Annotated in this window: 85 protein-coding genes and 3 tRNA genes (1 of these 88 only partly in view); 41 read left to right on the top strand and 47 right to left on the bottom strand. The window is 36.4% G+C overall.

All coding sequences use genetic code 11. The annotated features are described in order from the left end of the window. The 11 genes from HX004_RS02835 to rbfA all read right to left on the bottom strand — a co-directional run. The coding region (locus HX004_RS02835) for a PoNe immunity protein domain-containing protein (RefSeq protein WP_286440807.1) at window positions 1-542 on the bottom strand (542 nt) is incomplete at its 3' end. Then, entirely contained in the window at window positions 539-862 is a 324-nt protein-coding gene (locus HX004_RS02830) for a hypothetical protein (RefSeq protein WP_286440806.1), read from the bottom strand. The genes HX004_RS02835 and HX004_RS02830, both read right to left, overlap by 4 nt. 79 nt (window positions 863-941) lie before the next feature. After that, window positions 942-1,814, bottom strand: coding sequence for a leucine-rich repeat domain-containing protein (locus HX004_RS02825; protein WP_286440805.1), 873 nt, complete (start codon window positions 1,812-1,814; stop codon window positions 942-944). A 20-nt stretch (window positions 1,815-1,834) separates the two neighbouring features. After that, window positions 1,835-3,382: a hypothetical protein gene (locus HX004_RS02820; protein ID WP_286440804.1), complete on the bottom strand. Its 1,548-nt coding sequence runs from the start codon at window positions 3,380-3,382 to the stop codon at window positions 1,835-1,837. Window positions 3,383-3,461: 79 nt separating this feature from the next. Beyond that, window positions 3,462-7,037, bottom strand: coding sequence for an OmpH family outer membrane protein (locus HX004_RS02815; protein ID WP_286440803.1), 3,576 nt, complete (start codon window positions 7,035-7,037; stop codon window positions 3,462-3,464). 320 nt (window positions 7,038-7,357) lie between these two features. Continuing rightward, window positions 7,358-8,416 (bottom strand): hypothetical protein, encoded by a 1,059-nt coding sequence (locus tag HX004_RS02810; RefSeq protein ID WP_286440802.1) that lies wholly within the window; start codon window positions 8,414-8,416, stop codon window positions 7,358-7,360. Window positions 8,417-8,418: 2 nt separating this feature from the next. Next, a complete protein-coding gene (locus HX004_RS02805) occupies window positions 8,419-9,498 on the bottom strand; it encodes a hypothetical protein (protein WP_286440801.1) in 1,080 nt (359 codons plus the stop codon). A gap of 1 nt (window position 9,499) precedes the next feature. Next, window positions 9,500-11,278 carry an HSP90 family protein gene (locus HX004_RS02800; protein ID WP_286440800.1) on the bottom strand — a complete coding sequence of 593 codons (1,779 nt, stop codon included), beginning with the start codon at window positions 11,276-11,278 and terminating at the stop codon, window positions 9,500-9,502. Continuing rightward, window positions 11,278-13,791 carry an SEL1-like repeat protein gene (locus HX004_RS02795; RefSeq protein WP_286440799.1) on the bottom strand — a complete coding sequence of 838 codons (2,514 nt, stop codon included), beginning with the start codon at window positions 13,789-13,791 and terminating at the stop codon, window positions 11,278-11,280. Before HX004_RS02795 ends, HX004_RS02800 begins: the two co-directional genes overlap by 1 nt. A 221-nt stretch (window positions 13,792-14,012) precedes the next feature. Then, complete coding sequence (locus HX004_RS02790; RefSeq protein WP_286440798.1) at window positions 14,013-15,218, bottom strand: ABC transporter permease; 1,206 nt, start codon at window positions 15,216-15,218, stop codon at window positions 14,013-14,015. A gap of 4 nt (window positions 15,219-15,222) precedes the next feature. Then, window positions 15,223-15,615 carry a 30S ribosome-binding factor RbfA gene (gene rbfA, locus HX004_RS02785; RefSeq protein WP_286440797.1) on the bottom strand — a complete coding sequence of 131 codons (393 nt, stop codon included), beginning with the start codon at window positions 15,613-15,615 and terminating at the stop codon, window positions 15,223-15,225. 319 nt (window positions 15,616-15,934) lie between these two features. Here rbfA and HX004_RS02780 point away from each other — a divergent pair. Both HX004_RS02780 and HX004_RS02775 read left to right on the top strand, forming a co-directional pair. Then, a tRNA-Ile gene (locus HX004_RS02780) sits at window positions 15,935-16,008 on the top strand. 23 nt (window positions 16,009-16,031) lie between these two features. Beyond that, window positions 16,032-16,105 (top strand) — tRNA-Ile (locus tag HX004_RS02775). 253 nt (window positions 16,106-16,358) lie between these two features. On the opposite strand, the gene HX004_RS02770 is transcribed toward HX004_RS02775, so the two are convergent. From HX004_RS02770 to HX004_RS02755, 4 genes are all read right to left on the bottom strand, one after another. Continuing rightward, the gene (locus HX004_RS02770; RefSeq protein WP_286440796.1) at window positions 16,359-16,496 is read right to left on the bottom strand and encodes a hypothetical protein; all 138 of its coding nucleotides are present in this window, start codon (window positions 16,494-16,496) and stop codon (window positions 16,359-16,361) included. A 289-nt stretch (window positions 16,497-16,785) separates the two neighbouring features. Beyond that, complete coding sequence (locus tag HX004_RS02765; RefSeq protein ID WP_286440795.1) at window positions 16,786-17,352, bottom strand: zinc ribbon domain-containing protein; 567 nt, start codon at window positions 17,350-17,352, stop codon at window positions 16,786-16,788. A 314-nt stretch (window positions 17,353-17,666) separates the two neighbouring features. Next, window positions 17,667-18,440, bottom strand: coding sequence for a hypothetical protein (locus tag HX004_RS02760; protein WP_286440794.1), 774 nt, complete (start codon window positions 18,438-18,440; stop codon window positions 17,667-17,669). Between the two features lie 151 nt (window positions 18,441-18,591). After that, window positions 18,592-18,924, bottom strand: coding sequence for a hypothetical protein (locus HX004_RS02755; protein ID WP_286440793.1), 333 nt, complete (start codon window positions 18,922-18,924; stop codon window positions 18,592-18,594). A gap of 608 nt (window positions 18,925-19,532) precedes the next feature. Between HX004_RS02755 and HX004_RS02750 the strand changes: the two genes are divergently transcribed. From HX004_RS02750 to HX004_RS02740, 3 genes are all read left to right on the top strand, one after another. Beyond that, window positions 19,533-20,252 carry a hypothetical protein gene (locus tag HX004_RS02750; protein ID WP_286440792.1) on the top strand — a complete coding sequence of 240 codons (720 nt, stop codon included), beginning with the start codon at window positions 19,533-19,535 and terminating at the stop codon, window positions 20,250-20,252. 246 nt (window positions 20,253-20,498) lie between these two features. After that, on the top strand, window positions 20,499-20,867 hold the full coding sequence (locus HX004_RS02745) for a DUF983 domain-containing protein (protein WP_002989681.1): 369 nt from the start codon (window positions 20,499-20,501) through the stop codon (window positions 20,865-20,867). Window positions 20,868-20,911: 44 nt separating this feature from the next. Next, a tRNA-Trp gene (locus HX004_RS02740) sits at window positions 20,912-20,982 on the top strand. A gap of 118 nt (window positions 20,983-21,100) precedes the next feature. On the opposite strand, the gene HX004_RS02735 is transcribed toward HX004_RS02740, so the two are convergent. Beyond that, a complete protein-coding gene (locus HX004_RS02735; protein ID WP_286440791.1) occupies window positions 21,101-21,976 on the bottom strand; it encodes an AraC family transcriptional regulator in 876 nt (291 codons plus the stop codon). 151 nt (window positions 21,977-22,127) lie between these two features. Between HX004_RS02735 and HX004_RS02730 the strand changes: the two genes are divergently transcribed. From HX004_RS02730 to HX004_RS02715, 4 genes are read left to right on the top strand one after another with little or no spacing between them, the layout of a single operon-like run. Next, on the top strand, window positions 22,128-22,424 hold the full coding sequence (locus HX004_RS02730) for a hypothetical protein (protein WP_286440790.1): 297 nt from the start codon (window positions 22,128-22,130) through the stop codon (window positions 22,422-22,424). 2 nt (window positions 22,425-22,426) lie between these two features. Continuing rightward, the gene (locus HX004_RS02725; protein WP_286440789.1) at window positions 22,427-22,798 is read left to right on the top strand and encodes a hypothetical protein; all 372 of its coding nucleotides are present in this window, start codon (window positions 22,427-22,429) and stop codon (window positions 22,796-22,798) included. Window positions 22,799-22,807: 9 nt separating this feature from the next. Continuing rightward, the gene (locus tag HX004_RS02720) at window positions 22,808-23,950 is read left to right on the top strand and encodes a glutathionylspermidine synthase family protein (protein WP_286440788.1); all 1,143 of its coding nucleotides are present in this window, start codon (window positions 22,808-22,810) and stop codon (window positions 23,948-23,950) included. Window positions 23,951-23,964: 14 nt separating this feature from the next. Continuing rightward, on the top strand, window positions 23,965-24,537 hold the full coding sequence (locus tag HX004_RS02715; protein ID WP_286440787.1) for a pentapeptide repeat-containing protein: 573 nt from the start codon (window positions 23,965-23,967) through the stop codon (window positions 24,535-24,537). A 79-nt stretch (window positions 24,538-24,616) separates the two neighbouring features. Here the strand turns inward: HX004_RS02715 and HX004_RS02710 are convergent, their stop codons facing one another. Genes HX004_RS02710 through HX004_RS02700 form a run of 3 tightly spaced genes read right to left on the bottom strand, consistent with a single transcriptional unit; the run spans window position 24,617 to window position 28,695 of the window. Next, entirely contained in the window at window positions 24,617-25,051 is a 435-nt protein-coding gene (locus tag HX004_RS02710; RefSeq protein ID WP_286440786.1) for a DoxX family membrane protein, read from the bottom strand. Window positions 25,052-25,059: 8 nt separating this feature from the next. Then, window positions 25,060-26,313: a DUF4374 domain-containing protein gene (locus tag HX004_RS02705; protein WP_286440785.1), complete on the bottom strand. Its 1,254-nt coding sequence runs from the start codon at window positions 26,311-26,313 to the stop codon at window positions 25,060-25,062. 12 nt (window positions 26,314-26,325) lie between these two features. Beyond that, window positions 26,326-28,695 (bottom strand): TonB-dependent receptor plug domain-containing protein, encoded by a 2,370-nt coding sequence (locus HX004_RS02700; RefSeq protein ID WP_286440784.1) that lies wholly within the window; start codon window positions 28,693-28,695, stop codon window positions 26,326-26,328. A 110-nt stretch (window positions 28,696-28,805) separates the two neighbouring features. On the opposite strand from HX004_RS02700, the gene HX004_RS02695 reads away from it, so the two are divergent. The 4 genes from HX004_RS02695 (at window position 28,806) to HX004_RS02680 (ending at window position 33,678) form a co-directional block, all read left to right on the top strand. Then, window positions 28,806-29,792: a helix-turn-helix transcriptional regulator gene (locus HX004_RS02695; RefSeq protein WP_286440783.1), complete on the top strand. Its 987-nt coding sequence runs from the start codon at window positions 28,806-28,808 to the stop codon at window positions 29,790-29,792. Window positions 29,793-29,918: 126 nt separating this feature from the next. Next, window positions 29,919-32,216: an AsmA family protein gene (locus tag HX004_RS02690; RefSeq protein WP_286440782.1), complete on the top strand. Its 2,298-nt coding sequence runs from the start codon at window positions 29,919-29,921 to the stop codon at window positions 32,214-32,216. A gap of 13 nt (window positions 32,217-32,229) precedes the next feature. Then, entirely contained in the window at window positions 32,230-32,985 is a 756-nt protein-coding gene (locus HX004_RS02685) for an SDR family NAD(P)-dependent oxidoreductase (protein ID WP_286440781.1), read from the top strand. A gap of 30 nt (window positions 32,986-33,015) precedes the next feature. After that, entirely contained in the window at window positions 33,016-33,678 is a 663-nt protein-coding gene (locus HX004_RS02680; RefSeq protein ID WP_286440780.1) for a WG repeat-containing protein, read from the top strand. Between the two features lie 156 nt (window positions 33,679-33,834). Here HX004_RS02680 and HX004_RS02675 read toward each other — a convergent pair whose 3' ends face one another. After that, window positions 33,835-35,712, bottom strand: a complete 1,878-nt coding sequence (locus HX004_RS02675; RefSeq protein WP_286440779.1) for a TonB-dependent receptor plug domain-containing protein — start codon at window positions 35,710-35,712, stop codon at window positions 33,835-33,837. 218 nt (window positions 35,713-35,930) lie between these two features. On the opposite strand from HX004_RS02675, the gene HX004_RS02670 reads away from it, so the two are divergent. Beyond that, window positions 35,931-37,523 (top strand): L,D-transpeptidase family protein, encoded by a 1,593-nt coding sequence (locus HX004_RS02670; RefSeq protein WP_286440778.1) that lies wholly within the window; start codon window positions 35,931-35,933, stop codon window positions 37,521-37,523. Window positions 37,524-37,589: 66 nt separating this feature from the next. On the opposite strand, the gene HX004_RS02665 is transcribed toward HX004_RS02670, so the two are convergent. Continuing rightward, window positions 37,590-38,033: a MoaF-related domain-containing protein gene (locus tag HX004_RS02665; RefSeq protein ID WP_286440777.1), complete on the bottom strand. Its 444-nt coding sequence runs from the start codon at window positions 38,031-38,033 to the stop codon at window positions 37,590-37,592. A 176-nt stretch (window positions 38,034-38,209) separates the two neighbouring features. Then, complete coding sequence (locus tag HX004_RS02660) at window positions 38,210-38,974, bottom strand: murein L,D-transpeptidase catalytic domain family protein (RefSeq protein WP_286440776.1); 765 nt, start codon at window positions 38,972-38,974, stop codon at window positions 38,210-38,212. A gap of 302 nt (window positions 38,975-39,276) precedes the next feature. Here HX004_RS02660 and gpmI point away from each other — a divergent pair, with 302 nt between their 5' ends. The 11 genes from gpmI to HX004_RS02605 all read left to right on the top strand — a co-directional run bounded on the left by gpmI (window position 39,277) and on the right by HX004_RS02605 (window position 50,813). Continuing rightward, on the top strand, window positions 39,277-40,794 hold the full coding sequence (gene gpmI, locus HX004_RS02655) for a 2,3-bisphosphoglycerate-independent phosphoglycerate mutase (protein ID WP_286440775.1): 1,518 nt from the start codon (window positions 39,277-39,279) through the stop codon (window positions 40,792-40,794). A gap of 109 nt (window positions 40,795-40,903) precedes the next feature. Next, complete coding sequence (locus HX004_RS02650) at window positions 40,904-41,482, top strand: hypothetical protein (RefSeq protein ID WP_286440774.1); 579 nt, start codon at window positions 40,904-40,906, stop codon at window positions 41,480-41,482. 131 nt (window positions 41,483-41,613) lie between these two features. Further along, the gene (locus HX004_RS02645) at window positions 41,614-42,279 is read left to right on the top strand and encodes a VOC family protein (protein ID WP_286440773.1); all 666 of its coding nucleotides are present in this window, start codon (window positions 41,614-41,616) and stop codon (window positions 42,277-42,279) included. A 116-nt stretch (window positions 42,280-42,395) separates the two neighbouring features. Then, window positions 42,396-43,214 carry a type I methionyl aminopeptidase gene (gene map / locus HX004_RS02640; protein ID WP_286440772.1) on the top strand — a complete coding sequence of 273 codons (819 nt, stop codon included), beginning with the start codon at window positions 42,396-42,398 and terminating at the stop codon, window positions 43,212-43,214. A 13-nt stretch (window positions 43,215-43,227) separates the two neighbouring features. Further along, entirely contained in the window at window positions 43,228-43,998 is a 771-nt protein-coding gene (locus HX004_RS02635; protein WP_286440771.1) for a class I SAM-dependent methyltransferase, read from the top strand. Window positions 43,999-44,067: 69 nt separating this feature from the next. Then, complete coding sequence (gene hxpB, locus HX004_RS02630; protein ID WP_286440770.1) at window positions 44,068-44,733, top strand: hexitol phosphatase HxpB; 666 nt, start codon at window positions 44,068-44,070, stop codon at window positions 44,731-44,733. Between the two features lie 13 nt (window positions 44,734-44,746). Continuing rightward, a complete protein-coding gene (locus tag HX004_RS02625; protein ID WP_286440769.1) occupies window positions 44,747-45,991 on the top strand; it encodes a type IX secretion system plug protein in 1,245 nt (414 codons plus the stop codon). 21 nt (window positions 45,992-46,012) lie between these two features. Then, complete coding sequence (gene apaG, locus HX004_RS02620) at window positions 46,013-46,399, top strand: Co2+/Mg2+ efflux facilitator ApaG/CorD (protein ID WP_286440768.1); 387 nt, start codon at window positions 46,013-46,015, stop codon at window positions 46,397-46,399. A gap of 97 nt (window positions 46,400-46,496) precedes the next feature. Then, a complete protein-coding gene (gene pruA, locus HX004_RS02615; RefSeq protein ID WP_286440767.1) occupies window positions 46,497-48,122 on the top strand; it encodes an L-glutamate gamma-semialdehyde dehydrogenase in 1,626 nt (541 codons plus the stop codon). Window positions 48,123-48,323: 201 nt separating this feature from the next. Beyond that, the gene (gene tmaT / locus HX004_RS02610) at window positions 48,324-49,910 is read left to right on the top strand and encodes a trimethylamine transporter TmaT (protein WP_286440765.1); all 1,587 of its coding nucleotides are present in this window, start codon (window positions 48,324-48,326) and stop codon (window positions 49,908-49,910) included. 6 nt (window positions 49,911-49,916) lie between these two features. Beyond that, complete coding sequence (locus tag HX004_RS02605; RefSeq protein ID WP_286440764.1) at window positions 49,917-50,813, top strand: universal stress protein; 897 nt, start codon at window positions 49,917-49,919, stop codon at window positions 50,811-50,813. Between the two features lie 221 nt (window positions 50,814-51,034). Here HX004_RS02605 and rsmG read toward each other — a convergent pair whose 3' ends face one another. Then, window positions 51,035-51,664 carry a 16S rRNA (guanine(527)-N(7))-methyltransferase RsmG gene (rsmG, locus tag HX004_RS02600; RefSeq protein ID WP_286440763.1) on the bottom strand — a complete coding sequence of 210 codons (630 nt, stop codon included), beginning with the start codon at window positions 51,662-51,664 and terminating at the stop codon, window positions 51,035-51,037. 114 nt (window positions 51,665-51,778) lie between these two features. On the opposite strand from rsmG, the gene HX004_RS02595 reads away from it, so the two are divergent. The 4 genes from HX004_RS02595 (at window position 51,779) to HX004_RS02580 (ending at window position 55,118) form a co-directional block, all read left to right on the top strand. Continuing rightward, a complete protein-coding gene (locus HX004_RS02595) occupies window positions 51,779-52,969 on the top strand; it encodes a pyridoxal phosphate-dependent aminotransferase (RefSeq protein WP_286440762.1) in 1,191 nt (396 codons plus the stop codon). A 94-nt stretch (window positions 52,970-53,063) separates the two neighbouring features. Further along, window positions 53,064-53,642, top strand: a complete 579-nt coding sequence (locus HX004_RS02590) for a Crp/Fnr family transcriptional regulator (protein ID WP_286440761.1) — start codon at window positions 53,064-53,066, stop codon at window positions 53,640-53,642. Between the two features lie 186 nt (window positions 53,643-53,828). Then, on the top strand, window positions 53,829-54,560 hold the full coding sequence (locus HX004_RS02585) for a pirin family protein (RefSeq protein WP_286440760.1): 732 nt from the start codon (window positions 53,829-53,831) through the stop codon (window positions 54,558-54,560). Between the two features lie 27 nt (window positions 54,561-54,587). After that, a complete protein-coding gene (locus HX004_RS02580; protein ID WP_286440759.1) occupies window positions 54,588-55,118 on the top strand; it encodes a YceI family protein in 531 nt (176 codons plus the stop codon). A 292-nt stretch (window positions 55,119-55,410) separates the two neighbouring features. Here the strand turns inward: HX004_RS02580 and HX004_RS02575 are convergent, their stop codons facing one another. From HX004_RS02575 to mvaD, 8 genes are all read right to left on the bottom strand, one after another. Further along, entirely contained in the window at window positions 55,411-56,346 is a 936-nt protein-coding gene (locus tag HX004_RS02575; RefSeq protein ID WP_286440758.1) for a pseudouridine synthase, read from the bottom strand. A 70-nt stretch (window positions 56,347-56,416) separates the two neighbouring features. Continuing rightward, the gene (locus tag HX004_RS02570) at window positions 56,417-57,340 is read right to left on the bottom strand and encodes a geranylgeranylglycerol-phosphate geranylgeranyltransferase (protein WP_286440757.1); all 924 of its coding nucleotides are present in this window, start codon (window positions 57,338-57,340) and stop codon (window positions 56,417-56,419) included. A gap of 51 nt (window positions 57,341-57,391) precedes the next feature. Beyond that, a complete protein-coding gene (locus HX004_RS02565; RefSeq protein WP_286440756.1) occupies window positions 57,392-58,330 on the bottom strand; it encodes a mevalonate kinase family protein in 939 nt (312 codons plus the stop codon). Between the two features lie 73 nt (window positions 58,331-58,403). Then, window positions 58,404-58,757 (bottom strand): cysteine-rich CWC family protein, encoded by a 354-nt coding sequence (locus HX004_RS02560; protein ID WP_286440755.1) that lies wholly within the window; start codon window positions 58,755-58,757, stop codon window positions 58,404-58,406. A gap of 5 nt (window positions 58,758-58,762) precedes the next feature. Further along, window positions 58,763-60,187: a COG3014 family protein gene (locus HX004_RS02555; RefSeq protein WP_286440754.1), complete on the bottom strand. Its 1,425-nt coding sequence runs from the start codon at window positions 60,185-60,187 to the stop codon at window positions 58,763-58,765. Between the two features lie 11 nt (window positions 60,188-60,198). Continuing rightward, window positions 60,199-60,792: a penicillin-binding protein activator LpoB gene (locus tag HX004_RS02550; protein ID WP_353619999.1), complete on the bottom strand. Its 594-nt coding sequence runs from the start codon at window positions 60,790-60,792 to the stop codon at window positions 60,199-60,201. Between the two features lie 32 nt (window positions 60,793-60,824). Next, window positions 60,825-61,223, bottom strand: a complete 399-nt coding sequence (locus tag HX004_RS02545) for a hypothetical protein (protein WP_286440752.1) — start codon at window positions 61,221-61,223, stop codon at window positions 60,825-60,827. Window positions 61,224-61,274: 51 nt separating this feature from the next. Further along, a complete protein-coding gene (gene mvaD, locus HX004_RS02540) occupies window positions 61,275-62,366 on the bottom strand; it encodes a diphosphomevalonate decarboxylase (protein ID WP_286440751.1) in 1,092 nt (363 codons plus the stop codon). 218 nt (window positions 62,367-62,584) lie between these two features. Between mvaD and HX004_RS02535 the strand changes: the two genes are divergently transcribed. Continuing rightward, window positions 62,585-63,205 carry a hypothetical protein gene (locus HX004_RS02535; RefSeq protein ID WP_286440750.1) on the top strand — a complete coding sequence of 207 codons (621 nt, stop codon included), beginning with the start codon at window positions 62,585-62,587 and terminating at the stop codon, window positions 63,203-63,205. A 197-nt stretch (window positions 63,206-63,402) separates the two neighbouring features. Here the strand turns inward: HX004_RS02535 and HX004_RS02530 are convergent, their stop codons facing one another. Further along, entirely contained in the window at window positions 63,403-63,888 is a 486-nt protein-coding gene (locus tag HX004_RS02530) for a PH domain-containing protein (RefSeq protein ID WP_286440749.1), read from the bottom strand. A gap of 6 nt (window positions 63,889-63,894) precedes the next feature. Next, entirely contained in the window at window positions 63,895-65,109 is a 1,215-nt protein-coding gene (locus HX004_RS02525; protein WP_286440748.1) for a BaiN/RdsA family NAD(P)/FAD-dependent oxidoreductase, read from the bottom strand. Window positions 65,110-65,228: 119 nt separating this feature from the next. Here HX004_RS02525 and HX004_RS02520 point away from each other — a divergent pair, with 119 nt between their 5' ends. Further along, window positions 65,229-65,804, top strand: coding sequence for a hypothetical protein (locus HX004_RS02520; RefSeq protein WP_286440747.1), 576 nt, complete (start codon window positions 65,229-65,231; stop codon window positions 65,802-65,804). Continuing rightward, window positions 65,804-66,205, top strand: a complete 402-nt coding sequence (locus tag HX004_RS02515; protein WP_286440746.1) for a hypothetical protein — start codon at window positions 65,804-65,806, stop codon at window positions 66,203-66,205. Before HX004_RS02520 ends, HX004_RS02515 begins: the two co-directional genes overlap by 1 nt. 3 nt (window positions 66,206-66,208) lie before the next feature. Here HX004_RS02515 and HX004_RS02510 read toward each other — a convergent pair whose 3' ends face one another. The 4 genes from HX004_RS02510 to HX004_RS02495 form a co-directional block, all read right to left on the bottom strand. Next, window positions 66,209-66,883, bottom strand: coding sequence for a carboxypeptidase-like regulatory domain-containing protein (locus HX004_RS02510; protein WP_286440745.1), 675 nt, complete (start codon window positions 66,881-66,883; stop codon window positions 66,209-66,211). A gap of 177 nt (window positions 66,884-67,060) precedes the next feature. Continuing rightward, window positions 67,061-67,795, bottom strand: coding sequence for a YqjF family protein (locus HX004_RS02505; RefSeq protein WP_286440744.1), 735 nt, complete (start codon window positions 67,793-67,795; stop codon window positions 67,061-67,063). Window positions 67,796-68,213: 418 nt separating this feature from the next. Further along, on the bottom strand, window positions 68,214-69,125 hold the full coding sequence (locus tag HX004_RS02500; RefSeq protein ID WP_286440743.1) for a GYDIA family GHMP kinase: 912 nt from the start codon (window positions 69,123-69,125) through the stop codon (window positions 68,214-68,216). 5 nt (window positions 69,126-69,130) lie between these two features. Next, window positions 69,131-70,447, bottom strand: coding sequence for a hydroxymethylglutaryl-CoA reductase, degradative (locus HX004_RS02495; RefSeq protein WP_286440742.1), 1,317 nt, complete (start codon window positions 70,445-70,447; stop codon window positions 69,131-69,133). Between the two features lie 451 nt (window positions 70,448-70,898). Between HX004_RS02495 and HX004_RS02490 the strand changes: the two genes are divergently transcribed. The 6 genes from HX004_RS02490 to HX004_RS02465 all read left to right on the top strand — a co-directional run bounded on the left by HX004_RS02490 (window position 70,899) and on the right by HX004_RS02465 (window position 80,930). Next, window positions 70,899-73,064, top strand: coding sequence for a S9 family peptidase (locus HX004_RS02490; protein WP_286440741.1), 2,166 nt, complete (start codon window positions 70,899-70,901; stop codon window positions 73,062-73,064). A 61-nt stretch (window positions 73,065-73,125) separates the two neighbouring features. Further along, the gene (locus HX004_RS02485; RefSeq protein ID WP_286440740.1) at window positions 73,126-74,898 is read left to right on the top strand and encodes a peptide MFS transporter; all 1,773 of its coding nucleotides are present in this window, start codon (window positions 73,126-73,128) and stop codon (window positions 74,896-74,898) included. A 38-nt stretch (window positions 74,899-74,936) separates the two neighbouring features. Beyond that, complete coding sequence (locus HX004_RS02480; protein WP_286440739.1) at window positions 74,937-76,463, top strand: peptide MFS transporter; 1,527 nt, start codon at window positions 74,937-74,939, stop codon at window positions 76,461-76,463. A gap of 151 nt (window positions 76,464-76,614) precedes the next feature. Next, complete coding sequence (locus tag HX004_RS02475) at window positions 76,615-78,249, top strand: MFS transporter (protein WP_286440738.1); 1,635 nt, start codon at window positions 76,615-76,617, stop codon at window positions 78,247-78,249. A gap of 101 nt (window positions 78,250-78,350) precedes the next feature. Beyond that, window positions 78,351-80,459, top strand: a complete 2,109-nt coding sequence (locus tag HX004_RS02470) for a peptide MFS transporter (RefSeq protein ID WP_286440737.1) — start codon at window positions 78,351-78,353, stop codon at window positions 80,457-80,459. 18 nt (window positions 80,460-80,477) lie between these two features. After that, window positions 80,478-80,930: a thioredoxin family protein gene (locus tag HX004_RS02465; RefSeq protein WP_286440736.1), complete on the top strand. Its 453-nt coding sequence runs from the start codon at window positions 80,478-80,480 to the stop codon at window positions 80,928-80,930. 2 nt (window positions 80,931-80,932) lie between these two features. Here the strand turns inward: HX004_RS02465 and HX004_RS02460 are convergent, their stop codons facing one another. From HX004_RS02460 to surE, 5 genes are read right to left on the bottom strand one after another with little or no spacing between them, the layout of a single operon-like run. After that, window positions 80,933-82,933 (bottom strand): ComEC/Rec2 family competence protein, encoded by a 2,001-nt coding sequence (locus HX004_RS02460; RefSeq protein ID WP_286440735.1) that lies wholly within the window; start codon window positions 82,931-82,933, stop codon window positions 80,933-80,935. A gap of 48 nt (window positions 82,934-82,981) precedes the next feature. Beyond that, window positions 82,982-83,587 carry a C40 family peptidase gene (locus HX004_RS02455; protein ID WP_286440734.1) on the bottom strand — a complete coding sequence of 202 codons (606 nt, stop codon included), beginning with the start codon at window positions 83,585-83,587 and terminating at the stop codon, window positions 82,982-82,984. A 16-nt stretch (window positions 83,588-83,603) separates the two neighbouring features. After that, window positions 83,604-84,731 (bottom strand): lipid-A-disaccharide synthase, encoded by a 1,128-nt coding sequence (gene lpxB / locus HX004_RS02450; RefSeq protein ID WP_286440733.1) that lies wholly within the window; start codon window positions 84,729-84,731, stop codon window positions 83,604-83,606. After that, window positions 84,732-85,010, bottom strand: a complete 279-nt coding sequence (locus tag HX004_RS02445) for a hypothetical protein (protein ID WP_060872795.1) — start codon at window positions 85,008-85,010, stop codon at window positions 84,732-84,734. Next, window positions 85,011-85,781, bottom strand: coding sequence for a 5'/3'-nucleotidase SurE (gene surE, locus HX004_RS02440; protein ID WP_286440732.1), 771 nt, complete (start codon window positions 85,779-85,781; stop codon window positions 85,011-85,013). Between the two features lie 183 nt (window positions 85,782-85,964). Here surE and HX004_RS02435 point away from each other — a divergent pair, with 183 nt between their 5' ends. Both HX004_RS02435 and HX004_RS02430 read left to right on the top strand, forming a co-directional pair. Beyond that, window positions 85,965-88,199, top strand: a complete 2,235-nt coding sequence (locus tag HX004_RS02435; protein ID WP_353619998.1) for a carboxy terminal-processing peptidase — start codon at window positions 85,965-85,967, stop codon at window positions 88,197-88,199. 12 nt (window positions 88,200-88,211) lie between these two features. Beyond that, on the top strand, window positions 88,212-89,297 hold the full coding sequence (locus HX004_RS02430; protein WP_286440730.1) for an ABC transporter permease: 1,086 nt from the start codon (window positions 88,212-88,214) through the stop codon (window positions 89,295-89,297). A gap of 2 nt (window positions 89,298-89,299) precedes the next feature. On the opposite strand, the gene HX004_RS02425 is transcribed toward HX004_RS02430, so the two are convergent. The 5 genes from HX004_RS02425 to HX004_RS02405 form a co-directional block, all read right to left on the bottom strand. Further along, window positions 89,300-90,199, bottom strand: coding sequence for a glycoside hydrolase family 25 protein (locus HX004_RS02425; protein WP_286440729.1), 900 nt, complete (start codon window positions 90,197-90,199; stop codon window positions 89,300-89,302). A 54-nt stretch (window positions 90,200-90,253) separates the two neighbouring features. Next, entirely contained in the window at window positions 90,254-91,090 is an 837-nt protein-coding gene (locus HX004_RS02420) for a mechanosensitive ion channel family protein (RefSeq protein ID WP_286440728.1), read from the bottom strand. Between the two features lie 157 nt (window positions 91,091-91,247). Beyond that, window positions 91,248-91,718 (bottom strand): hypothetical protein, encoded by a 471-nt coding sequence (locus HX004_RS02415; RefSeq protein WP_286440727.1) that lies wholly within the window; start codon window positions 91,716-91,718, stop codon window positions 91,248-91,250. Next, window positions 91,696-92,823, bottom strand: coding sequence for a hypothetical protein (locus HX004_RS02410; RefSeq protein ID WP_286440725.1), 1,128 nt, complete (start codon window positions 92,821-92,823; stop codon window positions 91,696-91,698). The genes HX004_RS02415 and HX004_RS02410 overlap by 23 nt, the downstream gene beginning before the upstream one ends. A 56-nt stretch (window positions 92,824-92,879) precedes the next feature. Next, on the bottom strand, window positions 92,880-93,359 hold the full coding sequence (locus tag HX004_RS02405; RefSeq protein ID WP_286440724.1) for a hypothetical protein: 480 nt from the start codon (window positions 93,357-93,359) through the stop codon (window positions 92,880-92,882). 355 nt (window positions 93,360-93,714) lie between these two features. Between HX004_RS02405 and HX004_RS02400 the strand changes: the two genes are divergently transcribed. After that, a protein-coding gene (locus HX004_RS02400) for a hypothetical protein (RefSeq protein ID WP_286440723.1) crosses the window boundary here: on the top strand, window positions 93,715-94,322 show its start. 1,180 nt of this gene lie beyond the right edge of the window; only the first 608 of its 1,788 coding nucleotides appear in the window; its start codon is at window positions 93,715-93,717; its stop codon lies off the right edge, out of view.

The following is a 94,322-nucleotide window of genomic DNA, read 5'->3' as shown; positions in this document are numbered from 1 at the left end:
TACCAAGGGGCATCGCGATGCCCTTGATACCACTTTTTATTTAAGTAGGTTTTTATAAAGCTAATACTTTTATCTTGCCCCTTTACTAATCCATCCAAATGAGCATACGGACTTTTTTGGATATAAGAGGATCCTTGCATGGTATGAGGCAATCGATAATTCACTAATGTTTTGAGCAATTCATCTTGAGCACCGCCTCGCTGAATAACTGCTACAATACGTTTAAAATTGGCATCATCCACCTCACACAAAATACCCAAACTCAGCATCCATACCATCTGATCATACATCGCATAACTCTTCGCAAAACCTTCCCAATGAAAACCATCTTCAAAGGCTGTGATAGCATTTATTAAACTTGCTGTTACTAGTGTTTTATTGGCTTCGGAGGAATAGAGAGCGATTGTTTTATCTAATTGGGCAGAGAACAGCATTCTTTTTAATTTAACAATAGTATCACTTGGAAGATTTTCTTTCACATCTTCCTTAAGCAAGGGGATTACTGTTTCACATTCTTGTATAAATTTTAATATATCACTCATATCATTTGTATATTAGTCTTAACAACTTTTGCATTTTTATCTAATGTTTGTATAATCATAGGGTTATTTTCAGACACTCCTATAAGTACGCGTTCATAACCCAATTTTTGAATTTCTCTCGATTTCACAAAACCAAATTCTAAATCTAAATTAAAATCAATCCAGACATCCTGCATTTGACTACCACCACTCGATGTAACTTTTCTATTTAATTTGGGTTTCCACCAAGAAAATCCTTTTGTATTCATTTTTACTTCTGCAATGATGTATTTAGGAGGTGGAGAAGAGAATTCATAAACTGCATCAATTCCTTTAGACACAATTTCCAATATAAAGGGGGCAAATTGTCATTTGCCCCTACTTACTACCAATGAAAAATACGATAAAGACACAGTAGAGTTAATGATACGAAGACCATCCTCTTTGACCTTCTCGAATCTCTTTTTCTGGATACATTTTTGTGTACTTCTTATCTAAACTACCAAAAAAAATGGGAACATGTTCAGCCGGTGTTGTATCATAATCATTAATCATTGTAGTGCCTAATGTATAAAGTTGACGAAGCTTTGGCATTTGCCGTACAAACTGGATAGAAGCCAAATTTTTGCAGTCCATTAGTTGTAAAACCTCAAGTTCACCTAATTGACCGATAGGACTACAATCTTGCAATTTCCAAGCAATATCAATTTCTAAAAACTTTAATTTTTGAAGAGATCCAATCGCTGTAAGATCAACTAAACTACGTACACCGCCTAAAGACAGTCGTTTTAAATGAATAAGTTTCTCTATGCCGTTTAACGATTTTATACTAGCCGTTTTGAAACTTAATGCTGTGAGACTCTTTAAAGACGCAAGACTAGACAGATCTTTTTCCTTAAAACCTGAAATACTTAATTGTTCTAAACTAGTGGCCAATGCTTCCATATTACTTATTTTCTTTTTAGTATAAACACTCAAATCCAACTGTCTAAGTGTCTTTGGCAATCTAGCACAATCTAAAACAAAATCGGAATCTCTATACAAAGGAACAGCTACTCCTTCTAACTTTGGAAAATCATAAATAAAATTATTATCTACTCCAAATTGATGTCCAACATCCAAGTGTGTTATATGATTAAATATCTGGACAAAACGTTGAATAAACGATTCATCAAATGCTCCAGACAACCGAACTACATATTTGTTTTGCAAAAAATCGGGATCTATGCTATCCAAATTTGAATCTGGCTTAATCATCAAATAAGGGGCGTGTTTAAAACCTGATAAATACATAATTTTCTATTTTTATAATATTAAAATTCAGTTGGCAAATTATACTTTTTTGCAATTTCTAACGCTTTTTCTAAAAATACTTTTTCCCCCTCTTTTGTATTTAGTGCAAACCTTCCTCCAACAGGGTTTACTTTATTCAATAAATATCCCATATTACCATTATTTGATATACTTCCTTTATACTTTTCAATAATCACAAATTGTTCATAAATTTCACGTTCAAATTTGGTTGAACCAGGCATCTTATATATTATAGGAGGATTTTCTAAAATCGTGTGTTTTAATTTTCCTTTAGGTTTAAAATGACTTGATATTCGCTTAAATACACTTTTTGATTGGCCTACGTATCCATTGATCTCATCTAAATTTTTAACCATTAAATCATAAACTCCTTCTGCCTTTTTTGTAGCTTTTCTAGCGCGTTTTACCCCTGTAGCAATACTTCCAAAAACAGGTATCATTGAAGCAAAACTTAATGCTGCATCCGCATAATCACCTCTTGCCAAAGAGATGATACCATTTAGACAATCTGCTACTTCACCTACTACTGGAATTAACCCAATGATGTCTAATGCTGTTTGTGTGGCATCTGCCCATTTTTCCCAATCTATAGGTTTACCACCATGTTGTTCTGCATCGTATTCATTTACAGTTTCCCATTCTAGCGGTTTTGACGTAGCCCAAATTGCTTTAGTTCCTAATTCTACATCATTCCTTTGAAAAGCAGTAGGAACAATTAATTCTGAGAAATCAACATCTGGGAAAGCTTCTCTTGCTTCAGATAGTGTACCTTCAAAGGTACCCAAAGCATTCTTAAAATAAAAGACTTCTTTATCTCTCGAAGCAACTTCTTGTTTAAACTGAGTAACAATTATGGTTCCTCTATTCGTAACGGTCGCAGCTGTATTATACTTAGTTTGTGCAATTCTTTCTCCTACATTAACAAGTTCATGTCTAACTTGCATTAGTGTAGTCCCATCTTCATTTACCTTTACAATATTTGTTCCTATTTGTTGATCCTTTATCTCTTGTTCGTTATAGTCTTCCATTCCTATAGTTTTTAATATAAAATTCATCATATTCTGATGCGAGAGTCCATCTTTAAAAAAAGATTGAAAAGCACTAATTGTTGTTTTAAAACCTTTTTTTTCAACTATTTCTAAATCAAATTGTCTCTCTATTAATCTTTTTTTAAATTTATTTCCAAATCTAAAAAAGACACTTACATCATTATTTTCAGTTACTTCTATAAAAGTGCAAATTTCATTAGATTGAACTTCAACTTTATTTTTTTTATCTCCTGCTTCAACGCCTCTTGGATAAGTATAACTAATCAATGAAAATGTTTCTTTTTCATTCGTTAGATTATGTGATTCTCTTCGAGCTTTACTAATATTCGTCAATAAATCTGCACCATCAAAGAAATCTAATGCTGTAAGTCTATATCCTATAATTTTAGGCAAAAATGTATCTGAAAAATCTAATGGATAGTATATACTCCAATTTAAATTAAATCCCTTTTGGGGTTGGCAATTATTGGTTATTTCTTTAAATTTTTCTTCTGTCATTTTTCTTCTATTTTTTGTTCGAAAACAGTTTTCACTAAATGCTATATTGAACAATTAGTGAAAACTTTAAAAAATTCAATTATAACTCAGGTTCAGGCCCTGTATCCCCGCCAATTAAATTATCATTGAGTACAAATGCATCACTACAAGGCACTTGAGATGGATCTTCAAAATCTGCTGTGTCATCACAGTTACACGGTAAGGCTTTTTCTACTTCTAAACCAGCGCTTTTCGCTTGTAAGATGGTCAGTGAAGTTGGAATACGCGTAATCCACGCTTTCCCTTCTTTTACGGTTTCTGCTTGACGTACCTCATCAATCAACGACAGATACAGCTCATCGCCAATAACGGGTATTTCACCGCCATTCCATATTTTTCCTGTACTCATATACAACTGTACGGCCTCCTCAAAACCTGGACGAACCGTTGCCACAACACGAGCCATACCCGATTGCATAAAACTTCTGAAAATAGGATCATCACTTTCATCATAAGTGTATAAATCTGCCCAGTGGCCTTTGTCTCCCCAATAGAAGGGATAGAAATTATACGAAATGGCCTCCCACTCAAAGGCTTGTTCCATGAATTTAGCTAAACTTGCGTAAGCTTCCATTTCTTTATTCTGTTGAATCGCAAAATCAGCCATTGTATCACCACTCGTAAAGCTTTTTCCCATAGCGTTGAAACGGGTCAAATAAGCGATGCAGTTTTTACGCAACACTGTATTTTCAATTTGACGATAAAACCCAGGATTGGTGCGTTTGATTTCTACAGCTTTATTCTGTTCTGTGGCTAATTGCTCATTATACGCTTTTAAGGCTAAATTATAAGCTTCCATAATGGCTTGGAAACACTCTTGTTGCCATTTTCTATTCGCCTCTGGAGTTAACGTACACTTTATCTTCATTGCTACTGACAAAGCCCCCACATTTGCACCTGCTAATGCGATACCCAATTTATTACGCACTCCATATAATTCTTCCGTAAAATATCGATCTGCTATTCCAACTGGACCTTGATGAGCTTCATAGGTCTTCCCGATTCCAATCCAATAATTTCCAATACCCAATCCTCCATGGGTAAACCAGTTCAATGTATCAGGAGCTAAACTAAAATGGAATACTCCTGTTACAGACATCGCTTGATATTCTTCTGGAATTTCAAATTCATAACTGTGGGCGCCCGCATACTTTTTCGATTGCATAAAGTGTCCATTTTCCCCTTGCTCACCAAACGAAGCTGATATTGTAATTGTATCATCTTTTTTAACGGGAATATCTGCATTAAACTGTGCGGCCCAATAGAGCGCTTTTGATTCTGTGATTTGATCCGCCGTTACAATGGGGTAAGGAGATTCTTTTCTAGGATCTAGAGGTTTTTCAATAGTTAAGGCTGGTGATTTTACTTCATCTTTCATTGCCAAAACATGTAAACGGGCAGGCTCTGGAATCATAAATTCAAACATCATGCGTTTACCATAGTTATACACCTGGTTTTTATACAACTTATCCACCCAACGATATACCCCAACCACGTGTTTATCTCCTTTGCGGTTATCAAAGCCATGTTTATTGTTCTCTTCAAACTCCTCCACCATCTTCTGCATACGCTCGCGTTTAATGCGATTGACCACGCGATCTTGTGCCTGAAAGGTTAGCTCTTTGGCTTCAGTTACGGAGCGACGTATACTCTCCTCTTGAGCAGTATTACTTGCTTGGGCTACTCCTCCATCAATTTGATAATTAGTCCCTCGATATTGTGCATTTATATAGCCATTCGTGCTTTTATTTTTCTGTAATAAGGAATCAATTTCGCTCTGCATTTCATAGCGATCCGTGGTAATCGTATCCGTAAATGCTTCGATTTCTTGTTCTGTCGTTTCAGTTGTCGTATCTTCTGTTCTTCTCAAACGACGAGTCGATTTTTCACGATATTCCCTCGCCATGATATTCTCAATATTCGAAACCTCTCCTTCGATATAACAATGCACGGTTTGTTCTACTTTTTTATAATCTGCGATTCCCAATAAACGCACACCAAATTTTTTGGGATAATAAGGTGGAGGAGTTATTGTACTTGTATTACAATTCCCTTCTAATATACCAGACAAACATACTTGAGCTGCAATATCGATTACAGGCATACGTTTAACGCAACCATTCGTAAATAGAATTTCCAAGGCCATTGTTGATTTAGTGCGATCCGTTGAATCTGATGCAGGATACCCTTCAACATTATACAACGTAATCTGATTACCCCTTCGCTCTATATGAGAATTATCCAATAAATAGGTACTCGCCAACTTATCTTGAGCAATGGACACATTGATGGTTGAAATCTGCCAAGAAGAATTAGGCACCTTGAAAAATATAGTTGCCGTACGCTGTAGATTCACTATTTTTCCAGAAATACCATATTCAAACACCTGATTGTTAATTTCAGTATTAACAGGAAACATAATTCCCCCAATACTTTTCATTCGTTGAGAGCTATCTATACTCTCCGTTAATAGCGCTTGATTTTGTCGTCCACTTGCTTGTACAAAAGAGGACAAATTGTCAAATGTGCCAATGGTTTGAAGGAGGCGATCTGGATTTGTTGTTTCTTCTTTTACATTTCTTCGCCCTATAGGAGTTGTATGCTTCTCTTGATATCCAATACTTTGCAAAAGCGTTTGGTAGCTAATAGGATCTAATTTTTCTTGGAGTTCTTTGATAGATAATTCTGCTCTAAATTTAAAATCGAACTTAGGTACAATAGGTGCAGGAATAGTGGGTGGTTGTTGACAGGGATCCTCTGGGTTGTACTCTCTTTTCTCTGAAACAACTGTACTACAATAACTCTTACGCGCTTCCTCTACTGCTGCAAAATACTTCTCATAGATAGGGGAAACTTCTTTATTATAAGCATCTTGAGCTTCCTCATACGCTTGTTGATATTCTTTTCGATACTCATCTGCTAAAATAGCTAAGTCTTGTTTCAGAATTGTTAATTGTTCCTCTTGTAATTTGACCTTTGAAATATTTATTTTTTGCGTCATTAAACGATTAGGCACAACAATTTGAGGCTTCTCTGTTGCCACTTTAGGTTGAATTTTATCATCCTCAATCATCTCCTCGTTAAAAAGTAAAGCAGGTAATACAAAACTTGCCTTGGCTCTTTCTTCTAGTGTTGCATCGGTTGCTTTAAGTTTGAGCTGCTCAACTAAAGCATTTGCTTTTAGAATCTCAATCATTTGATCATTGAGAACCAGATCTTCTTGTACCGTAGACTGATAAAAAATATTGTTCCACAGTTTACCTTGTTGTTTGGCGTCAATAGCTTTGATGCCTTCTGCTTTCTTGCTGATTTCCTCAACAGTAGCTGTTGTTTTGTTTTGCGCTAACCAGGTAGAAAAAGGTTGAATAGTCGCAAACTCTTCTTGTAATGCTTTTGTTGTAGGGATGACTTCTTTAAAACTGGTTGCCGCTTTGAGCATGGTTTCATATTTAGTTGCATCTACTGGGCGTTTTTGTATGGCTTCATAAAAAACCCCTTGTCCTGCTATAGTACCTGGAACTTGAACAAATCGATGAACAAGGTCTGATGAATCTGGAATTTGAACGCTTCGCAAACTGACGAAACGAAATAACGTATTTGAAATAGCGTCACTCATACTTATAATATATTGGTTAATCTTCACAAATTAAACATTATCCTTAACTTTTAACCTAATTTTTTATAACAAAAATCAACTATTTTACCAAAATTACATTATTCAAAAATATTAATTCCCCAGCTATAGAAAAAAAACAATAAAAACATAAACAACACATAATCTTGGATAAAAAGTTATTTTATCAAAGAGTAGATTTTCTAAACTATTCAACTATTTCTAAGAAAAGAACAACAACCACAAAAAAAAGGGAAGCCTATACTGCTTCCCTTTTAACTTACTTTACTCGTACAAGTGAAAAAATCACTTTCTTTCTCTTTTTACAACGCTGCGATTTCCGTTGTATAATTGGTATTTTGATTACGCGCATCAAAACGCTCCGCAAATGCTGTTGCTTGCTGTTTGAAGTGCGTATATAAATCGTCTAAATTGTAAAACCCACTTTCTTTGTAGTACGGCAATTGAGGAGAAAGTTGCAAGGCTCTATTCCCTCCTTGTTTCATGATTGGCAACATATAACGAGCGAAGTTATAACGGTGAATATCCTCTGCCTCGATGTCCCAAGTGGCAATACGCTCAAAGAAAGACCACGTTTCGGGGTGGTTGATGGCATTCATATAGGACATCAACAAGCCCATGGAATAGCCTACTGAACTGTCGTATTGATCGTGTGCCTCATATTCTTCAATCGCTTTGTTGAAGTACTTCTCTGCTCCTGCAGCATCTCCTGCTAGCCAAGAATAGTACGTCAAACTACAAAACGTTTGGAAAGGCATGGAATAACACGTCAATTTCTTGTGAATTAAATCTTGTGCTTTGACAATGGCTTCTTCCAATTTTCCTTGGAATAACAACAATTCCACTTCTGTATCCAATTCACAAGCTGGACAATTCGACATATCATCGACTAATTCACTATTGGCAGCATCGATATAGGTTTTCGCCAAATCGTAATCGCGCAAGTGAAACGCCAATCCGGTTAACACATTGTAATACGCACGTGTACTGTAGCCGTTTTTCACCAACCTGCGTTTGAGGTCTTCTCCAATTTTTTCAATTTCATCCAACGGGATTAACGCACTGCGGTAAGCTGAACAATACATCCATTTGTATTCCCATAAGAATTCTGATTCGTCAAAGTAATCTTCATTGGCATCGCTAGTGTGTAAGATCCAGGCAAAAGCGGGGAAACTCTCATTGCAACGAGAGGTATTGCGCTCTTGGCGAATTAAGTCCAAACGCAAATCAAATCCCCAATCAATATCATTGTGCTGATCGGCTAATTGTATGGCCTCTTTCAACGCGACAATCTTGTCTTCTAAACTCTTCAAACCCTCCACCTTAAGCAGGATCTTTTGAATTTCTAAATTGTAATTCATAGCTATTTTTTTCTTTTATTTTCTTCTTCCATTCGCTTGATTTCCTCTTGTGCAGCTGTATTTCCATTGCGCAAATCAAAGCGCTTCGCCCAGTCATACGCACTAATTTTATAGGCCTCTGACAAGGCTTTGAGCTCATAATATCCATCTTCTTGATAGAAGGAAACCGAAGGCGATAAGGTTAATTGTTTTTTCTCTTCTTGGTCTAAGACAAACATCATATGACGACTCAACATCAATTGTAAGTCGTCTTCTGCATCTATGTCCCAACCTGCAATAATTTCGTAATACTGCCAAAGGGATTCATCGCCTAACAGGTGTAAAGCGTAAATCAAACGCGTCAATCCGTAGAGCAAAGAGCTGTTCACTTCGGGCAATTGGCTAAACTCTTCTTTGGCTTTCTCTAAATATATTGCAGCGCGATCATCTCCATAGCGCACCATAAAATACCCCATGGAAACATAGGTTTCAAAAGGCAGAGAGAAATCGCGTATCTTTTTGTACTCCATTTGATGCATCAAGGCAATAGCCTCGTCAAAATGTCCCAAACGAGAGGCGCTTTCAATTTCATTGTCATACGCCATCGCTTCTCCACAGATATCATCTAGGGCTTCTTCTCTTGCTTTGGCTACATAGGTTCCTCCGAGTTCATAATCTCCTAAATGTTGGGCAAAACCCGCCATGGTATAATAATAACTTCGTTTAGAAAACTTAAAATGATCTAATTTCTGTTCTAAATCTGCCGCTATTGCATGTACTTGTTCCAAGGGAATATTCACATTGCCATAAGCGGAACAGATCATCCATTCGTATTCTTCTAAAAACTCCGATTCCGACAACTGATCGGGATGCAAGCGCGCTTGCTCCAACAGCCAAGCGAAAGCCAATGGACTCTCAATACAAGAGGATGAACAGCGTTCTTCGCGTATCAACATGATGCGCAAATCAATGGCCCAACTCAAATCTGCATGTTTATCTGCCAAGTATATCGCTTGTTTCAACTGAGCAATACAGTGTTTAGAATCTGTGTATTCTTCTTGAATCTGCAACAGAATTTTTTGTATTTCTAACCGATGTAGCATCTTAGATTTCGGGTAAAAAGTTAGTCATCCCCAAGATTACAAATTGATAAAGGGCATGATTGAAAATGTCCATTTCTTGTTTGTTGATGGTATAACCACCCAACATCAACGCCTGTACATACAACACGTGTATCAAGGCTTCAAAAAGTTCGGGATCTTTAATCACCAATAACTTAGAAACCAAGTCGTTTTGTTGATTGAAACACAGGGTTGGCAAAACTTCTTCTTGCTTTTTAAAGTGCCCCAGGGCTGCTGAAAAAGGATTGGCACTCTGGGCTAAGTTTTGCATGCTTTTGTTGCTCAATGCTTCTTCATTGGCAATGTAAATCGCCGTAGTATCTTGAGGTTCAAATCGCTTCACCTCTACTTTACAATATTGTGCTTTTAATATTTTATTGGCTTTCTCAATGAAAATAGCCAGGCGATCGTCAGTTGTAGAGGCTTCTTCAAAACTATTTAAAACATCGTTGGGCTTGATTAAATCAATCGCCAATTCTGGATTACTCGCTTTGATCTTCTGAATCAAATCTGCCTCATAGCTATACGCCGCATTGATGACCAATTTCTTTTGAGAACCTGCAATGCGTCGAATTTGTCTAAAATCATCCAAAGAAGGGGTATAGAAAATCGAACCATAACTCGTTCTAATATCTCTAAACAACAACGTCCCTTGATTAGTTTCAAAAGGCAAATAATCTTCAAATAACTTGAGGATTTCATTGTCTGAAGCCGCTAAGGATTTAATATACAAATGGTGAATGGAGATAATCTGTTCCAACTTCTCTAGATTTGACACAGACAACAGTTTTAAATAATCTTTAAAACAAGTGGTCAATTCTTTTTTTGCCTCCACTAAGAGGGCGTTGTTCATCAGAGATTCACGCGAAGCTGTTGGTTGCAGACTATTGGAGTTCATAATACAACGCACAAAAGACGTCCATTCTGGTAAGAGATTGGTCGCTTGATCGCAGAGATACATGCGCTTCAAGAAAATCTTGTGTTCTTTAGCCGTCGTCATATTGACTTTGTTGGGAATCACATAGGCCATTCCCTGAATATCTCCTGCTTCAGAGGCAATGGGAAATACGTCTAAAAATCTCGTTTTAAAGATCTCTTTTCCATAGGCTAATAAATCTTCTTTTGACGCTTTGGGATTCATCCAAATCGGTTTTCCATCCGATACGATTTCTTCCTCTCCCTTTTCGATAAACTTAATTTCAATAGGCAAGGCACTTCCGTAGAATAATACGTTTTGCTTTACCTCTTCTCTTTTGAACAGCGTTCTCCAGTTCTTTTTGGCTTGTAAAATCACGCGTGTTCCCACTTCTGGTAACAACTCGATCATTTCCACCTCATAGGTTCCATCTGCACGTCCGATCCAACGCACCGACTCCTCTTTGTACAAGGAACGAGATTCTACCACGATTTCTTCAGACACCACCAAACAAGAAAGCAAACCAATACCAAAACGACCAATAAGGTCTTTTTCGGCTAATTCTCCTCGTTTTGAACTTTGTCCAATCACAGACAAGAATTGGTGCATATCCTCTAGGGTTAAGCCCACGCCATTGTCTTGAAAAATCAACTGATCCTTATCAAAAAACAGGGTTATTTTACCCTGAAATGTTTCATCAATTCCCTTTCTAACGGTAACGGCATCTACGCCATTTTGCAGTAATTCGCGAATGAAAACCGTTGGTGAGCTGTAAATATGCTCACTCAACAGTTCTATCATTCCCTTCATATTCACTTGGAATTGATAATTCTTTTTATTGTCCATTATCTTCTTCTTTTTCTTGGGCCACCGATAATTTTCTGTGCATCTTCGTTTCCATTTTCCGCAGCTTGTTGATACCAATGCAAAGCCAATTCATCGTTTTGCTCTACACCTTCTCCTTTTAAATAACAATTTCCCAATTCATATTGAGCTGAATCATAGCCTGCATTCGCTGCTTTTTCAAGGTAAGCAATTCCCTCTACGGATTCTTGAGGTACTCCCTCTCCTTTCACTAACATAATGCCCACATAAGAAGAAGCTTCTAAGTGACCGCGATCTGCAACAGTTCTCAAATAATACAGGGCTTCTACATAATCTTTTTCTGTTCCGATGGCGTAGTAATAACACAGCCCTAAACGGAAATACGCGGCATCATATCCTCTTTCTACAGCCATTTTATAGAAGTGGAAGGCTTTCTTATCATCGCGTTCCACACCAATAGCGAATTGGTAACAAATTCCCAATCCTTCTGAAATATAGCCCAATTGTTCGGCTGCCTCATAGTAAGGGAAAGCTAAATCATACGGTTGCTCTTCGTCATACCCATATAAATAAAAATCACCTAAAGTCAACATGGCTAGAGCTGAACCATTTTCATTGGCTTTCTCCAACCAGTATCGCGCTAGTTCTAAATCTTTTTCTAAACCATAAGCATAGAGGTAATACGTACCTAGTTTATATTGGGCATAGCTGAATCCAATTTCAGCTGCTGCTGTCATATACTCCACTGCTTTTTCAGGATTTTCTTCTATTCCCGCTACTCCTTCTTCATAGGCTAAGGCTAAATCAACATTGGCATCGTTATAGCCGTATTCCAACGCTTTTTCGAACAATTCAAAAGCTAAGGTGCGATTTTCTTCTCCTCCTATTCCGTAGCGGTTGCAACGAGCAAATTGGTATATTCCCTCTGCTAAATCTGCATTCGCCGCGATTTCAAAATAGGCTCTTGCTTTTTCAGTATCTACTTCTCCTACTAATCCATCTTCATATAAATACCCCAAGCGAACCGCCGCAAAAGGATAGTTATTTTCTAAAGCTTCTTGATAGTATTGTTCTGCTTGCTCTGGATTGGCTTCTAATCCATATCCTCTTTCCAATAGCATAGCCAATTCAACTTTACAGTAGTTTGAATTGTATAGTTCCACTCCTTTTTCGTAAAACCCAATGGCTTTATCTAAATCTGGATTTTCGTGGTAACGGTAGTATCTTCCGGCATATTCAATTCCCAATCCATTGTTGCGTTCTGCTGCAATTTCATAGAATTCAATGCATTTATCAAACTCTTCTTCTGTACCAAATTCACCCACTTGGTATCCATATCCCAAGCGATAAGGCGCATAGTCATCTCCTAATTCCATCGCCTGAAGTAAAAGTGCTTGTGCCTCTTCTACATTGCGTTCTATTTCTTGATGTTCTAATAAAGCCACTGCTTTTTCATTCATGGCACGGGTAGATTTTGCGTCAATCGCACGATCTAAATACGCCATGGCTTTGTCGATATTTTTGTACTCGCTGTGGTATAAATATAAGATTGCTAATTCCAATAGGGCTTCATTTGAGCAATATAACACTGCTTTTTCAAGTGTTTGAATCGCTTTTTCGAATTGAGGTTCACTTTGGTCTGCAGGATATAAATAGTAATATCCCATCACAAAACCAGCATAGGCGATTCCGTGTTCAAAGCCCATTTGCAAATAAGGAACTCCTTGTTCAATTTCATATCCCAGAGGAGCAAAACGCGTATTGCAAATCATCAACCCCATCATATAGTTGCAATAGCCACTGTTGTGCTTGATTCCGTCTAAGAAAGTTTCAGCTGCCTTTTCATCTTCCCCTTCACGCAAATAGTAATCCGCTAATACATAGAGTCCTCGTTTCTCTACGTGAATCAAATCGTGATATTTGTCTAAAACGGCTTTTCCTTCTTCAGCTGATTCGCAAGCGCGAAACTCGATATTTAAAGCAAATAGAGGAGCTACGCGATTATCCGGGGCATAAGAGGACTGAATTAACGCCAAACCTTCCTCTTGATTTTGTTCAAATCCAAGACTTCCGTAATAGGTATTATAACCAATGAAGGCTTGTGCCGTGTTATCTCCTGCTTCATACCCTTGTTTCAGGTAAGCGGTTGCCTTTTCATCATCTTTAAATCCAAAGCGTGCATTCATATACAATTCGTGCATGAATGTATAGGCTTTGGCATATCCTCTATCGATAAATAATTGATTGAGCAACACCACATCGTCAAACCACAAAGCATAGTCTTTATCGTTTAAATAGAAGCTACTGCGTTCGCGGTTGGATTCTTCGTTAATTTGTTCGTATAACTGTTGGAATATCTCTCCTTCTTTCCCTATTTGTAGGGCCAACATACAAAGCGCATGTGCTTTAAACCAACGGATAGGATCTGCATAATCATCTGCGTTAAAATACAGTTGTGCAGCATCACTTAAACTCTCTTGCCCATTGGCAAACTCACTAACATAGCTTAAGTATTTTACATTAAACTCGCCCATAATTTTTTCTTTTTCTAATAAAACAATTTTTCTACTTTGTTGATTAATCCATCAACAACAAATTTATGAAACACCCGCGACATAATTTGTTAATTCTAGAAAAGTGTTCAATCTCTAAAGAAAAATCCCCATTTTCAGGGAACGTTAGGTAACCTTATTGCGTAACGAAATCTTCCCTATCGAAGTAGGTAATTGATTCTTCCGATAAAATAAAGGGTAGATTAAGCGTGTAAATATTTTTTATTCACGCGAGTGGAGGCAATATAAGAAGCAATAAAGCCTAGGATAAAAATAGAACCAAATACAACAAAGACATCGCTAATGTTAAATTCTACAGGGTAAGCAAATCCAGGACGAATGAGAATAAAACCGAAGTGTTCTTGAATCAACACCCCAATAATGCCTAATGCAATTCCCAATAGACCGCCTATTGTACTGATAATCATTCCTTGTAAAAGGAAAATACGCTTGAGCTGTTTTAAGGGAATTCCCAAGTCATTCAGCGTTTTGATGTTGGCTTTTTTCTCTAGGATAATCATGAGTAAAGCCCCAACTAGGTTGAAAAGTGCAATAATTACCACCAATAGAAAGATGAAATAAACCACGGCATTTTCTGTGTTCAACATACGGTATAAACTGTCATTCAACTGAATGCGGTTTTTAATAACTACGGTATCTCCAAGCACTTGCTGAATAAAAGCGATGGCTTGTTTTTCTGTAACGCCAGGATTTAATGCAAATTCGAGATTGGTGTATTCATTTTCCTCTAAACTGAGTAAATGTTGAGCCAGTTCAATATCGCAAAAAACGTATTTGCTATCCAATTCTTCATTGCGCAACGAATAGATGCCCACGGGATGTAAATACGTACGCAAAAAGGCATCTTCGGGATTGCTGACTACTCCAGATCCTGGTTTGATTGACAAGGCTTGTAAACTGTGTTCAACATCAAAGAGTCCCATCGACAGAAGATAAGCCATGCCTAACCCTGCAACAACCTCATCGGAATCAGATTCAATCCAATTGCCCAGTTCCACTTTATCAGGAAATTGACTAACCTTGGGAAAATCGGCATCCACTCCTTTGAGTATAGCAACGGTTTGCTTTTCATTATAAGTAAAAAGCAAACGGTCTTCTACTACTCGTGCTACTCCTGAAAAGAGATCCGACTGACTCAATTCTTGGTATTGTGCTTGGTTTACCACAAAGTTTTTTCCTTGTTTGCTAAAGGCTTTTAGCTCGGGATCTAACTCATTGGTAAACGATAAACTAAACGAACGAAGTCCACTAAACACAGCTAATACAATGAGCATGGCCATGGCACTCACGACAATCCCAATGGAGGCAATCGCCGTAATGACGTTAATGGCTTTGCTCTTGCTTTTACTAAAAGCGTAGCGTTTGGCTATGTAAAAGGCTATCTTCAACGGTTTATTTTTTCTTTCTCTTTGCTAATAAATCTGGATTAGCAATTGGGTTTTCATCTCCTTTTAATGCTTTGTCAATTTGATCGATATACTCCAAGCTATCGTCTACATAAAATACCAAATCCGGTACTTTACGCATCTGATTTTTTACGCGTTGTGCCAAGTCGTGCTTAATTAGCGGCGCATTCGATTGAATGGCTTTTAATAATTCTTTTCCACGATCTGCAGGGAAAATGCTCAAAAACACTTTCGCAATTGATAAATCTGAGGTAATATTTACTTTAGAAACTGAAATAATCAAATTGCTTATTCCGTTCTTGCGCACTTCTCCTTGTAATATATCTACTAGGTCACTTTGTAGAAGTGCTCCCATCTTCTTTTGTCTATTTGTCTCCATGGTGCAAAAATACAATTTTTTGGATAGCATTTTTTTATATTTTAGCAAGAATGTAGATCGCTGGTTCACAAGAAGTCCACAAGTGAAAAAAGGAAGACCTTTACGATCTTCTTTACCGTTTATTTCTACTCTTACCATCACTTAAAAATTGTTCAAAATAAAAGGGAAAATTAAAAAGTGACTGAGAACGAAAAAGTTATCAATTAGTAGTTAGGCATTAGAGAGTTGTGAAGGAGTAAAACAATCATTTTTTGTTTTTATTTCTTGGAAAAACCAATATTACGCTGTAATATTGCAACCGCTAATCGTCAATTTGACTGGTCCTATAACTCAGCTGGTTAGAGTAGCTGACTCATAATCAGCAAGTCCCTGGTTCGAGCCCAGGTGGGACCACAAATATTACAGTCAAATAGGCCGGTCCTATAACTCAGCTGGTTAGAGTAGCTGACTCATAATCAGCAAGTCCTTGGTTCGAGCCCAAGTGGGACCACAATAAAAAAAGCACCTATTGAGAAATAGGTGCTTTTTTTATTGTTTTTTGCTTGTTGCTTTTTATAGAATTCTCCAGGTTAAAGAGCAATTTTGATCTATACAGAAAATTTAAACCACACTTCCTTCACTTATTTCTCACAGTACATCACTTCGACACAGGAGAAATCGAAACGCAATAAAGAATTACTAAATACAAGAAAAAAGTAACTCCGTGAGATTTTAAATATACTTCATATAAAAAACAAAAGCTATCACCTCTTAAACACTTTATACACCAAATGCCTCCCTAGCACCACCACAACCATAACCCCCATACAAACGAGATTAATCACCAGATTAATGACTATACTCAATGCAGTAACTAATTTATCTACCCAAGATGCTTTCATTCTTAATTAATTTAATCAAGTTTCCGTATTTGATTTACCCTTCTCAAGGCAAACTACAGCTAATTACTGTCAAATTAATCTTGTATTTTACCTCTTGCGTTACATTCTCTTGTATTGAATTTTCATCTGTTGTCATACTTGCTCATTACAGGAAATACCCTTATTGATTTCCCAAGCTCTTTAATTTATAGTTAAATCGAAAATAGCCATTCTTTGGTTAATATCATATCTTTCAAACAAAAAACCTCCACAATCGCAGGATGTGGAGGTTTTTTTTGTTTGGTTTATTTTAATTTTCTTTATACATCTCAGGTGTAACAACATATTTTGTTACAAATGCTCCCATTTTATCTTTGTAATAATAATTAAAAGTAATCTCATTCTCTCTCATGGCTTTCATATCAGGATTTGTTTTAATATTCTCTAGAATTCCGGAGAAAAGGGTACGCTCTACGACATTTATATCTAGCTCTGCTTTTTCGTAATTTAGAATTGTATAGTTGTATTGTAAGGTTCTATTTGGAAACGCAGCCGTATTATCAAGTCGAATCTCTTGATCCACTACCATCGGGCAATTTTTATTTATTTCTGAAGCTACTTTAGCCAATTCCGCATCAATATCAGCAGGAGCAAAGAAAAAGTATTGAGACAAACCAAAAAACAATAAAAACCCTAGAATAAATCCAACCAGTGCTTTCCCTTTTAATTTTTTCTTTGGTTGCTCATTACGCTCATTACTCACATTACTTGGTTCTTCAACCACTACCTCAACTTTTGGAAGTTGATATCCACAGCTTGAACAGTATTTAGATGTTTGTTCATTTTTGGTTTCACAATTTGGACATACTATTTCCATCTCTTATTTAATCTTTCGTTAGTTTTATTAATTCTAGCGCTTACTATAAGTTTTACGCTACCTTTATTTTGTTTGTTTAACAAGTAAATTTATCCAATTACCACATATACACCAAATACGTTTCCTGAATATTGCTTCGATACCTTCTCTATTTCATTTCGTTCAATTCGAATAGGTTTGATATTTTTACCTCTTTACCCATTCAATACCTAATGCATACGGCGCCTAGTACTTTCTTTGATTAACAGCACAAAAAAAGCCCAATGAAAAAATTCCACTGAGCTTTACATAATATAGTTTGATTGGTTTTTGTGCTATTTTACAAGTTCTCTTTCGCGTAGAAGCGTTTGTTCCCCGTCTTCCACTTTGTATTTTTTGGTCCAAATACAATCCCCGTCGTACTCATAAGTAAAGGTTTCTTTTTCAATGACAGGGCGAACCGGCGGTGTTTTATCTTTTTTGCGTTTCTTTTGTTTGGTGTACGTAGGTGCAATAGTTGTACGCGTACTCACTTCGGTTACATTCCCACAAGAATCATACTTATACGTACTGGTGCGAATCTTCTTTTCTCCTTCTTCAAAAAACGTTGTTTTCTCCAAACGTATGGTTCCACTTTCATTATAGGCGCGAACCGTACTAAACCCGCGTTCATATTCTTCCGAATACTCGCGTGAAGTCACAATCATGGGTCTGCCTTTTACAAACTTCGTATACGTACGTTGTCCATCATCAATCAATTCTCCTTTATCGTCATAAGTAAACGAACTTTCAAAAACAACTTCTCTCACCTGTCCACGATCTGCATCATACATCAAAACTTCCTGATACACACGACCTTGATTATCGTAAAATACATCAAATACCTTTCCCAATTCATCTTGATAATACAAGCGGTAACTGCTAATGCGTCCGTCCGCTAGCTCATATTCAATGCGGTCATTGGGATATATACTAGATGCATCGCGTTCATAAAAATGGTCATATTGTTTCCATTTTGGATTTGCGTCAATTCGATCTAGTGCCATTTGAGCAAATGCACCCGTACTCATCGTCAATAAAAGTAAGGTAAGAATAGCTGGCTTTTTCATGAATGATTGGAGTTTTTGTTGTACATTTTTCCTTTTAGGAGTACGCAAAGTAGAAAAAAAACCAACCATTACAAAAAATAAAGCTAAGGAATACGAAAAATTAACTTAACACCTCTTTGATTTTTAGCATTGTACTATGCCATTCAGTAAGTTACAATAGGTCTACTTCTAATACATTCTCTTTGTAATATAAGTCCAATAACACAAACAAAGGCACACGTCTTGACTGATCCAACCAGAGCTCTTGTTTTCCCTTATTGGGATAGGTTAGCCTTGTTTCCATATGAAAGTCTAATAGCGCGTGAGTAAATACATAGCGCACCATTAATTCTCCTTCCTTATTGAGTCCTTGAAAGTACAATTGAGTCACACTCCCGGGTTTCACAGGACTATATTCTTCAAAATAACTCTTAACTTCTAGAAAAAGCCCTCCTACTTTGGCATGCTGCGTGCGAATAGAATCAAAAGTTGTTCCTTGTTGCAAAGTCTTTATTTGTGATTTGGGCCATTGTGCATATACTATATTATTGAAAGATAACATAAAAACAAGAAATCGTGCAACCCATCTATAATCATAAATTTTTCTTAATTCAAGGAGAAGGCATAGTCTTTGCATATCACAATAACAAAATTAATTAGCATAAAAGTTTAGAAATATACAACAAACAGCCTAAACAAAACTCCAACACCGCTCAAAATTTCAACTGATATTTTCACAAAACGCAGGGAATAGGAAAACAAAAATACAGATTTAGCGTTTATTTTAAACGAACAGCTTTAGAATTTCACATAATGAAAGCTATAAAGCAAATAAACAGAACCATATATGCAAACAGGATTCACTTTTTAAAAAAATTTAACTATTTTTAATAAACATATGTTTAATTTTGTAGTCGGTAATAATCTCCGAAATAACAAAAAGAAAATAGTAGGCTAAAAGGCTTTAAAAAGCCTTTTATACGAACCGTTAGACTTAGTATAGCAAGAAACAAAAAATCAGCTTAATAGCCCTTTTTTTTTGTCTATGCTTCGGAAAGAAAAAGATTATTTTATAGTAAATTTGCAACTGAAAGAAAGAAATATAAAAAAGAAATGAAAAAGATTATCTCACTATCCATCCTACTATTGGCTTTTTCGGTGTCTTATGGGCAAAAAAAACCAGTAATTCAAAGTAGCAGTGAAGTTATTGTTTATAAAGATATAGAGAACATCCTTCAGAATAAAGCTGAATTGGGTTTAACTCAAAAACAAGAAGCTTCTTTTATCGTTAAAAACGAATACATCAAAAGAGATTTGCAGGCCCTAAATGACCGAACAGATATGTTGCCTGTAGAGAAAAAAGAAACAGAGAAAAAAGTAAAAAATACCTATCAACTTTTCATTCAGCGTACATTAACAAAAGACCAAATGGATATTTGGGCACAGAAGAAAGTTGAATTTGACTTAGCCAATATCCACGATGAAGGTTTAAAAGCTGATTTAAAAGCACTAGATGCCATTTACAAAGCTGATCAAAAAGAGATTTACAGAAAATATGGTATGGATCGCACGATTTATGCGGCTCAAAAAAATACCATTCGCAAAAAATATGAGACAGAACGCCTTAAATTAATGCAATATTACAACGCAACTGAAGTAGAAAACGATGTAATGTCTCTCGAAGAAATTGCGAACTTAGTTAAAGAATTTGATGACTATTACAGTGGAGAAGCTTCTTCTAATCCTCTAAAGTATTTGAACATTAGAGAAAACACAACCTCTGAAGGTGAGGCAGAAGAATCAACTTATACAGAAGAACCATCAGCGGAATAATTTATACCTTCCCAATCAACAGCAGTAAATCAAAATTTACTGCTGTTTTTTTTTACGCTCCTTTTAGTCGTATCTCCTTGTCCCTTGCCTTTTTTAGTTTTTCAAGACAATCAAGGCAATAGCGACAAAATGAAACAACATTAATTGAGAAAATAATATTTAAAATGTCCGAATTATACCAAAATACAGCATTTTAAAACCTATACATTTCAGTAATTTTACTTTACTTTGCATAAAAATAATCTTATGTCATACATATCAAGAGTTTTAAGTGGAAAATGCCCAAACTGCGGCAAAGAAGATTTATTCTATGATAAGGGGAATCCCGTTACGATGCGCATGCCAAAAATGGCGAAAGAATGTTCTCATTGCCATTATAATTTCCATAGAGAAACAGGTTTCTACTTTGGAGGGATGTACGTAAGCTATGGTCTGACTGTGGCAGAAATGTGCGCCGTGATGGTATTGAGATTAATCATCAATGCGCTTTTTGACGTGCATATCACTCTCCTTCAAACCTTTATCGCCATTGTAGTTGTACTACTTTTATGTTGGACTTTTAACTACCGATTATCCCGTATAATTTGGTTGAATATATTTTATAAAAAAGAATAGTTTCTTTCAAAAAGTTATTTATCTTTGCACCACTTGAAACAAAAACGGGTGTAGTTCAAGGGTAGAATAGCGGTCTCCAAAACCGTTGATGGGGGTTCGAATCCCTCCACCCGTGCAAAAAAGTCCTTACAAATTGTAAGGACTTTTTTTATTTATATTGATTGTAATATCTAGTTGAAAATTAGTGTTTAAAAAACGGTCAATCCTATTTAGGGATGTTCAGAGCTAACCAATCACTGATAGCGCTTAAAGAATTCTTTTGGAGTTTCTCCTACTCTTTTCTTAAACAATTTAGAGAAATAAGAATAATCGTCGTAACCTAAAAGAGACGCAATATCGTTGAGTGGATAGTCCGTATAAATCATCATGCGCTTCGCTTCTAAGACCACGCGATCTAAGATAATATCTGTTGTCGTTTGATTAACCATCGTTTTACATACGCGATTCAAATGCTTTTGCGTCATATTCATCCAATTGGCATAAACTGCGGCTGACTTTTCTTCAGCAAAATGCTTTTCAATCAACTCTTCAAACAATTGCAAGTGGGTTGCATACAAATTATTGTTGATTGTCTTAAACGTCTCGCCTTGTAATAAGATGCGATTGGTTTCAATATAGAACAACAAAGTTAAACTCACTAACTGTTGATTGCGCTTCCATTGCTCGTGTCTTACTTCTTCGACCATGCGATTCAATACATAGGCTAAAACCTGTGTATCTGCTTCATTTAAACACACCTGATTGGGATAAAAAGCTGAACGAAACACGGGATAATCACGTAGTGATTCTTTTAGCAAATACAAATCCAAGAAATTTTGTGTGTGAAAAAAAATATATCCCTCAATATCCTCTGACAATTCCCAACTATGCGTTTGACCAGGTGCCAACATAAAAACAGAACCCGGTTTTACCTCATAGCGATTAAAATCAATTTCGTGAATGCCCTCTCCTTTGGTAAACAAAACGCCTACATAGAAATTGTGTTTATGCGGTCGCTCAATATGGCTGTGATTATCAATAAGATGTTGAGATAAGGTATTAGCATAAAAGTCCGTTTGTAAATTGTTATGCGTGATATCGTTAATCTGTAAAATAGCTATTTCATCCATACCCTCTCATTTTACAACAAAAGTAAAAAGAAATCCAACGTCGCCCAATTTAATTAACTATCTTACAAGAACTTTCATTTTATAAAATAAGCATTGCATAAGCAAATTTTATTTTCAAACTTTGTTACTCAATCTAAAAATAATTGCTCCAATGAAAAAAGCAATCGGAATAGCGAGTTTTATTGCGCTAATTGCAACAGCATGTACGCAACAACAATCGACACAAAATTTAGAATCACTCGACAAAAAATCAGCTCGAGAAGTTACATTAAAAACGATTACCTCAGGTGACAGTATTTACCATATAACCGCACAAACAATTTGGGTAAATGGCAAAATGGTTCAACAAAAGGTTGATACAATTACCACAGCCAAAAACTTTAGTGACTGGGGGGATAATCAACCGACTAGTTTAGAGAAAATTCCAATTTACGTAACTGTAGAATAAATATGAAAAAAAGCAGTAAAGCCGTTTCTTTAGTTTTAATCACAGCTACTTTAGCTTCTTGTTCTAAACCTACGGAAACAAAAGAAGAACAACAACGCGTATTTATGCGTGCAGATAGCAGTGCTCCCTATACAGAAGTAACGGATCAATACCAGCAACAACGCAGCCATGGTGGCGGAATGGGAATGGGCAGTGCCCTTTTGTGGTATATGGCGTTCCGTCCGATGATGGGAGGCGGTATGGGCTATACGAGTCCGGGTATTTCACCACAATCCAACGTTGGAACGAATACATCTAAAGCAGATGCCTACAAAAAACAAACCGCTCGCGGTGGTTTTGGTAGTACAGCAAAAGACAATTCGGCATCTTCTTAATCGTAAAACATGCAAATAAAATACATCACACCGCAATCCAATTGGCAAAACCGATTGGAAGAAAACGGTTTTGGTTATCACACAGATGAAAATAATATTCCGTATTGGATTGAAGATTACTATTATAGTATATCCGAACCCTTAGCGGATGAAATTTATGCCGCTACGGCAGATTTATGGGACATGTGCCTCAAAGCAGTGGATCATGTCATTACACATAAACTATACGACCAGTTTCAAATTCCTCTTTTCTTTCACGACCACATTGAGCGCAGTTGGGAAAATGATGAGTTGAGTATCTATGGCCGTTTTGACTTTGTTTATGATACCCAACATAAACAACTCAAAGTACTCGAATTTAATGCTGACACCCCTACTTCTTTATATGAAACAGGCGTGGTACAATGGCAATGGATGAATACCTACTTTGGCGCTTCCAAAGATCAGTTCAATTCGGTACACGATCGCTTGATTGAAACGTGGAAAGAAGCCAAAGCTCACCTGAAAGGCAGTACCCTGCATTTCTCTTGTATGCGTGAAACCCTTGAGGATTTAACGAATATCGAGTATTTGCGCGATTGTGCCATCCAAGCTGGCATACAAACCAAACTTATCTATATTGACGATATCGGTTGGGATGGAGAAACCTTTACGGATTTAGAGGATGAAGTAATCACTGATATCTTCAAACTCTATCCTTGGGAATGGCTAATCTATGAACCTTTTGCCTTACATATTCCAAATGATATGGCGCAAGCGCAGTGGATTGAACCTTCGTGGAAAATGATTTTGTCTAACAAGGCAATTCTCCCAATTTTATGGGAATTGTATCCCAATCATCCTTTGTTATTGGAATCGTATTTTGATGAACCTAAAGGCATGCAAAATTTCGTAAAGAAACCCTTATTGTCTCGTGAAGGAGCCAATGTAACCCTTTATATCAACAATAAAATTGCAGAGGCTACTAAAGGAGATTATGGAGAGGAAGGCTATATCTGTCAAGCCCTAGCGAATTTACCCAACGAAGGAAAAGGTTATTTTATCATTGGCAGTTGGCTTATCGGGCAGGAACCCTGTGGTATTACCTTTAGAGAAAGTGATAAACGCATTACGACCGATAAAAGTAGATTCGTCCCTCATATTATTGAATAACATATAAACGGATTATGACTCCCGATTTCATCTACGACAAAACCTTTGAAAACACCGTTTTCGAACCGCATAGCATCTCGTTTAAAGAGTATGAGAATTGTAAATTTATCAACTGCGATTTTACTGCTTGCTCTTTCTTATCAACCTTATTTATTGACTGCGATTTTAAAAATTGCAACTTTAAAAATGCAGCGATAAACTATGTGGGATTGAGAAATTGTCACTTTCAAACGTGTAATTTTACACATGTCAATTTTACCATGATAGACCAAACGATTTTTGAGTTTTCTTTTACAGACTGCAACTTAGAATTCACTTTGTTTTATGGCTTAAACCTCAAAAAAACAACCTTTATCAATTGTAGTTTGATTAGTGCAGATTTTATGGAAGCAGACCTCTCTCAAGTGATGTTTGACAACTGTAATTTGTATCGGGCCAACTTTACAAAAGCTAAAGCAGAAAAAGCAGATTTTTATACCAGTTATAATTTCGATATTGATCCTGCTTCAACCAAACTAAAAAATGCCGTCTTTGCCAAAGAGGCATTAGAAGGTTTGTTGAAAAAGCATCAGTTGATTATAAAATAAAAGAAGAGAACCAAAAAAGGTTCTCTTCTTTTATTTTATAGTTAATCTGTTCTAATTTTATACATCTACGCTATTTCACTTAAATCCACGTTTTTTGCGATTTAAAAAAAGCAGCTCGAATTGCTGCGTAATTCTCCAGAATAAGGTAGGCATTAAACAGTAAAACCAACAAGTCAAAATAAATAAAATCTAAAGCATGACTGATGTAAACATGGGTTAAAAACATGCCCAATGAAACTGGAAATAACCAAACAGCACCAAAGAAATACGTTCTTCGAAACAAAAGCAACAGCCCTCCTACCAATTGAGCAAATCCAATAACGTGAATGAAGTTCGTTCGTTCCCAAATAAGGTAAAAGTCCAAGAAATCTCCTCCCAATCCAAAGTCAATGTATTCTTGTTGACTGATCTTTTCTGTTAGCTTTTCATACCCATGCGGAATAAATACATAAGCTAAAAAAGCACGACAAATATAACTTAAGGCTAAAACAATGCGTTGAATAATTTTTTCCATAATACTTCTTACTTCTTATCGATAATATGGAAGCCCATTAAACGTCCACTACCTTTTAAGCGAAAAGTTTCTTTTACTTCTCCTGTTTTAGGATTGTACTGATAAGCTCCTGCAAAATTTTCTTCTGTATTATTAGAAGTGAAGTAAATAAAGCCATTGTGGTGAAATGGATTTTGGTAGGAATAGAAATTATCTGGTAACATAGCTAAACGCGTTGCTTTTTTTGTATTCACGTCAATTTCATTCCAATACCATATATCTTTGCGGTAAGATACTCCGTGCTGTCCGCCGCCATAATAAGAAGTAGGTCGACTTGAAATCGTCGTATATATTTTATTGTTGTGTGCAAAAATTCGGTTGAAATCACTTGGATACTGATAATCTGAGATTTTCAATTCGAAAGAAGGATCAAAAGTAATAGCTCCTTTTTTAATGCGTAAGATTTTAGATTCTGGTTTTTGAACCGTCATATCTCCCACGGCAATAACATATAAATCTTGTGTAACCTCATCTAAACTCCATAAAACATGATCTGCAAATAAACCTAAATTCGTTGCCCCTTCATAAGAAGTTACTCCTTCAATTTTATTCGTAGTTAAGTCGTAAACTGCTATTTCAACTTTTTCTACATTGGGTTTTACTTGCCAAGCCGTACTACGCGTTCCATGTTGGATATCAACATATAATTTATTATCTCGTTTCGCTAAAATCAACTGTCCAGCGGCCTCATATTGACTTCCATCTGAAAGGGACGAAAAATCAACTTCCCCTATGCGTTGCATCGTTTGTGGGTTAAACTTTTGCACTTTTAATCCTCCTGCAGCAGAATCCCAATAATATCCTTCGGTTGTACTAACCACCAAATAGTTGGTTTCATAAGTATTATTTGGCGTACTAATAAATCCATCTGTTCCAAATTTACCGCCTTCTAGCTTGTATTTCGACAAACCTACTTCACTCGCTAGAGCTCCATCTTTTTTGTACAATACATTATCCACAACACGACCTCCTGCGGAGTATCCCAACTGATAGAATGGAGTAGAAGATAAATCGATAACACGAGATTTCGCTTCATCTAAGGCATAAATTCCTCCTGCCCATTTCTCTGTTCCATTAAAAATCACCCACAATTCATCTTTAGGCAATTCATCTGGGTTAACAGGTGGTGTTGGCTGCTGTGTATTGTCATCGCTTGCGCACGAGAAAAGTAAACAAGTAGCTAAAAAAGCTGTCGCTATACCACTAAATCTTAGTTTTTTCATATTCTTGATTAATTAAATGATTTTGTATACAATTTTAAATTGAACGGAACGTCCAGGTTTTTGCACATTGAAGTTGTCATAGCGTTTACTATTGCCAACATTGAGTACTTCTAAGGCTAGATTTATTTTCTTATTTCCAAAATAATAATAGAGCCCTACGTCGTGTGAAAATTGACCTAATCGCCCGTCATTGGGAATAATCAATTTAGAATCCACTTTAGTTGCTTCCCCAAAAAGACTAGGTTCTTGTTTTTTGGGAATATCGGTCAGATAAAATCGATGTAGATAGTTGAGATTCCAGCTTATACTCACTTGATCCTGAGTAGTCAATACTCCCTTGAAGTGAGTGCTAAAAAACGCATTACCAAAAAAGAAGGGAATATTAGGTACACGAGCACCTTCATACATACTAAACTCTGCTCTTTCATTGATTCGTCTGATATCTTGATACGTAACATTCACTCCAAAATCAACTAGCTCTTTGATCTGATGACTCGCTTCTACCTCTATTCCCTTAATTTCAACTTGATGAAAGTTGATGTATCGGTTGTAGGGAATATCAGGTTGAAGGAAAATAGCATCCTTTACTCGACGATAAAACAGATTAAGTGCTAGAGTCCCTTTATGTGTGGACTTTCCATACACATAAGATGTATTGAGATTAACATTGTGGCTCGTTTCTGGAAGGAGATCCAGGTTTTCCTTAATTAAAACGCCATCGCCAAAGACTTCCATTTCGTCGGGTAAACGCGTGGCATATTCATAGGAAAGCTTGAGTAAGTACGGATTTACATCCCACTTTAATCCACCGAGATATCCCCATTGTTTAGTAGACTGAGAGGATTGCCAAGCAAAATTGAATTTATCTGTTGTAAAACCTTTAGATTGACTGTTGTAATGCTTGAGCGAAACGATACTCTCTAATTGATCTCCCAACCACAAAGATCGCAAGGCTAAGGCGGTAATATTCTTTTGATACGTTGCAGGAATGGTCAATACATCCACCTCATGCACTGGAGAAACTGCCCCTAGAGGATCACTACCCTTTCTGCGTTGATGATAAATCAATTCTCCAAATTCAACAAAGTGATTCGGATTCACTTGAAACGTTGCATTGAGTCTAGCCGATAGTAAATCGTACTGCAAACGCTGCTGGCTTCCGCCTTTATTGATTTCACCAATAATTTGATTTTGAAGAATAATTTCATTATCCCAATTGTAACGCACTGTAGCCGTATCAATGAGTTTCGTATTAAAATGACTCCAACTCAATACTGCATTTAGCTGCAAACGCTGATCCCAAAATCCCTTTTTATAAGAAAGAATGGAGGCGTAATTTTGCTCCGTACTATATGCCTCTCCAAAAACTTTCCCCATCTCACTATCGTGTTGCAACTCCTTGTAAAAGTCTGAAAACAAAAACGTCAATTTCAGATCATCGGCCCATGTTTTATCTCGCACTCCCGCGAATACTTCTCCGTAATAAGAAACTGTGTCATCGTGAAAACGACGCACTTTTTTCTTGTATTGATTTCCTGTTTCTGCATCGATGAAAGGAGCATCAATCTTGTAGTTGTTTGCCGAAGTATTATAATTCGTATTCATCCCAAAATAATAAGCGGGATTCTTGCCAACCAAAAATAAATTAGCCGTTGCCCGATGGGTTTGAAAAGATCCTACTTCATACGACAATTCTAACAAATTAGATTTGGGTTTTCGCGTAACCAAGTTAACGCCACCTCCAAGAGCATCAGAAGCTAAGTATACTGGCATAGCACCTTTGTAAATCTCAATGCGCTCCAACATATTCGTAGGAATGGTACTCAAAGAAAAGCCATGTCCAAATAATTCGATGGGAATCCCATCTTTAAATAGTCGAATCGCTTTACCCTGTAATCCCCCCAAATTCAATTGAGTTTCAGCGCCTAATCCTCCATTAGATCGAACTTTAATTCCCGCTGATTGATTCAATTGGTTGCTGATATCTCCCCCTTTATTATGCGCTTGTTTCATATCCAATACCTGCACTGCAAAAGGTGTTCGCTCTATTTTCTGCTCTGTCGTTTGAGACTGAATTACTACTTCCTCCAACTGTTCGTTCTGTTCTCCTATAAACAAGAGATAATGAGTATGTTGGCAATCAATCTCCACGGATTGGGTGTCAAGGGGCTTCCCATTCTCGTAAATTTGCACGGTGTAAACCCCAGCTTGTAAATCTATCCCCTTGCTTTTCCCCTCCTTATCAAGTCCATGGGATTGTTGATTGACAACTAAAGTTAAGTTGGAAGAAAGTCCAGTTTGACTACGCTGTACCGAAAAAGAAACCTCACAAGCAAAGGCAGGTGAGCAACAGCATAACAAAAAGTAAAAATATTTAACCATATTGTTATTTAGAATAGATTTAAATACTGTATTTTTACGCAAAAATATACTTAGGAAGGTCAATACACCTTACGAATTTGAGTGTAAGATTTACGTAAAAGGGTTTATTTATGAGCTACAGAATAGATATTGTTGACTTTCTAGATTTGGTGAATTATCCATCACTCCAGGGACTTACATCTAGCTTAAAAAAAGAGAAGAACACCGCATTACTTCCAGATAAAATAGGTATTGAACAAGAAATTGTCAACGAACATCTTCGCGTCGTTTCTATGCAATACACAACCAAACAGACCATAACTTTGGACTGTTTAGAACAGGCCCCCTTTCTCGAACTTCACTTCAATTTATCTCCTCACGCTATTGCCTATACAAATTCATTTTCTCCTTTGAAAGAAGTTCCCTCCATGACAGGTAATATGATTTACTTGGCTTCCACGGGTGAAAAATCAGAAATATCTTTTCAAAAAGGAGTAAACTATGAGACCTTCGATATTCATTTACCGTTGAGTATGATAAGTCAACATGCAGGAGAAAATCGCCGATTGGATCATTTTCTCAATCAAATCACCTTGGCTCAAAGTGCGGGATTATCCGATAATTGCATTCAACTTCATCCCCTTTTGTACCAAGCCATTCAAGATATAAAACAATGTTCTTTTGAAGGATTGACGCGTAAAATTTATTTAGAGTCGAAAATCAATGAAATACTAGCGTATTGTTTTGAAGAGCCAATCACTGCGCAAGCCATTAAGCTGACGATGAGAGATATGGATTGCATTCGCTTTGCGGCTCACTTAATTCAAGCACACATTAGTCATCCGCTAACGATAGAGGAAATTGCAAAAAAAGTAGGCATTAACCAGACTAAACTCAAAGTAGGGTTCAAACAAATTTTTGGCACAACCGTTTTCGGATACTTACAGGAATTACGCATGAATCAAGCCCAAAAATATTTAATGGCGACAAGGGATACCATTGAAGAAATTAGTCTAAAATGTGGATACATCAACACTTCTAATTTCAGTAATGCCTTCAAAAAACACTTTGGCCATGCACCGAGTGCACTACGTCAAAAAAAGGAATCAAGCGATTAAAAAACAAATCATAAACAACAGAAAAACAATATTTTACCTATTAAAAACCAAACAAAATTAAAATTTATTTCCTCAAGTAAAGAACGAAAACAGTATCTTTGAGTAAACAGTTTTAAGGCATACATTATGCGGTTGAAAAAGAAACATAAAATACTGGGAATTCTACTCCTTCTTGTTGTGGTTGTATATTGTTCAGGTCAATGGATGATTAACTATTTCTTAAATCAATATGTACCGACCATCCTTGCAGAAAAAAACGATTCTCCTTATGATTTAACCTATCAATCCGTTCATTACTCCATTGCCGAACGCAAATTATCCATCAAAGCAATAGAGATTCACCCGAAAGCAACTACAAGCACGGATTCCTTATCATACCTCAAAGGAAAGTTACAACAAATCGATATTCAACAGGTTGACCTTTGGGATTTATTCAAAAGACACCACTTACAAGCCCAAGGGATTACTATTGTCCAACCCGATATCCAAGTATATCAACATCAAACGGCTCAAGACACAACACCAAAAGCTCCGCTTGAATTCATCAAAGCCATTGATATCAAAACCATTGAAGTAAAACAAGCTCATGTTCAGATACACGATGTGGATCGCAACCTACGTTTACACGAAGTACACAACTTCAACGCCTTAATTAAAGGAATTCACTTTGGCGTGGAAACCCAAGACAAACCCATTCCTTTTACCTATAAGGATTATCTTATTTCCTGTGATTCTGTTCGCAGTTTAGTTTCAGATGCCCAGCGCTTAGATATAAACGGAATTCAAATCAATCCCAATCAAATTAGCACCACGCTTCTCTCCTTAAAACCACTGACAGAGACAAAAGAAAAAGCAGATTTACCCCATCGCCTTGTTGCTATAGCTGCTCCTTCACTCGTATTAAAAGGCACGGATTGGGGATATAAAAATCAATCCGATTTCTACCTGCATATCGATCAAATTCAAACCCCATCCGTGGATGTTCAAGTAGAAGCGAATGAATTATCCACCCGTAAAAAGGAAATCAAAACAGCAGTCAACCCTAAACTTTTACCTTTTGATTTGACCATTGGCACTATTGATATGGATAGCATACACATCAATTCGCTCAATCAATGGTTGGTTAAAAAAGGCAGTTTACACCTCAAACGCGTGGCAAACAAAGCCAAAGAAGAGCTACATATTGGATCCATTCAATTCAAACAACCCGATATTCACCAGCAACAGACTCTTCAAAAGACAAAGGTAAATCCACAAAAGAAACAAAAAGTACAGGTGTTTTTTGACGATTTAGTGCAAATTGATACCCTCTCTATCCAAAAAGGAAGCTTTACCTCAACGAAAGGAAAAGAACATAAAATTGCTTTACAAGCAAAAGAAATTCAAGCCTCGATCGAAAAAATTCACTTAGATGCACAGACTATGGAAAACAAAATTCCCGTGCAATACAAAGGAATTTCCTTCTCATCCGAGGCGATACAATGGGATGCAGGTCGTTTTTACAACATTAAAATGGAAAAAATACAAGGAAAAAATACCACATTAACCTGTCATAATTTTGAACTAATACCCAAATACGATCGCAAGACCATGGTGCGTATGTTTACCTATGCGGACGATATTTTTACCGTAAAAACCAAGGCCATTACGCTTTCCAACTACAGTTGGGGATTTGATGCGCAAGACGTTTTATTTTTTAAAGCTGATCACGTCAAATTCGATCAAATCAACGCCAATATTTTTCGCGATAAAACACCGACTTTTAATATGAGTATCAAACCGTTGTTTAGTAAAAAACTGCGCGATATTCCCTTTACCTTGGCTCTACAAAAAGTAGATATCGTCAACTCTACTTTAGAATACGAGGAATACGACCAAAAAGCGGTAGCACCAGGAAAATTGACCTTTGGCAATTTCAATGCGGCCATTCAAAATGTATACAGCGGATACAAACAAACAAAACTGCCAATAACGACCTTAGCCATTCAAGCAAACTTCATGAATGCTGCTCCTTTGCAAGTTAATTGGTCTTTTAATATTTTGAATCGCCAAGACGATTTTCGCATCAGTGGAACCATTAAAAATTTCCCCGCCACTGCCATGCAACCTTTCCTTCAACCTTATGTCAAAGCCTCAACAGAAGGAAGTTTGGATTTAATTAAATTCAATTTCACGGGGAATAACAAAGTGGCTACGGGTACTTTCGGCATGAACTACAAAGACTTAAAGGTAACTTTATATCGAAAAAATGGAGAAAAGAAGAGAAGACTACTCTCTAAAGTAGGGAATTGGTTCATTCATAAAAACTCTGCAGGCGAATTCAAAGAAGTTGAGATAAAAAAAGTGAATCGCATAGAAGAAAAGTCTTTTTTCAATTACCTTTGGTTATGTATTTTACAAGGTCTCAAACAAACCATTTTATAACACACAATCGCATATGAAAACAGTATTTATCACAGGAGCATCTTCAGGTATTGGACAAGCTACAGCCAAAGCTTTAGCACCAAATCATCGTTTAATCCTTTGTGGAAGAAGAAAAGAGCGATTAGAAGCACTAGCCCAAGAATTAAATACAAGTACAGAAACGCATATCCTCACGTTTGAGGTTCGCAACAAAGAAGAAGTATTTCAGGCTGTTGCTTCTTTACCAGATGCTTGGAAAAACATCGACATCTTAATCAACAATGCAGGAAATGCACATGGTTTATCTTCTTTTCAGGAGGCGGATATTGAAGATTTAGAAGCGATGATTGACATCAATGTCAAAGGATTAATTTACGTAACGAAAGCCGTTTTACCGTTATTGTTACAACACAACCGAGGTGGACATATCGTCAACTTATCTTCCATTGCAGGTAAAGAAACCTATGCCAATGGATCAGTATATTGTGCTTCAAAGGCAGCCGTTGAATCAATTTCTAAAGGGTTGCGTATTGATTTAAACACAAAGGGTATCAAAGTAACCAATGTTGCACCTGGGGCTGTTGAAACAGAATTTTCCATGGTTCGCTTCAAAGGTGACCAATCCAAAGCCAATCAAGTATACAAAGGATATGATCCGTTGAGTGCGGATGATATTGCCCATGCTATTGCCTACGCGATTAATCAACCGGATCACGTACAATTAGCAGATATGACCATCTTTCCGAAAGCACAGGCTAGCGGAACAACTTTTTACAGAAAACCTGAATAACAACCGATACGATTTAAACTCAATCACTTTATGAAACAAATCATTGCAATTAGTCTTTTTATAGGGCTTCATTGCACCTTTAGTTCACCGCTTCAAGCAGGTGAGGCTAAAAGCGCTTGGAGGGATAATCTAATCCCCTTACTTCAAGCGACATCGGATACCGTTTTTATTGATTTAAAAAACGACCCTGACTTTAAATTTGCCAATAATTTACGTTGGTTTCAAGATCCTGAATTAGCGCTATTTGGAATTAAAACCAAATCAGGGGACTTGTTTATCGAACCTTTATTTCATCAAATTGAATCTTTTGTTGACAATGTATCCATTGTCACTTTTGAAGGTTATCAAGGAGCGATAAACGATAAAGGAGAAATTGTAATTCCCTATATATACGAAGAACTACAAACCAGTAGCGAAGAACGCATCGCCTTTTATGAAGGAGGACTATGGGGCTTTTTCTCTACAACAGGGGATAAAGTTATTCCTGCTTCTTATGAATTTGTAGGCAATTTTTCGGAAGGATTAGCCTTAGCCTCTAAAGGTAATTTATTCGGTTATATCAATAAACAGGGCAAAGTAATGATCCCTTTCCAATATGAATATGCCAGTAATTTTGAAAATGGACAAGCACAAGTGGAAGTCAAATTTCGCGCGTTTACCATCAATAAAAAAGGAATGAAAATATCGAATTAGATCACATTTTTTTTGCTCTTTGCTCTTTGTGAAGTTGCAAATTCCCTACAACAAACAACACACAACAAACAACACACAACAAACAACCTCACAAAAAAACGAGTTAGATATCCCTTCTAACTCGTTTTTTCCAACTAACCCAAACATTCGCATAGACTACAGTCCATCAAATTTCACTCCTAGTGTGAACCATCTACCAGGCATTGGCACAGCGCCAGCCTCGATATAAGTGGTGTCAAATATATTCTGAGCATCTAAATAGAACTTAACCTGATCTAAGGCATAGTTCAGACGAATATCTGTAATCCAATAACTCTTATAGGTCAATCGTTCATTAAAGCGATTAGCCAAGGTTACATTAAATTTGTTATACGTATAATTAACGGTTCCTACCACTTGATGTTTCAAACTTTCCAAAGAATATTTAGATAGCATTCCTCCTTTTTTATTTTCAATCGTTGGAGATAAATACGTATACGAAAGACCTAAATTCCAACGTGAAATACCTTCTCCTAATTGGTAGCGAAGTGCAGTATTTACTCCTTTGGTTTTATTTTTTGATGCATTATACGGCTGGTAGGGCTGATTCGTATCCACGCGAATCCAATCGATAAAATCGTCAATATCGCGATAGAATACAAACGCCTCCGCTTGGAAGTGGTTTTTTCTATATTTTCCTCCTAATTCCACTTGATAAGCTTTTTCGGGTGATAAATCAGGATTTCCGATATTACCTGGTCGTTGATCCAAGTACAAATCTGTAAATGACGGAATTCTACTTGCTGTTCCTGCATTAAAAGTAGCTTGCCAATTGGGATTGAAGTTATAACTCGCGTCAATACCTGGGAAAAATTCCCACCCGTATTTTGTATTATAATTGACATATGCGCCAATATTTACATCTAACTTCTCAAACCAATCACGTTGAAAAGCAGCGAAAAATCCATAATTGCTCTTGCTGTGATCACCGATATTCGTTGAATTAATTTCTTCATAACGCATTTCACCTCCAAAGGTAAATTTTCCGTACTCTGCAGTATATTCCCCATTGACATTAGAGGTAATTGCATGAGTATAATGTCTACTTCTTGCTACGTCCAAACGATGGCGGTAATAGCGGTAATCGTCAAAATTATAACGATAAGCTACGCTGGGCATTAATGTAAAACGATCCGATAGATAGTGGCGCGAACTTAGATTCAACATCGTCGTGCTGACAATTTCCTTTGATTCTTTATCTCCAGGTGCAGCATAAAATCCATTCGCTCCGAATGAACTATTAGCATGACCCGCCAAAATCATCACGGTATTATTTTCATTGGGATTAATATTCCCCTGATAGAACACCTTATTGTTGTGGTAAGCCGTATTATAGCGGTATCCATTTCCAGAATCATGACTGGCAAATAACAGGTGATTATCTTTGGCACGTACAAAAGTTCCCCCCGCTTGAATCCCGCGATTGTTATACGTTTCCTTGTGATCTTCTTCTTTGTCTTTCTTAAAGCTCGTACCTCCGTACGCAGCCGCAAAGACTCCATCCTTCTTTGGGTTTTTCGTCACGATATTCACCACTCCTGTCAGGCTATTTACTCCATACAAACGAGCGGATGGTCCACGTACAATCTCGATGCGCTCTACAGCTTCTAAAGGAACGGGAATATTCAGGGAATTATGCCCCGTTTGAGGATCAGAAATCTTTTGTCCATTCAACAACAATACATTTTGCTCAAAACTTCCTCCATCAATACTCAAATCTGCTTGCGTTCCATTTGGACCGCGTTGTCTTAAATCTACTCCAGCCACAAAACTCAACAATTCATTTACCGAACTTACAGGCAATTGCTTAATTTGATCTTGACTGACCACCGTAATATTTCTATTTTTTAAAGTGCTAGGTAGTTGTAATCGCTGATTGTAAATCACGATTTCCTCCATATTGTCCTCTACGGTTGTTGTATTCTTTTCTTGTGCATAACCAGCAACAGCAAAGAAGTTACAAATCGTTAAGGCTACATAAATTTGACGTTTCATAAAATAAAAGGTATGCAATATTCATTTGTATGCTGCAAAGGTAGAAGAGGATTCCCCTCTACTTCTAGTCCAGTTTAAAGATATAAAATAGTCCGGTTTTTTGTTTCACAAAAAGCTTATCTTATTCCTTTGATTTTAGGACTTCCACAAAAACTCAAACAACAATCATGTGTTAATTGTAAATTATTTTCATTATTTTTGGTTTATAATCTTGCTATATGATTAAGAAAATAATACTCCCAACCGCATTGCTCACTTGTATGCTCTCCTCATGTGGAGAACGAAGCAAACAAGCCATGCGAGTCATTTATGGTGAAAATGAAGTTGTAGAAGCTTTAAACGAAGTACCCAACATTCAATTTGATTCCCTTCAAACAAGCACACTCCAAGAAGACGTTCGTCTTTTTTACAAGAACAACGACTACCATTTAGGCTGGTTTAATGCAGACAATAGACAACAACTCTTAAGCAGTGTTGATGATTTAAAGTATGATGGAATCAAAATCGCCGCTAAGGAAATCCACAAACTCGCAGATTTAAATGCAACCTATGAGCAACTGGATGAAACAGCGAAAATTCAGGCAGATTTTCTATTTTCTACCATGTATGTCAACACATTGGATAATTTGTTCAACGGAAGTGTTAGAGCAAAGCGCCTCTATGGAGATTGGGAAATAACCCCAAAACCGTTGAATACCAGTGCGACCATGCTCTTGGCTTTGGAGCATAAGAATATTACCTTAACCTATGATAGTATTCGCACCAAACAGCCTGTCTATACTCAGCTAAGAAATAAGCTGACGTCTTATTACAACTTAGAACAAGATAGCTTAAAACCCTTCAAACAAGGCAAAATAAACGATACGATTCCCGAATTAGTAGCCATCAAAAAACACTTGATATTCTTGAATCAGTTGCCTGACAGTATGGGTACAGATGCCATTTACAATAAAGCGACAGCTCAATCCATTAAGGCCTTTCAAACGCAAAAGAAACTCAATGTTACGGGGTATACTGATACGAAAACCATTGATGCAATTTTGCGCGATGAAAACACCTTAAAAGAAAAAATCATTGTCAATCTAGAACGTTGGCGTTGGTTTCCAAGAGATTTCTCATCCAACTACATCTTGGTCAATATTCCAGCTTATAGTTTAGTTTCTGTATCCAATCGAGACACCATCCAACAACATAAAGTAGTGGTGGGAACTGCAGCGCGTAAAACGCCTATATTGAGTTCAACCTTAACTACGGTCGTGTTGAATCCCACTTGGACCGTACCTCCTACGATTAAAAAAAATGATTTAGTACCCAAAGCTTCTAGTGATCTTTCGTATTTTTCTAGATTAAACTTTACGATTTACAACAGTCAGGGAAAAGTAGTATCTCCTGAAAATTGGGATGCGAGCAAAGGAACATCTTATCGCTATGTTCAAAAAGGCGGTCAAGGCAATACATTAGGACGTGTAAAATTCATGTTCCAAAACAATCATGCCGTATATTTACACGACACGCCAAGTCAATGGGGCTTTGCGCGCAATGATCGAAACTTGAGTTCAGGTTGTGTTCGTGTACAAAATCCGTTTGATTTAACAACTTACATCTTTGAACTAGCAGCTCCTTCCATGACGAAAGAGGAAGTAGATAAAATTATCGCTTCTCAAGACACCAAAAGTATATCCGTGAGTGAAACACCCATCGATGTCCATTTATTATATTGGACGGTTCAAGTAGATAACCAAGGGAAATTCACTTATTTTAAAGATATTTATAAGTATGACGAAGAATTGTACAAACGCTTAGTCAAGTAAATCCGACCTCTTCTAAAAAATAAAAACAGCCCATACAAATTGTATGGGCTGTTTACTTTCCGGTTTTTACTCTGCAAATTGAAAAGTTCCTTGTATAAAATTAGAACTTCTTTTACCTCTACTGTTTGTGTCATCGGCATAACTTAAAAAAGCTTCTACACTTCCTTTTTTAGTGTCAATAACTTGACTTACCGTTAATCCATCTTCTTCAATCCAATTGATAAAAAAAAGATGATCTCCTACTTGCTTATAACTGATTGTCTCCTCTCCTTCCGAAACAACTCCCTCGGCATTTACCGTTTTCCAATGCAGTTGATTTTCTGATTTATAGGTTACTTCTGCCTTAAAATCAGGATAAGTCAAAATACCCTTTTTTCCAATAAGTGATTCCTGAGATTCACTTGCTGGAATGATTTTACTTGTTTGTGTTTCTTTTGCCGTTGAATCTCCTTGTTTACAAGATAACAACAACAGTGGAACAGCAACTAAAAATAAACTGATTTTTCCCATCTCTCCTTTTTTAAATTATATCTTAACAATGATCTCATGATATAGTTATCATGATTTAAAAGTAATAAAAAAGGATTTTTTACACTTCTGAAAATACAGTTTTTAAAATAAAAAATGTCCAAAACACTAAAGCATTTTGGACATTTCTTATCTTTTATCTGTTTATTTTCACTCCATTAGATTAGATATGTTGATTTTTTTAAATAGTCTTGTTGAGAAGAATAAATAAACAAGCAAGATTCGTCTTTAATCAATTCGATTAATTCTTTATTCACTTCATTCGGAACAGCTGGGCAACCGTAACTTCTTCCTAAACGTCCTTGCTTCAAGGCCAAAGCGGGCGAGGCATAATCTGCTCCGTGTACCACAATCGCACGAGTACGTGCATTGTCGTTAATTCCCTTTTCCAATCCGTCTAAACGCATAGAAAAACCATTACTTCCTTGATACGTTTCCCCTGTTTTATAGAATCCGAGGCTACTCATATGTGAATTGATTCGGTTAGAAAATGCCGTAGCAAACTCATCGCCTGTTTTCTTACCATGTGCCACAACCGATTCCAATAACACTGTATTTTTCTCCATATCAATCACCCATAAACGCTTTTGAGTGGAAGAAACACTAAAATCAACAATCGTTAATTTGTTATTTTTAATCAAGCCTTCCTCTTGCATTTTAAAATAACCTTTCAAGGCCATCGTAAATACCTTCTCAGAAGGAGCATTAAAGGCTTTTATATTTAATGTTTGAAAAAGTGTATTGGCTCTTAAGGCAAAGCTCTCTTCTGCACTTAATTCTCTTTCTGCTACTTTTTCTATATGTTCTGTTCGATCAACATCCAATTGAATGGAAGACATATCAAATTGTATTGAATTCTTGGCAATACCTGCACCAACTAATACCAAAGCGGCTGAAGCCACTATCCACTGCTTATAATTCATTCGATTAATCTTTAAAAAAGGGGTTATTTTTAATTACGAAGTCGTAAAAATAAAAAAATATTCTTACCAAACAAATGATTATCACCAAACTAAGTTCATAATTGTGATTTTTTTTTACTTTCCTTGCTAATTGAGATTTTTTCCTAACTGAAAATCACAATTTCCTTAAATCCTAAAAAGCCCAAAAGCAAAAGCGGTTTTTTTTTAAATAATATGCAGGAATCTACACTCTAAAAGTCAAAGTTAAAGCTACAATCTGTAAATTTGTCTTAGGAATAATTCAAACGACAAAACACACAACGATGAATAAGAAAGTAATTTTAATGATATTGGATGGCTGGGGAAAAACACAAGATCCCAAAGTATCAGCCATTGCACATGCCAACACTCCTTTTATCGATAGTCTATATACCCAATACCCGAATACGTATGTATTAACGGACGGATTAAATGTAGGACTGCCTGAGGGGCAAATGGGAAATTCTGAAGTAGGTCATATGAATTTAGGGGCTGGTCGAATTGTATACCAAGATTTAGTCAAAATCAACATGGCCGTTGAAAACAAAACGATTGCACACGAACCTGCGTTACAAGCAGCATTCACTTATGCCAAGGAAAACCACAAAAAAGTACACTTTTTAGGTTTACTATCTGACGGAGGTGTTCACTCTCATGAAAAACACTTATACGGATTAGTCGATGCCGCCGTTGATTTTGGTTTACAAGATATTTTTATCCACGCTTTTACAGACGGACGTGATGTAGATCCGAAGTCTGGTGTTAAGCACCTAACGAACTTAGGGGAACACATCGCCTATTCACCGGCAAAATTAGCTTCTGTGATTGGACGTTATTATGCCATGGATCGCGATAAACGCTGGGAGAGAGTAGCCAAAGCTTATCATCTATTAGTGGAAGGAAAAGGAATCCATTCTACCGATGCAGTAAAGAGTGTGGAAGCAAGTTATACCAATAACATCACAGACGAATTCATCGAGCCTATCGTTATGGTAGACAAAGACAATCATCCCGTTGGAAAAATTGCTCCAGATGACGTCGTGATCTTCTTTAACTTCCGTACGGATCGAGGACGTGAATTAACGCATGTACTCTCACAAGATAATTTTCCAGAATACGAAATGAAAGCTTTGCCTTTGTATTTTGTTACCTTAACCAACTACGATGACACCTTCCGCAACGTACACGTAGTATATGACAAGGAAAACTTACACCATACCTTAGGTGAGATTATCGCTCAACACGGAAAAAAACAAATCCGCATTGCTGAAACGGAAAAATACCCACACGTTACCTTCTTCTTTTCAGGAGGAAGAGAGTTGCCTTTTGAAGGAGAACAACGCATTCTATGCCCTTCTCCTAAAGTGGCTACCTACGATTTACAACCCGAAATGAGCGCTTATGACTTAAAAGATGCTTTGATTCCGGAATTGCAAAAAGGAGAAGTTGACTTTGTATGTTTAAACTTTGCCAATGGGGATATGGTTGGGCATACGGGAGTAATGGAAGCAGCAATTAAAGCTTGTGAAGCCGTAGACCAATGTGCAAAAGAAGTTATCGAAGCAGCTTTAGCCAATAATTATACTACGATTGTGCTAGCCGATCACGGAAACTGTGAAACCATGATTAATGAAGATGGTACACCGAATACCGCGCATACAACCAATCCAGTGCCGATTATTTTAGTAGATAAAGACATCAAAACGATCAATCATGGCGTTTTAGGTGATCTTGCTCCTACTATCTTAAAGTTGATGGGATTACCTCAACCCGAAGAAATGACGAGACATTCATTAGTTTAATTAAATTAAATCATATCATCCAAAAGTGCTTTGTAAAATTTACAAAGCACTTTTTTGTTGGACTATTTTGTTATATTCGTATTACTTACAACCAATCAAACCACAACCAATGACTAAAATTTTTCCTTTGTTGGGACTTTTACTTCTATGCAGTTCGTGTATTACAATATATGGCGTAACCAGTGACTACAAAAAATTAGATCCGGCTTTCCATCCCTATCTTGCTACCTATGAAGAAGGAAAAGATACTATTTCCAATCGCGTCTACAGCATTACTGGAGAACAAATCCGCCAACAAATGCAACAACACGACAAAATTCTGGTTTATACGTTTGCCAATGGTTGCTCAGGTTCTACTTGTTATCCCCTAGCTACCTTTAAGCGCTGGGCAGACGAAAATGGATACAAACTCTATTTGGTCACCACTGGATACGATAATTTAGGAGCTACGCTGAATCAACAGCTAAACCTACCGCTTTATGCGATTGATTATAAAGCGTACAATACCAATATGAGAGGCAAATATAGAGACCGTTTTTTACTGGATTTACTTCAAGATGAAGCAAATCCTAAAACAATTATAAAAGGCCCATACGTTAATCTATATGCCTTTGAAAAGGGAAAACTTACTCAAGTTTCTGATGATTTATTACAACTTGAACCGAAATTTATTTCTTCTAACCAATAAAATAATATTCCCGCTCTACATGTAGAATTGCATTGTTATTTTTTATTTCTGTATTGTTTTAAACAATCTAAATTCCGTTTATACAATAGGTGGTTCAACTACCTTTACGATAAACAAAAACAAAGAACATCATGAAAATAACAAACCTATACTTAGAAACAAACAACCTCGCTCATAGCCTCTCTTTTTATCAAAATACTTTAGGCTTAGCTATAGTAGAACAAACAGAAAAAATGGTTCGCTTTCAAGCGGGAGAAACCCTACTCACCTTTACTGAAAACAAAAATCAAACCCCTTTCTACCACTTTGCTTTTAATATTGCAACCAATCATTTAGAGCAAGCAATTGCATGGGCACAAGCCAATCAAATTGAATTACTTCCATCACCTAAAAATGAAATTATCACCCACTTTGATAGCTGGAAAGCGGAGTCGATTTACTTTTGGGATCTAAATGGCAACTTACTTGAGTTTATTGCGAGAACTGATATTCAAACTCAAAAAGAGCAATCCTTTTCTCCTAAAGAGATGTTGAATATTAGCGAAATTGGAATCGTTACTGCTCATCCTATGTTAACAGCAGAAGCGATTATGCAACAAACGGGATTAGAATATTTCAGCAAATCCGAACCGCTACCTGAATTTTGTGCGATTGGCGACGATGAAGGTTTACTAATCTTTGTGAATCCTCAACGAAATTGGTATCCTACTCAGCTCAAAGCACAACCGAGTACAGCTACGATTGAGTTAGAGGTCAACCACAACCTACACACAATTCTAGCATCGGATTGGAAATAAAGCAATTATTTTGCTTTTCAACCACATAGAACCTCTTAATTTCTAAAATTCCATTTTCATCCATTTTTTAGATTCAAAGGAATACCGTAATTTTGTAGTTCTTAAATCAATAAAGTATGATCATTCCAAAAACTCTAGAACAAATTGAGTTGATGAGACAAAGCGCCCTTTTGGTTTCAAAAACATTGGGGATGCTTGCAACAGAGCTAAAGCCAGGAGTAACGACTTTAGAATTAGATAAAAAAGCAGAAGAATTTATCAGAGATCACGGTGCAGTACCGGGATTCAAAGGATTATATGGATGTCCTTCTACTATTTTGACTAGTGTAAACGAGCAAATTGTACATGGATTACCAACAGATAAACCCATTGTAGAAGGTGATATCGTATCGATTGACTGTGGAACGGTGATGAACGGTTACTATGGTGACCACGCCTATACCTTTGAGGTAGGTGAAGTTGCACCTGAGACGAAGCGCTTATTGCAAGTGACTAAAGAATCTCTTTACGTTGGAATTCGCGAATTCAAATTGGGAAACCGCGTAGAAGACGTAGGAAGTGCAATTCAACGTTATTGCGAAAAAGAAGGCTACACGGTAGTGCGTGAATTAGTAGGTCACGGATTGGGAACGAAAATGCACGAAGCACCTGAGATGCCGAATTACGGTAAACCAGGACGAGGAAAAAAATTCGTTGAAGGTATGGTGGTTGCAATTGAACCTATGATTAACTTAGGTACAAGAAACATCAAACAATTAAACGACGGATGGACGATTGTTACCCGTGATGGAAAACCATCAGCTCACTTTGAGCACGATGTGGCTTTAGTAAACGGAAAACCAGAATTGTTATCTACATTCCACTACATTTATCAAGCCTTGGGAATCCAAAGCAACGAAGAAGACGAATTTAGAGCTAAACCTTTAGTTTTATAATTCACTTCTCCTAATGAAGAAACTTTTTAAAACCATATTGAACATTATACCTCGACCGATTTTAATTCGGTTGAGTTATGTTGTTCGACCTCTATTTGCATGGTACCTCAAAGGGGATCGCTATACAGATCCTATTGACGGTAACTCTTTTAAAAGTTTTTTACCCTATGGCTATGCCAAACAACGCCCGAATGTTCTTTCACCAAGTACACTCTCTTTAGAAAGACATCGCTTATTGTGGTTGTATCTGCAAAATGAAACGGATTTCTTTACCGCACCTCATCGCGTCTTGCACTTTGCACCTGAGCAAGCCTTTTACAAACGCTTCAAAAAACAAGCGAACTTAACCTATACGACCACGGATTTAGAATCGCCTTTGGCCGATGTCAAAGCTGATATCTGTAATCTTCCTTTTGCTGATCATTCGTTTGATATTATCTTGTGTAATCACGTGTTGGAACACATCCCTGATGATACCAAAGCCATGCAGGAGTTATATCGCATCCTCAAACCAGGAGGTATGGGTATTTTTCAAGTTCCTCAAGATGTGAATCGAACGACAACCTTTCAAGACGATAGTATTACAGACCCCAAAGAACGCACCTTGGTATTTGGTCAATATGACCATGTACGCGTATATGGTTTGGATTATTTTGACCAATTGCGTCAAATAGGCTTTACTGTTATAGAGGAAGATTATACCAACAAACTTACACCAGAAGAAGTGGAAAAATATTGCCTGGCTCCAGGTGAAATAATCCCTATTTGTTTTAAACCCGCTTAAACCTTCCTTTCTCATTCTGTCGCTTTTGCGTATCTTCGTACAACTATTCTATGTTTACGTATTTTAACTATGATTACGACTGTACTTTTTGATATGGATGGCGTTTTAATCGACTCCGAAAAATTTTGGCAACAAGCAGAAAAAGAGGTTTTTACTTCCGTTGGTTGTCAATGGAGTGAAGAAATTGCGCATCAAACCACAGGACAAACCACAAGAGCCGTTACTGAACTTTGGTATCACTTATTTCCTTGGTCAGGCAAAACCTTAGAAGAAGTGGAACAAGCAGTAATTGATCGCGTAGATGAACTTATCCGTTTAGAAGGAGAAATCAAAACAGGAGTTTTAGCAACCTTGACTTTCTTGCAAACGCAAGGTATCAAAATTGGCTTGGCGACAAACTCTACACCTTCTTTGATTCAAACAGTATTAGCACGTCTGCAAATTGGACATTTTTTTCAAACAACGGTATCGGCATTAGATGTACAACAGGGCAAACCCGCTCCTGATGTCTATTTACAAGCTGCACGTAATCTAGCGAGTCAACCCGAAAATTGTTTGGTTGTTGAAGATTCTTTCACAGGAGCTACAGCAGGTAAAAAAGCAGGTATGACGGTTTTTATTGTTCCTGAATTGGAATTTTACCACGATCCTAAATTTAACTTAGCTGATAGAAAACTAGTTAATTTAGAAGAATTTGAAGAAAATTTCTTAGCTTTAAATTGCGTAACCCCTTAATACCTCATTGCTTATGTTGAACGTAAAATGGTTTGTCCTTTTCTTTTTTTGCTCTCTAGTCGTACAAGCGCAAAAAACGCAAGATTATACCGCCAATTACATAAAAATGGCTGCTTTTATTTCGAATGAAAAGGCAGTAACACCTTTTTTTCCACTCAACGATGGATTCTCTCTAGAATTTGACGATTTATACGGAGATGAAGGTAATTATTATTACCGTGTATTGGCTTATAATTACGATTGGACGCCTTCTCAATTGAGACCTATTGAATACATCAAAGGAATGGATAACCAACGTATTCAACAATATAACACCTCATTCAATACCCTTCAAATGTATACCCATTACAAATTGACGATTCCCAACTCGGTATATCGCATTACAAAAAGTGGGAACTACATTGTAGAGGTTTACGACGAAGACAATCAAGTGGTGATAAGACGTAAATTTGTTCTCTACGAAAATAATATTGGCGTGGGTGCACAGGTAAAAAGAGCGCGTGATTTAACGTATATTGATACCAAACAGTCCTTGGAACTTACGATTAAGCTAGGGGATCAAACCTATCAAAACCCAACAGCGAATGTCAAAGTAGCCTTATTTCAGAACGGGCGTTGGGACTCCTATATCACTAAAGTTCCCCCTCAATACACCATTGGTACAGATTTAATTTACAAATACGATAAAGAAACTAGTTTTTGGGGAGGCAATCAATTTCGTTATTTTGACAATAGCGATTTGAGACAAGCCAATAATATGATTTATTTCAATGGCAAGGAAAACGATATGTACAAAACCACTTTATATCCAATTACAGGATGGCTAGAAAAGAAATATTCTTACTATCCTGATATCAATGGTTCGTTTAGAGTGCGAAATATATATGGTAAAAATGCTGCGATTGAAGCAGAATACAGTTGGGTATACTTCACATTCCAGCCTATTTCTGAAGATAAAAACAATTCCTATTATGTAACTGGTATGTTCAACAATTATGAGTTAACACCAGAACATAAGCTAGAATATAATACAGAAACAGACCGCTTTGAAAAAGCAATTCTCATCAAACAAGGTTTTACCAATTACAACATCACTACTGTTCAGAAAGGAAAGGTAAGTAACGAACACAATCAAGATGGCAATCACGCCCTAACAACCAATACCTATCAAGTTTTGGTCTATTATAAAGGGAATACAGATTTATATGATCGCGTCATCGGTTTTGCAGAAGCCAATGCAGAACAGATTACCTATTAGAATTTCAAAAGAGACAACATTATGGTATCAAAACAAACCAAAGGAGTAAATGTAACAGTAGAAACACTGTATGAAGGTTTTTTTCAACGAAGCAATAGCATGCAGTTTGCCTTTAGTTATGAAATTACCATCGAAAATCAGAGCGATTCTACCATTCAAATTCACTCGCGTCATTGGGAGATTTACGATTCACTCAATGCCAAAGAAATTGTGGAGGGATTGGGTGTTGTAGGTGAACAGCCTTTCATTTTACCCAATGAGAAATACACCTATAGCAGTGGCTGTGTATTGACCTCGACATCAGGAGCGATGCAGGGTTATTACAACGTCATTCGCACAGATAATCAACAAATGATCCGTGTTGAAATTCCCTTTTTTAAGCTGGTTGCTCCCTTTATTTTAAATTAGACGCTTTAAGTTAAACTACTGTAAATCGCCTATAGTTCGAGTAAAATTAATTATCTTTGTAGTTATATATTTTAATAAACCCGAAAAAAAGTACATTATGTCAAAAGGATTCTACAAAGTTCCAAGTGCTATTAATGAGCCTGTAAAATCATACGCGCCAGGAACGCAAGAGAGAGAATTGACTTTGAACTCTTTCAAAGAGCAATATAGCCAATTAGTTGATATTCCATTATATATTGGTGGAGAAGAAATCAGAACTGGAAATACAAAAGATTTATTCCCACCTTTTGATCACAAACATAAATTAGGTGTTTATCACCAAGCAGACAAAGCTTTAGTAGAAAAAGCAATTAGCACTGCTTTAGAAGCAAAAACAAAATGGGCAGCAATGCCATGGGAACACAGAGCTTCTATCTTCTTAAAAGCAGCTGAATTATTAGCTGGTCCTTACCGCGCTAAAATCAACGCTGCAACAATGATCGCTCAAGCTAAAACGCTACACCAAGCTGAGATTGATGCAGCTTGTGAATTCATCGATTTCTTGAGATTCAACGTAGAATACATGACGCAAATCTATTCAGAACAACCTTTATCTGTTGATGGAGTTTGGAATAGATTAGAGCACCGACCTTTAGAAGGTTTCGTATATGCTATTACTCCATTTAACTTTACGGCAATTTCTGGAAACTTACCGTCTTCAGTTGCTATGATGGGGAATGTAGTTGTTTGGAAACCATCGGCTACGCAAATCTACTCGGCTAGAGTAATCGTTGAAGTATTCAAATTAGCAGGTTTACCTGACGGTGTAATCAACGTAGTCTACGGAGATTCAGCAATGATCACGGACACACTTTTAGCTAGCCCTGATTTCGCTGGAATCCACTTTACTGGATCTACTGGTGTTTTCAACAGCATGTGGACAAAAATCGGACAAAACATCAACAACTATAAAACATACCCAAGAATCGTTGGGGAAACAGGTGGAAAAGATTATGTGTTAGCACACCCGTCTTCAAATGCGAAAGAAGTTGCTGTTGCTTTAACTAGAGGTGCTTTCGAATACCAAGGACAAAAATGTTCTGCGGCTTCAAGAGCGTATATCCCTGCTTCTTTATGGCCACAAGTAAAAGACTTTATGGCAGCTGACTTAGCTACAATCAAAATGGGTTCTCCTGTAGATCCATCTAACTTCGTTTCTTCTGTAATTTCTGAAGGTTCTTTCGACAAATTAGCTAAAGCAATCGAAGAGGCTAAAGCAGCGAAAGACGCAGAAGTTGTATTAGGAGGTAAATACGATAAATCAGTGGGTTACTTTGTTGAGCCAACGGTTATCTTAACTTCTAATCCGAAATACGATACAATGGAAACAGAATTATTCGGTCCTGTTTTAACTGTTTACGTATACGAGGATGCTAAATGGACTGAAACATTGAAATTAGTAGATGAAACTTCAGCTTATGCCTTAACTGGAGCTATCTTCTCTCAATGTCGTTATGCGATTGCAGAAGCTACTGAAGCCTTAGTAAACTCTGCGGGTAACTTCTACATCAATGACAAACCAACTGGTGCTGTTGTAGGCCAACAACCATTTGGTGGAGCAAGAGCTTCTGGTACAAACGACAAAGCAGGTTCTATCTTGAACTTATTGCGTTGGGTATCGCCAAGAACAATTAAAGAAACCTTTGTTCCTGCAAAAGATTACAAATATCCTTTCTTAGGATAATACATACAAAGGCGGTTTGTTAACCGCCTTTTTTATTTCACAATTCAGTGCTTTTTATTGGGATTGTTTCACCTCAATTGAACGAAACGATTAAGTAAAAATTACTTTTATATTTTGCTTTTATACTTTTTCAGTAGAAAAAGTTCCTTATTTTATTTCTAAAGTACTGGGTTATAATTATTAACAAATAGTATATAACTCATGTTTAAAAAATTACTAGACAACAAACAGTTGGTTATCAATCCTCCTGTTTTTACCACATCCATTGTACTCATCATTGCATTAATTTCCGTCTGTCTCCTTTTCCCTTCTAAAGTAGGCGATTGGTTTCACGTGGGACAGCTCGCTGTTACAGAAAACTTTGGTTGGTTTTTTATTCTCACCGTGAACATCATCCTTATTTTCGCCCTATTTCTCGCCTTTGGTAAGTATGGGAATATTCGATTAGGGGGTGATGATGCAGAACCCGAATTTTCAAAACCGTCTTGGTTTGCCATGCTCTTTAGTACAGGAATGGGAATCGGAATCATGTTCTTTAGTATTGGAGAACCTGTTTCCCATTTCTTTAATCCTCCTCGACCTGCAGATGGCGATATTAATACCGCTATTCAAGCGATGGAATTTACCAGCTTACACTGGGGTCTACATGCTTGGGCCATTTATGCCATCGTCGGATTAGCCCTCGCTTTTTTCGGTTTCAACCGACGATTACCCATGACGTTCCGTTCTCTACTCTATCCCTTTTTAGGTGAAAAAATACATGGCTGGTGGGGACATACTATTGATATTCTCTCCACCTTAGCTACTGTTTTTGGTTTGTCTACATCACTGGGATTAGGAGTAACCCAAATTACCGCAGGATTGCAATACCTCTACGGATGGGAAATCTCTCCTTTAATGCAAGCGGGAATTATCATTGGTGTAATTAGTGTAGCAACTATTTCTGTTTTCTCTGGATTAGACAAAGGAGTAAAACTATTGAGCAATGTCAATATGTATATGGCTTCTGGTTTTATGCTACTCATCCTTGTTTTAGGACCTACATTGTTTATTTTCAAAGGTTATGTTCAAAATACGGGATCGTATTTGGCTAACTTCATTGATATTAGTACGTGGAATGATACCTATAAAGGATCAGGTTGGCAAAATGTTTGGACAATCTTCTATTGGGCTTGGTGGATTGCCTGGTCTCCTTTTGTCGGAAGCTTTATTGCGCGAATTTCCAAAGGAAGAACCATCAAAGAATTTGTTCTTGGGGTTCTAATCGTTCCTGGATTAATTACTCTACTTTGGATGAATGTTTTTGGAGGAAGTGCCTTACATACTATTTTATCTGGCGATATGACCCTGGTTCACGCGGTTAAAGAAGATATATCAACGGCACTTTTCGTTTTCTTAGAGAATTTTCCGTTTACCAATTTCTTATCTATTGTAGCCATTATATTAATCTTCTCCTTTTTTATTACGTCTTCTGATTCTGGTTCGTTGGTCATTGACAATATTACCTCAGGAAGTGAAGGAAATTCTCCCGTTTGGCAACGCGTATTCTGGTCTTTTGCTCAAGGATTCATCGCGATTGTACTCCTTTGGGGCGGTGGTTTAGATGCCTTACAAACAGCTGTAATCATCACAGGACTCCCCTTCGCCCTTATTCTATTACTGATGTGTTACTCCCTGCAAAAAGGCTTGCAAGATGAGCTAAATAAGAAAGCAAAACAACTGAAGTCAAAACAAGAAAAGAGTTATAAGGATATTATCTCTGATCTGATTGAAGAACAACAAAAATAAAATCGCATGGAAACAAACAAAGCACTCAATATATTAGTTGGCCTAGATCTTTCTGAGATGGATCATTATTTGATTCAATACGCCAAGATACTCGACCATATACTGAATGTCGAGCACATTACCTTTATTCACAATCTAAAATTAGGTGAGTTGCCCAAAGAACTCATTGAAAAAGATCAATTAACACTCATTCAAGAACGAATCAAAAAAAGAGTAGAAGGACAAATTGCCCTAACTGAAATTAGCTATTCACACGAAATACTCGTGACAGTAGAAAACTATTCTGAAATTGCCTTTGCTACTATTGCCAAACAAAAGAACTACGACTTACTTGTATTGGGAAACAAGCAGCAATTTACAGGAAATGGTGCTCTGGCAAACAAATTAATTCGCCTCCTGCCTTCTGCTACCCTATTAGTACCAGAAACCTTTCATATTCCCATTGAAACGGTTATTGATGCCATCGACTTTTCGCGTTATACTCCGGCAATTATGCTTTGGGCGGATCGCTTTAAAAATAATTCTAAAGGACAACGCATCCAACATTCTGCTGTTCACATATCAAAATCCTACTGGAGTTATTTACCGATGATGACGGAAAAAGAATTAGACAAAATTTCCTTGGAAGATATCAAAGAGAAAGAAGAAAAATGGAACAAAGACTATGCGCAATACACCGATATTGAAATTGTTCCAGCAAAGAATCAAAATGTCGCTGCGGCCTTAATTCAATATGCTAAAACAAAAAAAGCAGATTTGATGATTTTAGGAGTTAAAGGTTCTGCAGGAATCAAAGATATCATTTTGGGAAGTGTAGCCAATCACGTCCTACACCGTCCTACCGATACCTGTTTGCTGTTTGTCAAACCGTTTATTGGAAAGAGGAGAGAAGAAAGAGGTTAGAAGAAAAAACTTCTTTAAACCAGAATCTGACTTCTTTAAAAATAAAAAAGGCATGGATTGTAGTTGCAATCCATGCCTTTTTTTATAAAAGATAATGGCAAATGGGATACCCTTTTTATCTAGCTAGTTGGCAAATTGCCATTTGCCCCTACGGATTTTACCTCTTTCCTCTTTCTTCTCTCCTCTTTCCTCTTTCCTCTTTCCTCTTTCCTCTTTCCAATTTACCCTTTGTATTTCAACGGCAGATAAACTACTTTTTTTGTTTCAAAGAATTCATCGTCAAAGATATTACTCAAATCGAACTGAACGGCTTTTGGAAAGTCTTGAAGTTCCTCTGTTAGATCTCCACCTTTTAAGTACAAAATACCATTCTCGAATTCGTGATTATTTTCTTTTTTTGTTTTGTGGCGAATCCACTTTACAAAATCAGGCATATTGGTTACAGCTCTACTCACAATAAAGTCGAACTTTTCCTCTACGGTTTCGGCTCTCTTTTGTTCTGCTACTACATTAGTTAAACCTAGAGCTTGTACAACTTCATTGACAACGCGTATTTTTTTTGCGATGATGTCAATCAGATAGAATTTTGTTTCAGGGAACATAATAGCCAAAGGAATACCCGGAAAACCTCCTCCAGTTCCAACATCCATAACACTACTACCAGGAACAAATTCCATTACTTTAGCAATCCCTAAAGAATGTAAAACGTGTTTCACATACAATTCCTGTATATCCTTTCTAGAAATAACGTTAATTTTGGCATTCCATTCGTTATATACAACTTCCAATTGTTCAAATTGGGCGATTTGTTCTGGGGTAAGATTAGGGAAATATTTTAAAATTTCTTCCATTTCAAAAGTTTTGACAAAAATAGCTTTTTTTATCGGTAAATACTCCCCCTGTAAACTATATTATAATTTATTATACTTACCTTTGATCGATACTATTTAAATGTATCAATACCTATGGAAACTCAAGTTCTATCAGATAGAATCAACAATCTTACAACTTCACAGACTTTAGCGATGGCCGCAAAAGCACGCGAGCTAAAAGAACAAGGAATAGACATTATCAGCTTGAGTCTTGGTGAACCAGATTTTAATACACCTGACTTTATCAAAGAAGCAGCTATTCAAGCAATCAAAGATAACTATAGTAAATATCCACCTGTTGAAGGATATTTAGAGTTAAGACAGGCGATTAGCAACAAATTTAAAAGAGATAATAACTTACACTATACAGCGAACCAAATCGTAGTATCTACTGGGGCTAAACAAGCACTATTCAATGTAGCACAAGCGATGATTAACCCTGGAGATGAAGTCATCATTCCAGCTCCTTTTTGGGTGAGTTATGCTGAAATCGTAAAAATTGCAGAAGGAATCCCCGTAGAAGTTTCAACGACTATTGACACGGATTTTAAAATCACTGCTCAACAATTAGAAGAAGCAATTACGCCTCAAACAAAAATGGTGTGGTTCAGTTCGCCTTGTAACCCAAGTGGATCGGTATACAGCAAAATGGAATTAGAAGCGATTGCTGCTGTATTAGAAAAATACCCTTCCATTTATATCCTATCAGATGAAATTTACGAGCATATCAATTTTGGTAGCGCTTATTGCAGTATTGGTTCAATTGGCAATCTAATTGAGCGTACCATTACCGTAAACGGTATTTCAAAAGCCTTTGCGATGACAGGATATCGTATTGGTTATATTGGTGCGCCAGAATTCATTGCAAAAGCATGTGCCAAAATGCAAGGACAAGTCACTTCTGGAGCGAATACCATTGCACAACGCGCAACAATCACCGCAGTTAATGCAGATCCAAGCGTATTAAAAGACATGGTACACGCCTTCAAAAACAGAAGAGATTTGGTTGTAAACCTATTGAGAGAAATCCCAGGAGTAAAAGTAAATGTACCCGATGGTGCATTCTACTTATTCCCAGATGTATCTTCCTTCTTTGGTAAAACTTTGCAAGGTGTAACCATTAATAACGCAAATGATTTATCAATGTATTTATTAGATAAAGCTTATGTTGCTACTGTTACAGGGGACGCTTTTGGAAATCCAAACTGCATCCGTTTATCTTATGCAACTAGTGAAGATCAATTAACGGAAGCATTAAAACGAATGAAAGAAGCTTTGAAATAAGCTCCTTATATCGAATAAAAAGCGCTAATACGTTCGTATTAGCGCTTTTTTTTGTATAAATAAAATTGTATTTTTATAAGATAAATCAATCGTTGTGGATATACTATTAGAAAATATCGCGAAGCATGTTACGCTTACAGAAATGGAAGAGAAAATCGTATTAGATTCCTTCGAATCTCATCGCTATAGCGCAAAGGAGAAGCTCTTGTTAGAAGGTGAAATTTGTTATAACTCAACCTTTGTCGTATCAGGTATTCTCCGCAACTACTTTGTCGATGACCAAATTGTTGAACACACCGTTAGTTTTGCAACCAATGGTTGGTGGATTGCAGATATGTATAGCTTTCTCTCTCAAAAACCAGGAAACTCCTATATTGAAGTGGTAGAAGATGCCATGGTCTTAACGATGACTCGCGAACAACAGTTAAAACTATTCGATCAAGTTCCCAAAATGGAGCGCTATTTCCGCATCCTCATCGAACGATCGCTAATCGCAAACCAACAGCGCTTAATGGATAACCTCTCCTTAACTGCAGAAGAGCGTTATGAGCGTTTTTGCGAGCGTTTCCCAGAAATCAAACACTGCTTACCTCAAAAGCAAATCGCTTCTTACTTGGGAATTACACCTGAATTTTTCAGCAAACTGAAAAAGAGAATCCTAACTGCGAAATAAAAGTTTATTGTCGATTGTCACAAACAACGAACAACAAACAACGAACAACAAACAACGAACAACAAACAACGAACAACAAACAACGAACAACAAACAACATTCAACAATCCCCCCTATTTCTTAACCTACATTAAGCATGTAACCCACTGACTAGCTGTATCTTTGTATAACAAAATCAATACAGCTATGGAAAATTTTATTTTATACAAATCAGATACAAGAGGTTATGCAGACCACGGATGGTTGAAATCACATCACACCTTTAGTTTTGCTAACTATAGAAACAATGACCGTGTTCACTTTGGTGTATTACGCGTGCTTAATGATGATTATGTTGCTCCAGGCATGGGATTTGGAACTCATCCACATGAGAATATGGAGATTATTTCCATTCCATTAAAAGGGAGTTTGGCTCATCAAGACAGCATGGGGCATGGAGAAACGATTAACGTCAATGAAATTCAGGTGATGAGCGCAGGTACAGGTGTTCAACACAGTGAGTTCAACCCCAGTGAGACAGAAGCAAGTGAATTTTTACAGATTTGGATATTTCCCAATAAACTTCACGTAACGCCACGCTATCAACAATTGCCTTTGGACGTGGCAAATAGAAAAAACAATTGGGATCAAATTCTATCTCCAAACCCGGATGATGCAGGAGCATGGATTCACCAGAACGCTTGGTTTCACTTAGCAAACGCAGATCAAGGCACAACATTAAACTACGAGTTAAAAGATAAAACTAATGGTCTTTACCTCTTTGTATTAGAAGGGAGTATCACCGTAAACAACCAAACTTTAGATCGCAGAGATGCCATCGGTATTTGGGATATAAATACACTTACAGTAGAAGCTACAACAAATGCACAGCTATTATTAATGGAGATTCCAATGGAATTGCCAAGTTACTTACAATAATTACAAACAGTAAAAAAATACAAGAAAATGGAAACAAAAATTTGGAACATTGACACTACACACTCTTCAATTGGTTTTAAAATTAAACATATGATGTTTACCAATGTGAGAGGTAATTTCACAGATTATCAAGCAACAATCAACTTGGTACATGATAATCTAGAAGAAAGTACGTTGCAATTTGAAGCAAAAACAGCTTCAATTGACACCAACAATACAGATCGAGACAACCACTTAAAAAGTGCGGATTTCTTCGATGCTGCACAATATCCTACAGTAAGCTTTATCTCTACTAAAATTGAGAAAAAAGGAGAAGCACATTACACAATTGAAGGTACCTTAACCATGCATGGAGTAAGTAAAACCGTAAAATTAAATGCTGAATACAGCGGTATCATTCAAGATCCATGGGGAAATGCTAAAATTGCTTTAGCCCTAAATGGTAAAGTGAATAGAAAAGATTGGAACCTCAACTGGAATACGACATTAGAAACAGGTGGTTTACTTGTCAGCGAAGAAGTAAACTTTGATATTGAAACACAATTTGTTTTAGCCTAAATAATACGCTATAAACAGCAAAACCTAAGTAGCCTACAATAAACGAAAAAAGGGTAAGTTTAATAAACTTACCCTTTTGTTGTATATTATTCTGATAACCTTTAGGTTTGTTTTTTTATCTCACCTATTTTATATTTTGTTTTGGTGTTCGATGAATCTTCACTTCGTTTCGATTTGCACTTCGTTTCGATTTGCTTTTTCGCAAGTTGTTTTTTCGTCAGATTATCGATTATAGAAAATAGATCAGAATTAACCGATAACAGATAACAGATAACCGATAACCGATAACTAATTACCCCTGTTGTAAGCTGCGAACTTCATCGTCCGTTAAAAATCTCCAGCTTCCTCTTGGTAGATTCCACTTGGTGATATTACCATACATGACGCGATCCACTTTTAAAACATTATAATCAAGTGATTCAAATAAAGCACGAACCAACTTTACATTCGACGCTTTTAATTTAATTCCAATTTCAGTCTTTGGTTGATTTTCAACATAAGCGACATCTTCCACAAATACGCGTTTTTCGTCAATGTAGATTCCCTTTTGTACACGTTCTAAATCTTCGTATTTTAAGTTTCGATCCAACGATACTTGATACATTTTAGAAGAGCGTTGTTCAGGTGAACTTAGTTTTTGAATTAAATTCGTATCATTGGTAAAAATCATCAGTCCCAATGTACTCTTATCCATGCGCCCTACAGGAGCTACTGCTGATTTAGTTGCATTTTTTATCAAACTCAATACATTCTCTTGACTAATAACATCTTCATTAATTGTAGAGAATCCTTTGGGCTTGTTTAACAAAATGTACACTTTTTTCTCTGGTACTAATACCATACCGTCAAAGTTTACGACATCTGTTATATTTACTTTGTATCCTAATTCCGTCACTACTTCTCCGTTAACCTTTACGTTACCCGAAGTAATATATAAATCTGCGTCTCTTCTAGAACATACTCCAGAATTACTAATATACTTGTTTAATCGCATTACTCCATTATCTTCTTTTGGAGTAGCTGCTACTTTTGGTTTTTTATCGAATGTTCTAGCAGAAGGATTAGTTTTTTGTGCTCCTTGTCCTTGACTAGCTCGCTTCTGGAAAGGTTTTGAACCACCTACTTTTGATCCACTAGCTTTGGATTTACCAGCTTTTGGTCCTCCAGTTTTTGGTTTACCACTGCGATTAGATTGGTTTTTTCTAGAACCTGATTTACCGTTATTCATATTAAATATTTTTGCAAAGATAGACAAACTCCTTCTTTTATTTCAATATCCGAAAAAATATAGCTTTTAATTATAAAGTCTCTTCTAAAAGGTACTTCCCACTTGCCAAAACATTGGGTTTGATTAACACGATAGACAAGACTCCTAATAGAATTAAAAGCTTGAGTGAGAAATGCAATTGATGATATTCTTGTGTCGTATTCGATTTCCACAGCCTTAATAAGAAAAACAGCAAGATGATAATACTAAAATAAAAGTAGTAGATCATATAGCCTACATCAAATCGAACCGTCATAAAATAGATGGGAATCAAAGCCAATACAAATACAGCCGTGATGACTTCTTTGGCTCTTTGTTCGCCAAAACGCACGGGAATCGTTTGATAATTATTCGCAAAATCTCCACGCATATTTTCTAAATCTTTCATAATTTCTCGAATTAGAATAATCAAGTACAAGAAAAAAGCATGAACAAAAATAGAAATATGGAAAGATTGAAAATACATGAGAATGGCAAAGAAAGGCAGCATGGCCAACAAAGAAGCTAATAAATTACCGATAATAGGATATTTTTTGAGCTTATGGGAATAAAACCACAAGAGAAAAATATAAACAGCAAAGAAAATAGCCCCATGTATTGAAACAGGGATTACAATGCAAACCGATAGAAAATTGAGGAAGAAATAGACTCTCAACTTCGTTGTTTGACTCACCAACCGATCCAACATTGACTTATTGGGGCGATTGATTAAATCCTTTTCTGCATCGTAAAAATTATTGATAATATAACCCGATGCAATTGCTAATCCCGAAGCGAATATAATGAGGAATAATCGCCAATCTAGAATAACATCTAAGGCTCTTTTTTCTGGTGCGAAAATAAAGATAGACGCTAAGTATTGGGCTAGAATAATAACAAAAATGTTATAACCCCTCACCACAGAAAACAAACTGAATATTTTAGCTAAGAGGATTTTATTTTTCCTAGATAACATATTTTATTTTTCTTGTAATTAAAAGGTTATAACATTCTTTATGTGTATCGCTTAAAATTGATATACGACTTCTAATTTGTAATCTTTAAGCGTTTCTTTTGCTTTATCAATATCCGGAGTAAATCCTAGGATGTATCCACCTCCACCAGAACCACATAATTTCAAGTAGTAATCATTGGTTTCGATTCCTTTCTGCCACACATTGTGAAATTGTTCAGGAATCATGGGTTTGAAGTGATTGAACACGACAGAAGAAAGTTCTTTCGTATTGTTGAATAAGGCTTTTAAATCTCCTTTTAAGAAGTTTTCTACACAAGCATCCGTATGCTTGATAAATTCTTCTTTCAGCACTTTTCTAAATCCTTGTTCTTTTAATTTTTCCATGAAAATAGTAATCATGGGTGCTGTTTCACCTACAATACCTGAATCGATTAAGAACACAGCTCCTTTTCCGTCTAAACTTTGAGAAGGAATTCCTGTAGGTTCGATATTGTCTTTAGAGTTAATTAAGATTGGTAAACTTAAGTAGCTATTCAACGGATCCAACCCTGAGCTTGTTCCGTGGAAGAATGCTTCCATTTTACCAAAAATCCCTTTTAACTTCAGTAATTTATCTTTGCTTAAATTCTCTAAAACTGTAATTTTTTCCAATGCATACTGATCATAGATAGCTGCTACTAAAGCGCCACTACTCCCTACACCGTATCCTTGTGGGATACTAGAATCAAAATACAATCCATTTTCGATCTCTGCTTGTAAGCGATCCAAATCAAACTGAACCAAAGCCGGCTCTGCTTCCTGCATATCTTGTAGATACGCAGCAAAATTGCGCAAACTCTCGTTTGATTTTTTAGCGAATCCCTCTAAGTTATCTTCCATTTTCAAGGCTCCCTTATAAAAATTATAAGGAATCGACAACCCTTTAGAGTCTTTTATAATTCCATATTCTCCGAATAATAGAATTTTCGAATAAAATAAAGGTCCTTTCATAGCTTATAAAAGTAATTTACCCTGCAAAGGTACGTATAATATTCACGCTTAGGTGATTTTGTTGTATTTTTTTCTATAAGTAACGATTCTTAAAACCGTAAACGCAATGTCTACATCCATTTTGACAACATTGTCCTTTGAGCAAATGATACAGTTCGGTAAAAACAAAATAGCCATTTTCTATATAATAGTGTTTTCCCTCTAGCATTTCACTTCTCGTTCTCGGAAATTCATTGATTTGAGCTTCCTGAACCAATTGCTCCATCTTCTCTAGACAATTTGTACACAAACACTTGTGAAACGAACTGCGCAAGAAATTTCGTGTATTCAAACTGAGGTGGACTTGTGAACAGAAACATTGTTCAATCGCTTCTGGTTGACAATCAATAGGCATTTTACAGTGTGTACACACTTTATTCTTTGTCATAATTTCTACTTCATCGTAGCAAAATTGTAGAATTGCATTTTGCCAGCTCCCTCAATTTCTGCTTGTTGTTTTACGATTTCCCCTGTGGGTCTTTGCAACTCGAAACTCAGTTGATTTTTACCTTTATTCAAAGGAATACGCGCATATTTAATTTCAGCAGGTAGTGTTTGCCAATTACGCGTATCTGCTTTTTCAGAAAACAAATTATACAATTGCAATCCCAATCCTACTCCTTCTAAAACGGCATTATTATCATTGGATCTAGCAACAGATTTCACGGCATATTCTGCCGATTTCTTCACTGCTAATCGCGTTAGAATTTTTCCTAGCTCCTTTGCTGCCCTTTCCTGCAAAGTAGAAACAGCTACAACATCAATATCTTGTACTTTTTCCAAAGCATAGGTAGCCGAACCGTTTACCTGTACTTGTGCTTTTGCATAGGGTACAGGAATACTAATGTATTTAGGAAAGGCAATATTGACACTGTGAACATCACTTAAATCCGTATGACCTGCAATTCCAAAATCCAACGGAATCATTACTCCCAAAGCATTGGTAAAAACCAAAGCACCACTATCTCCTTTAATTAGAGAAAAAACAATGTTTTCTTCTTCTTTAATAGGAGCTGTTCCATTTTCCCAAAACACCACTACTTCCCCTCCCTCTGAAGTTTGAAAGGGTTTGAAAGACATTGAAAAATCTTTTTCAAACTTCTTCAAATCACTTGTAAAACCGAGTTTATTCGCCATATTCATGACGTCATATTTCAGATTCTCCGGAATGCTCACACCATAATACAAACCTCCTTTGGCACTTTGATATACTTCTACCGCATTTCTATAAGCAATAAAAGCATCATTGTAATTTCCTGTAGATTCGTAAATAAGTCCTTGTAAATTTAAAGAGAAGGCATCTTTGGAATAGCGTGTTGTTTTGTTGTTGTACTTATCACCTTGTTCATAATTTTGAAGCGAAATACGACGGGCTTCTACTAACGCCTCTTGTGACTGTCCGAGGTATAAGTAATTTAATGCTTTGTAGTAGTGAATCATAAAGATTTCGAATTCTTCTCCTTTATAGCTTTGAGACATCGAATTCAAGAAAAGGCCTACCATAACATCCCCTACTTTCGTCACTTGATCTTCAATTAAAAGATCAGCTTTATTCAAGTATTGATTACTCAAGGCATAATTGCCTTTCAGATGTTCTACTCTCCCTTTTTCCATATAGAATAAGAGTAAATTTCTTGTTTTTTGCAGTAGTTGATTTTTATCTAGAGCATTATCGGCTCCTGCGTAATCTTGTTGAAGCATACGCTGGTAGTAGTCCGTAATTCTATCGTGATAAGAGGCGCATCCAAATACGAAAAACATTAGCGCCAAGAGCACTAATGTTTTTGATATTATAGATATGGTTCGATTGAAAACCATCAATTATAAGTTTAGTTTTTTACGTATTTCGCTATTTTTTTATCCCCGATCCAAACAACTTCATTGGTTTGAAGATTCGTTAATTCTAAATTAACTTGATAGTAAACAACTTTTTTCTTTTTGTGTGAATCCACGATTGAATTGATTGAACCTTGCAACATAAAATCAGCGCCCTGTTCTAATCCAAACTGTTTCATTGAAGAAGCAGATGCATTCGTTTGTTGGTCTGCTCTTTCTCCTCTTAATTCATCTCGTTTTTTACCGCCTTGTACTAAACGCACACGTCCAGATTGGATGAATGATTGTTCTACGTCTTTTACAAAAGTTTCTGCATCAATATGCTCATGGCTTTTATTGTAAACCATTCCGACGATAACTACTGGTTTTTTATTGTTGTTGTCATCTTGGAAATTGCCAATCCAAGCACCATCTAGTACTTGTCTTGTCATTTGTTGTGCAACTTCTCTTGAATCTGAATTATTCCATCTACCACTTAAGTCGATTGTTTCTTCTGTGCTAACACGTGTAACTTGGCGACCACATGATGTGATAAATAAACCTGATGCTGCTAAAATTGCAGCTAATGCTATCTTCTTAATTTGCATACGTTTTTTATTATTCATTAATTTTTTTTCCATTAAATAGAGAACCACCAATTTCCTGTTTTAAAACCAATACGCGGCATCCAATTCCAGTTGCTATAATTTCTATAATAACCGTTGTATCCGTAATTGTAATTATATCCATAGTCTGAATAATAACTACGTCCATATTTTGCTCGAGCCATGCGCTCTTCGTGACGGTATTGACGTTTCAATGCCTTTCTTTCTTGTTTGGCTTCATACCAATCATACGCTTTATACGTATCCTGAACGGTTTCACCTAAATTGACCAAAAGAGAATCTTTTTGCATCATGTATTTTTCCATACTTACACGATAGTTGGGATTCTGATCAAAAACAGGAGTTTGTGCACTAACTTGATATGTTAACAAGCTACATATCACGAGTCCGAATAACTTTATAACATTTTTCATAGCTTGAATTTTTTATTAGACATTTTTTTATTACTGTAAATTTAGCAATTTTTATTTAATTCGTAATGCTCCTTCTCCTAAATTATCCACTATATAATGTCCATTCTGACAAAATTTACTCAATTCTTCATAAATAAACGCCAATACGGTCTCTTTATTGTTTTCAGGAAAAAGCACGTGTACGTTTGCTCCTGCATCTAAAGTAAAGCAAACAGGAATTTCTGTTTGCGTTCGAAAAGCCCAAATTCGCTCAATAATCTGAAGTGTATTGGGTTTCATCAGAATAAAATAAGGCATTGAGGTCATCATCATCGCGTGTAACGTCAAGGCCTCGCTCTCAACCAAAGCAACAAATTGCTTTACATCCCCTGTTTGAAGAATTGACTTTAATTGACTTAAATTTTGATGTGCCTGTTTGAAGCGTTCTTGTGCAAAAGGATGATGGTGCATCAAATCATGTCCAACAGTACTAGACACTTGTTTTTCTCCTTTATCGACCAATAAGATGACATCTTGGTAATTTTTAAAATTGTCATGTAACTCAAAAGGAGCTTCAATACCAAATAAATCGGAACTACCTACCACCTCATTTTGTTCCCCCCAAACAACCACTTCTCCAGCAATACTTCTACATGCACTTCCCGACCCTAAACGAGCTAAGAAAGAGGCTTTTTTCAAGAAATACGCTTGGTTTATTGAAGGGTTCAAGGTTTGCTCCAATGACATAATATTCATCGATAAAGCAGCCATCCCAGAAGCAGAGGAAGCAATTCCCGAACTATGAGGAAATGTATTGGTTGTATCTATGGTAAAATGGTATTCCTCAATGTAAGGACAATACATTAAAATGCGCTCAAAAAATTTTTGAATCTTTGGTTTAAAATCCTCTTTCGGCTGACCTTCAAAAAACAAATCAAAGGTGATTCCCTTTCCTTCTTTCTTTTTATATGCTAAAGTGGTAATCGTCTTACAGTTACTCAATGTAAAACTCAACGATGGATTTGCGGGAATTTGGTTTTCCTTTTTTCCCCAATACTTCACTAGAGCAATATTACTTGGAGCACTCCACGTAAACGTCCCTTGTTGAACGGTTTGCTCTTTGGCTGTATTTACATCGAAAATAAAATCAGTTGCGCTTGTCATTCCTTTCAAAATTTTGACAAAAATACTATCTTTTTATCACATACTAACTTTTAACTATTACATCCTTCAAAACTCTTTACAACCAATCTTTTTACTAATTTTATTACAGTATCCTTACAGTTTTTATGTATTTTATGTAAAAAAAACAGAAGTAAGTTGTTTATTATATAAACATATAGTATATTAGCTTGACACCGAACCCACAAACTCATACAAACATGGTAAAATTGCACCTTACAACGACCGCAAGAAACAAATTGAGAGAAAATCAATCTGTTTTCATTTACTCTGAAACAAAATTCATCAAAGAGATTACAGGAACAACCTCCTCAAACTTAGTGTTGGATGACGAAACCACGGATTTAATTTTTACAGATGGACAAACACAACAGTACCTTTCTCTAGAGCAAATCAAAACAGACAAGCAATCAACAGTACAACTAACAGAAGATTTAATCATTCAACTGCGCATCAACAATTCAATTACCTTATTGGATTGCACCAATTCAATTTTAGCATTGCTTTCGGGTACGCTAGCTATTGGTTATTCTATTTTCACCAATTCCAATTGGAGGGAATTCTTATTTATACTGGGCAGTACAATTATCGTCTTATTTGTTTTTATGTGGCTGTACAAACAGACCATCAACGCGAGGAATTACAACATTCGCATGTATGCAGCAATTAGTGCACTTATTCTAATCTTTATTCTCATTCCATTTGAGAATTGGACGTTGAAAACACTGATTGGTTTATCCACCTTAACTGTGATTACCCGATTCATAAAAGATTATCAACGATCACTTAGAGCAATCTATCACCCTTTGACAAAGGGATAAAAAAAATATGGAAGGGAAGACCTTCCATATTTCTATTAGCACTTACAAAATTACATACATCTTTAAATCATCCTGAAAACAGTCTAATTTATTAGTTGTGTGTTTGCCAAAGGAACGCAAAATACTTGCATTCACTACCAAATTAAAATAAACTTATCAACAATGTTATCACCAATTTCATTTTCTTTAAGAAAAGATTAAGAGCGATAATAATATTGATTAATTTTCTCGATAATTTCCTTTCTCGATTGCACACTGATATAGTCTTCGTCGATTGGCGCACTAAACATAAACATCGGATTTGCAGGGAATTCACTTGTTGAGCGAAATAATAAAAAATAACTTTTTCCAGAACGTCCTGATTGTATCCATTCTTCTAATTTATAGTAATCGGGAATAGAACGTCGTTCTCTTACGACGATTAAAACATCCTTAACCTCAGACCAAGGCAGAAACTTTTCTCTCAATAAGCTTTTATAACTCACTCCTTTTTCGTCAATGGTCACTTTCATAAAGAGTACTTTGTATAAAAAGACAAAGAACAGCAAGAACAGCAACACCGCAACAAACTTCACTATACCTGAAGCTACTAAGAGAAAAAAAATGCCTGTGGACAAAAAAGGTCCCAAACACAGTACTAAAAGTAATAGACTACTACTTGTATTATAATAATTGAATTTCATCTTCTTTTAAAATTTTGAGGCAATGGCTTGAGCAGCTAAGAAACCAGTCGTCCATGCATTTTGAAAATTGAATCCTCCCGTAATCGCATCAATATTGAGGATTTCACCAGCGAAGTACAAATCTGCACTTATTTTACTTTCCATTGTTTTAAAATTCACATCGCGCAAGTCGATTCCTCCAGCCGTTACGAATTCCTCTTTGAATGTACTTTTTCCATTCACTTGAAATTCTCCTTCTTGCAATTGAAGTACTAGGGCTTGCATTTGTTTGTTATTGACGTCTGCCCAAGTTTTGGTTGGTTCGATTTGAGCAGCTTGTACTAATCGTTCCCATAGACGCGTTGGAAAATCAAACAATCCCCTTTTAATCACCATTTTTTTAGCGTGTTCTTGTTTAAAGCTCTTTAGCTGTTCCAATACATCTTCTCGATCTAGGGACGGCAACCAATTAACCACAATATGAAATTGATATTTTTTCTCTGCTAAGATACGAGCTCCCCATGCAGATAAACGCAAAATACCTGGTCCACTCATTCCCCAATGGGTAATCAACAATGGACCTGTAGCTTCTAGCTTGGTTCCTTTTACTTGAATAGAGGCCTCTGTGGATACTCCCATCAAATCTTGAATGCGCTTGTCTTTTATATTAAAGGTAAACAAAGAAGGAACAGGCTCAACCAAGCGATGTCCTAATTCTCCCATCATTTGCCATATTTTCGGATTACTCCCTGTAGTAAAGACCAATTGTGCACAAGTCATACTCTCTTTGGTCGTGTCTAATTTCCATCCTTTTTCACTCTGATATACTCCTTGAACACTGATGCCTTGCAATACCTCTATTTTATATTGAGCAGTTGCTTTAGTTAAACAATCGATAATCGTTTGAGAAGAATCTGTAGTGGGAAACATACGTCCATCTTCTTCAATTTTCAGTTCAACCCCATATTTTTCAAACCATGCAATCGTATCACCACTACAAAATTGATGAAAAGGTCCTAATAATTCTTTAGAACCTCTAGGATAAAATTGCACTAAATCTTTGGGAATAAAACACGCATGAGTTACATTACAACGCCCACCACCAGATATTTTCACCTTAGAGAGCACTTCTTTTCCACGTTCGACAATTGCAATGCGCAAATTGGGTTTGCGTTCTGCAATATTAATAGCGGTAAAAAAGCCCGCCGCTCCTCCTCCTACAAGTATAACATCATAATACATACCTTCTGTATTTAACCATTAAGTAAAGTTCCTTTTTTTATTTTCTATGAAAGAATTATCTTTACACCCACAAAGATACTTACTTACAATCGCATCCCTATCATTGTAAAATTAAGATTATGAAAAAATTGCCTTTTTTATTCCTGATTGTTTTATTTGCTATGTGTAAATCAGTTCCTTCAGGAAGTAGTTCAAGTAACAGCGAAAACAGTAGCAACAGCACATCTAAAGATTTGTCTATTGAAGAACGCTTAGAAGAAATCAAAGAAGAAAATCGATTACCTGAAGCCAAAGACGTTGTTGATTTACCTGCTTATGCTCAGGTACGAGACGACTTTCGCTCTGTATCAGACAAAACGAAAGAATCCTATTTGCAAGGAATGCAAGCCACTGGAGATAAATACAGTGTTGTTATTTTGACTCAAGGATTCAAAGGAGAGAATATTGTAGTCAAAAATAGCAGTAAAACCTTCTTCAGAGGAATGACAATGAGTGATTTATCCAATGGTATTGCAAAATCGGTTCGCGTAGACAATACAGATGACTTCACCATTGTTGATACCTATACCAATAGTGAAGTAACGATTGAAAGTGATCACGCTAAAATGTTTAAGTTTATCTATGTGATGAAGAACAGCAGCAAGGACAATCCTTTTAAAGTAACATTCAGCAATACGCTGAGACCTGTTCGCTAATGGAAACACAAGACACAATTTTACGACTCATACAACAAACGGCTCTTATTTTAAGGGCCTTTTTTAATCAAGTACCTCCTCATGACAAGAACGAGCAAGTTGTTCAAGATTTCCCCTCAAATTTTAAAAAGCAAACTTCTGTTGACCTAGATGTGCTACTAACCTTAAGCACACCACAACAAGTAAACAACTTCTTTACTTTACATCCTTCTTTTGATGTCAGCAATCAAGAAGAGCTAGCTGATTTACTCGTTAATTTGGCAGAACAAACAACAGTTATCCATACCAGTATAGCGTATAAGAAAACAGCTTTACTGCTCTATATAACGATTAATCAAATTACGCAAACCCACGATTGGACAAGACAAAATAAAATCAATCAATTAAAAGTAAAAGACTAATTACTATTTCTTCTTTCTCGATATAGTAGGTTCTCCCATCAAAATAACTATCACTTCCTCTACCATCACTATCTCGAGAACAGTTTCAAAATCCGTAACCGTTATAATTTGAGTATCTAATCCAATAAACGATACGCTGAGATCTAATTGCTTCCCACTATCTTCTGGTATAACGAATTCAAATTTGCCAAATACATCCGTTTCTACTTTGTATTCGGTATCAAAAATAGCAACAACAGCTCCAGGTAAAGCATTCTTTTCTTCATCCACAACAACACCTTTCAAAACTCTTTCCTGACTTAGTATAGATTCATTCTCATTTTTGCTTTGGTCCATCCTAAAAGACAACTGTTCAGTTGTTCTTTTTTCTTGTGCTTGTACAGTTGTAGCAGCAGTTAGTATTAATAAGTTTACAAAAGTCGCTACCAATCCATTGAACCGAAAACCTTTTGTTTCATATAAATCATCGTTCAATTCAGTATTTAAGAACTTCACTGGTATTCTTCCACATAACTTATCACCTTTCTTGATTCGATTAATAAATTCTTGTTTGGTATAAGTAGAAAAATCATAGATTTCCTTTTCACAACTCACACAAAAACGCCCTTTTTCTAAAGGAGTCATTTGGTTCCAATCTTCGGAACACGGTTTGGGTATTTGAATGATGTATTTTGCCATAGGTAATGTTTTTTTGAGTGGGAGAGGTGGTGTGATGGTGAGATGTAAGGTGTGAGTCGTTTGTCGTGAGTCGTTTGTCGTGAGTCGTTTGTCGTGAGTCGTGAGTCGTGAGTCGTGAGTCGTGAGTCGTGAGTCGTGGATTGTTAGGCGTTTAAATTCAAACAACAAACAACAAACTCACTCCTCGTTCATCACTTTTTCTTTACTCCAAGCGACCACTTGAATGCCATCCGAATAATTTGGGGAGATTACTTTTGCTTCCGTCAAATGAATACCTGCCAATTGATAATCGACTTTAAGTTGTTCAAAAGTGATTGTTTTTAATTCCCATTCTTTATGGTGAATTTGATAGCGATACAAATTATTATTGACGTACACATATAAACAATAGCGTTCTGTTAACCATATTTGTAAGGGAGTCTTCTGATGTGCTTTTTCTCCTATAGTATAATTTGCTTCGAATTGAAATTTCTTCTTTGGATTTGAAGAAGCATACCTCTCCTCTTTTCGTTTCATGATTGCTTTTTCATAAGGCAATCCCGATAGTTGCTTGGAAACAAAAACAGAAAGCGATTTTCCACCTTCAATATTCAAAAAGTAAACCCCTGCTTTTCCTTCTTTACTCACATAGGTTCTCACATTAATTTCATCAAAATTAGAGATAAATCCCACTGCGGGTAAATAACGAGGACGGATTTTTTCCATGGTAAAAGGCACTACGGAGATGTAGTATTTACCTTCAAAGGCATCTAATTCAAGTGAAGCGGGAACTAAAGCACGTAAGACCTCAAAAGGCACTTCAAAATGCAGAAATAGCAAGCGATTCCATTCTTGATAATAGCTCCAAGATCCAGCGGGCAAAGCCCAAGGTCTATGGTTGACCGCCGACATAATTTCTTTGATTTTGTTCATTTTATCTTTTCATCTAAAGATAATCAAAAGAAAAGAGATTGACACAAAAAAGGCACCCCATAAGATGCCTTTTTCTCAATAGCTTCTTCCTATATTGCTCATACCTAAAGCTATTATCATACAATTGAACACATTCGGAAACTAAATCAGTTATCAACGAATTAAAACAGTATAAATATACTAAATTCCACTAAAATCACCTCGCTTAACCTGTGTAAACCCTTATTTTTCAATAATACCTAGGGAAAACATCAAAAACCAACTAATCTGTTTGTCAAACAAAGTATCTCGTTCAGGATCCGTAGTAAAACCTTAAAACTAGGTTATTCTTCCCACTTTATCTTTTAAGAAACGCCAATACAGAACCTATAAAACGCAAAAAACGCCAAGATAAACAAGGCGTTTTTTTTATCTATTTTTACTGTGCAATCATTTGTTCATAAGGCAAAACTGTAGCATAACCTTTTCCCGCAAAATAGGCGGTTGGATCCTCATCTGACAGTACGAGAATAAAGTCTCCGCCCCAAGCCCCTAGGCTTTTTATTGCCCCGTTAAAATCGGGAAACAAACGCGTTTGAATGGGTTGAATATCTAGGATACGACCAACAATTGTTTCGTGTTCGCGAATCAGTTGCCCAAAAACGGACGCTGATGGAGCTGTTACTAACGCCTGACTAATTTCGGAGATTCGCTTAATCTCTGTCGATAAGAGTCCTTTTTTAGTGCGATAAGACTGAATCGCCTCTTTGCTACTTTGTTTTTCGTTTAAATAAACAAAGTATATCTTCTTGCTGAAAACAGGTTGAAACTCGACCAATTCAACACGAGGATGAATCGGATCAGTTAGTTGATAAAACAAAGCGCTTTTATGTTGTGCACAAGCAATATCATACCCACTTCCACCAAATGATTCTTGTAATAATTGATAGGGGTTAATTCCAAACCACTGCGCTACATTATTAATCCAAGTAGAAGAAGTTCCCAATCCCCACAAACGAGGAAAAGTTAATTTACACCTTACCTTAAATCCTCCCCCACCTTGTAAAAGCGCTGGATTCTGATTGTGAGCAGCCCTCAATACTTCGACCAAGGTTTGAAGGTGTGCGCTACCTTTTATTTCTTCGTGATTGAGCAGTTGATCCATTGCAACTTGTTCTTGCATCCAAATTTTTCCATCTACATCATAGCTCGTCCAATACAATACAGCTTCTTCTATTGACTCAACGTGCATTGATTGTCCCTGAGCAGTAGGCAAAGCAAAGGCTTTTGCTCCGTCCAAAACAACATACTCACCAGCAATCAACAACTTACCAGGGCTGTAAAAATCCATCTAAACTATTTTCTAAGCGTTTCTAACAATTCTACCACGGCACTATGAGAAACTACATTTTTTTCAAAATGAGCAACTACTTTTATGCGTTCTTCGTCTGTCGCTTTAAATTGATTTAAAATATTCATCAAGTGCATTTTCATATGTCCTTGTTGAATTCCTGTTGTAGTCAATGATTTCACTGCAGCAAAATTTTGAGCTAAACCTGCTACTGCTATAACCTGCATCAATTGTGTTGCTGATGGTTTTTGCAACATTTGTAATGCTATTTTTACCATTGGATGTAAAGACGTTAATCCTCCTACAGTTCCAACTGCTAAAGGTAAATCAATCCAAAATTTAAAAATTCCATTTTCGATTGACGCATGAGACAAACTGCAGTATTGTCCATCTCTTGCAGCATAGGCGTGAACTCCAGCTTCGATGGCTCTAAAATCATTTCCAGTAGCTAATACAACAGCATCTACTCCATTCATCACTCCTTTGTTATGCGTTACCGCTCTAAAAGGTTCAATTTCAGCTATGCGGACCGCTTGTACAAATTTCTCAGCAAAAAGTACGGGATCTTGAATATCACTTGATTTTAATTCAGCAACAGGACAAGAAACTTCAGCTCTAACCACACAATTTGGAACGTAGTTTGACAAAATACTCATCACTACATCAATGTTTTTCTCCTCTGTATTAAATGCAGGATAAACCAAAGCTTCACGTTTTAATGTTGTTGCCATTTGCTCCAAACACGAATTGATGAAGTTCGCCCCCATGCTATCTTTCGTTTCAAAAGTAACGTGCAGTTGATAATAGTTGGGAATATCTGCTGTTTTATCGCGCAAAGTCACCTTGAGGATTCCTCCTCCGCGTTTTTGCATGTTTTGTGTAATCGAAAATGTATCCTCTAAGAATACTCCTTGTATATCGTGAATAAATTGATTTAGTTTTTCTTTATCTCCTTTGTAAATAAAGTGCACTTGTCCAATTTTTTCTGTATTTAAAATCGTTGCCTTGAATCCTCCTCGATCCGCCCAAAACTTTGCTGCTTTAGAAGCTGCGGCCACTACAGAGCTTTCTTCAATCACCATGGGAATGGTGTACCACTTATCATTGATTAAGAAATTGGGAGCAACTCCAAAAGGCAAGTAGAAATTCGTAATCGTATTTTCGATAAATTCATCGTGTAGTTTTTGTAACTCTTCATCTGAATTCCAATACTGCTTGATTAAATCTACGACCGCTTCTTGGTTGTTTAAATATGTTTTTGCTATCCAATTGATTTTCTCTTCCTTGTTTAGTTTAGAAAACCCATTTATACTCCCTATCATGATAAAATATTTTAACTACAAAGATAAGTGATTCAATTGGGTTATTGGAAAGGTGTTCGTAGAAAAGAAAAAAACGATAAATTCCATCAGACATAACTCAATTGCCATGGTCTACCAATACCTTTGTGTTTACTTATTCCTTACTCCTAATCCCGAAATTAAACTACTCCTTAACATGAAGCATAGCGGAGGAAAACAAATCCTTCATTGTTTAGTTCCAAAGTTTTGAACCTCATCCTTTATCAAATTATTCATGATGCAAGGATAATCCAAACAAGAGGGATTAAAAAATGCAAATAGCGAAAATTAGATACGATTTGTTTAAGTTATTATGATTTTCGCTACCAATATCGCGTCAATAATTTTAAGTTTTTATTGTTTAATCTCAATTAAAATTGGCATAAATCATATTTTTTCAGTAAAATTGGAAGTTTTTTCGACTAATTAGATAATGAAATACATCAAAATTACCTCTCTAATTTGTGTGATTGCCACACAAATTGGCCTTGCACAAAAGAAGATTGAGCTATCAGAAATTTGGAACGGCACCTTTAAAACGGAAGCCATGCAAGCGGTTAATACACTAAATACGACGAATCAATACGCGCGTATTGAGCGCGTTGGCAAGCAGCATCAAGTCATCAATATCTATAACTTTGCTACTTTAGAACAAGCAAAAACGGTATTTAGCAACGAACACTTTCCTGAGATTAAATCCATTGAAAGTTATGTTTTTGATGCAAAAGAGGAACAAATTCTAATTGGAACAAATACGACGCCTATTTACCGTCGTTCTTTTTTAGCGGATTATTACTTATTTAATCCCAAAACCAATCAAACGACTAAAATAGCTACACATCCCATCATGGAACCTCTGTTTTCTCCTGATGGAACTAAGATTGCCTATGCTTATCAGAACAATTTATATGTGTATACCATTGCAACGCAACAAACCATACAATTAACCCAAGATGGTGAGAAAAATCATATCATCAACGGTATATCGGATTGGGTATATGAGGAAGAATTTAGCGTGGTTCGCATGTTTGACTGGAACAAATCGAGTAATCAACTCGCTTACGTAAAATTTGATGAGACAGCCGTACCTGAATATTCTATGGATGTATATGGTTCAGGACTATACCCAACACAGGACCAGTTTAAATACCCAAAAGCTGGAGAAAAAAATGCGGAAGTATCCCTTCATATTTACGATGTAAACAAAGCAACAAACAACCGCGTAGATTTATCAGAATTCTCTGATTTTTACATTCCTAGAATTAAATGGACCAATGATGCTAAACACCTGAGTGTACAAGTAATCAACAGACATCAAAATGACTTAAAAGTATTTTTTGTCGATGGGTCCACCTTAAGTAAAAAACTAATCTTAAACGAAAAAGACAAGGCTTATGTCGATGTACATACCCTTTCCTTTTTAGAGAATAATGACTTTGTATGGATGAGTGAACGCGATGGAAACAACCATTTATATCACTACAACAAAGACGGCAAATTATTAAATCAAATCACCAAAGGAAACTGGGAAGTAACCGATTACTATGGTATAGATGTAAAGAACAAAAAACTATTCTTTCAATCTGTTGAAAGAGGTTCAATCTACCGCGACATCTATGCTATTGATTTAAATGGTAAAAACAAAAAGCTACTATCCAATCAATTAGGAACAAATACAGCAATTTTTAGTCCTGATTTTGATTTATTCATCAATGTTTATTCTTCAACGACTACTGCTCCACTTTACACCTTACAAAACAGTAAAACGGGTAAAGTAGTCAAAGAAATTTTAAACAATACTACGCTAATCAACAAGTTAAAGGACTATCAACTACCTCAAAAGGAATTTATTCAAATTCCAACAGTAGATGGATTGTTGTTGAACGCTTGGATTATGAAACCCGTTGATTTCGATGCATCTAAGACTTATCCAGTATTCATGTACCAATACAGTGGTCCTGGATCACAACAGGTAGCCGATCACTGGTTTGACTCCAACGATTATTGGCATGCGATGTTGACTCAAAAAGGGTACATTGTCGTTACGGTAGACGGAAGAGGAACTGGTTTTAGAGGAGCTGATTTCAAGAAAACCACCCAATATGGATTGGGTAAATACGAAGTTGAAGATCAAATCGAAGCGGCAAAATACTTAGCCAAGCAAAACTATGTAGATGGTGCTAGAATTGGAATCTGGGGATGGAGCTATGGTGGGTTTATGTCGACGAATTGTATCCTAAAAGGCAACGAAGTGTTCAAAATGGCGATCGCTGTAGCACCGGTAATCAATTGGAGATATTATGATTCAATCTATACGGAGCGCTATATGAAAACGCCTCAAGAGAATCCTTCAGGTTACGATGACAACTCGCCTTATTTCTTTGCTAATCAATTAAAAGGACGTTACTTACTCGTACATGGAACAGCAGACGACAACGTACACGTTCAGAATGCGATGGCGATGATTGAAACATTGGTACAACACAACAAAGATTTCGATTGGTTAATCTACCCCGATAAAAACCACGGAATTTACGGAGGAAACACACGCTTACAACTATACACCAAGATGACGAATTTCATCTTAAACAACCTATAACACGATCAACTATTAAACTATAGTTTAAACTTTAAAACAAACTATATTAAACTTAACGTAAATGGCAGCAGAAACAGCTACTAAATCAGACCTTTTTAAGTCTAATGTCTTAGGACATCCAGCAGGTCTTTTCGTTCTTTTCTTCACTGAAATGTGGGAACGTTTCTCTTTCTACGGAATGAGAGTCTTATTGATTCAATTCTTAACCGCTCAAGTGCTTTTTGGCAGTGAGTTTTCAGGTTGGGGTTGGTCAGCAGAACAAGCCGGAGCCTTATATGGTACTTATGCCATGCTTCTTTATTTAACTCCAATTTTAGGGGGTGTAATTGCCGATAAATACATTGGTTCTCGTTGGGCTGTAATCGTAGGAGCTATTATCATGACGGTAGGTCACGCTTCGATGGCAGCAGAGGGAATCTCTAAAATATGGTTCTTCGTCGGACTCGCTTGTTTGGTTATTGGTACAGGTTTCTTTAAACCGAACATGCCTTCCATGCTAGGAGAAATGTACAAAGCACTTCCAGAGAAAAAAGATGGAGCTTATACGATTTTCTACATGGGGGTAAATTCAGGAGCTTTCTTCGGAATGATGCTTTGTGGTTACTTGGCTGAAACACAAGGATGGCACTATGGATTTGGATTAGCAGGTATTTTCATGTTGTTGGGAACCATCCAATTCTGGTTGGCAAAACCGTTATTTGGCGACCTAGGTGAATTGAAAAAAGAAGATACTTCAATAGAGAAAACGGCAGAGCAAATCAAAGAAGAAGAGGAAACAAAAAATCCTTATACTATTGTTGACTATATCTTAATCGCTATTGTATCTATCGTTGGATTACTATACGCTTTCAATGATCCCTTGTCGAAAAATGGTGTATTAGATATTTTTGCTACGTTAGACACTCCTTTCTTAAGAGGACAAAACTTAATGGCTATCTTGGCTTTAATCTCTTTCTTGTATTTAGTAGTATCTCGTATTCTACGTTACGGAAAGGTGATTAGAGATCGTATGTTTGCCGTTATCTTATTGGCATTCTTCTTGATGTTCTTCTTTATGAGTTTTGAACAAGGAGCGACTTCTTTAGTACTTGTTGCGAGAGACTATGTAGATAGAACCTTAGAAGGAACTGCATTAACGGTGTTTAATATCATCAATACATGTTTAACCATTATTCCTTTAATGATTATTTCATGGGTATTGTTCTTATTGGCGAAAGCAACTTGGAAAAAAATTGCGTTATCTAACGTGATTTTATTCATCTGTTTCGCGGGAATTTGGGCGATGGCAATTTATATGTTAAAGCAAGAGTTTTCAAAAGAAGCCTCTGAAATTACCGTTTCATGGTTCTCTATCTTAAACTCGTTCTTTATTATTGCCTTAGCTTCTTCTGTATCGAAGCTATGGGATTCTAAATACAATCCACCAGCTGCATTCAAATACGGAATTGGACTATTATTAGTAGCGATCGGATTCTTAATCTTAGGATTAGGATCAATGGGATTAGGAGAAGGTGTAAAAATGTCGATGATATTTTTAGTTTTAACTTACTTATTCCATACTTTAGGGGAATTATTTATTTCACCTGTTGGGTTGTCTTATGTATCTAAATTAGTACCAGGTAAAATGTTGGCATTTATGTTTGGTATGTGGTACTTAGCCTTGGCAATTGCACAAAAATTTGCTGCCATCCTAGGAGGTCAAATTGAAAATATCAAAGAAGAATATTCATTGAGTCACTTCTTCTTCTTGTTTACTTTAATCCCGGCTGCAGCTGCAGTATTGGTGATGTTAGTAAATCCACTATTGAAAAAACTAATGCACGGTGTTCGTTAACCCACCGTGCATTGCACAATAAATAAAAACTATAAACAATGAGTCAAACACAAACAATAGAAGAGATTCAGAATTTCGAGGGAAAATACCCTAAACAAATCTGGAGCTTATTCTTCTCAGAAATGTGGGAGCGTTTTTCGTTCTATGGAATGAGAGGAATGTTGGTATTCTTTATGATACACCACTTGGATTTCGAACACGGTAAAGCCAATTTACAATACGGTGCTACACAAGCTTTCGTATACGCTTTTACCTTTTTGGGAGGAATCTTCGCAGATAAAATTTTAGGTTTCCGAAAGTCTCTTTTTTGGGGTGGCTCAATGATGATTTTAGGTAGTTTAATCCTAGCTATTGACCCGCATGCTTATTTCTTTACGGGTATTGCCTTTACTGTAATTGGAACAGGTTTCTTTAAACCTAACATTTCAACGATGGTGGGTAAACTATACAAAAAAGGAGATAACCGTACGGATGCTGGTTTCTCTTTGTTCTATGCGGGGATTAACTTAGGTGCTTTACTAGGAGGATACTTGTGTATCGCAATTGGTAAAGGACAACTTTTTGCTGATTCAATTGATGAAGCACACCGTTGGAATGTTGCTTTTGGATTAGCAGCTTTCGTGATGTGTATCAGTTTAATCAATTTCATTTTCACAAAGAGACATTTAGGTCCTATTGGACTTCAACCGATGCAAATCAACGCAAATGGCGAGCAAACTAAAATGCCTTTATGGAAAGAAGTTGGTACATACATCTTGACATTTGCTATGGTTCCTGTTATTGTATTTATGATTGACAATACAGAATACACGGCTTACTTCATGTATACGGTTGGACCATTAGCGTTAATTTACTTGTTCTATGAGATGAGAAAATTAACGAGCGGTGAACGCAAGAAGATTATTGCAGCTTTAGTGTTTATTTTCTTCTCTATTTTATTCTTTGCGATATACGAACAAGCAGGAGGATCATTGAGCATCTTTGCAGCGCAAAACTTAAATTCTGAACTATTGGGGATGCATTTAGATCCGAATGGAGTAAATAACTCCGGAGGGGCTTTCTTCATCATCTTTATTGCTCCTATTTTAGGTTTACTGTGGATCTGGATGGCGAAAAAGAAAATTGAACCCAATACGGTAATGAAATTCGGTATCGGATTTATCTTATTAGGAGCAGGTTTCTACGCTTTATTCGGAACTCGTTTCTTCGCTGATGCTGCAGGTATGACTTCTTTGGATTTCTTTACTTTCGCTTTATTAATCATCACTTTAGGGGAATTGTGTTTATCGCCAATTGGATTGTCAATTATGACTAAACTTTCTACAGCAAACCTACAAGGAATGATGATGGGTATGTGGTTCTTAGCGAGTGCTTATGGTCAATATGTTGCAGGTATCATTGGTGCTTCTATGTCTACACAAGAAGTTGAAAACCCAACGAATTACGATTTGTTAATCACCTATACGGATGGATATAAAGAATTAGGACTATATGCTGTTATTGCAGGGGTAATCTTAATTGCATTCTCTCCAGTAATGAAAAAATTAATGCAAGACGTGAAGTAATTATACGACACCTATTCTATAACATACAAGACAAAAGCGGCCAATTGGTCGCTTTTTCTTTTTTCAACCGTTTTTTTTAACACCGAATCCATTGCTATATAGAATATAGGAATTAAATTACACTCCTTAATTTTAACAACCTTTTATTATCATGTCACAAAACAATAAAACCTTTGGACAGACGTTAAAATCGTTCAATAAAAATTTCTGGATTGCCAGTTTCATGGAACTCATGGAACGTTGGGCATGGTACGGAATTTACACCCTTTTAGGATTATACTTAGTTGGTTCAACTGACGCGGGAGGTTTGGGTTTTGACCACGTTCAAAAAGGAAGTATCATGGGTGGTGTAGTAGGTATCTTATACTTCTTGCCTTTGTTTTTTGGCGTTATCGCTGACCGTATTGGTTATAAAATCTCCTTGATTATTTCCTTTATCATCATGATTGCCGGTTATTACCTTTTAGGGGAAGTAACTGCATTCTCCAATGTATATGCAGCGTTTTTATTAGTTGCAGTAGGAGCAGCTTTCTTTAAACCCGTAGCATCAGCCATTATTGCAAGTAACACAGATGAATCTACAGGAACTTTGGGTTTTGGTATCTTCTATATGATGGTGAATATCGGAGGTTTTATTGGCCCTGCTATGTCATCGGGATTGCGTACTACCTACGGATGGAACATCATCTTCATTCAAGCAGCTGTCGTAATTGCCATCAACTTAGTTGTTGTGCTATTTTTCTATAAAGAATCAAAAGTAGAAAAACCGAAAGACTCCATTGGAAAAGCTATTAAAGACTCTGTACTAGGCATTTTTGAAGCGTTAAAAGACGTTCGTTTAGGTATTCTTTTAGTGTTAATGATTGGTTTCTGGACCATGTTTAATCAATTGTTCAATACCTTGCCAAACTTTATCGAAGATTGGGTTAACTCTGCTGTATTAAGCGAGTGGATCAATGAAAACGTACCCTTCTTAGGAACGTTACTAACCCAAGATGGTCAAGTAAAACCCGAGTGGTTTACAAACATTGATTCTTTTATGATCATCATCTGCCAGGTAACTATTTCTTATTTCGTAACTAAAATGCGACATATCAATGCCGTGATCAGAGGAGCACTTATCGCAAGTATTGGGGTAGGACTTACTTTTTATACGCATAATCCTTTATTTACGATTTTAGGAACGATGATCTTCTCTATTGGAGAAATGATGTCGAGTCCGACAGTATCTTCTTTTATTTCCTTGATTACTCCGAAAGGAAAAGATGGTCTTTATCAAGGAACCTATTTCTTACCTGTAGCAGCGAGTTACTTTGTTACAGATTATATCTCAGGAAACTTATACCAATCGTGGTCTGATAAACTATCTTTATTAAAAACAGAAATGGCTACACGCAATGTTCCAATGCCTGAAGTAGTTAGTCACGAACAATTCATAGAACAAGGAGCTAAGACCTTAAATATGTCAATTTCCGCTTTTGAAAAGCAATTTAACCTTAAAGCTGAAACGATAGATTGGCCTACGGTAATACAATCTTTTAAAGATTTTGCCGCAACGAAAGCTATTGATATTAGCCAGATTCACTTCCCTTTCTCTAAAAACGAATACTTCACTTTAGCCGAACAAAAGTTAGGTATGTCTCACTGGGAAATGGTAGATATGCTTTGGAATACTTACAATCCAAACAAAATTTGGTACGTTATTGTTGCCATTGGTATTTTCTCTGTGGTAACCTTAATGATTTATGACAGATTGATTATCAAACCGATTGAAAACAAGAAATAATTCTTTGTTTTTATATTAAAATTATTGAGAACGAAAAAAATAACGGTTTAAACTAAATAAAAATAGTTATCTTTCTCAACCAATTTTAAAAACAATACATTATGCAGACAAACTCGAGTTCGCAGCCAAACTTTTTCGACACCAAGGTGCTTGGGCATCCGGCTGGTTTATTTGTGTTATTCTTCACAGAAATGTGGGAGCGATTCTCTTTCTATGGAATGAGAGTTTTATTAATTCAATTCTTAACCATGTCCGTGATTGGAATCAACACCGGTTGGGGTTGGAGCGTAGAGGATGCAGGAGCCTTGTTTGCTACGTATGCGATGCTATTGTATATCACACCAATTTTCGGGGGTATTCTAGCAGACAAATACATTGGATATCGCTGGGCCGTAGTTATAGGTTCATTGATTATGACCTTAGGACACGCCGCTATGGCACTAGAGGGAGAAACTTTCATGTACATTGGATTAGCGTGTTTAGTGATTGGAACTGGATTTTTCAAACCGAATATGACTTCAATTCTATCGGAAATGTACAAGTCCTTTCCAGAGAAAAAAGACGGAGCTTATACGATTTTCTATATGGGAGTAAACGCAGGAGCTTTCTTCGGAATGATGCTTTGCGGTTACCTAGGAGAACGCGTGGGATGGCATTGGGGATTCGGATTAGCGGGAATTTTCATGTTATTGGGAACCCTTCAATTCTGGTTAGCTAAACCAATTTTTGGCGCTATTGGAGATGTACCTTCAAAAGAAGTAAGAAGCGACAAAGAAGAGGTTGTAGATACAACTAATATGACTCCGGAAGAAAGAGATTCCTTAAAGCGAAATCCTTTTACAACCATTGACTATATTTTAATTGCGATTACTACCGTTATTGGATTAATGTACGCCTTTGATGATGTATTCCGCATTGTAGGAGGCATTAACTTATTCCCTAAAACAATTCTCGGTCAAGATGGTTCAACTGTTGGTATTGCTTTCGGTTTAATCGTATTCTTAGCCTTAGTAATTTGGCGTATTGCTCGTTACGCAAAAGTAGTACGTCACCGTATGATTGCCGTAATTATCTTTGCATTCTTTACCATCTTCTTTTGGATGAGTTTTGAGCAAGGAGCAACGTCTTTGGTTATTTTCGCTCGTGATAATACACAACGTGTACTTTCTGGGGATAGCGCTTTATTGTTTAAAATATTCAATACGCTATTGACAATTATTCCTTTGGCTTTAATTTCATGGGTATTGATTATCCTAGCAAAGAGAACGTATAAAAAAGCCTTAATTTCCAATATTATCTTAGGACTTACCTTCTTAGGTGTTTGGGGAGCTGTTGTTTGGATGTTAGATAGAGACTGGTCTTCACATGCGTATCAAGTACACTTCCAAACGGTTGAAACTCCAGTTGTAAACGAAGATGGAACGGCGAAACTAGACGAAAACAAAAACCAAGTCTATCATTATCAGCCTATTTCCATCGCTTTTCAAGCGAAAGACGGAGATAAAATCGTAGAAAAAAACACCATTATTTCCAATAGAGGAGAATATGAAATTGGTTCTACCATTAAGATTTATGAAGAACTAGGTACTTATCATATCTTAACTGAAGAAATAGAAACGAAACTAGTCGCTGAGTATGGAGCAAAAGATAAAACGCCTCATATTGTTCAGGCAGAAATTAAAGAAATTAAAGACAATCAGGTAGAAATTACCGCTTCTTGGTTTTCCATCTTGAACTCCTTCTTCATTATTGCCTTTGCTTCTCTAGTTTCTAAATTATGGGATTCAAAATACAATCCACCCGCTTCAATTAAATACGGATTAGGATTAATCATTATGGCCTTAGGATTTGGTGTATTAGCTTATGGTGCACACGGAATTACGGAAGGCAATAGAGTTTCGATGATGTGGCTTGTTTTTGCCTATTTATTTCATACCTTAGGGGAGTTATTCTCTTCACCGGTGGGACTTTCTTACGTTTCTAAGTTAGTACCTGCGAGAATGATTGCTTTTATGTTTGGTATGTGGTATTTGGCTATTGCTATTGGTAATAATCTAGCTGCTAAATTGGGAGGTCAAATTGAAAATATTACAGAAAAATACTCTTTATCAGGATTTTTCTTAATCTTCACGATTGTTCCGATTGTTGCCGGTATTTTAGTCATTGCACTAAATCCAATGATGAAACGTTTAATGCACGGTGTTAAATAAAAACAAACTTAATTACAGATGAAAAAAATCGCATTCTTATTTGCCTTGATTTTGGTTGGATTAACAACACAAGCACAAGAAATCAAGTGGATGACTTTAAATGACGCTTTAGCGGCACAAAAGAAAGATCCAAAACCTATTTTTATGGATGTCTATACGGATTGGTGTGGACCTTGTAAAATGTTAGATAGTAATACATTTAGTGATGCAAAATTTGCAGAGTATGTAACGAAAAATTATTATGCTGTAAAATTCAATGCGGAAGGAAATGAAACGGTTACTTATAACGGTAAGAAATACAGCAACCCGAACTATGATGCAAATAGAAAAGGAAGAAATGCAACGCATGAATTAACTTTATTCTTACGTGTACCTGGTTACCCAACGATGGTAATCTTGGATAAAAAAGGAAACTTAGATCAATCGATTGTCGGTTATCATACGCCCGTTCAGTTGTTGAGTAAAATATAATCTCATAAAAATTGAGAAGACCAATATCCCTTTTCACGCATATCGTGAAAAGGGATATTTTTTTTAAGGCAACTTTGAATCACTTTTGCTTTATGCCACTGACTCATTGCCTGACCGATAATGACCATTTTCGGCTGATGTAAGGCGAGAACGCGATCCATGTTCACCTGAACATTTTCACTCAAGTAAATCAACTCAAAACGCGTTTGTAGCTCGTAAAAAGGCATTTCTTTCGACAATACCAATAACTTATGCTCAGCATCTACTTGGTAGGCGACTGTTCTAGGTTTATAAATTCCCTGGTGAATAGCATATTTTTTCTTGTATCCTTCTACAATGCTTTTTGTCTGTTCTTCTTGTCCAAAAACAAACAATTGTTGATCCACATACTGCAAAAACAAAGGCAAAGATTTAGGTACAACAGCAATAACAAATTCATCTCGGTTTTGCTTTTGATAAGTCAATTGAAAACAACTTAACGAGGTAATTAACACTAGAACACAGAAATAAGCAATCTGCTTTAACCTTGGTTTAAATAATAACGTTCCCATTCCCAAGCCAACCACGATCATACCCCATAAGGTTTCCTTGCTCGTATACAAGGTCAAAGCGTACAAATTCACCCCATCCAACCCACGAAGAACCACAAAAATACAATGGACCACTCCGTCCAATAGTACCCCTAAAAAAGCGGCCATTGATTCTGCTAGCCAACCGATACACAACAAACAAAATCCAACCAACAACAAAAGGGTAATCAAAGGAATGACAACTAGATTACTCCCGATAAAAGTCCAAGAAAACGAATGAAAATAATACAATTGCAGGGGTAAAACACAGAGTTGGGCAACAAAAGAAACATAGCACAAACTCAAAAAATAGTTAACAATACGCGAGGATGTGTATTTATTTTTGAATAGCGGCATCAACCACACAATACCAAGTACAGCCACGTAACTCAATTGAAAACCCACATCAAAAAGCCAATAAGGCTTAAACAACAAACTCAGAAAAAGAGCCAAACCAATACTCTCCCTTGTCGGTTGTTTACTTCTAACAGATTGAGCAAAGACAACAAGACTAAACAGCAATACAGTTCGAAATACAGAAGGAGAAAATCCAGCCATACAAGCAAAACTCCATAAAAATAAGAGTAGAATAAATGAGCGCTGTCTCCCATTTAAAAAAGACAATACTTTGGATACAAATACAGTAATCAGACCAATATGTAACCCCGAAATAGCCAAGATATGCATCAAGCCCAACCGTTGAAAAGTGGCAGTTGTCTGTTCGTCGAGCTGACTTCGATTCCCCAACAACAAAGCACTTAATAGCGCTTTACTTGAAGGAGACAATTTTTTATTTTTGTGTAGTTGCTCTTGCAATATCCGCCTTACGGACATCAACTCAGTGTATAGACTTTGCTTGGTGCTTACATAAATCGATTGTCTAAGTGTGAGTCTCAAATACACCTGTTTATTTAGCATATACGCCCGATAATCAAACTGTCCAGGATTAACAGCTGTAGAAAAGGGATGAAAAGAGCCAATACCTGTAAACCTATCCCCAATTTGCCCTAAAGAATCAGCAGACAACAACAACGCTTGCCCTTGTGTTTGTCTACCATCTATCCCTTCAATTTCAACAAAATACTGCATCTTCCCTCCTTTGATCATTTGCTCTTGAACAAGGCGGAAATTTACTTGATACGGCTGTTGATAAACAACAGGATGAGTATAGTTAGATTGATTATCTTTCCAATCGACCCAATGAATCGACAAAAATCCCAAGATAAAACACAACAAATAGAAAATGACAGCTGTTACATAAAATACAAGAGGGTGAAACAGCCAATACTTCTTCGTATATGCAGCAAATACAAGTACCCCCAACAGCGCGAGAAAAAGAAACTCCATGGCTATAAGATTACAATAATCTTTAGCCAGAATACCACCAGCTACCGCAGTAGCATAAAACAAAAAAGAGAATTTTAATGGACTCATTACCTGAGTACATCAAAATTCTCTCCACATTTGATTAAATCTTTTGATTTAAATATCTTGCTCAGCTAAAACTCTGTTTATTTGAACAAATCTTCTTTTATAATAATCTTCTTTCGTTGAAGAAACAATAACTCCTTTAGTTGTAGAAGAGTGAATAAACTTAATTTCATCGTCAATCACCTCTGTAATAATTCCCACATGGCTAATTCGACTTCCTCTTCCCGTACGGAAAAAAATCAGGTCGCCTTTCTGAGCTTCATTTTTAGAGACCTTATCTCCTACCTGAGCCATGGCACTTGAATTTCGAGGTAAATTAATAGACGTATCATTAAAGGCATTCATCACTAATCCAGAGCAATCCATCCCACTGCGTGTTGTCCCACCGAAGCGATAGCGAACACCTTCAAAATCAAAAGCGGCACTCAATACAAGATCAGAAACTTCTTCACTCACATTTTTTGTTGTGCTCATTTCTTCCAATAATGCATCTAATTCATTTCGAATCGCATCATCCATTTTTTTGCTTTCCTTTAAAACAAGCGTTTCTTTCTTTTTACCTGGGTTCTCGACTTCTGCATTTGCAGCTTGTGTATGACTTGAGCACAACAGGCTCAAACCGAATAAAATAGTGGAAAGTATTGTTTTATTTTTCATAGCAAAAAAGGGGTTTTTACATGGTCAATCCTAAATTAGAATTTTTAATTATTTCATTCGCAGCTAAATCACTAGCTCCTCGACCGCCTAAATTATGAATTAATTTTTCATAATCCAACAAAATTCTGTCTCTTTTTTCACTTTTCACTATTTTTTCAAATTCTAAAGCGATTCTTTTTGCATTACAATCATGTTGAATCAATTCTACAACGACCTCTTGATCCATGATTAAATTAACGAGAGAAATGTACTTCAATGTAATAATTCGCTTGGCAATTTCATAAGAAATGGTATTGCCTTTATACAAGACCACCTGAGGTACTTTGAACAGAGCTGTTTCTAAAGTAGCTGTTCCGGACGTGACTAAAGCAGCATAAGCGACATCTAATAAAGCATAGGTATCATTGGTAATAAAAGAGATGTTCTGTCCTTTTAAAAATTGCTCGTAGAACGCAGGTTCTTGGCCAGGAGCACCAGCAATAACAAATTGATATTCTGGATGATTCTGTACTACCGAAAGCATTTCACCTAACAGTCGTGTGATTTCTTGTTTTCGACTCCCTGGTAATAACGCAATAATAGGTCGTTCATCCAACTGGTATTTTTGGCGAAAATCTACCTTTTCACGACTGCGAAATGCTTCAATTTCATCAATTAGAGGATGTCCGACAAAAGTAACAGGATAATGATGTTTCTTTTCGTAAAAATCTTTTTCAAAAGGCAAGATCACATACATATAATCTACATCGCGTTTGATTGCTTTGATTCGATTTTCTTTCCACGCCCAAATTTGAGGGGAAATATAATAATGTGTTGGAATTTGATGTTGTTTGGCCCATTGTGCAATACGCATATTAAATCCAGGGTAATCAATGAAGATTAAAACATCAGGCGCAAAAGCGGCAATGTCTTTTTTACAAAAAGAAATATTTTTGAGGATGGTGCGCAAATTCTGTACGACTTCGACAAACCCCATAAATGCTAAATCTTTATAGTGTTTAACGAGAGTCCCTCCTGCTTTTTGCATTAAATCGCCTCCCCAAAAACGCATTTCTGCATGAGGGTCTTTGGCATAAATCGCTTTCATCAGATTAGCGCCGTGTAAATCACCAGACGCTTCTCCTGCAATAATGTAATATTTCATCTACAACAACTGTGTAATTAGCGTAATAATAATCACTGCAAAGATGCAGCCTCTTGCATAATAGTCTTTTCTTCGATTGATAAAAAAGGTAAAAATCCCCAAATTCAACAAACTTCCGATAGCGACAATTCTTCCTAATAGTCCTGCTTTTCGGATTAAATCGAAATTGATGAATAAATCAAAATTTGTAAACAATCTCAAATAAAGTTCAGCTCCTAATACAGTTAAACCCGAACCGATTAAAAAGCCCAGTAGGATATCTTTAATTCTATTTCCCATCTATACTAATTCCCAATTATTAATTCTGTTAATGGCGTGATGTGCAGTTAAATCAAAATGCACTGGAACAATGGAAATAAATCCATTTCTCAAGGCCCATTCATCGGTATCTTCTCCTTTATCTTGGTTGACAAATTCTCCTTTTAACCAGTAGTATTCTTTTCCATTAGGGCTCATTCGCTTATCGAAATCCTCAATCCATACTGCTTTTGCTTGTCTACATACTTTAATTCCCTTGATTTCATCTGTTTGCAATCTTGGGAAGTTAACATTAAGCACCACTTCTTTGGGGATTCCGTTCTCAAGAGCCTGAGTTGTAATTTTTTTCACAAACGTACGTACTTGATCAAAGTCTGCATTCCAGCTAAAGTCCAACAAGGAAAATCCGATAGCGGGGATTCCGCTCATTCCCGCTTCTAAAGCGGCACTCATTGTACCAGAATAGATTACGTTAATAGACGAATTCGATCCGTGATTAATTCCTGAAACACACAAATCGGGTTTGCGATCGAGGATTTGACCTAATGCAATTTTGACACAGTCCACCGGTGTCCCTGAACACGCATATTCCTGCGTTAATTCTGGATCAATTTGAACCTTTTCTAAAGTCAGGGTATTATTTATGGTAACCGCGTGTCCCATTCCAGATTGAGCACTGTCAGGGGCCACCACAACTACTTCTCCTATTTCTTTCATCACCTCAATCAAAGCACGGATTCCTGGCGCCGTGATACCATCGTCATTAGTAACAAGTATTAATGGTTTTTGCATCATCTCAAATTTTTAATTACTTTCGTAAAAGTAACAATTATTATGTAAAACATTCGGTTATTTCAGACTTTATAAACATTAAAACGCGTCCATTTCAAGACGTATGTTGTGATTTAACAAATAATTATCTGCTTACTTAATAATTACTTTGCTTTTTTAACTACTTTAGTTCAAAACTATTTAATGAATACTATTTGGGCATTTATGAAAAGAAATTATAAGGTTATCATTCTTCTACTCGCTGTTTCAGCCGCACTATGGAGTTTTATACCTAAAAAGGAAACTGAGGATCCAGAAAAAGACCAACTTTTATTAGAGTTAGTCACGTATTTAATGGAGCGTACCCATTATGATCCACCCAAGTTAGATGATAAGTTCTCACAGCAAGTGTACACGGAGTACATCAAGGCACTTGACCCGATGAAACGCTACTTCCTTCAATCTGATTTAGATGAATTTAGCAAATATGAGCTTTTAATTGACGATATGATTCAATTAAAAGAACTTTCTTTTTTCGACCTAACCTATGAGCGTATTACCCAGCGAATGAACGAGGCAAAAACTATCTATAGCGATGTTTTAGCGGAACCTTTTGACTATACACAAGAGGAGTCATTTGATGCAGATTACGATAATATTGGGTTTGCTAAAACACCAGAAGAATTAAAAGATCGTTGGAGAAAACAATTGAAGTTAAATGCTTTATCTACCCTAACGGATAACATTAAAATCCAAGAAGGCAAAGATGTAGTGGAAGAAGAAGAGGAAGAAGTAGATGAATATGGCAATACTGTTGAAAAAACAACTCCTGCTAAAAAGAAAAAAGACGACAAACCAAAAGAAATAAAATCGTTTGAACAATTAGAAAAAGAAGCACGTGAGAGCACCAAGAAGTCATTAGACGAATATTTTGACGCTTTGAATGATTTAGAGCGCAAAGATTGGTTCTCTGTTTACTTAAATTCTATTGTAGAGCGCTTTGACCCGCACTCTTTCTATTTTGCACCGGAAAATAAAGAAAAATTTGATGCTAGCATGAGTGGTAGCATTGAAGGGATTGGTGCTGTATTAAGAAAGAAAACAGAAGGTGTTGAGATCAATGAATTAGTTCCAGGAGGCCCTGCTTGGAGAGGAAAAGAAATTGAAGTTGGAGATATCATTCTAAAAGTAGCACAAAGCAAAGACGAAGAACCTATTGATGTTGTAGGTGTTCGCTTAGACAATGTGGTTAAATTAATCAAAGGTAAAAAAGGAACAACTGTATATTTGACGGTTAAGAAAATCGAAGGAACCATCAAAACGATTGCGATTACTCGTGAAGTAATTGAATTTGAAGAGACTTTTGCCAAATCAAGTATTATTGAAGATGGTTCAAATCGCTACGGAATTATCCAATTGCCAAAATTCTATATCAACTTTGAAAATAAAGACAACCGCAATGCATTTACGGATGTTCAAAAAGAAATTATTGAACTGAAAAAGCAAAATGTAGATGGGATTATCATGGACTTGAGAAACAATGGTGGAGGATCCTTGCAAACAGTGGTAGACATGTTGGGATTATTCTCTAAAGAAGGTCCTGTGGTTCAAGTAAAATCATCTAGAGGGAAACAACAAATTTTAGACGATAAAGGAACACCAATTGTTTGGGATGGACCATTAGTTGTGTTAGTCAACAACTTCTCTGCATCAGCTTCTGAGATTTTTGCTGCTGCTATCCAAGATTACAAACGCGGATTAATCATTGGTAGTAAACATACCTATGGAAAAGGAACGGTTCAGAATTTGGTTGACTTAAATGAACTTTTGAAAAAACAACCTTATGGTGACTTAGGTGCTTTAAAAATCACTTTACAGAAGTTCTACCGCATCAATGGAGGATCTACGCAAAGAGAAGGTGTATTAAGTGATATCGTATTACCAGATCGCTATTCATACATCGACATGGGAGAGCGCGATATGGATAATGCTATGCCATGGGATAAAATTGACCGTGCAAACTATACCCCCTATAACAATGACTTTACTTCTGTAATCAACAAAAGTAAATCGAGAATTGCAGGTCATGATCAATTCAGATTAATTGATGAAAACGCACAGTGGATTAACGAGAGAAAAGATGAGAAATCGTTTACTCTTAATCTAAAAAGCTATGAGAAAAAGCAAAAAGAAGTGGATGAAAAAGTAAAAAAATTCAAAGCAATTTCGAAATACAACAACCATTTGAAATTCTCTTCTTTACCAAGTGAAATAGAGCGTGTAAAAACAGATACCCTTTTAGAGCAGAAAAGAGATAGATGGCATGAGTCTTTGGGTAGTGATGTATATGTTGAAGAGGGAGTAAAAATCCTAAAAGACATTCAACAACTAACAAAAGCACCGAGAAATACAAAAACGTTTTCAGATAAAAAACTATAAGCAACTAGTTTAATGGCTAGAAATAAGAATAGTAACACAAGTATTGCGCTCCGAAAATTCAAAAAAGATTTTCGGGGCGTTTTGTGTTTTTGGGTGATCATCTTTTTTGTTTTAGTCAGTGTATTTGCGTATTTCATCATTCCAGATCAATCGCAACATGCCAATGCAGGCGATTTAGCAATTCGATCCAAGCATCCTGGTTTTAGCACAGAGGTCTTGGTTTTTCCAGCAACCTCAACAACGACTTGGTCAGAATATTGGTTTGGACGAAAAAATCCAAAAGAACAGATACCATTGAGTTCGCATCGCATAGAAAACGATACTTTATTCTATACGCCCTATACAGAACTGAGTGACATAGCACAAGAAAAAACACTGGCATTACGCTCTTTTTCAGCAAAGGAAAAGGCGAATTTAATTCAGCACAAAACCTTTTGGCTCGGAACAGACAATCAGGGAAGAGATTATTATAGTCGTTTAGTCTTGGGGTCTCGGGTGTCCCTTGCGATTGGGTTTATTGCCGTATCCATCTCCTTGCTCATCGGCATTAGCTTAGGAGCTTTGGCTGGTTATTATGGCGGTAAAATCGATGCCTTCATCTTGTGGGTCATCAATATCTTTTGGTCTATCCCGACCTTGTTGTTGGTTATTGCGATTACATTAGCTTTGGGCAAGGGATTTTGGCAGGTATTTATCGCTGTTGGACTGACTATGTGGGTAGAAGTTGCCCGTGTGGTAAGAGGACAAGTAATCAGCGTGAAGCAACAACAGTATATCACTGCGGCTCGTGCCTTGGGTTATTCCGATTACAGCATCATCGTCCGACACATTTTACCTAATTGTATGGCACCTGTGATTGTAATTTCTGCGGCAAACTTCGCATCGGCTATTTTAGTAGAAAGCGGATTGAGCTTCTTGGGTATAGGAACACAAGTACCTACACCGAGTTGGGGGGCCATGATTAAGGAAAACTACAACTATATTTTAGTAGGCAAAGCTTATCTAGCGCTATTGCCAGGTTTGGCGATGTTTGTTATCGTGATGTGTTTTACACAACTCGGAAATGCGATTCGCGATGCATTTGACGTAAGAAAATAAACTTATTTCACGAGAATACTTCGGATATCCGATTTATTGCCGTTGTAGATATTTAAATCTACTTTACCATCAATTCCTCTCACTATCCCCTTTTCCGTAAATTGCCAAAAATGCCATTCTGGCTTTATTTCTTCGACAAAGAAATTGTAATTGGCAATCCATACGATGTGATCAGGAAACCATTTCTTCAAGTGATTCGTGTAGTAGTGTTCTCCTGAGTATAAGATGGGCTGTACGCCATAATGTTGTTCAACCATTTCCATCCATCGCTTTAAACCCAAGACAAGGTTGTCCATGGATTGTTTTTTTGGAAGATCTTCAATATCTAATACTGGTGGAAAATCGCCTTCAGACAACTTTACTGTTGCGATAAAATTTTCGGCTTGTTTGATGGAGTTTTCATCCGGTCTATAGTAGTGGTAAGCCCCGCGTATAAAGTGATTTGCTCGAGCGCCTTTCCAATTGAGATCAAAAGCCTTATCCTTTCCGTCATCCCCCATCGTTGCACGGACAAACACAAATTCCAAGGGTGCACGTTGAGCGACAGAATCTACAGCTTCCCAATCAATAACTCCTTGATAATGGGAAACATCAAACCCAATCATAAGATCTTGATGACGTTGTAAAACTTCTACAGTTCGGAAATCAAAAAAAGATTTCTCATCCGCTTCTTTGCGCTGTGCACTAAAAAAGTATTTGATTCCCTCTTGGAAAGTTATGCCAAACCAAACTCCGGCTCCCAATAATACCACCACAATACACACCCATTTAATACGCGTAAAAGTAGTATCGCTTTTCTTCTTTTTTGGTCGTCGAGGTGATGGCTTTCTTCTAGCGGGTTGTTTTTGATTCACAACTGCTATGGGTGAGTTTTTTCCAGTTCCGTATTTTGTAGAAGCCATAATGATAATAAAAAAACAAAAGTACGTATTTTCCCTGATTGTCCTTCAGTAGAATTAAGCGATAGGGGTTTGATCCACTTTCAATACAGGCACTGGAAGTGAAATATTGTTCAACTTGAATTTCTTATCTATTTCAAAGCGAATATCACTTGAAATACGATCATTATCGAAAGCGTTATCAATAAAATAATAGAGGATAAATCGAATAGATGAATCACCAAATTGATCAATAAACACAATTGGTTTTGGATTTTTCAAAACATCGGGATTATCTTCCACGGCGGATAGCAATACTGCTTTTACAAGTTCCACATCCGTTCCAATATACACCCCAATATCAATTCGCGCGCGAATCACAGGATCTTCATGGGTCCAGTTATACACAATATCATCAATGAGTTTGCGATTGGGAATCACAATATCCCTTAGATTTCGCGTTTCTACGATGGTACATCTCAAGTGAATGGCCTTTACACGCGCCACTTGTCCGTTCACTTCAATCACATCCCCCATATTTAATGTCTTATCAAAGAGGATGTAAATTCCAGCGATGATATCGCGAAAGATATCTTGAAGTGCAAAACCCAATCCGACAAATAAAGCTGCTGAAGTAGTCAAAAACATACTAATGTTCAATCCAATTACATTTAAAATGAAGAAGAACATGATGACATAGATAAAGTAATTGACGAAGTTAAATACACTTCTCAATCGCAAAGCCACATCAGGAGGTGAACTTTTAATAACCGCCTTGCGCAAAAAGGTCAAACCGTATTTCGTAATCAACAAAGTGAAAACAATAAAGAGAATTGTCCCTATTGTAATACTCAGTGATTTACTCGTATAAAGTTCATATTCTAAAAACTTGGAAAGTAGTAATTTTAAATTCAAAATAAGGATCTGATTAAGTTTTATCTATACTATTTGGACTCACAATCATTGAAAAGTCACTTCTTTTGATCCGTCCGATGGATAAATTTAACGCTTTATCAGAACTATTGAAAGTACTACCGTAAAATAAACGCGACTCCATTTATTTTTCACTGGTTTACTTGGTCCATACAAGAGAAGAAAAATAGTTTAAATTACGCTGTAACACATCCGAGTTGGATAAGACTAGAATCGTGTCAATTTGTTGATTCTTAAAAACAATAACTGCCGAATCATCGATTATATTTTTATTGTAGAACAATTTTCGATTATCAACAATAACATTGTCTTTGTTGAGCGTTTTCAATTCAGACAAATTAACGAATCGCTCGTCATTGGAAACAACAAACAAAACATCCTCATTATCGATATGTTGAAGCATAAAGGCATTCAACTCTTTTTGACAGCTGGGGCAACTTCCGTCTTCTAGTACTAAGATTGCTTTGTAGTCTTTTCGTATGTTTAGCGAATCGACGAGTATCGCCTGAATGCGATCATATTTATTTGGCTTTCGTTGTTCACAAGCAGCAAAAAAACCAAAGAACATTAGTATTACATAAAAGCTTTTATTGTATTTTGAAAAGATCATAGCTTAGTGTTTTAGTCTTATAAGTAGGGTTCATTTTACTGTTGGAGTGAATTAACAATCCTTCTTGTATTGGAAATATAGTTTTATAGAAATTATACTTGCGATTGTAAACAAGTTGCTCATCTATCTTACTCAATTGCCTATCATAAGTAATAATAGAAAATGGTCTATTGGTGAATTTTTGTTCCGGATTTTCTTCTACATCAACACGGTGAGCTAAGACAACCAAAAAAGTATCCCGATAAGGATCATAAACAATTTGTTTGGCTGATGCTGCATATTCATAATTGTAATCCGTAAAGTTCATAGCCTTATCTTTCGCATAAAAAGTAAAGTTTTCGATTGATGTATTTGTATAATCAGATTCAATACGAACGGTCTTAACAACTTGTAATGTTTCCCGATCTAAAACATAGATTAAATTTGCCGTTTGATCCATAAAATAGACTTTATCTTCACACAGTAAAGCAGAACTATATCCTGAAAAGTGTTCCTCTTTATTTTTGTTTGCTTGTTCAGTCAAATAAACTGGAGTTAGATTAGAATAACTCACCGTAGCATTCGTATCGAAATTTTCAATTTTACCCAAACAAGGTTTATGCTTTTCTCCTTCAATTTTCAATGCCAAACTGCCATTATTTAAGGGATCCATATACGCTAGATCAAGCAATATGGTTTCTTTATCCATACCGTTGATATCATCCGTAAAATAAGGCCATACCGCAGTATCTCCTTCTTTCTCATAAAATGCTACTTTTGTTTTCACTTCCCCAATAGAATCAAGTCTATAGATAATTCGAGTAGCATAATCCAAAAGGTACATATCATTGCGAGATAATACTTTTACTTGAAATCCCTTAGAATGGGGATCAATAAGATGTTCAAATGAATACGTCTTTAATTCCTTCCCTTTTCTATCATAGAAACGCATCGTTCTCGTCTCTAGATTCGTCGTGTAAAAAAAATCTCCATTGTCTACATATCCAGACCAGTAAGAAGATGAATAAACCTCAAAATCAATTGTTTCACCATAGACATACCTTTCTTTTTCAAGTTTACAACTCATTAAGATAATTACTAAAAAAAATAAAATATTTTTTTTCATTTATGTTCATTTTACAATGAAAGACTGACAAATCAGTCTTTCAAAAATTAAAAAATTTACATTATAATTGGATAAACACCTACGTCAATTCCATCATTTGCTCTATAAAATCTTACATATTTGATATTTGTATTTTTATTATGATCAATTTTAACATTAAAAAAATGATCTATTGTACCTTGTACCAACGTAGGATGAAATGTTTCAAGAGCCACTTTTTCATAAGTTAAAAAAAGTTCAGAAACTTTTTCGGTGTTTTGTTCTATTTTTTGGAGTAAATCTGCTAATCCAATTTTCTCCGAAACTTGGCCAGCCTCTTCACAGGCACTTCCAGTTCCACTACAATCTTCTTTTGTTGAACTATACCATCCCTTAGCTGGTCCTCCTGCCAGTTGAAAGTTTTTATAATCGCTGGTAGATTCATCATTTAATGATGTTTGGTTAACCATATTCGAATTGTTGAATTCTACCTCATGTTCATCAGAACAACTAGTCATCAAAGCAATGCTAGCCATAAAAAATAAAATATTTCTCATAATGTATACATTCAGTATTCAACCACTGTTTCCCGTTTTGTTTTATATGAATTAAAATCACAAAAACAGTACCTAAAAAAAACAAAAACAGCACCTTAATTGAAAAATTAAGCAAAAAACATATTTCAATTTGAATACCACACAAAATACTTTTTAATTGAAAAATTTAGTACAGAAAATACTTATTCACAAAATGCGAATATTGAATATTACACTAATAAAACTAAACACTTTGTTATCAAAGGATTATAAATTAATGAACTATATTTTCAATTTCACCTAATCCTGATAAATATCACCTCTTGCGTACCGTAATTTACTTATTTTTCGCACTTTACAACTAAACCGAATCCACATGAAAGTAAAACCTTTGCATTCCATTCACATTCCTGTGATGGGACTCGCTTATACCATTGATAGTCCTGTGCGCGTGGCGCAATATGGATTGGCTTCCACCCTATCGGTAATGGACGATGAGCTTATTGAGCGCATGAACAAATTCTATTGTGAAAAATTCGAATTGCCTTACCAAGAGATTACGAAGAAGATTGAAGATTTTAGAGCTAAGCGCATTACAGCTTATCTCAACACGCTGGATACCATTGTGAAACGAAAGTTCGACAACCTGAAGAGCGATTTACTTCAAAGTAAAAAAAATGTAGAGGACTATATTGAAATGTTACCTACTGTATCGGATATTCGCAAGCAATTACAAACCTATATTGACGACAAGATTTCCGTAGACAAACTCAAAAACATTCTCGACACCTATTTAACCCCAGGGGATATCGACGTCAACATTATGACCAAGGTGGATCGAGAAAATTTTGACAAAAAAGAATCACTACCTGCTAAATTCAACGATGCACACGCTGCTCTACGCGGATTTAGCAACAGTAATTTACATTCTTCTGTTGTACTATCTGCGGGGATGAATCCCAAATTATTCAGTTACTTTGAAGA

The organism is Myroides sp. 1354 (assembly GCF_030324495.1).
Taxonomy (GTDB): Bacteria; Bacteroidota; Bacteroidia; order Flavobacteriales; family Flavobacteriaceae; genus Flavobacterium.
The sequence above is the reverse complement of the archived record's forward strand: the minus strand, read 5'-3'. Positions and strand labels throughout refer to the sequence as shown.

Bases quoted from the DNA above. Each gene is read 5' to 3' on its own strand.
- HX004_RS02825 (WP_286440805.1), bottom strand. From the start codon at position 1,814: ATGTATTTATCAGGTTTTAAACACGCCCCTTATTTGATGATTAAGCCA.
- HX004_RS02820 (WP_286440804.1), bottom strand. From the start codon at position 3,382: ATGACAGAAGAAAAATTTAAAGAAATAACCAATAATTGCCAACCCCAA.
- HX004_RS02815 (WP_286440803.1), bottom strand. From the start codon at position 7,037: ATGAGTGACGCTATTTCAAATACGTTATTTCGTTTCGTCAGTTTGCGA.
- HX004_RS02810 (WP_286440802.1), bottom strand. From the start codon at position 8,416: ATGAATTACAATTTAGAAATTCAAAAGATCCTGCTTAAGGTGGAGGGT.
- HX004_RS02805 (WP_286440801.1), bottom strand. From the start codon at position 9,498: ATGCTACATCGGTTAGAAATACAAAAAATTCTGTTGCAGATTCAAGAA.
- HX004_RS02800 (WP_286440800.1), bottom strand. From the start codon at position 11,278: ATGGACAATAAAAAGAATTATCAATTCCAAGTGAATATGAAGGGAATG.
- HX004_RS02795 (WP_286440799.1), bottom strand. From the start codon at position 13,791: ATGGGCGAGTTTAATGTAAAATACTTAAGCTATGTTAGTGAGTTTGCC.
- rbfA (WP_286440797.1), bottom strand. From the start codon at position 15,615: ATGGAGACAAATAGACAAAAGAAGATGGGAGCACTTCTACAAAGTGAC.
- HX004_RS02770 (WP_286440796.1), bottom strand. From the start codon at position 16,496: ATGAAAGCATCTTGGGTAGATAAATTAGTTACTGCATTGAGTATAGTC.
- HX004_RS02765 (WP_286440795.1), bottom strand. From the start codon at position 17,352: ATGGAAATAGTATGTCCAAATTGTGAAACCAAAAATGAACAAACATCT.
- HX004_RS02760 (WP_286440794.1), bottom strand. From the start codon at position 18,440: ATGAAAAAGCCAGCTATTCTTACCTTACTTTTATTGACGATGAGTACG.
- HX004_RS02750 (WP_286440792.1), top strand. From the start codon at position 19,533: ATGAAAAAGATTATCTCACTATCCATCCTACTATTGGCTTTTTCGGTG.
- HX004_RS02745 (WP_002989681.1), top strand. From the start codon at position 20,499: ATGTCATACATATCAAGAGTTTTAAGTGGAAAATGCCCAAACTGCGGC.
- HX004_RS02735 (WP_286440791.1), bottom strand. From the start codon at position 21,976: ATGGATGAAATAGCTATTTTACAGATTAACGATATCACGCATAACAAT.
- HX004_RS02730 (WP_286440790.1), top strand. From the start codon at position 22,128: ATGAAAAAAGCAATCGGAATAGCGAGTTTTATTGCGCTAATTGCAACA.
- HX004_RS02725 (WP_286440789.1), top strand. From the start codon at position 22,427: ATGAAAAAAAGCAGTAAAGCCGTTTCTTTAGTTTTAATCACAGCTACT.
- HX004_RS02720 (WP_286440788.1), top strand. From the start codon at position 22,808: ATGCAAATAAAATACATCACACCGCAATCCAATTGGCAAAACCGATTG.
- HX004_RS02715 (WP_286440787.1), top strand. From the start codon at position 23,965: ATGACTCCCGATTTCATCTACGACAAAACCTTTGAAAACACCGTTTTC.
- HX004_RS02710 (WP_286440786.1), bottom strand. From the start codon at position 25,051: ATGGAAAAAATTATTCAACGCATTGTTTTAGCCTTAAGTTATATTTGT.
- HX004_RS02705 (WP_286440785.1), bottom strand. From the start codon at position 26,313: ATGAAAAAACTAAGATTTAGTGGTATAGCGACAGCTTTTTTAGCTACT.
- HX004_RS02700 (WP_286440784.1), bottom strand. From the start codon at position 28,695: ATGGTTAAATATTTTTACTTTTTGTTATGCTGTTGCTCACCTGCCTTT.
- HX004_RS02695 (WP_286440783.1), top strand. From the start codon at position 28,806: ATGAGCTACAGAATAGATATTGTTGACTTTCTAGATTTGGTGAATTAT.
- HX004_RS02690 (WP_286440782.1), top strand. From the start codon at position 29,919: ATGCGGTTGAAAAAGAAACATAAAATACTGGGAATTCTACTCCTTCTT.
- HX004_RS02685 (WP_286440781.1), top strand. From the start codon at position 32,230: ATGAAAACAGTATTTATCACAGGAGCATCTTCAGGTATTGGACAAGCT.
- HX004_RS02680 (WP_286440780.1), top strand. From the start codon at position 33,016: ATGAAACAAATCATTGCAATTAGTCTTTTTATAGGGCTTCATTGCACC.
- HX004_RS02675 (WP_286440779.1), bottom strand. From the start codon at position 35,712: ATGAAACGTCAAATTTATGTAGCCTTAACGATTTGTAACTTCTTTGCT.
- HX004_RS02670 (WP_286440778.1), top strand. From the start codon at position 35,931: ATGATTAAGAAAATAATACTCCCAACCGCATTGCTCACTTGTATGCTC.
- HX004_RS02665 (WP_286440777.1), bottom strand. From the start codon at position 38,033: ATGGGAAAAATCAGTTTATTTTTAGTTGCTGTTCCACTGTTGTTGTTA.
- HX004_RS02660 (WP_286440776.1), bottom strand. From the start codon at position 38,974: ATGAATTATAAGCAGTGGATAGTGGCTTCAGCCGCTTTGGTATTAGTT.
- gpmI (WP_286440775.1), top strand. From the start codon at position 39,277: ATGAATAAGAAAGTAATTTTAATGATATTGGATGGCTGGGGAAAAACA.
- HX004_RS02650 (WP_286440774.1), top strand. From the start codon at position 40,904: ATGACTAAAATTTTTCCTTTGTTGGGACTTTTACTTCTATGCAGTTCG.
- HX004_RS02645 (WP_286440773.1), top strand. From the start codon at position 41,614: ATGAAAATAACAAACCTATACTTAGAAACAAACAACCTCGCTCATAGC.
- map (WP_286440772.1), top strand. From the start codon at position 42,396: ATGATCATTCCAAAAACTCTAGAACAAATTGAGTTGATGAGACAAAGC.
- HX004_RS02635 (WP_286440771.1), top strand. From the start codon at position 43,228: ATGAAGAAACTTTTTAAAACCATATTGAACATTATACCTCGACCGATT.
- hxpB (WP_286440770.1), top strand. From the start codon at position 44,068: ATGATTACGACTGTACTTTTTGATATGGATGGCGTTTTAATCGACTCC.
- HX004_RS02625 (WP_286440769.1), top strand. From the start codon at position 44,747: ATGTTGAACGTAAAATGGTTTGTCCTTTTCTTTTTTTGCTCTCTAGTC.
- apaG (WP_286440768.1), top strand. From the start codon at position 46,013: ATGGTATCAAAACAAACCAAAGGAGTAAATGTAACAGTAGAAACACTG.
- pruA (WP_286440767.1), top strand. From the start codon at position 46,497: ATGTCAAAAGGATTCTACAAAGTTCCAAGTGCTATTAATGAGCCTGTA.
- tmaT (WP_286440765.1), top strand. From the start codon at position 48,324: ATGTTTAAAAAATTACTAGACAACAAACAGTTGGTTATCAATCCTCCT.
- HX004_RS02605 (WP_286440764.1), top strand. From the start codon at position 49,917: ATGGAAACAAACAAAGCACTCAATATATTAGTTGGCCTAGATCTTTCT.
- rsmG (WP_286440763.1), bottom strand. From the start codon at position 51,664: ATGGAAGAAATTTTAAAATATTTCCCTAATCTTACCCCAGAACAAATC.
- HX004_RS02595 (WP_286440762.1), top strand. From the start codon at position 51,779: ATGGAAACTCAAGTTCTATCAGATAGAATCAACAATCTTACAACTTCA.
- HX004_RS02585 (WP_286440760.1), top strand. From the start codon at position 53,829: ATGGAAAATTTTATTTTATACAAATCAGATACAAGAGGTTATGCAGAC.
- HX004_RS02580 (WP_286440759.1), top strand. From the start codon at position 54,588: ATGGAAACAAAAATTTGGAACATTGACACTACACACTCTTCAATTGGT.
- HX004_RS02575 (WP_286440758.1), bottom strand. From the start codon at position 56,346: ATGAATAACGGTAAATCAGGTTCTAGAAAAAACCAATCTAATCGCAGT.
- HX004_RS02570 (WP_286440757.1), bottom strand. From the start codon at position 57,340: ATGTTATCTAGGAAAAATAAAATCCTCTTAGCTAAAATATTCAGTTTG.
- HX004_RS02565 (WP_286440756.1), bottom strand. From the start codon at position 58,330: ATGAAAGGACCTTTATTTTATTCGAAAATTCTATTATTCGGAGAATAT.
- HX004_RS02560 (WP_286440755.1), bottom strand. From the start codon at position 58,757: ATGACAAAGAATAAAGTGTGTACACACTGTAAAATGCCTATTGATTGT.
- HX004_RS02555 (WP_286440754.1), bottom strand. From the start codon at position 60,187: ATGGTTTTCAATCGAACCATATCTATAATATCAAAAACATTAGTGCTC.
- HX004_RS02550 (WP_353619999.1), bottom strand. From the start codon at position 60,792: ATGCAAATTAAGAAGATAGCATTAGCTGCAATTTTAGCAGCATCAGGT.
- HX004_RS02545 (WP_286440752.1), bottom strand. From the start codon at position 61,223: ATGAAAAATGTTATAAAGTTATTCGGACTCGTGATATGTAGCTTGTTA.
- mvaD (WP_286440751.1), bottom strand. From the start codon at position 62,366: ATGACAAGCGCAACTGATTTTATTTTCGATGTAAATACAGCCAAAGAG.
- HX004_RS02535 (WP_286440750.1), top strand. From the start codon at position 62,585: ATGGTAAAATTGCACCTTACAACGACCGCAAGAAACAAATTGAGAGAA.
- HX004_RS02530 (WP_286440749.1), bottom strand. From the start codon at position 63,888: ATGAAATTCAATTATTATAATACAAGTAGTAGTCTATTACTTTTAGTA.
- HX004_RS02525 (WP_286440748.1), bottom strand. From the start codon at position 65,109: ATGTATTATGATGTTATACTTGTAGGAGGAGGAGCGGCGGGCTTTTTT.
- HX004_RS02520 (WP_286440747.1), top strand. From the start codon at position 65,229: ATGAAAAAATTGCCTTTTTTATTCCTGATTGTTTTATTTGCTATGTGT.
- HX004_RS02515 (WP_286440746.1), top strand. From the start codon at position 65,804: ATGGAAACACAAGACACAATTTTACGACTCATACAACAAACGGCTCTT.
- HX004_RS02510 (WP_286440745.1), bottom strand. From the start codon at position 66,883: ATGGCAAAATACATCATTCAAATACCCAAACCGTGTTCCGAAGATTGG.
- HX004_RS02505 (WP_286440744.1), bottom strand. From the start codon at position 67,795: ATGAACAAAATCAAAGAAATTATGTCGGCGGTCAACCATAGACCTTGG.
- HX004_RS02500 (WP_286440743.1), bottom strand. From the start codon at position 69,125: ATGGATTTTTACAGCCCTGGTAAGTTGTTGATTGCTGGTGAGTATGTT.
- HX004_RS02495 (WP_286440742.1), bottom strand. From the start codon at position 70,447: ATGATAGGGAGTATAAATGGGTTTTCTAAACTAAACAAGGAAGAGAAA.
- HX004_RS02490 (WP_286440741.1), top strand. From the start codon at position 70,899: ATGAAATACATCAAAATTACCTCTCTAATTTGTGTGATTGCCACACAA.
- HX004_RS02485 (WP_286440740.1), top strand. From the start codon at position 73,126: ATGGCAGCAGAAACAGCTACTAAATCAGACCTTTTTAAGTCTAATGTC.
- HX004_RS02480 (WP_286440739.1), top strand. From the start codon at position 74,937: ATGAGTCAAACACAAACAATAGAAGAGATTCAGAATTTCGAGGGAAAA.
- HX004_RS02475 (WP_286440738.1), top strand. From the start codon at position 76,615: ATGTCACAAAACAATAAAACCTTTGGACAGACGTTAAAATCGTTCAAT.
- HX004_RS02470 (WP_286440737.1), top strand. From the start codon at position 78,351: ATGCAGACAAACTCGAGTTCGCAGCCAAACTTTTTCGACACCAAGGTG.
- HX004_RS02465 (WP_286440736.1), top strand. From the start codon at position 80,478: ATGAAAAAAATCGCATTCTTATTTGCCTTGATTTTGGTTGGATTAACA.
- HX004_RS02460 (WP_286440735.1), bottom strand. From the start codon at position 82,933: ATGAGTCCATTAAAATTCTCTTTTTTGTTTTATGCTACTGCGGTAGCT.
- HX004_RS02455 (WP_286440734.1), bottom strand. From the start codon at position 83,587: ATGAAAAATAAAACAATACTTTCCACTATTTTATTCGGTTTGAGCCTG.
- lpxB (WP_286440733.1), bottom strand. From the start codon at position 84,731: ATGAAATATTACATTATTGCAGGAGAAGCGTCTGGTGATTTACACGGC.
- HX004_RS02445 (WP_060872795.1), bottom strand. From the start codon at position 85,010: ATGGGAAATAGAATTAAAGATATCCTACTGGGCTTTTTAATCGGTTCG.
- surE (WP_286440732.1), bottom strand. From the start codon at position 85,781: ATGCAAAAACCATTAATACTTGTTACTAATGACGATGGTATCACGGCG.
- HX004_RS02435 (WP_353619998.1), top strand. From the start codon at position 85,965: ATGAATACTATTTGGGCATTTATGAAAAGAAATTATAAGGTTATCATT.
- HX004_RS02430 (WP_286440730.1), top strand. From the start codon at position 88,212: ATGGCTAGAAATAAGAATAGTAACACAAGTATTGCGCTCCGAAAATTC.
- HX004_RS02425 (WP_286440729.1), bottom strand. From the start codon at position 90,199: ATGGCTTCTACAAAATACGGAACTGGAAAAAACTCACCCATAGCAGTT.
- HX004_RS02415 (WP_286440727.1), bottom strand. From the start codon at position 91,718: ATGATCTTTTCAAAATACAATAAAAGCTTTTATGTAATACTAATGTTC.
- HX004_RS02410 (WP_286440725.1), bottom strand. From the start codon at position 92,823: ATGAAAAAAAATATTTTATTTTTTTTAGTAATTATCTTAATGAGTTGT.
- HX004_RS02405 (WP_286440724.1), bottom strand. From the start codon at position 93,359: ATGAGAAATATTTTATTTTTTATGGCTAGCATTGCTTTGATGACTAGT.